General features: G+C 38.9%; 128 protein-coding genes, 2 tRNA genes, 1 other RNA gene and 1 pseudogene. 52 read left to right on the plus strand and 80 right to left on the minus strand.

Going from position 1 to position 90,800, the window contains the following annotated elements:
- Together HYU07_01310 and HYU07_01315 are read right to left on the minus strand one after the other, a co-directional pair.
- The coding region (locus HYU07_01310; protein ID MBI2128854.1) for a 4Fe-4S dicluster domain-containing protein at positions 1 to 745 on the minus strand (745 nt) is incomplete at its 3' end.
- Positions 746 to 789: 44 nt separating this feature from the next.
- On the minus strand, positions 790 to 2,331 hold the full coding sequence (locus HYU07_01315) for a citramalate synthase (GenBank protein MBI2128855.1): 1,542 nt from the start codon (positions 2,329 to 2,331) through the stop codon (positions 790 to 792).
- 220 nt (positions 2,332 to 2,551) lie between these two features.
- Between HYU07_01315 and HYU07_01320 the strand changes: the two genes are divergently transcribed.
- Entirely contained in the window at positions 2,552 to 2,842 is a 291-nt protein-coding gene (locus tag HYU07_01320; GenBank protein MBI2128856.1) for a hypothetical protein, read from the plus strand.
- A 6-nt stretch (positions 2,843 to 2,848) separates the two neighbouring features.
- Positions 2,849 to 3,181: a hypothetical protein gene (locus HYU07_01325; GenBank protein MBI2128857.1), complete on the plus strand. Its 333-nt coding sequence runs from the start codon at positions 2,849 to 2,851 to the stop codon at positions 3,179 to 3,181.
- 11 nt (positions 3,182 to 3,192) lie between these two features.
- Here the strand turns inward: HYU07_01325 and HYU07_01330 are convergent, their stop codons facing one another.
- Positions 3,193 to 3,633 (minus strand): Mov34/MPN/PAD-1 family protein, encoded by a 441-nt coding sequence (locus tag HYU07_01330; GenBank protein MBI2128858.1) that lies wholly within the window; start codon positions 3,631 to 3,633, stop codon positions 3,193 to 3,195.
- A 66-nt stretch (positions 3,634 to 3,699) separates the two neighbouring features.
- On the opposite strand from HYU07_01330, the gene HYU07_01335 reads away from it, so the two are divergent.
- The gene (locus tag HYU07_01335) at positions 3,700 to 4,170 is read left to right on the plus strand and encodes a hypothetical protein (protein MBI2128859.1); all 471 of its coding nucleotides are present in this window, start codon (positions 3,700 to 3,702) and stop codon (positions 4,168 to 4,170) included.
- Positions 4,171 to 4,201: 31 nt separating this feature from the next.
- Here the strand turns inward: HYU07_01335 and HYU07_01340 are convergent, their stop codons facing one another.
- Genes HYU07_01340 through HYU07_01350 form a run of 3 tightly spaced genes read right to left on the minus strand, consistent with a single transcriptional unit; the run spans position 4,202 to position 6,786 of the window.
- Positions 4,202 to 5,407: a cysteine desulfurase gene (locus HYU07_01340; protein ID MBI2128860.1), complete on the minus strand. Its 1,206-nt coding sequence runs from the start codon at positions 5,405 to 5,407 to the stop codon at positions 4,202 to 4,204.
- Entirely contained in the window at positions 5,397 to 5,858 is a 462-nt protein-coding gene (locus HYU07_01345; GenBank protein MBI2128861.1) for a hypothetical protein, read from the minus strand. The genes HYU07_01340 and HYU07_01345 overlap by 11 nt, the downstream gene beginning before the upstream one ends.
- 7 nt (positions 5,859 to 5,865) lie before the next feature.
- Positions 5,866 to 6,786, minus strand: a complete 921-nt coding sequence (locus HYU07_01350; protein MBI2128862.1) for a hypothetical protein — start codon at positions 6,784 to 6,786, stop codon at positions 5,866 to 5,868.
- A 120-nt stretch (positions 6,787 to 6,906) separates the two neighbouring features.
- Here HYU07_01350 and HYU07_01355 point away from each other — a divergent pair, with 120 nt between their 5' ends.
- Entirely contained in the window at positions 6,907 to 7,383 is a 477-nt protein-coding gene (locus tag HYU07_01355) for a hypothetical protein (protein MBI2128863.1), read from the plus strand.
- A gap of 48 nt (positions 7,384 to 7,431) precedes the next feature.
- A complete protein-coding gene (locus tag HYU07_01360) occupies positions 7,432 to 10,617 on the plus strand; it encodes a hypothetical protein (GenBank protein MBI2128864.1) in 3,186 nt (1,061 codons plus the stop codon).
- Between the two features lie 32 nt (positions 10,618 to 10,649).
- Here HYU07_01360 and mdh read toward each other — a convergent pair whose 3' ends face one another.
- From mdh to HYU07_01380, 4 genes are all read right to left on the minus strand, one after another.
- Positions 10,650 to 11,585: a malate dehydrogenase gene (mdh, locus tag HYU07_01365; GenBank protein MBI2128865.1), complete on the minus strand. Its 936-nt coding sequence runs from the start codon at positions 11,583 to 11,585 to the stop codon at positions 10,650 to 10,652.
- Between the two features lies 1 nt (position 11,586).
- Entirely contained in the window at positions 11,587 to 12,204 is a 618-nt protein-coding gene (locus HYU07_01370) for a lactate utilization protein (GenBank protein ID MBI2128866.1), read from the minus strand.
- Between the two features lie 68 nt (positions 12,205 to 12,272).
- Positions 12,273 to 12,884 (minus strand): thioredoxin domain-containing protein, encoded by a 612-nt coding sequence (locus HYU07_01375; protein ID MBI2128867.1) that lies wholly within the window; start codon positions 12,882 to 12,884, stop codon positions 12,273 to 12,275.
- On the minus strand, positions 12,881 to 15,310 hold the full coding sequence (locus HYU07_01380; protein MBI2128868.1) for a heavy metal translocating P-type ATPase: 2,430 nt from the start codon (positions 15,308 to 15,310) through the stop codon (positions 12,881 to 12,883). The genes HYU07_01375 and HYU07_01380 overlap by 4 nt, the downstream gene beginning before the upstream one ends.
- Before the next feature lie 30 nt (positions 15,311 to 15,340).
- On the opposite strand from HYU07_01380, the gene HYU07_01385 reads away from it, so the two are divergent.
- A complete protein-coding gene (locus tag HYU07_01385) occupies positions 15,341 to 15,517 on the plus strand; it encodes a hypothetical protein (protein ID MBI2128869.1) in 177 nt (58 codons plus the stop codon).
- Positions 15,518 to 15,899: 382 nt separating this feature from the next.
- Here the strand turns inward: HYU07_01385 and HYU07_01390 are convergent, their stop codons facing one another.
- From HYU07_01390 to HYU07_01530, 29 genes are all read right to left on the minus strand, one after another.
- Positions 15,900 to 16,097 carry a CDGSH iron-sulfur domain-containing protein gene (locus HYU07_01390; protein ID MBI2128870.1) on the minus strand — a complete coding sequence of 66 codons (198 nt, stop codon included), beginning with the start codon at positions 16,095 to 16,097 and terminating at the stop codon, positions 15,900 to 15,902.
- Positions 16,098 to 16,137: 40 nt separating this feature from the next.
- Positions 16,138 to 16,413 carry a hypothetical protein gene (locus tag HYU07_01395; GenBank protein ID MBI2128871.1) on the minus strand — a complete coding sequence of 92 codons (276 nt, stop codon included), beginning with the start codon at positions 16,411 to 16,413 and terminating at the stop codon, positions 16,138 to 16,140.
- Positions 16,414 to 16,464: 51 nt separating this feature from the next.
- Positions 16,465 to 16,620, minus strand: a complete 156-nt coding sequence (locus HYU07_01400) for a DUF2933 domain-containing protein (GenBank protein MBI2128872.1) — start codon at positions 16,618 to 16,620, stop codon at positions 16,465 to 16,467.
- Positions 16,621 to 16,746: 126 nt separating this feature from the next.
- Entirely contained in the window at positions 16,747 to 16,905 is a 159-nt protein-coding gene (locus HYU07_01405) for a hypothetical protein (GenBank protein ID MBI2128873.1), read from the minus strand.
- A complete protein-coding gene (locus HYU07_01410; GenBank protein MBI2128874.1) occupies positions 16,886 to 17,365 on the minus strand; it encodes a dual specificity protein phosphatase family protein in 480 nt (159 codons plus the stop codon). The genes HYU07_01405 and HYU07_01410 overlap by 20 nt, the downstream gene beginning before the upstream one ends.
- A 29-nt stretch (positions 17,366 to 17,394) precedes the next feature.
- Positions 17,395 to 17,697: a winged helix-turn-helix transcriptional regulator gene (locus HYU07_01415; protein ID MBI2128875.1), complete on the minus strand. Its 303-nt coding sequence runs from the start codon at positions 17,695 to 17,697 to the stop codon at positions 17,395 to 17,397.
- A gap of 42 nt (positions 17,698 to 17,739) precedes the next feature.
- Entirely contained in the window at positions 17,740 to 18,024 is a 285-nt protein-coding gene (locus HYU07_01420; protein ID MBI2128876.1) for a ferredoxin:thioredoxin reductase, read from the minus strand.
- Positions 18,025 to 18,034: 10 nt separating this feature from the next.
- A complete protein-coding gene (locus HYU07_01425) occupies positions 18,035 to 18,181 on the minus strand; it encodes a hypothetical protein (GenBank protein ID MBI2128877.1) in 147 nt (48 codons plus the stop codon).
- Positions 18,182 to 18,184: 3 nt separating this feature from the next.
- Entirely contained in the window at positions 18,185 to 18,433 is a 249-nt protein-coding gene (locus HYU07_01430) for a hypothetical protein (protein MBI2128878.1), read from the minus strand.
- A 1-nt stretch (position 18,434) separates the two neighbouring features.
- Complete coding sequence (locus tag HYU07_01435) at positions 18,435 to 18,890, minus strand: cupredoxin domain-containing protein (GenBank protein ID MBI2128879.1); 456 nt, start codon at positions 18,888 to 18,890, stop codon at positions 18,435 to 18,437.
- Positions 18,891 to 18,910: 20 nt separating this feature from the next.
- A complete protein-coding gene (tsaA, locus tag HYU07_01440) occupies positions 18,911 to 19,357 on the minus strand; it encodes a tRNA (N6-threonylcarbamoyladenosine(37)-N6)-methyltransferase TrmO (GenBank protein ID MBI2128880.1) in 447 nt (148 codons plus the stop codon).
- An 8-nt stretch (positions 19,358 to 19,365) separates the two neighbouring features.
- Positions 19,366 to 19,776, minus strand: a complete 411-nt coding sequence (locus HYU07_01445; GenBank protein MBI2128881.1) for a C-GCAxxG-C-C family protein — start codon at positions 19,774 to 19,776, stop codon at positions 19,366 to 19,368.
- On the minus strand, positions 19,773 to 20,330 hold the full coding sequence (locus HYU07_01450; protein ID MBI2128882.1) for a hypothetical protein: 558 nt from the start codon (positions 20,328 to 20,330) through the stop codon (positions 19,773 to 19,775). Before HYU07_01450 ends, HYU07_01445 begins: the two co-directional genes overlap by 4 nt.
- Entirely contained in the window at positions 20,327 to 20,812 is a 486-nt protein-coding gene (locus HYU07_01455; GenBank protein ID MBI2128883.1) for a hypothetical protein, read from the minus strand. Before HYU07_01455 ends, HYU07_01450 begins: the two co-directional genes overlap by 4 nt.
- A 16-nt stretch (positions 20,813 to 20,828) precedes the next feature.
- Complete coding sequence (locus HYU07_01460; protein ID MBI2128884.1) at positions 20,829 to 21,560, minus strand: hypothetical protein; 732 nt, start codon at positions 21,558 to 21,560, stop codon at positions 20,829 to 20,831.
- Positions 21,557 to 22,141 (minus strand): class I SAM-dependent methyltransferase, encoded by a 585-nt coding sequence (locus HYU07_01465; GenBank protein ID MBI2128885.1) that lies wholly within the window; start codon positions 22,139 to 22,141, stop codon positions 21,557 to 21,559. Before HYU07_01465 ends, HYU07_01460 begins: the two co-directional genes overlap by 4 nt.
- A 77-nt stretch (positions 22,142 to 22,218) precedes the next feature.
- Positions 22,219 to 22,842, minus strand: a complete 624-nt coding sequence (locus tag HYU07_01470) for a class I SAM-dependent methyltransferase (GenBank protein MBI2128886.1) — start codon at positions 22,840 to 22,842, stop codon at positions 22,219 to 22,221.
- 1 nt (position 22,843) lies between these two features.
- Positions 22,844 to 23,668, minus strand: a complete 825-nt coding sequence (locus HYU07_01475; protein MBI2128887.1) for a hypothetical protein — start codon at positions 23,666 to 23,668, stop codon at positions 22,844 to 22,846.
- 17 nt (positions 23,669 to 23,685) lie between these two features.
- The gene (locus HYU07_01480) at positions 23,686 to 24,147 is read right to left on the minus strand and encodes a hypothetical protein (GenBank protein ID MBI2128888.1); all 462 of its coding nucleotides are present in this window, start codon (positions 24,145 to 24,147) and stop codon (positions 23,686 to 23,688) included.
- A gap of 26 nt (positions 24,148 to 24,173) precedes the next feature.
- Positions 24,174 to 24,380 carry a hypothetical protein gene (locus HYU07_01485; GenBank protein ID MBI2128889.1) on the minus strand — a complete coding sequence of 69 codons (207 nt, stop codon included), beginning with the start codon at positions 24,378 to 24,380 and terminating at the stop codon, positions 24,174 to 24,176.
- 9 nt (positions 24,381 to 24,389) lie between these two features.
- A complete protein-coding gene (locus HYU07_01490; GenBank protein ID MBI2128890.1) occupies positions 24,390 to 24,590 on the minus strand; it encodes a hypothetical protein in 201 nt (66 codons plus the stop codon).
- A 28-nt stretch (positions 24,591 to 24,618) separates the two neighbouring features.
- Positions 24,619 to 24,912: a hypothetical protein gene (locus tag HYU07_01495; GenBank protein MBI2128891.1), complete on the minus strand. Its 294-nt coding sequence runs from the start codon at positions 24,910 to 24,912 to the stop codon at positions 24,619 to 24,621.
- Positions 24,913 to 25,185, minus strand: a complete 273-nt coding sequence (locus tag HYU07_01500; GenBank protein ID MBI2128892.1) for a hypothetical protein — start codon at positions 25,183 to 25,185, stop codon at positions 24,913 to 24,915.
- A gap of 1 nt (position 25,186) precedes the next feature.
- Positions 25,187 to 25,888, minus strand: a complete 702-nt coding sequence (locus HYU07_01505; protein ID MBI2128893.1) for a hypothetical protein — start codon at positions 25,886 to 25,888, stop codon at positions 25,187 to 25,189.
- A gap of 61 nt (positions 25,889 to 25,949) precedes the next feature.
- Entirely contained in the window at positions 25,950 to 26,453 is a 504-nt protein-coding gene (locus HYU07_01510) for a hypothetical protein (GenBank protein ID MBI2128894.1), read from the minus strand.
- The gene (locus tag HYU07_01515) at positions 26,453 to 26,965 is read right to left on the minus strand and encodes a hypothetical protein (GenBank protein MBI2128895.1); all 513 of its coding nucleotides are present in this window, start codon (positions 26,963 to 26,965) and stop codon (positions 26,453 to 26,455) included. Before HYU07_01515 ends, HYU07_01510 begins: the two co-directional genes overlap by 1 nt.
- Positions 26,965 to 27,411 (minus strand): hypothetical protein, encoded by a 447-nt coding sequence (locus tag HYU07_01520; GenBank protein ID MBI2128896.1) that lies wholly within the window; start codon positions 27,409 to 27,411, stop codon positions 26,965 to 26,967. The genes HYU07_01515 and HYU07_01520 overlap by 1 nt, the downstream gene beginning before the upstream one ends.
- Positions 27,408 to 27,671, minus strand: coding sequence for a hypothetical protein (locus HYU07_01525; protein MBI2128897.1), 264 nt, complete (start codon positions 27,669 to 27,671; stop codon positions 27,408 to 27,410). The genes HYU07_01520 and HYU07_01525 overlap by 4 nt, the downstream gene beginning before the upstream one ends.
- Before the next feature lie 112 nt (positions 27,672 to 27,783).
- Positions 27,784 to 28,323: a hypothetical protein gene (locus tag HYU07_01530; GenBank protein MBI2128898.1), complete on the minus strand. Its 540-nt coding sequence runs from the start codon at positions 28,321 to 28,323 to the stop codon at positions 27,784 to 27,786.
- Positions 28,324 to 28,425: 102 nt separating this feature from the next.
- Here HYU07_01530 and HYU07_01535 point away from each other — a divergent pair, with 102 nt between their 5' ends.
- A complete protein-coding gene (locus tag HYU07_01535; protein MBI2128899.1) occupies positions 28,426 to 29,142 on the plus strand; it encodes a hypothetical protein in 717 nt (238 codons plus the stop codon).
- 41 nt (positions 29,143 to 29,183) lie between these two features.
- Complete coding sequence (locus HYU07_01540) at positions 29,184 to 29,972, plus strand: DUF814 domain-containing protein (protein MBI2128900.1); 789 nt, start codon at positions 29,184 to 29,186, stop codon at positions 29,970 to 29,972.
- Positions 29,973 to 29,987: 15 nt separating this feature from the next.
- Here HYU07_01540 and HYU07_01545 read toward each other — a convergent pair whose 3' ends face one another.
- Entirely contained in the window at positions 29,988 to 30,392 is a 405-nt protein-coding gene (locus HYU07_01545) for a hypothetical protein (GenBank protein ID MBI2128901.1), read from the minus strand.
- Positions 30,393 to 30,578: 186 nt separating this feature from the next.
- Here HYU07_01545 and HYU07_01550 point away from each other — a divergent pair, with 186 nt between their 5' ends.
- On the plus strand, positions 30,579 to 31,295 hold the full coding sequence (locus HYU07_01550) for a hypothetical protein (protein ID MBI2128902.1): 717 nt from the start codon (positions 30,579 to 30,581) through the stop codon (positions 31,293 to 31,295).
- A gap of 37 nt (positions 31,296 to 31,332) precedes the next feature.
- Here HYU07_01550 and HYU07_01555 read toward each other — a convergent pair whose 3' ends face one another.
- The gene (locus tag HYU07_01555) at positions 31,333 to 31,737 is read right to left on the minus strand and encodes an NUDIX hydrolase (GenBank protein MBI2128903.1); all 405 of its coding nucleotides are present in this window, start codon (positions 31,735 to 31,737) and stop codon (positions 31,333 to 31,335) included.
- A 405-nt stretch (positions 31,738 to 32,142) separates the two neighbouring features.
- Between HYU07_01555 and HYU07_01560 the strand changes: the two genes are divergently transcribed.
- Together HYU07_01560 and HYU07_01565 are read left to right on the plus strand one after the other, a co-directional pair.
- Positions 32,143 to 34,443: a hypothetical protein gene (locus HYU07_01560; protein ID MBI2128904.1), complete on the plus strand. Its 2,301-nt coding sequence runs from the start codon at positions 32,143 to 32,145 to the stop codon at positions 34,441 to 34,443.
- A 65-nt stretch (positions 34,444 to 34,508) separates the two neighbouring features.
- The gene (locus tag HYU07_01565) at positions 34,509 to 34,967 is read left to right on the plus strand and encodes a hypothetical protein (GenBank protein MBI2128905.1); all 459 of its coding nucleotides are present in this window, start codon (positions 34,509 to 34,511) and stop codon (positions 34,965 to 34,967) included.
- Between the two features lie 31 nt (positions 34,968 to 34,998).
- Here HYU07_01565 and HYU07_01570 read toward each other — a convergent pair whose 3' ends face one another.
- The 5 genes from HYU07_01570 to HYU07_01590 all read right to left on the minus strand — a co-directional run bounded on the left by HYU07_01570 (position 34,999) and on the right by HYU07_01590 (position 38,437).
- Positions 34,999 to 35,808, minus strand: a complete 810-nt coding sequence (locus HYU07_01570; protein MBI2128906.1) for a nucleotidyltransferase domain-containing protein — start codon at positions 35,806 to 35,808, stop codon at positions 34,999 to 35,001.
- A gap of 89 nt (positions 35,809 to 35,897) precedes the next feature.
- Positions 35,898 to 36,434 (minus strand): methyltransferase domain-containing protein, encoded by a 537-nt coding sequence (locus tag HYU07_01575; GenBank protein ID MBI2128907.1) that lies wholly within the window; start codon positions 36,432 to 36,434, stop codon positions 35,898 to 35,900.
- A gap of 42 nt (positions 36,435 to 36,476) precedes the next feature.
- A complete protein-coding gene (locus HYU07_01580) occupies positions 36,477 to 37,175 on the minus strand; it encodes a haloacid dehalogenase-like hydrolase (GenBank protein ID MBI2128908.1) in 699 nt (232 codons plus the stop codon).
- Positions 37,176 to 37,411: 236 nt separating this feature from the next.
- Entirely contained in the window at positions 37,412 to 37,864 is a 453-nt protein-coding gene (locus tag HYU07_01585) for a hypothetical protein (GenBank protein MBI2128909.1), read from the minus strand.
- 294 nt (positions 37,865 to 38,158) lie between these two features.
- Positions 38,159 to 38,437 (minus strand): hypothetical protein, encoded by a 279-nt coding sequence (locus tag HYU07_01590; protein MBI2128910.1) that lies wholly within the window; start codon positions 38,435 to 38,437, stop codon positions 38,159 to 38,161.
- A gap of 89 nt (positions 38,438 to 38,526) precedes the next feature.
- Here HYU07_01590 and HYU07_01595 point away from each other — a divergent pair, with 89 nt between their 5' ends.
- The 3 genes from HYU07_01595 to HYU07_01605 are packed head-to-tail and all read left to right on the plus strand — an operon-like array spanning position 38,527 to position 40,984.
- Positions 38,527 to 39,786, plus strand: a complete 1,260-nt coding sequence (locus HYU07_01595; protein ID MBI2128911.1) for a DNA helicase UvrD — start codon at positions 38,527 to 38,529, stop codon at positions 39,784 to 39,786.
- A 5-nt stretch (positions 39,787 to 39,791) separates the two neighbouring features.
- Positions 39,792 to 40,391 (plus strand): hypothetical protein, encoded by a 600-nt coding sequence (locus HYU07_01600; GenBank protein ID MBI2128912.1) that lies wholly within the window; start codon positions 39,792 to 39,794, stop codon positions 40,389 to 40,391.
- Positions 40,367 to 40,984 carry an N-glycosylase/DNA lyase gene (locus HYU07_01605; protein ID MBI2128913.1) on the plus strand — a complete coding sequence of 206 codons (618 nt, stop codon included), beginning with the start codon at positions 40,367 to 40,369 and terminating at the stop codon, positions 40,982 to 40,984. Before HYU07_01600 ends, HYU07_01605 begins: the two co-directional genes overlap by 25 nt.
- A 26-nt stretch (positions 40,985 to 41,010) precedes the next feature.
- On the opposite strand, the gene HYU07_01610 is transcribed toward HYU07_01605, so the two are convergent.
- The 4 genes from HYU07_01610 to HYU07_01625 all read right to left on the minus strand — a co-directional run bounded on the left by HYU07_01610 (position 41,011) and on the right by HYU07_01625 (position 45,237).
- Positions 41,011 to 41,469: a hypothetical protein gene (locus tag HYU07_01610; GenBank protein MBI2128914.1), complete on the minus strand. Its 459-nt coding sequence runs from the start codon at positions 41,467 to 41,469 to the stop codon at positions 41,011 to 41,013.
- A gap of 40 nt (positions 41,470 to 41,509) precedes the next feature.
- On the minus strand, positions 41,510 to 42,925 hold the full coding sequence (locus HYU07_01615) for a hypothetical protein (protein ID MBI2128915.1): 1,416 nt from the start codon (positions 42,923 to 42,925) through the stop codon (positions 41,510 to 41,512).
- Between the two features lie 192 nt (positions 42,926 to 43,117).
- Positions 43,118 to 44,377, minus strand: coding sequence for a hypothetical protein (locus HYU07_01620; protein MBI2128916.1), 1,260 nt, complete (start codon positions 44,375 to 44,377; stop codon positions 43,118 to 43,120).
- A 500-nt stretch (positions 44,378 to 44,877) separates the two neighbouring features.
- Positions 44,878 to 45,237, minus strand: a complete 360-nt coding sequence (locus HYU07_01625; GenBank protein ID MBI2128917.1) for a hypothetical protein — start codon at positions 45,235 to 45,237, stop codon at positions 44,878 to 44,880.
- Between the two features lie 148 nt (positions 45,238 to 45,385).
- Between HYU07_01625 and HYU07_01630 the strand changes: the two genes are divergently transcribed.
- The 4 genes from HYU07_01630 to HYU07_01645 all read left to right on the plus strand — a co-directional run bounded on the left by HYU07_01630 (position 45,386) and on the right by HYU07_01645 (position 48,589).
- A complete protein-coding gene (locus tag HYU07_01630) occupies positions 45,386 to 45,925 on the plus strand; it encodes a hypothetical protein (GenBank protein ID MBI2128918.1) in 540 nt (179 codons plus the stop codon).
- 1 nt (position 45,926) lies between these two features.
- Entirely contained in the window at positions 45,927 to 46,625 is a 699-nt protein-coding gene (locus HYU07_01635) for a hypothetical protein (protein ID MBI2128919.1), read from the plus strand.
- A gap of 114 nt (positions 46,626 to 46,739) precedes the next feature.
- On the plus strand, positions 46,740 to 46,967 hold the full coding sequence (locus HYU07_01640) for a hypothetical protein (protein MBI2128920.1): 228 nt from the start codon (positions 46,740 to 46,742) through the stop codon (positions 46,965 to 46,967).
- Between the two features lie 92 nt (positions 46,968 to 47,059).
- Positions 47,060 to 48,589 (plus strand): ATP-binding protein, encoded by a 1,530-nt coding sequence (locus HYU07_01645; GenBank protein ID MBI2128921.1) that lies wholly within the window; start codon positions 47,060 to 47,062, stop codon positions 48,587 to 48,589.
- Positions 48,590 to 48,603: 14 nt separating this feature from the next.
- On the opposite strand, the gene HYU07_01650 is transcribed toward HYU07_01645, so the two are convergent.
- Complete coding sequence (locus HYU07_01650; GenBank protein MBI2128922.1) at positions 48,604 to 49,272, minus strand: hypothetical protein; 669 nt, start codon at positions 49,270 to 49,272, stop codon at positions 48,604 to 48,606.
- A 119-nt stretch (positions 49,273 to 49,391) separates the two neighbouring features.
- Here HYU07_01650 and HYU07_01655 point away from each other — a divergent pair, with 119 nt between their 5' ends.
- Positions 49,392 to 50,603, plus strand: coding sequence for an exonuclease SbcCD subunit D (locus HYU07_01655; protein MBI2128923.1), 1,212 nt, complete (start codon positions 49,392 to 49,394; stop codon positions 50,601 to 50,603).
- A 50-nt stretch (positions 50,604 to 50,653) separates the two neighbouring features.
- On the plus strand, positions 50,654 to 51,265 hold the full coding sequence (locus HYU07_01660; protein ID MBI2128924.1) for a hypothetical protein: 612 nt from the start codon (positions 50,654 to 50,656) through the stop codon (positions 51,263 to 51,265).
- Here HYU07_01660 and HYU07_01665 read toward each other — a convergent pair.
- From HYU07_01665 to HYU07_01725, 13 genes and pseudogenes are all read right to left on the minus strand, one after another.
- Complete coding sequence (locus tag HYU07_01665) at positions 51,262 to 52,011, minus strand: ZIP family metal transporter (protein ID MBI2128925.1); 750 nt, start codon at positions 52,009 to 52,011, stop codon at positions 51,262 to 51,264. The genes HYU07_01660 and HYU07_01665 overlap by 4 nt on opposite strands.
- Positions 52,012 to 52,015: 4 nt before the next feature.
- The gene (locus HYU07_01670) at positions 52,016 to 52,357 is read right to left on the minus strand and encodes a hypothetical protein (protein MBI2128926.1); all 342 of its coding nucleotides are present in this window, start codon (positions 52,355 to 52,357) and stop codon (positions 52,016 to 52,018) included.
- Positions 52,338 to 53,138 carry a hypothetical protein gene (locus HYU07_01675; protein MBI2128927.1) on the minus strand — a complete coding sequence of 267 codons (801 nt, stop codon included), beginning with the start codon at positions 53,136 to 53,138 and terminating at the stop codon, positions 52,338 to 52,340. Before HYU07_01675 ends, HYU07_01670 begins: the two co-directional genes overlap by 20 nt.
- Positions 53,139 to 53,205: 67 nt before the next feature.
- Entirely contained in the window at positions 53,206 to 54,621 is a 1,416-nt protein-coding gene (gene gatB, locus HYU07_01680) for an Asp-tRNA(Asn)/Glu-tRNA(Gln) amidotransferase subunit GatB (protein ID MBI2128928.1), read from the minus strand.
- 807 nt (positions 54,622 to 55,428) lie between these two features.
- Positions 55,429 to 55,509, minus strand: a pseudogene (locus HYU07_01685) (OmpA family protein).
- A gap of 77 nt (positions 55,510 to 55,586) precedes the next feature.
- Entirely contained in the window at positions 55,587 to 56,408 is an 822-nt protein-coding gene (locus tag HYU07_01690) for a hypothetical protein (GenBank protein MBI2128929.1), read from the minus strand.
- Positions 56,409 to 56,423: 15 nt separating this feature from the next.
- Positions 56,424 to 56,564: a hypothetical protein gene (locus tag HYU07_01695; GenBank protein ID MBI2128930.1), complete on the minus strand. Its 141-nt coding sequence runs from the start codon at positions 56,562 to 56,564 to the stop codon at positions 56,424 to 56,426.
- Between the two features lie 2 nt (positions 56,565 to 56,566).
- Complete coding sequence (locus tag HYU07_01700) at positions 56,567 to 57,049, minus strand: asparaginase (protein ID MBI2128931.1); 483 nt, start codon at positions 57,047 to 57,049, stop codon at positions 56,567 to 56,569.
- Entirely contained in the window at positions 57,046 to 58,353 is a 1,308-nt protein-coding gene (locus HYU07_01705; protein MBI2128932.1) for an aspartyl/glutamyl-tRNA amidotransferase subunit A, read from the minus strand. The genes HYU07_01700 and HYU07_01705 overlap by 4 nt, the downstream gene beginning before the upstream one ends.
- The gene (locus tag HYU07_01710; GenBank protein ID MBI2128933.1) at positions 58,350 to 58,868 is read right to left on the minus strand and encodes a peptidylprolyl isomerase; all 519 of its coding nucleotides are present in this window, start codon (positions 58,866 to 58,868) and stop codon (positions 58,350 to 58,352) included. Before HYU07_01710 ends, HYU07_01705 begins: the two co-directional genes overlap by 4 nt.
- 57 nt (positions 58,869 to 58,925) lie before the next feature.
- Positions 58,926 to 59,210 (minus strand): Asp-tRNA(Asn)/Glu-tRNA(Gln) amidotransferase subunit GatC, encoded by a 285-nt coding sequence (gene gatC / locus HYU07_01715; protein MBI2128934.1) that lies wholly within the window; start codon positions 59,208 to 59,210, stop codon positions 58,926 to 58,928.
- A gap of 29 nt (positions 59,211 to 59,239) precedes the next feature.
- Complete coding sequence (locus HYU07_01720) at positions 59,240 to 59,905, minus strand: HAD family hydrolase (protein ID MBI2128935.1); 666 nt, start codon at positions 59,903 to 59,905, stop codon at positions 59,240 to 59,242.
- Entirely contained in the window at positions 59,869 to 60,612 is a 744-nt protein-coding gene (locus tag HYU07_01725; GenBank protein ID MBI2128936.1) for a hypothetical protein, read from the minus strand. The genes HYU07_01720 and HYU07_01725 overlap by 37 nt, the downstream gene beginning before the upstream one ends.
- A gap of 127 nt (positions 60,613 to 60,739) precedes the next feature.
- Between HYU07_01725 and HYU07_01730 the strand changes: the two genes are divergently transcribed.
- From HYU07_01730 to HYU07_01740, 3 genes are all read left to right on the plus strand, one after another.
- A complete protein-coding gene (locus HYU07_01730) occupies positions 60,740 to 61,084 on the plus strand; it encodes a hypothetical protein (GenBank protein ID MBI2128937.1) in 345 nt (114 codons plus the stop codon).
- Positions 61,085 to 61,097: 13 nt separating this feature from the next.
- Positions 61,098 to 61,520 carry a hypothetical protein gene (locus tag HYU07_01735; GenBank protein MBI2128938.1) on the plus strand — a complete coding sequence of 141 codons (423 nt, stop codon included), beginning with the start codon at positions 61,098 to 61,100 and terminating at the stop codon, positions 61,518 to 61,520.
- A 64-nt stretch (positions 61,521 to 61,584) separates the two neighbouring features.
- Entirely contained in the window at positions 61,585 to 62,004 is a 420-nt protein-coding gene (locus tag HYU07_01740) for a hypothetical protein (GenBank protein MBI2128939.1), read from the plus strand.
- 42 nt (positions 62,005 to 62,046) lie between these two features.
- On the opposite strand, the gene HYU07_01745 is transcribed toward HYU07_01740, so the two are convergent.
- A complete protein-coding gene (locus HYU07_01745) occupies positions 62,047 to 62,904 on the minus strand; it encodes a DMT family transporter (protein MBI2128940.1) in 858 nt (285 codons plus the stop codon).
- A gap of 157 nt (positions 62,905 to 63,061) precedes the next feature.
- On the opposite strand from HYU07_01745, the gene HYU07_01750 reads away from it, so the two are divergent.
- Positions 63,062 to 63,409 carry a hypothetical protein gene (locus HYU07_01750; protein ID MBI2128941.1) on the plus strand — a complete coding sequence of 116 codons (348 nt, stop codon included), beginning with the start codon at positions 63,062 to 63,064 and terminating at the stop codon, positions 63,407 to 63,409.
- A gap of 3 nt (positions 63,410 to 63,412) precedes the next feature.
- Here HYU07_01750 and aspS read toward each other — a convergent pair whose 3' ends face one another.
- Positions 63,413 to 65,650: an aspartate--tRNA ligase gene (aspS, locus tag HYU07_01755; protein MBI2128942.1), complete on the minus strand. Its 2,238-nt coding sequence runs from the start codon at positions 65,648 to 65,650 to the stop codon at positions 63,413 to 63,415.
- 97 nt (positions 65,651 to 65,747) lie between these two features.
- On the opposite strand from aspS, the gene HYU07_01760 reads away from it, so the two are divergent.
- The 19 genes from HYU07_01760 (at position 65,748) to HYU07_01850 (ending at position 75,965) form a co-directional block, all read left to right on the plus strand.
- On the plus strand, positions 65,748 to 67,505 hold the full coding sequence (locus HYU07_01760; protein ID MBI2128943.1) for a PepSY domain-containing protein: 1,758 nt from the start codon (positions 65,748 to 65,750) through the stop codon (positions 67,503 to 67,505).
- 53 nt (positions 67,506 to 67,558) lie between these two features.
- Positions 67,559 to 67,955, plus strand: an RNA gene (gene rnpB / locus HYU07_01765) — RNase P RNA component.
- 24 nt (positions 67,956 to 67,979) lie between these two features.
- The gene (locus tag HYU07_01770) at positions 67,980 to 68,153 is read left to right on the plus strand and encodes a preprotein translocase subunit Sec61beta (protein ID MBI2128944.1); all 174 of its coding nucleotides are present in this window, start codon (positions 67,980 to 67,982) and stop codon (positions 68,151 to 68,153) included.
- Between the two features lie 10 nt (positions 68,154 to 68,163).
- A complete protein-coding gene (locus tag HYU07_01775) occupies positions 68,164 to 68,499 on the plus strand; it encodes a nascent polypeptide-associated complex protein (protein MBI2128945.1) in 336 nt (111 codons plus the stop codon).
- Positions 68,500 to 68,543: 44 nt separating this feature from the next.
- On the plus strand, positions 68,544 to 69,041 hold the full coding sequence (locus HYU07_01780) for a hypothetical protein (protein ID MBI2128946.1): 498 nt from the start codon (positions 68,544 to 68,546) through the stop codon (positions 69,039 to 69,041).
- The gene (locus HYU07_01785) at positions 69,013 to 69,495 is read left to right on the plus strand and encodes a hypothetical protein (GenBank protein MBI2128947.1); all 483 of its coding nucleotides are present in this window, start codon (positions 69,013 to 69,015) and stop codon (positions 69,493 to 69,495) included. Before HYU07_01780 ends, HYU07_01785 begins: the two co-directional genes overlap by 29 nt.
- Positions 69,488 to 70,195, plus strand: coding sequence for an AAA family ATPase (locus HYU07_01790; GenBank protein MBI2128948.1), 708 nt, complete (start codon positions 69,488 to 69,490; stop codon positions 70,193 to 70,195). Before HYU07_01785 ends, HYU07_01790 begins: the two co-directional genes overlap by 8 nt.
- On the plus strand, positions 70,192 to 70,722 hold the full coding sequence (locus HYU07_01795; GenBank protein MBI2128949.1) for a hypothetical protein: 531 nt from the start codon (positions 70,192 to 70,194) through the stop codon (positions 70,720 to 70,722). Before HYU07_01790 ends, HYU07_01795 begins: the two co-directional genes overlap by 4 nt.
- A gap of 182 nt (positions 70,723 to 70,904) precedes the next feature.
- A tRNA-His gene (locus HYU07_01800) sits at positions 70,905 to 70,975 on the plus strand.
- 510 nt (positions 70,976 to 71,485) lie between these two features.
- The gene (locus HYU07_01805; GenBank protein MBI2128950.1) at positions 71,486 to 71,974 is read left to right on the plus strand and encodes a 30S ribosomal protein S13; all 489 of its coding nucleotides are present in this window, start codon (positions 71,486 to 71,488) and stop codon (positions 71,972 to 71,974) included.
- Positions 71,975 to 71,979: 5 nt separating this feature from the next.
- The gene (locus tag HYU07_01810; GenBank protein MBI2128951.1) at positions 71,980 to 72,603 is read left to right on the plus strand and encodes a 30S ribosomal protein S4; all 624 of its coding nucleotides are present in this window, start codon (positions 71,980 to 71,982) and stop codon (positions 72,601 to 72,603) included.
- The gene (locus HYU07_01815) at positions 72,578 to 73,084 is read left to right on the plus strand and encodes a 30S ribosomal protein S11 (GenBank protein ID MBI2128952.1); all 507 of its coding nucleotides are present in this window, start codon (positions 72,578 to 72,580) and stop codon (positions 73,082 to 73,084) included. The genes HYU07_01810 and HYU07_01815 overlap by 26 nt, the downstream gene beginning before the upstream one ends.
- On the plus strand, positions 73,085 to 73,885 hold the full coding sequence (locus HYU07_01820; protein MBI2128953.1) for a DNA-directed RNA polymerase subunit D: 801 nt from the start codon (positions 73,085 to 73,087) through the stop codon (positions 73,883 to 73,885).
- 23 nt (positions 73,886 to 73,908) lie between these two features.
- Positions 73,909 to 73,992: transfer RNA gene (locus HYU07_01825), tRNA-Leu, on the plus strand.
- A 17-nt stretch (positions 73,993 to 74,009) separates the two neighbouring features.
- On the plus strand, positions 74,010 to 74,369 hold the full coding sequence (locus HYU07_01830; GenBank protein MBI2128954.1) for a 50S ribosomal protein L18e: 360 nt from the start codon (positions 74,010 to 74,012) through the stop codon (positions 74,367 to 74,369).
- A 1-nt stretch (position 74,370) separates the two neighbouring features.
- Positions 74,371 to 74,790, plus strand: coding sequence for a 50S ribosomal protein L13 (gene rplM, locus HYU07_01835; GenBank protein ID MBI2128955.1), 420 nt, complete (start codon positions 74,371 to 74,373; stop codon positions 74,788 to 74,790).
- Entirely contained in the window at positions 74,787 to 75,182 is a 396-nt protein-coding gene (locus HYU07_01840; GenBank protein ID MBI2128956.1) for a 30S ribosomal protein S9, read from the plus strand. Before rplM ends, HYU07_01840 begins: the two co-directional genes overlap by 4 nt.
- 9 nt (positions 75,183 to 75,191) lie before the next feature.
- On the plus strand, positions 75,192 to 75,386 hold the full coding sequence (locus HYU07_01845; protein MBI2128957.1) for a DNA-directed RNA polymerase subunit N: 195 nt from the start codon (positions 75,192 to 75,194) through the stop codon (positions 75,384 to 75,386).
- Complete coding sequence (locus HYU07_01850) at positions 75,387 to 75,965, plus strand: hypothetical protein (protein ID MBI2128958.1); 579 nt, start codon at positions 75,387 to 75,389, stop codon at positions 75,963 to 75,965.
- Between the two features lie 28 nt (positions 75,966 to 75,993).
- On the opposite strand, the gene HYU07_01855 is transcribed toward HYU07_01850, so the two are convergent.
- The 3 genes from HYU07_01855 to HYU07_01865 all read right to left on the minus strand — a co-directional run bounded on the left by HYU07_01855 (position 75,994) and on the right by HYU07_01865 (position 78,162).
- Complete coding sequence (locus HYU07_01855; GenBank protein MBI2128959.1) at positions 75,994 to 76,821, minus strand: tyrosine-type recombinase/integrase; 828 nt, start codon at positions 76,819 to 76,821, stop codon at positions 75,994 to 75,996.
- On the minus strand, positions 76,818 to 77,420 hold the full coding sequence (locus HYU07_01860; protein MBI2128960.1) for a histidine phosphatase family protein: 603 nt from the start codon (positions 77,418 to 77,420) through the stop codon (positions 76,818 to 76,820). Before HYU07_01860 ends, HYU07_01855 begins: the two co-directional genes overlap by 4 nt.
- A gap of 175 nt (positions 77,421 to 77,595) precedes the next feature.
- Positions 77,596 to 78,162: an HTH domain-containing protein gene (locus tag HYU07_01865; GenBank protein ID MBI2128961.1), complete on the minus strand. Its 567-nt coding sequence runs from the start codon at positions 78,160 to 78,162 to the stop codon at positions 77,596 to 77,598.
- A gap of 195 nt (positions 78,163 to 78,357) precedes the next feature.
- On the opposite strand from HYU07_01865, the gene HYU07_01870 reads away from it, so the two are divergent.
- Both HYU07_01870 and HYU07_01875 read left to right on the plus strand, forming a co-directional pair.
- Positions 78,358 to 78,936 carry a hypothetical protein gene (locus HYU07_01870; GenBank protein ID MBI2128962.1) on the plus strand — a complete coding sequence of 193 codons (579 nt, stop codon included), beginning with the start codon at positions 78,358 to 78,360 and terminating at the stop codon, positions 78,934 to 78,936.
- Between the two features lie 355 nt (positions 78,937 to 79,291).
- Entirely contained in the window at positions 79,292 to 79,933 is a 642-nt protein-coding gene (locus HYU07_01875; protein MBI2128963.1) for a methyltransferase, read from the plus strand.
- Positions 79,934 to 80,014: 81 nt separating this feature from the next.
- Here the strand turns inward: HYU07_01875 and HYU07_01880 are convergent, their stop codons facing one another.
- The gene (locus tag HYU07_01880; protein MBI2128964.1) at positions 80,015 to 80,464 is read right to left on the minus strand and encodes a hypothetical protein; all 450 of its coding nucleotides are present in this window, start codon (positions 80,462 to 80,464) and stop codon (positions 80,015 to 80,017) included.
- Between the two features lie 130 nt (positions 80,465 to 80,594).
- On the opposite strand from HYU07_01880, the gene HYU07_01885 reads away from it, so the two are divergent.
- The 3 genes from HYU07_01885 to HYU07_01895 all read left to right on the plus strand — a co-directional run bounded on the left by HYU07_01885 (position 80,595) and on the right by HYU07_01895 (position 82,052).
- Entirely contained in the window at positions 80,595 to 80,873 is a 279-nt protein-coding gene (locus HYU07_01885) for a DNA-directed RNA polymerase subunit L (GenBank protein ID MBI2128965.1), read from the plus strand.
- Positions 80,874 to 80,886: 13 nt separating this feature from the next.
- The gene (locus tag HYU07_01890) at positions 80,887 to 81,477 is read left to right on the plus strand and encodes a TIGR00296 family protein (protein MBI2128966.1); all 591 of its coding nucleotides are present in this window, start codon (positions 80,887 to 80,889) and stop codon (positions 81,475 to 81,477) included.
- Positions 81,478 to 81,548: 71 nt separating this feature from the next.
- Positions 81,549 to 82,052, plus strand: a complete 504-nt coding sequence (locus HYU07_01895; protein ID MBI2128967.1) for a hypothetical protein — start codon at positions 81,549 to 81,551, stop codon at positions 82,050 to 82,052.
- Between the two features lie 95 nt (positions 82,053 to 82,147).
- Here HYU07_01895 and HYU07_01900 read toward each other — a convergent pair whose 3' ends face one another.
- Positions 82,148 to 82,522, minus strand: a complete 375-nt coding sequence (locus tag HYU07_01900) for a hypothetical protein (protein MBI2128968.1) — start codon at positions 82,520 to 82,522, stop codon at positions 82,148 to 82,150.
- 202 nt (positions 82,523 to 82,724) lie between these two features.
- On the opposite strand from HYU07_01900, the gene HYU07_01905 reads away from it, so the two are divergent.
- From HYU07_01905 to HYU07_01920, 4 genes are all read left to right on the plus strand, one after another.
- Positions 82,725 to 83,378, plus strand: coding sequence for a 50S ribosomal protein L1 (locus HYU07_01905; protein ID MBI2128969.1), 654 nt, complete (start codon positions 82,725 to 82,727; stop codon positions 83,376 to 83,378).
- Positions 83,375 to 84,436 (plus strand): 50S ribosomal protein L10, encoded by a 1,062-nt coding sequence (gene rplJ, locus HYU07_01910; GenBank protein MBI2128970.1) that lies wholly within the window; start codon positions 83,375 to 83,377, stop codon positions 84,434 to 84,436. Before HYU07_01905 ends, rplJ begins: the two co-directional genes overlap by 4 nt.
- A gap of 90 nt (positions 84,437 to 84,526) precedes the next feature.
- Complete coding sequence (gene rpl12p / locus HYU07_01915) at positions 84,527 to 84,826, plus strand: 50S ribosomal protein P1 (protein ID MBI2128971.1); 300 nt, start codon at positions 84,527 to 84,529, stop codon at positions 84,824 to 84,826.
- Positions 84,827 to 84,880: 54 nt separating this feature from the next.
- Entirely contained in the window at positions 84,881 to 85,762 is an 882-nt protein-coding gene (locus HYU07_01920) for a hypothetical protein (GenBank protein ID MBI2128972.1), read from the plus strand.
- Between the two features lie 8 nt (positions 85,763 to 85,770).
- Here the strand turns inward: HYU07_01920 and HYU07_01925 are convergent, their stop codons facing one another.
- The 9 genes from HYU07_01925 to HYU07_01965 form a co-directional block, all read right to left on the minus strand.
- Positions 85,771 to 86,469: a hypothetical protein gene (locus HYU07_01925; protein ID MBI2128973.1), complete on the minus strand. Its 699-nt coding sequence runs from the start codon at positions 86,467 to 86,469 to the stop codon at positions 85,771 to 85,773.
- On the minus strand, positions 86,470 to 87,126 hold the full coding sequence (locus tag HYU07_01930) for a hypothetical protein (GenBank protein MBI2128974.1): 657 nt from the start codon (positions 87,124 to 87,126) through the stop codon (positions 86,470 to 86,472).
- A gap of 132 nt (positions 87,127 to 87,258) precedes the next feature.
- On the minus strand, positions 87,259 to 87,504 hold the full coding sequence (locus HYU07_01935; protein MBI2128975.1) for a 30S ribosomal protein S27ae: 246 nt from the start codon (positions 87,502 to 87,504) through the stop codon (positions 87,259 to 87,261).
- 8 nt (positions 87,505 to 87,512) lie between these two features.
- The gene (locus tag HYU07_01940; protein ID MBI2128976.1) at positions 87,513 to 87,845 is read right to left on the minus strand and encodes a 30S ribosomal protein S24e; all 333 of its coding nucleotides are present in this window, start codon (positions 87,843 to 87,845) and stop codon (positions 87,513 to 87,515) included.
- Positions 87,846 to 87,851: 6 nt separating this feature from the next.
- Positions 87,852 to 88,037 (minus strand): DNA-directed RNA polymerase subunit E'', encoded by a 186-nt coding sequence (locus tag HYU07_01945; GenBank protein MBI2128977.1) that lies wholly within the window; start codon positions 88,035 to 88,037, stop codon positions 87,852 to 87,854.
- Entirely contained in the window at positions 88,034 to 88,630 is a 597-nt protein-coding gene (locus HYU07_01950; GenBank protein MBI2128978.1) for a DNA-directed RNA polymerase, read from the minus strand. The genes HYU07_01945 and HYU07_01950 overlap by 4 nt, the downstream gene beginning before the upstream one ends.
- 214 nt (positions 88,631 to 88,844) lie before the next feature.
- Positions 88,845 to 89,255 carry an NUDIX domain-containing protein gene (locus HYU07_01955; GenBank protein MBI2128979.1) on the minus strand — a complete coding sequence of 137 codons (411 nt, stop codon included), beginning with the start codon at positions 89,253 to 89,255 and terminating at the stop codon, positions 88,845 to 88,847.
- A gap of 1 nt (position 89,256) precedes the next feature.
- Positions 89,257 to 89,643, minus strand: coding sequence for a nucleotide-binding protein (locus HYU07_01960; GenBank protein MBI2128980.1), 387 nt, complete (start codon positions 89,641 to 89,643; stop codon positions 89,257 to 89,259).
- A 30-nt stretch (positions 89,644 to 89,673) separates the two neighbouring features.
- Positions 89,674 to 90,522 (minus strand): tyrosine-type recombinase/integrase, encoded by an 849-nt coding sequence (locus HYU07_01965; protein MBI2128981.1) that lies wholly within the window; start codon positions 90,520 to 90,522, stop codon positions 89,674 to 89,676.
- Between the last annotated feature and the right edge of the window lie 278 nt (positions 90,523 to 90,800).

The raw sequence follows: 90,800 nt of genomic DNA on the forward strand, positions 1-90,800 counted from the left end.
GCTGCTGGCAGCTGCTCCATAGCCTCTGCCTTACCCCGTTCTGGCAGTTCAGGTCAAGCTCATCGCGAAGCTCAAAGCAGGTGCATGTAGGGCAGACTATCGTGCATGCAGAGCAGCTCAAGCATTTCTTTCCATTCTCTTCCCATATTCCCTGATTATCTGTTTTTATTTTGCCTAATTTCAGAGTTTTTGGAGAATTGATTTTTGCTTTTTTAATTTTCTTATTTGTTTTTTTAAAGAATTTTTTATTAAGCAATTTTTTACCCTTTTGAGTTTTGATGTCAATAACATAAGAAGCATTATTATCAAAAATCTTTAAATCATAATAATCCTTTAAGCCCATGGATTCGCAGAAGCTGTTTTCGCATACTTTGCCGCACGGAATCTCGACTATTACTGAATTATCTCGGCGGGCTTTGTAATTTATGTCAACCGGATCCTGCAGAAACAATTTGTCAAACCTTAGAACAGCGTTTGCATCGCATTTGTTCAGGAAAAGGACTGTTGTTTTGATTTCATCGCTGTCCGGCTTTATTTTATTATTTTCGAACAGGAAAAGCTCTTCCCTTTTCGGCAGGAAGAATTTTTTTGCAGGGTATAATGGGGCTTTAAAAACAACAAGGTCATTAGCTTGAACAACCTTGGCCCTTACGATCTCCTGCTGCACAGGGGCAATGAGATCAAATTTATCTGTGAGAAACTCCAAATAATCCTTAAAATCCTCTTTTTTTATCTCGTACAACATATTAAGAGTGATTTTATTATTAAAGTTTTTAAAGGTTATGTTTATCAGCAAAATCTCAATAAATAATAACGAAAGCCCTTTTCAATAGCCTCAAGCGAAGCGCTCAGTATGTTCTCATTAACGCCGATCGTTGCCCACTCATTCCCGTTATTTTTGAATTCTATGTAGACCCTTACTGAAGATTCTGCGCCCTTGTCCTCTGCGATCATAACTTTATAGTTGATAAGCTTTATGCCATCAAGCTGCCTGAAAGACGCCAAAAGCTTTTTGAAAGCATCGTATGCTGCATCAACAGGACCCTGCTCTTTTACAGGAGCAATTACTTCAGTTTCAGCTCCGTTTACATTGCCGGCCATAACGCACTCGGAGTAAAGCTCGCCACTTATATTTTCAGAAATGATCTTCCAGCCAGTTACTGCGAATAAAGGATTTTTTTTAAGAAAATGCTTATTTGCCAGCAAATATTTCTCAGCTTCCAGATCGCCTATGTCATAGCCTTTCTTTTCCAGAAGCTTGACATCATCAAGCATTTCTTTTATTCTTGGGTCTTTTTTGTCTGCTTGAATTCCAAACTGCTTCAGAACTTCAACGATGCTGGCAGAGCCTGAAAGGTCTGACAAAACAATATCGCGGGAATTGCCTACTGCTTCCGGATCAATATGCTCGTAAGAAGCGCCTTTGCTAAGCGCATCAACATGGATGCCCCCTTTATGTGAGAATGCGTTTTTTCCTACAAAAGGCTGATTAGGCTGCGGCCTGATATTCGCTAAAATATTAAACTTATCTGAAACCTCTCTTAGCTTTGAGAGATCAGCGTTTATCTGTATGTTTTTCTTCAATGCAATATTAGGAAGAATCTGGCACAGATCGGCATTGCCGCAGCGCTCCCCGACGCCGTTAATGGTTCCCTGAATATGGCCAACTTTACCTGCAGCGATCAATGTGTTTGCAACTGCGCAGCCGGAATCATTGTGGCAGTGGATGCCGAGCTGCGCATCTGGAAATGCAGCTCTGACTTCATTGACTATTCCGAGGATTTCATCAGGCAAACAGCCTCCATTCGTATCGCACAGAACAATGCAGGAAGCTCCTGCATCAATTGCCTTTTTAAGGCACTCTAATGCATATTCTTTATCGTCTTTAAAGCCGTCAAAGAAGTGCTCTGCATCAAAAAAAACTTCTATGCCGTTGTCATTGAGAAAGTTTATTGAATCGCTTATTGCATCAAGATTTTCATCTTTTGATGTTTTAAGCTGCTTCTCAATGTGCAAAATCCATGTCTTGCCGAATACTGCGGCAGCTGCTGCTTTCGAATCAAGAACTGCCTTGAGATTAAGGTCTTGCTCTGCTTTAAGCTCTTTTTTCCTTGTGCTGCAGAAAGCAGATATTCTGGAATGATTTAGCTTTAATTTTGAAGCTTCCAGGAATGCCTCCATGTCCTTTGGATTGGACCCGGGCCAGCCCAGTTCAATGTAATCAACTTTAAAATCGTCAAGGATCTTTGCGAACTCCAATTTATCCCTGACTGTCAGATTCACATCCTTGTTCTGGGTTCCGTCGCGAAGCGTTGTGTCATATATTATCATTTTAGCCTGCAGAAACTTTCTGCTGTGTTTTAAATAATAAATGTGATTTCTGCTATAGAACTTGTTTTTTTAGCTGATAAACCGGTATGGATCATAATATTGAAGAGTTAGTTTATGTATTTAAAGTTTATGTATTTGAATTTTTGGATTTGGCTTGGCAAAAACGAAACATTTATATATTTAATGTGTATACTGATAGTATATACAAGAGGTGTTTACATTGTATGAGCCGAGCTACCAAGGTCTTCCTGTGATAACGGTTCAAACCAGAAGAGGGCAGAAAAATGTTGTTGATGAATTAGTTGAATACGAAATGGATTTGGATGATGTGGTAGCGATACTAAATGAAGGCTATGAGTGCTCAAGAAGCAAAAGAAGAAAGGGTGTTTTAGAAAAATGTGTTGATAGAGGAGACAAAACGGTAAAAGTGGTTGTTCAGCGCGGGTTTATCGAACTTGACGGAAGAGAATGTTGGGAATTGATCCATGTTGGAAAATTTACAAGGAGGTAGATGAAAATGAAAGATGTATACGAAAATGAGATTTTATGTAAAACTTGCAATCAAAAAACTGTAAAAGGGCATATACTTAGAGACGGCTTTGAAATTAGGACGTGGGAATGCCAAAAATGCGGCAAGATATGGCATCATCCGCTGGATATGAATGAATACTTAAAATTCAATAAGCTGAAGCAGAAGCACTTTAAAGTAAAGTTAAGAAGAGTAGGCAATAGTTTTTCTGCCACCATCCCTAATGAGATCATAGAGTTTGAGGGCGTTAGCAAGCAAGGCAAAATAATTGATATGCAGCTAGAGTCTGCCAATAAAGTTGCTATTAATTTAAAGCCGTGAGAATTTTATTTTTAGATACTTGCGCTAAATCCAACAGCATTTCCATAAACATTATACATCCTGATCGTATCTGCATTAAACGGATATGCTATGATAATATGCGCTATTCCGCATTTGTTGAAAAATGTCAAGTCTGCCCCTGATGGCCTACTGCTGTAGCCAGGATGGGAATGCGCTGTCCCTATTATTTTTGAGGTTATAGGGAGATCAAGCGTCATGGATGTTGCATTGTTCGATGCCTGGTAAGTGTTAAATAAAACATCATTTATGATCAATTCTTTGTTTTTGAATTCCCCTTCCAATAAAACAACAAATTCCTTTGGGTAAGCCTGCTTTGCAAGATCGATTATTTTTTCAACAACTTCTTTTTCTACAATGATTTTATCGAATTCGTATTTATCAAAGCCGAAGAATTTCTTGAGTTGGTTTATTAAAAAAGTTTTAAGTGTCATTTGATGTATTGAATTCATAGAGGTATGATAAGATTTATAAAGATTGGCTTATTTACAAATAACAAAATGCAAGAAGAATCCTATAGACAGGTAAGTACAAAAGATTTAACAATTAATGAATTGAGAGCAAGTAGATTGCCTGATAACTCTTTAACTTCAATTTGGGTAAACTTTACAAGTAAATCAGACAAACACTACACAGCAGTTCATGTATACAGGCATGATGATGGGCCATATATTCTGCTCTGCGGGCTAGATAAAAAGTTATGTGATTTCAAGGAAGTTGAAAGAATTATTGTAAATGAAACAAACAGCAAGCCTGAAGGCAGCATAATAGGCAGAAATGAGGATATTTGTAGCATAATCCATCTCCGGCATAAACCGACACAAGCCATGGTAGCTAATTTCATAGAGAGGTATGAAAAGTATTTCTCAAATTTAAAAATCCCAGTGGCATTTTTTCACGACATACCAAAATCAGCTTATGAAAATTCGAACTTATCATTAGAAAAACTATCTTTTGAAAAAGTTACTTGAAACCACATTCCTGTATTGGTTTTTAACGTTTTCATTTCAAAAACTTCACAATCTTCTTCATCTCTTCAATAAAGACATTCGCTTCTTCTTCTGTGCTGTACAGGTACAAAGATGCCCTTGCGCTTCCTTTCATTTGGTGCGCATTGAACCATGAATGAACGCAGTGAGCTCCGCTTCTGATCATTATGTTGGCGGACTGGTCAAGGATCATTGCAATATTATGCGGATCCATTCCTTTTATATTGAAGCTTATTATTCCGCCTCTCTGCTCTGCATCTTTCGGGCCAATAAGATCGAAGCCATTTATTTTCAACAATTCCTCTGTTATTTTCCTGTTCAGCTTCAATTCATGCTGCTCAATATCCCCTTTTCCGGTTCTCATCAGATAATTTGCTGCTTCTGCAAAGCCGATAATTCCGGCATAATTCTGCAGCCCGGCTTCAAGCCTTTCAGGCAGCTCTTCAAATTCTGCTGTTGAATAAGTTGTATCTTTCACAGTGTCGCCGCCTACAATGAAAGGCGATAATTTTTCAAGCAATTCCTGCTTTCCATAAAGGCAGCCAGTTCCTGTTGGGCCAAGCATCTTATGGCCTGAAAATGCAATAAAATCAGCATCAAGCTTCCTGACATCAACTTCTTTATGAGGAATGGACTGCGCGCAGTCAAGCATTACAGCAACTTTATTGTCATGCGCAATTTTTATTATTTCTTTTGCATTTATTGAAGTTCCATCCAGATTAGAACTGTGCACCATCGAGATTAGCTTTGTTTTATTTGTTATTTTATTTTTTAAATCTTCCGGATCATTGAAATCAGCAATCTGATGAATAATGCCTTTTGTCTCCTTTAATCTCTGCCATGGAAGCAAGTTTGAATTATGCTCTTTGTCTGTTGTGAGCACTTCATCGCCTTCTTCAAGAGAAAATGCATTCGCAACCAGATTGATGCTTTCTGTTGTGTTTTTTGTGAAGATTATTTCCTTTTCTTTTCTTGCATTTATGAATTTTTGGATTGTTATTCTTGCTTTTCTGACTTCTTCCGTTACTCTTTTGCCCAAAGAATGAAGGCTTCTTCCGCCGCATGCCGGGAATTCATTATAATAGCGGTTCATTGCCTCAATTACTTGCCTTGGCTTCAATGACATGCATGCATTGTCAAAATATATTATTGGCCTGTTATTCCTCTTTCTATCTAGAATCAGGAAATCTTCTCTTATTTTTCGGACATTAATTGCCATATTTATCACAGGTTTCTTTGCAAGTGCAGTTAAGCCCTCCCCGACATATTGGTGAACACCCTGTCGGGCATTCGGAATTACTGCATGAAGGCAGGCTTTCTGATGCTGAAGGGTTGAAAATGCACGCCCCTCCTTGCAGCCCATTGCAGTTTTTGTACACAATCAAGTTATAAATGCCATGGCCAGACCATACTATGCTTGCTATAAACATTATGGTGAAAATCCATGAAATCAGCTCGAAATTTTTATATGTGAAGCCAGCAAGCCTTGGAGTTTTCCTCATCAGCTTTCCAGTAATTTGGCTTTTCAGCCTTTTATCTAATCCGGATTCGCATTTTCTTAATGTTAGCCTTCTGAAAACGCAGTCGAATGCCTCTTTTGCAAGCATTCTGTGTGTGGAGCTAAAAATGCCAAGAACCCCAAAAACAACTAAAGCGATAAGGCAGATCATTTTTCACTTAGCCGCAGCTTCCTGCAGATGGTCTAGAAGAGCTGGCTGAAGATAAAGTTCGGGAGCATTCTTTTGGCGCTGTATTGAATGCTGAGCATATAATCTCCTTCAGCTTGTCAGAATCCCACCTGTATTCTGAAGGAGATACATGCACGCCATTGACAACAAGTGTTTCAGAGCCCTGCACATCATACTGCTGGTTTAGTTCCCTGTCAACAGGGTACTGGGGATAACGGCTGCTAAGCCAGGTTGATTTATCGTTGTATAATGCTGTGATATTATACTGCCTGTCTATTGAATTAATGCACAAGCTTAACTTATCAGCATCGATCCCAGCAGACTTTATGCACTCATCAGATTTTTGCGATTTCACAAAACATTCCAGATAATCTGCATATTTGTTCTCCTGCTCTTTTTGTATGCAGTATTCTATGCTGTTGTCATCAATCTCTGTTTTGCCGTGCATTGCATAATACACAAATCTTGTCTTTATTTCTGCAGATTCGCCCAATAATTTCATTACGGGCACCAGTATTTCCTGCGCTTTGATTCCATAAGGGCAGTGGCTCATCACAAACAATTCAACTTTAGGCTTGTCTGTTTTTGGGTAAGACTGCGAACTGGCCTGCTGAGCAGCTGCTTCCAAAGATATTGCAGACGGGAACAGCAGGCTGCCGTCTTTTGATATATAAGAATCATATGACTGCCCGGCGATGTCAAACTTTATCTCATAAAGATTGTTTTTTTCTTCGGCGCTTTTCAGCACAGCTGCTGCCTGCCCCTGCAGCATATTTGTGTTTATGAAATCAATTGCCTTCTTTGCTGCTTCATCTTTTGATAAGCCAGATGTCTTGCCCTGCATTAAAGATGCTATTAATGATATCAGCAATACAACAGATACTGCCTGCCACATGTATAATTTCTTCATTTTCACTTTCGTATCATTCACCAGCCCGTATAAACTATAGTATCAATAAGATGAAACCATATATATTAATTTGTGAAACCCTGCGAAAAGCTTAAAAATAAGCCCGGATTAGCTGTTTCAATGATTCAAAACAAGAAGATTGTGCTCGGAATAGGAATGATCGCTGTGTTTCTGTTTGTTGTATTCTCAATAAGCTCATACTACAAAGAAAAAAATTCCCTTATATGCCCTGTGTTCGGGTGGAGTGTTTCTATTTTTGACCTGATACCTATTTTAGTGAGCCTTGGTGTTGTTGTCGGGGCTGCTACTCACTATACAATGTCATTCAAGGTTGAGGCAAAGGAAAAATCTTTGAAAAGGAACATTGACATAATATTCAAATTTTTGGCAGTAGAGGAAAGAAAAGTTGTGGAAAAGCTGCTTGAAAACAAGGGAAGGATGCTGCAAGCTGACATCACAAGACTGGAAGGCATGAATAAGCTCAGATCGCACAGAACAATTAAAAAATTAGTTGAGAAAGGCATTGTTAAGGTTGAGGGCTATGGAAAGACGAATGATGTAAGGCTGGTTAATGATATTATGGAAGGGCTGCTGTAGATTCTAAAAAGAAAAGTTTTTTAAGCATCAAATTTTATGTTCTCAATAATGAAGCTAACCTATGCTCATTGCAGCTTATTGGCGATTTTATTAGTTGCTGTTATCTTTACGAGCAGTTGCACTAAAACTCAAAGAGAGGCGCCATTTCAAATTCCGCAGAAGCCGTTTCAGCCTTTTCAAGAACAAGCTCGACAGAATCAGATGCCAGGCAATCCTTTAATTGACCACAATACATATATAACTTTTTCCAGTGACGGGAAAACCTGGGAGCAAGGCTCGTTAATCAGAAAATCTGCATCAGTCCCTGATTTGATTCAGCTTACAAGAGACGCAGGCAAATTCAAAAAAGACGACTTACTGGTTTATTTTGTTGATGCCTTGACAATGGCTGGCCCGTCAACTGAGCAAGTGGGAATTATTTCTTCCTCTGATTTAGGAAAAACTTGGGCAGAACAAGGCACCATTAAACTTAGCGGCAAAAAAAATAAGGGAGGTGTTGTTGACCCATCTATAGTTCAGCTAGAGGATGGCTCTTTGAGGCTTTACTTTTTTGGACCAGATATTACAAGCGGCGATCCCGCCAAACAGGAGGGCAAACATAAAGTTTATTCTGCCAAATCCTCTGATGGAATGAATTTTGTTGCGGAAGAGGGCACCAGATTTGAGGACAACAGCCTGACTGATCCTGAGGTGATTTATTTCAACGGCAAATGGCTCATGTACTATTCTGTTGGAGCCTCATCTGAATTAGCAACTTCAAATGATGGATTGAACTTTATAGCTGTTGACATAGAAGGAGGGAATGTTGGAGGAGTTCCCGGGGCATTGGCACTCGACAATGGAGTCAGGCTTTTTGCCTGCGGAAAGGGAATAGCTACTGCAACATCTACAGACGGCGTGAATTTTAAGTTGGAACAAATCGATATCCTAAATACAGATGGGATAGTTTGTGACCCTGCTGCTGTGAAACTAGCAGATGGCAAATATGCTATGATTTATAAAGCAATTGAAGGAGAGCAAAAGCCGCAATCAGACGGCCAATCCCAACAGGCACAATCGCAATTTTGTCCAGATGGCATTTGTGATGATTTTGAGATAAGAGAAGGAGTATGTTCTAAAGACTGCGCTGGTGTTGAGGGATGGCAGGCAAAAAAACAAGTGCAAGAAGTACAGCCTGAGCAGCGAACACAAACAATACAAACTCAGGTGTCAGAGCCTATCTCTGTAAAAGCTATTAATTCCACATACAAAACAGTTTCATCAAAACCAACTGGATGGTTTAAAACAGGCCAGGATGCAGACATCATGCTCGCAGGAATAGATTTTAATAATGCAGGCGGCTCTCTTTTGTTCAACCACCCCGGAAATGTTGCAAGCGATGGAACGCATCTTCTTTTAGCTGATAGAAATAACAACCGGATTCTAATATGGAACAAACTTCCAGCCAGCAACATAGCTCCTGATTTGGTGCTTGGCCAAAAAGATTTCTATTCCAACAACCCCGGTAAGGGGCTTGATCAGCTAAATTGGCCTGTCAGCGTTTCAGCTGCAAACGGCAAAATAGTGGTGGCCGATACTTACAATGACCGCATTTTAATCTGGAACTCTTTCCCAACAAAAAATGGACAATCTGCTGATATGGAAATAAAAGATATAGGTATAGGCGGGCCTGCTGATTCAAAAGATATGGAAACTGCTAAACGCCGTATTGGCTGGCCTTGGGCAGTCTGGACTGACGGAAAGAAACTAATTGTAGCCAGCACCGGATCAGCTTCTGTTTTGATATGGAACTCTTTCCCCATTCAAAATAATCAGGCTGCTGATATTGTTCTTTTTGCCGGAGGAAAGTTTGGCACTCCACGCTCAATTGGCAGCGATGGCAAGCATCTTCTAATTGGCGATCACAATGCCAAGCCGAACAATGGCGGCCAAGGAAACTTTCTTTGGAATAGCTTTCCTACCAAAGATGATGAGCCTTATGACTTTTTTGTTTTCACACCATTTAGAATGGGTGAAAAAATACCGTTTCAAGAAGGCCCTGGGCAGCTAGTGCAGGGCGATATAATGTGGGGCGGGGCATTTACGCCAGATGGCAAATTTATTGTGGTAACCAACAAGCTTTTTATTTGGGACTCTTTCCCTGAAAATGAAAATGACGCAGCTGATTTAGTTGTAGGCACGAGCAGCGCTCCAGGAGAAAAAAAAGAGGGCTATGCTTTCATTGGGGGAGACGGCTCAGGAGCAGCTTTTGCAGATGGCAAACTATATATAGGGCTTTATAATGGCAATAAAATCGTTGCTTACAATGAGCTGCCAACTAAGGCAGACCAAAAGCCTGATTTTGCTATCGGCTCGCCAGACATTGATACCAACACACTGGGAACAAATTACTTTGCCAATAACCCAAACCCCCTCACTGATGGAAAGAGCTTGTTTGTCATTTCGAATTTTGATCATATAATGCATGTATGGAAAAATCTGCCTGACCAAAGCGGAGCAAAGCCTGATTTTGTTTATGAGTTTTTTCCTCCGCCGCAGCACGCTTCTATTGTACGCAATTCGTTGGTTATAGACACAGGCAATAGAATGTTTGTATGGAAAAAATTGCCGCTGAATGGGGAGACGCCAGATGTTACATTTGATGGTAAAATCAGCAACATAGATATTGCAAAAATAAATGGCGTAGCTGGTGACGAAAAATACTTTTATATCTCCACCATGGAAAACAAAACCTATGTTTGGGAAGATGTGCCAGCCCAAAACACAACCCCTAAAATTATAATAAACACAGCACTTGGGGGAGCTGGAGGCAAAGGTGGCGGAAGTGTTTACAGCGACGGCACTTACATTACAACTATCTCAACTTTTGAGCACATGGTAAAAATTTATCGTGTTGCAGACTTAATTTCAAACCCAAAAAATCCGCCTCAACCAATGACAGTTGGCAGGCCAGGCGGGATGTTTAATCTGCCTGAAAGTGCTTTAGTCCGCAACAACCATCTTTTTGTTGCTGACACAGTGCCCAGCAGAGTTTTAGTTTGGAACAATGTTGAAGATGCTGTTGCTGGCAATGAACCAGATGTTGTTTTAGGTGCAGAAAGTTTAACAGAAAAACTTCCAGAAATTGGAAGAGATAAGCTTTTCTGGCCTTCTGGAATGGACTTTGATGGAAGCTATTTATGGGTTGGAGAATTCAAGTTTTCAGGCAGAGTGCTGAGATTTGGTGTTGGGTGAGATGTGATGTTTTAGGCATTGGCAGAATACAATCAAATCTCTTCCAGCTCATCAACCTCTGCACACAATTCTTTCACGTGCTGAACAGTTCTTTCAAACTGCTTTTTCTCATCTTCATCCAGATCAAACTCAATCACTTTCTCAACTCCGTCTTTGCCTAATACTGCAGGGACTCCAATAAAATACCCTCCAACGCCATATTCTTTATCGCAATAGGCAGCACAGGGCAGCAGTTTTTTCCTGTCATTCAGTATGGCATCGATCATTTCTACAATTGAAGAAGCAGGAGCATAATACGCAGAGCCTGTTTTTAGCAGATTAACAATTTCAATGCCGCCATTCCTTGTCCTTTCAACCAGCTTACCGATCTTCTCAGCCGGCAACAGCTCTGTAATCGGCTTTCCAGCTGTTGTTGTTTTGCTTATCAATGGCACCATGTCATCGCCATGGCTGCCAAGAACAAATGCTTCAATCTTTTTTGCGTCAATATTCAGCTCTTCAGCAATAAATGTTTTAAATCTTGTTGTGTCAAGAACACCTGCCATGCCAATCACCTTGTTTTTTGAAAAATTGCTTATTTTTGCAGCCAGATAAACCATTGCATCTAAAGGATTTGTTACAACAATTAATATGGCATTCTGCGAATATTTAACCGCGCTCTCTACAACGCCTTTTACAATAGACACATTTGTTTTGAGCAGATCCTCCCTCGTCATTCCAAGCTTTCTGGCAATGCCTGCTGTTATAACTATAATGTCAGAGCCCTTTGTATCCTCATAGTTGTTTGTTCCAATAATCTCATGATCAAAGCCTTCAATAGGCCCGGATTCCAATATGTCAAGGGCTTTTCCCTGCGGCACGCCTTCGACAATATCAACTAACACAATATCTGCCAGATTCTTCAAGGCAAGCAGATGCGCTGCTGTTGCGCCGACATTTCCTGCTCCAATGATTGTTATTTTTGCCATCTTAAAACCCGAGCTTTTCATTCACAAAGATCAAAGTTATTTTGCGATTCGGCATTATCTCCCTTTCAAACAGCAAGATCTTTCCAATTGCGCTGCCCCCATAGCCTATGCTTTTCATCCTCTTGTCTTCCAAAGGAAAACAATGCTCTCTGACTCGCTTAAACCCCTCTTCCAAGCTCGAAACAATCTTCTGCGCTCCGACAACCCATATAATGTTATCTGAGGAAAATGCATATGCAGGAATCTGGCTTCCGGAGGCGCTTGCAACCAGAACTTCGCCTGTTTTAACAACTGCATGGACGCTGCCTATAAAGAATTGGGAGCTTATGCTATTTTTTCTAAGCTCTGTTTGTTTTGCCTCATTTTTCTCAGCAAGGATTTCGTCTTTTAAATTTTTCCAGGGATGCTTTTTGGATTTAAGCAAGTCAACAAATCCCATCTGCTCCAATGTTGTAGAGCCGCCTGTCATGATCTCTGATTTTTCAGGGATCAGATTTTTTAGCCTTTCCAATGCCTTTTCTTTTGTTTCTACAAGCTCAGCAGTTATGCCTCTGGCTTTTAAAGCTTTGATTGCTTCATTGATTGTTTCAAGTGATGCTAACTTGTTGAAGTCTGTCATTTTTATCGCCTTCCTGCCCCAAAATAATCTGTGCCAATTAGATGTTAAGGTCTTGTACTTTTTAAATATTACTGAATCTTAGCTATTCCTTCCATTATCTTCTGCCTGAAAATTTCATATCTCCAGTTGCTCAGCTTTTCTCCGTTAATGAAAAATGTAGGAGTTGCATCAACACCCATATCTTCAGCTTTCCTCATGTCCCTTGCAACATAAGGCGCTTTTGCCCCTGAATCAAGGCAGTTGCTGAAGTTTTTCATGTCTAATTTTAGTTCTTTTGCATAGTTTTTCAGATTTCTTGGCGTCGGATCATCCAAGTTTGCATGCACTTTGTCAACAAATTCCCAAAATTTTCCCTGGTCATTCGCGCATTCTGATGCTTCTGCTGCTTTAAACGCATATTGGTGCATTGGCAGCGGAAAATGCGCGTATTCCAGCTTTACATCATTTTTGAATTCATCCATTATTTTGTTGATAGTTGGATGGGCTGCCTTGCATGCAGGGCATTGGAGATCAGAAAACTCTGTTATTGTTATGCGAGCGCTTTCATTGCCTAAAACAGGCCTTGGCGTGTAAATTTCGGGGTAATAAGGCTTATTAACATTTTTTAAATAAAAAAACAAAACTACCAGAATGATAAGAATAAAAAAACTATAACTCAGATATTTTTTCTTTAGCTTCATTTTATCTTTGCCTCATAAAGCCTCATCAAAAGTGAATTCCCGACAACGCTGACGCTGCTGAATGCCATTGCCGCAGCTGCTATGATCGGATTCAATAAAAAGCCAGTAAATGGGTATAAGATTCCTGCTGCAATCGGAATCCCGGCTGTATTGTAAAAAAATGCCCAGAACAGGTTCTGCCTTATCTTCCTTATTGTATAAGCGCTCAGGTCAATTGCGGTAACAACATCTCTCAGATCATTTTTGATCAAAACAATATTCCCTGTTTCAAGTGCAACATCTGTTCCGGCTCCGATTGCAATTCCTATATCTGCCTGCGCAAGAGCAGGAGCATCATTTATGCCATCGCCGACAAATGCAACAATTTCGCCTTTATCCTGCAGCTTCCTGACTTCCTTTTCCTTGTCTTCAGGCAGCACTTCTGCAAGCACTTTGTCAATTCCGACCTGCCCTGCGATTGCGCCTGCTGTTCTTTTATTGTCGCCAGTTATCATAATGACTTCCTTCTTCATCTTATGAAGCTGCTCAACTGCTTCTTTAGAATATTCTTTTAATGTATCCGCAACTGCGACCATGCCAATTACCCTGTTCCTCAGCGCAACGAGCATCACAGTATTGCCAAGATTCTCAAGCTCGGCAATTTTCGGCTCTATAATCCTTAACGGGAAATTCTCCATCATTTTTCTGTTGCCGATTATGATTTCTTCATTTTTGTACTTTGCTTTAACGCCTTTTCCAGGAACTGCAATAAAAGATGAGGCACCGGTAAGTTTTATTTTTAATTCATCGCATTTTCTTATGATTGCTTCTGCAAGAGGATGCTCTGAGTTTTTCTCTGCAATCCCTGCAAATCTTATGATCTCCCTGTCTGTAATATTTGAAACAGAAACAATCTTTGTAACTTCTGGCTTTCCTTTTGTCAGGGTTCCTGTTTTGTCAAAGACAATTGCTGTCAGTTTATGCGCTGTCTCCAGTGCTTCTCCTGATTTTATCAGTATGCCGTTTTCTGCACCTTTCCCGGAGCCAACCATTATGGCAGTTGGCGTTGCCAGTCCAAGCGCGCATGGGCAGGCTATTATCAAAACTGCAATGAAAATGCTCAATGAAAACACAAAACTTTGGCCAAACAGCATCCAAAGGGCAAATGACAGGACTGCAATCCCGATAACTGTTGGAACGAAATAGCTGCTTACTTTATCAGCCAGCCTTTGTATCGGCGCTTTGCTGCCCTGCGCTTCCTCAACAAGCTTTATTATCTGCGACAACACAGTGTCTTTTCCTACTTTGGTTGCCTTGAATTTCAGAGCGCCGTTCTTGTTGATTGTAGCTCCGATCACATTGTCGCCGATTTTCTTTTCAACAGGAATGCTTTCGCCCGAGATCATTGACTCGTCAACTGCTGAATGCCCTTCAATTACAATGCCGTCAACCGGGATTTTCTCACCTGGCTTTATCAGCACGATATCCCCGGTGACAACATCATCAATGCTTACTTCAAGTTCTTTCCCGGACCTTATGACTCTTGCTGTTTTTGCCTGCAGGCCCATCAGCTTCTTTATCGCCTCTGATGTCTTGCCTTTCATTACTGCTTCCAGCAGTTTGCCCAGCAAAATGAATGTGATGATGATGGCTGCTGTATCATAATAAACTCCGCTTTTGAAAACATCAGGAATAAAAGTTACAAGAGCGCTGTAAATATAGGCTGCGCTTGTGCCCACTGCAATTAAAGTGTCCATATTTGCGGATTTATTTTTTAATGCTATCCACATTCCTGCATAAAACCTTCTTGCTAGAATCAATTGCACAGGCGTTGTCAACGCGAACAGGACATAATTTGTGTAAGGCACAATTATCCTGAACCATTCTGGAAATGACAGCACAAAAATAGGAATGCTCAGCAAAAACCCGAAAAAAACCTCGATTTGCAGCCTTCTTATTTCTCTTTGCCTTGCCTCCTTCTCCTTGTCAGCTGATGCTGTTTCTTCGATCGGCTCGTAGCCTGCATTCTTTATTGCTTTCTTGATCTCACCAATATTTGCAAGAGCTGTATTAAATCTGACTATCGCTTTCTGATTAACAAGCAAGTCTTTTGAAACAACGCCTTTGATTGTGCTTAACGCATCGCTTACTGCGCCGACACAATGCGGGTTGTCCATGCCGATGATTTTTAATTTTATCTCGGAAATGCCTTTCTCATTTGTTGCGCTTTCTTTTTTCTCTTCTTTTATTATCCCATAGCCTGTTTTTTCTATAGTTTTTTCTATCTCATCCTGATTTATTTTATTTTTATCAAATTCAACAGCTGCCTTTTCAGATGCAAAATTCACGCCGGCATTGATTATGCCCTTTGCTTTTTTCAGCGATTTCTCTATTGTGTTTGCGCAGCTTGCGCAGTGCATGCCCGTTATTTTTATTGTTGTTTTCATTTTTTAGCCTTTATTTTGCAGCTGTTTAAATTGGATGATGTGCTTATTAAGATTAAGATCAATAACAGGGCAATAAATGCATTAACAAAAATATTAAATCCGGATATCAGCATGCCAATGCCGATTGTCGCGCTTGAAAAAGACAAAAGCAGAGGGGCGCATGTAGGGCAGACTGAAGTGAACAAGGCAGGAATTATTGCGAAATAACCATATGTTTTCTTACGCAAAGATAAATTCAACCTGAGACTGTAAATGTTCAGTGAAAATATCAACCCGGAAAGGAGTGAGATTACAATTAAAAAAAACAAATTTAATGGCGTCCACAAATCAATTCTTACATAAAAGTTTGACAGCAAAATAAAGTTCCATGCAAAAATGTAGATTGATGAAAAGACCAATGTAAAAACTGCAAAAAGCATCAAATAGGCCCAGTTGCCTAATACGCAGCTTATTCCATTCAGGCTTTGTTTTATTCTATTCATTGAGGATAATGATTTTTTACTTCATTATTCAAGTTTATTAATATTTATTTTTTATTTATTTTTCTAAAAGCTGACCTTTACAGCCATCTTCATGGCCATTTTTACACTTATTTCTTTATTTCCTTACGATGGCCAGCATCATCATATTCATAAAGCTTGCCTTCTTCTTCACCATTGCATAATTTATGCGAACCATCGCAGAAAGGCTGGTTTTTCGACAAGCCGCACATGCAGATCCATGCAGACTCCTTCTGCGGTTTAATTTCAAGCGGTACATTCGCCGCCTTTATTACTTTTCTACTCATTGTCTCACCTCTCTTTTATTTTTAAAATAAAATAACGCCTTTATTTGATTTTTCCATTGAAATAATTGTACAGCCAGGCAAACAATGCCCCTGCTATTGCGCCTATAACCATGACCTCGACTAGCCCAAGTACCACGCTTCCAATTGAAACATTTGCTTTCGCTATCAATGTAAGATCAATGCCGTGGAATATGGCATTAAAAAATTTTAATGACCCTGCGGGCCACAATGCAATAATCGCAGCGCAGGCCAGTGAAAGTATTCCGCCTACGATGGCCAATGCCAATGCTGTTGTTTTTACACTTAATTTTTCCATTTTTTAGCGCCTCTTATTTCATATTTTTGTTTGCCATTCGCATTTTACACTTTAATGGCATTTGCCTTTATGCATATCTTTCATAATGAAGAAATGCATCAGCGGGCACAACAACAAAATAAGCCAATATAGGTAATTTTTGCCAATCCCAAAAAAATATGCAGCTGCGATTAATAAAATTAAGACCGCCAAGCAGCATACCAGCATAGTTATGCCTTTTGTATGCTTTACGCCTTTGCAGCCTTCTTCGGCTGTTCTTTTTTTGCCGGCAATTTTCTTCATTTAACAGCACCCTTTCTTTCCTTTTCCCATTTTCTTCACCTCCAGTTGATTTTACCTTTGCACTGCGTGCTTTGTGATCTCGATATTGCAGCTGTGATGCTCTTTGCACCATTTCTGGCATTTTTCAGCCCATTTCTTGTCTTTGTAGGCAAAATTGCATTCTTCACAGATGAAAAGCTCTTTGTCGCTTTTAATTTCTTGCTTTACCATTTTGCACCATTTCCTCGAAGTTTATCAGTGATTGGATTTGGGACCTGTTTGGATGTATGATTGGCCTTTTCCTCTTGATTAGCTTTATCGCCTCGATTGCAGTTTTGCCTTCTAAAATGAAATATGCTGCTACAAGTGTTGGAGCCCTTGCGTGACCATGCTCACAATGAACATATACCTTGACTTCATTATCGACCAGCTTCTTAATAAAATTTGCCCCAATCAAAAGCTGTTTAAATGCCGGCGCTTTGTGGTCTTTTGTAGGCAGCCACAAATAATAGCCTACGCCAAATGGCTGGTCTAGCCTCATTTCTTCCAAGCTTATGTCAGCTCTAACGCCCTTTTTTATCAAGGATTTCTTAAAATGAGAGCTGCAGCACTGGTTTGTGCCAATGTAAATAAGCTTTGTGATTTCGGAATATTCAAAAATCGGTTTTTCTGGATGGATATTTTCAGGCATTTTTATTTTCCTCGTTCATTTTATTTGCATCATCTTTCACCCGCAACTATTTTCTCGCAAAACTCGTGCATGTGCTTGTCTATAAGGTTCATCAGGGGCTTTATTGTTTTTTTGTTTAGCGCGTATATCCTGTGCTTGCCTTTTTTTGCCATAAAAACAAATCCGCACTTTTCAAGCCTTTCAAGATTGTGTGAAACAGTTGTTTGGTTGAAATCAAGCAGCTTGCAGATCTCGGAAACGCATTTAGGCGCTTTTCTCAATGTGTTTATTATCTCTAGCCTTCTTTCATTGTCCAGCGTCCCGAAGAATGTTTTATATGCCTTTTTAATCATATGTTGAGATAAGCATATGTTATTTATAAATGTTTCTGTTTTTTATGCCTTTACAAACAGCCCGCACCAGCACATTGGCTGCATTCCTGGCCTGGGCCTAAGCCATGTTTCATGAATGAAGAAGTTACAAGGGCAGATAAGCTCCATGTCTTTTTCAAATGTTCCATCTCTCAATCTGCACGGGCACAGCTTCAGGCCGTGCTTTTGCTCATTTGACAATACGCCGTCTGCAACAATCTCAACATGCTTTCTGTCAGGGTTCAGCTTAAACGATCCGTTCTTTTTACTGAAAACATCCCAGACCCCGATCAATTCTTGCTTGTCCATCTTGCGCTTGCTAAAGCTTCGTTAATTTTTTTGCTTCAGTTGCCTCTATTTTAACATACACATTGACATTCTTGCAGGTAGGGCATATTTCCGGGCCAGCCATTCCATAATGTATGTCGTTGCACACAGTGCACCTGAAAAACTGCTTGTCTGACATTTTTCACCTCATGAATGGGTTGCCGAATGCAGCGAATGCAATTACAGCATGAAGCATTACAGATGCTGCTAAAAGCCACCAGTAATAGCAGTGATATTTGTAGATTTTCATGTAAATCTTTGAATTGCTCAATGCTGCTGATTTTATGCCAATAATGCACCTGCATGAAAATAGAATCAAAAATAAAAAAACTATGTTTGCCCATCCCAATACATAAACGAACTTTATTCCGAGCGAAGGGTCTATTGCCATTTTACTCGACAATTATCGTTCCTGTAAATGCTGGGTTAAGATGGTCGTGGTATTTCCATGAGCCTTTGCTGTTGAATGTGAAGGAAAAGGACTCATCCTGAGCCAAGCTCCTGCATGCATCAAATTTGCTCCCTATGCAGCCCCCGCTTTCGGGATAAACTGAATGAGTTGGGTGCACAGCTGATGCTGGCCAATGGGCACTGCCGTCTTTATTTGTAAAAACAACAGTTTCACCTGCGCTGATAGCCAATGTCTTTGGGCTAAACCCGGATGATGTAATCTCGACAACATTCATTGCTGCTGATGTTTGCTGCTGCCCGGCTGTCTGCCCGCTGACATCAGTTACCTGCTGTCCGGTTTGCTGATTTCCTGCTGTTCCGCTAGTTGTTGTCTGCGCAGCGCATCCTGCTATTAAAACCAATGCGGCCAAAAACAAAACAAAATAAATTCTTTTCATTTTATCCACCCCCTATCTGATTAAAATTTAAGCTTGTAAACCCATGAAGGAATTTTTGCGCCTTTAACTTCATCATACTGCGGCCAATAGGGCTTTATGTCAATTATTGGCGTTCCATCAATGATATCGAGGCCCTTTACTTTAATTTTGTTATTCCTATGATCAACTTCCACCAGCTTCACAGTTGTTATTGCAATCGGATTCGGCCTTGCAGGGCATCTGCATGCAAAAATCCCTACAATCGGCACATCAGGATTGCCCTGCGGCTGATGCTCAATAACGCTGCTTTTGACCTTGTCCATCCAATAAACAACAATAATGTGAGAATAATCCTCTACACCCTTTAGCGCGCCTGTGAATTTTTTGTCTATCACTATTTCAGAAACTTCATCGGCAAAATTTCCGAATCTCAGTTCCTTGATATTGTTTCTTACAATGCCAATTGGTTTCAAGATTATGTCTTTCATTTTTCTCTTTATGAATTTGGTAAAATTTTATCAAGCTCTCCAGCCACATAAGCTACGATTTCTGAGCAGAGATTTTTTCTTTCAGGGCTATCGAACTTATAATCAGCAGTAAGCAGGTTACAACAAGTTACACTGTACTTTTCTTCAAATTTATCATAAATATGCTTGCTTAAGTCATTAGCTTTTTTAGAGTCTTCACTTTTCTCTGATCTGCCATAATGTAAGCCAATAGCCATTGTAGCCCCAGAAATTGCTCCACAAATGCATCCACTTCCCCCAATTCCTGCTCTAAAGCCTGTTGCAGAACGCAAAACTTCATCTGTAACTGGGTGTCCTGTTTGTTTCATTGCATGCAATACTGCTTCTGTACAACTATATCCTTCAAGATACAGTTTTTTTGCTGATTCAGCTAAACTCATTTTTTACCGCCTTTGTGTTTTGCATTATTCTTCCACAACTTTATGATCCATGAATAAACTAAAACAATCAAACCGATTAATGATATCACATAAAGCGCATTCAGGAAATTCCAATACCATGCATAACTGCCACTCATCATCCCATATCCCATCATGTTGCCTCCAATATTGCCGCTCATCATGTTAAATGAATTGCCCATCATGCCGCCCCCCATCATATTGTTTCCCGCCATCATTGACATCATAGACATCATTCCCTGGCTTGTTTCACCGCAGTAAATTGATTTTGCCATCTGAATATGCATCTGCTTGACTGCAGCAGAATCTTCGCCGCCCATCATAGTGTGCATCAGCTCATGCGCTTCTCCAGAATGCATCTGCTCCATGTAATAATCACCCATAGCCTCAAGCTGCGCATCCGTTAGTTTGCTGCAGCTAATGTTGGAATCGATAAGCTGCTTTGTTTCATTGAAGTTTTCTTTCGCTAAAACAAAGCCGGTGTTTAATGCCAAAACCAAAAATACTGCCAAAAATACTGCAAATGATATTTTCATTTTCCCCCCATGGCCATTAATGCCCTTTTCTTTTTATTTTTTTCTCTTTTTTGCTTAATTTTAGTCTTTTTTTCTCCCCTGCTTTTGTAAAGCATTATTGCAATGCCTGCGGCATTAGAGAGTATTCCTATTAAAATAAACCAAATCGTATAGCCTGAAAGGGAAGCCAGCGCTGATACTCCTATGAAAGGCAGTATATTCACAAGATAATGGCTGCAGCACAATATCATGCTTGTTGCGGATAATCCGCCAGATGCCACTGTTGTTGTGCATCCAATTGCGCTTTTATGCCTCAGATAAGTGAAAAGGCCAATCTGAAAGCCAAAGCCTCCGATCAGCAAAACAAGCAAAGGAGAATATTTTTTGATCTGCGCAACAGCCATGCTTGGAAAGCCAAGGCTCCAAAGCACTATGAAATTTAACAGTAAAATCAATAAAATCCCAATGATTCCATTTCTTACTGCCCTGTATTTAATGTCCATTTTCATTCTCCTTGATTTAATGTTTTTTAGCAAAGTCTGTTATTGAAGCCAATTGACCCAAGATATCTTCATTTTTGTCACCATAGCTTATAAGAATTTTATCTCCTTCGTTAAATACGTAATCTCTAAATTCAGTGTTTTCTTTCCTATTTATGTAAAATTTGAGGGATTTTTCTGCATTATTGCAATATTTTACTCCAGTATCTACTGTGAAGCAATCTTTTTCAAATTTCATTCCAATGCTTTCAAAGAAAATCCAAAGAGGAACCCCTGTTGCATGCATATGCAAGACACTTGAAGCATCTTCTTTATTTAGGTTATCATCCACATGAATAAAACTGCTCTTCATATGATATTTTTCATTTGCGAAGTTAATTGAATTTCCATTTATAAAAACTTTAAAATCAGCATGGGTGTGCCCTGAACCAAGCACCCCAATCGTTGATTTAGAATCCATATTGCACTGCAGCTGGCCACTGTCTATGCATGCGCTTACATCCATGCCGCAAGCATCGCAAAGCCCATCATTATTTTTGTCCATTAATTTTCTGGCCAGTTGCTTATCAAAGGCAGTTAAAGCCATTTGGCTTGCAGAATGCATTTCAGTTAATTGTTTATTGGGATTATTGCCCTGAAAATTTAAAAAAGACACTGTGCTGAAGATCAAAGCAATAGCAGCTATAACTAAAAGCCCGTATAATAAATAATCCTCTTTGTTTTTTATTTTATTTGCTGTTTTTCTTTTCATTTTTTCTCCATAAAAACATTGTGCATGTATATTTTTCCACCGCCAGGCTCTGTGTGAATGGATTCTTTAATATAGGCTATTTTAAAAGGGCCTGAAAAATACCTTAAAATAGCCTCCTTTGAAATGCTCTTGTCAAAATGATTTTTATCGCTGAAGCACTGGATATAAACCCTGCCATTGCCTTTCAATAAATTAATAAGCCTTTTAACATATTTTGGCTTGTCTTTATCAGGGATATGGTGAAAGCATCCCCTGTCAAAAATAAAGTCAAATTTTTTGTTTGTCTTGAATTTCAATACCTTGCCTACAAGATAATTGCAAGCCAAGCCTTTTCTTAGGCACCTTTCTTTTGCCATATTTACTGCTGCAGGGGATATGTCAACTCCTGTAACCTTAAACCCCTTTGAAGCCAGATAAATTGAGTTTGTACCTACTCCCGAACACATGTCAAGAACTTCTCCTGGCCTGATTTTACCCTGCTCAACAAGCTTCACAAGATTTTTTTCAGGATGTTCAGTATGCCAGGGAATTTTTTCCAGCCTGTTCTCCCTGTATATCCTGTCCCACCCGTTTTTTTCCATTCTTGCCTTCGTATTGCTTAACTAGCTTGCTAGCAGCATCCTTTTTTTCCTTTCCCCATTTTTGCACCTCATCCGCATTATGATTTTTTAGCCACAAATATATTGGCATAACCTTTAAGCGCAGGAATTTTATTGATAACTTTAAACTTATAGTATTCCAAATGCCTTTGAAAATCCCTGCTGAAAAAGTCATCAATGGCTTCTTTATCAATTATTCTCTCAATCCATTCCAATATTAAAAATGCTGTTGTTTGTTTTTTTGGCTCCACATATTCAACAAAAACCGCTGTGCCTCCTTTTTTCAATGTCCTGCAAATCTCTGCTATTGCCTTATTTCTGTCTTTGAATCTTAATTCATGCAACCCCAATGATTCGAATGCAATATCGAAGTAATTGTCTTCAAAGGGAATATTTTTTGCATCTGCAACAATGTATTTTGTGTTTTTGGAACTTGTTTTTTTCCTGGCTCTTCTTATCATATTTTCTGACAGATCAACCCCAAAAACATTGCCTTTGGCTTTTTCTGCAATCAGGCTCGTCAATGTTCCTGTGCCGCAAAAAAGATCCAGTATGTTTTTTGCATGCCCGATATCAACAGCATTTGCTGTGGCTTCCCTTAGCCTTTTCTCGCTTCCTAAAGGAAGCAAAAAGAGCCTGATTTCAAGGTCATAAAGCGCGCTTATTATTCCATTATAAAACATTTTAGCTTACAGCTGCTGCTGATGACGATGCGTTTATTATTGTGTTGTTTGCAATGTTTTTATAAACGACTTTCAGCACGCTCAAATCCCTGAAAATGTAGCTGCCGTCACCCTCAACTGATCCGACCTGCGGCCAAACTACTGCAAGCGAAGGATAGAGTCCAGCATCCTTTGACAATATGACTGTAGGCACAAATGTAATGTTGTATTTTCTAATCAGCTCCTTGCCTGTTTCTGATGAAATATCCGCGTATCTTTCTGCTGAAATGGCCATTCCAAAGTTTTGCGGATTTGAAAGTATTAGCTTATGGATTGTTACATTGTAGCAGGTTTTGCAGCTGCTGTCTGTCAGATATGTCAGCTCTACAAAGCCCTCTGCTTTTGATTTTGCAACATCAAAATAAGGGGGATTGATCAGCCTCAGGACGTAGCTGCCGTCTTTTTCCACACTCCCGATATCGCTCCAGACGCCTGTTATCTCTTTATATTGCGATGCTTCTTTTGAGAATACTAATGCCGGGAGCTTTAATATCTTGTATTTTTCAATTAATTGTTTTCCCTCTGCGCTGCTGGCATCAATTGTCTTTTCGCTTTCAAAGAAAATGCCTAAATTCTTTAGGGCAGGCACCAGGCCTGTCAAATCGCTGCAGCTATCGCATGAAGATGCTTTGAGGTAAATTGAAGAAATGCCTTTTTTAACAACTATTTGGCTGTTTATTCTGAATGTTATGAAAATGTTTGTTAAGAACACTATCATGATAAGGGCAACAAGCAACAACTTGATATTTGTAAAGCCGAATTTTCTTTTTTTATTTTTTTCTTCCATTTTTACCTCTCCAAATCCTAAATCCTGCAGCCTGTTAATTCCGAAAGCCTTTCAAAGCTCTGCACTTTTTCGTATCGTTCATTGTTTATTATCCATGTCGGAGTCACTTTTATATCTGGCCCTTTCTGGTAATCCCTGTAATCAACATACTTGAATGAGTTCCCGAACATTTTGGCCTGCTGCTTTGTGTACTGGCACCATTCAATTGCGCCATACATCACTGCTCCCTTTTCTTTTAAGCATTTTGCAAAATCATCATAGGCGCCTGGCTTTGATGCAGAATAGATGCTGTATGCCACAATAGCTATTATTATAACAGCGATAACTGACAGGATTGTTATTTTATTTCTTTTTTTAGATGCTGCATTTTCTTTTCTTTCCTTATCCAGCTGCTCTCTCTGCTGCCTTAGCTGCTCTGCTTCCTCACGAAGCTTCTGCTGCCTTTTTTCATCCATCTCCTTTTTGCTTAATTCTTCCATTTTATTTCCTTGTTAAGGCAAATTAATCAAAACAACTCTTTAACTGAATTAATTTTCTCAACTGCATTGTTTGCGCCTGTATTTTCCGGCCCGATGACTCCGCAGCCGCCGCCAACTGGCCCGCTCGGTGGAGCGCTGCCGCTGCCATAATCGCCGCTTGAGCATCCTGCAACAAAAATTAAGCCAACAATCAATAACAACATTAATGCTGTTTTCATATTAGTTTTTTCCATTTTCACACCTCAACATCCGCCTACCATTCCGCTGGATGAGCTTGCTGCTGGCGCAGATGCTGCTGCACCTGAAGATGTTGCAGTTGCGCCTGAAACTGCAGCTGTTCCGCTGCTCAGCTTTGTTTTTATTGTGTTCAGCTCAAATGCCTGCACAACTGATACGAGCAATAAAACGCCCAATACAATTGCTATTATTATGTTTTTGTCCATTTTTTACCTCCTCGATTATTCTTTAACTTCATTTTACTTTTTTAATCAATTTAACCAATAAATAAACAATCAAAACCAAAACAGCCAAATACAAAACCTGTCCAATTAAGTATAAGCTGCTATAGCCGCCCATGTAGCCGGCAGTAATTGAATTTCCTGCCATCATTGAGCTGCCTAAATCGCTTACAGCCATGCCTGTTGCAGCTGGAGCCCCACTAGCTGCCTCGCTGTGATTATCCATTCCAGCGCATGCCAAAACCGGCAACGCAGTTAATGATAGCGCTAATAAAAAAAGCACAATCAATAAAAAGGACTTTTTCATTTAGCAGCCACCCACCATTGTTGGCGCGACAGATCCTGAACTGCTGCTTTGCCCGATTCTCGCAGGAATAGTTCCATGCATTTCATAATTCATTTTTTCGTTCTCTGTCCATCCTGTTGTGTCGAGCTTGCCGCTTGCTGCGGCGCTTACGCCTGTTGCAAGGCCTGCTGCAGGCACCTTGGACCTGATATCCATCAATTGGAATGCCTGAATAAACGAAACTATCAGGATAGCTGACAGAAAGACAACAATTATTGTTATTTTTTTGTCCATCTTAACAACCTCCAACCATTGCCCCGCCAGATGATGTTGCTCCTTTTTCTATTCCCCTGTATTTGTTTGATGCCAAATTGATGTAATTCAGCTCAATTCCCTTGGACTGCAATATCGCAGCTTTCTGCGTCATTATGCCGGGGAAAAACAATGTTTTCCATTTTCCAAGCTCTTCCAAAATCTCGTCATTTGTGAATTCACTTGGATGCTTGCTTACCAAATATTTTGCCAATCCGCGCATTGCACCGCTGTGGGCGCAGCCGCATGCAGCAGCCCCATTTTTAAAGATAATTGCCTCAGCTCCGCAGCAGTATTCGCAGCTTATCTGCGTGCCAACAGCTATATAGCGCTGCAAAGCATCCCCTGTTAATGTAATTGATCTATCATAAACGCTCATCTTATTTATCGCTGCATTCGCCTTTCTTGCATCATTCGGAGAAATATCATCATAGCTTAAGCCAAGTTCTGCTCCATAAATCTTTGGAATTCCTGTCGGAATAACAGAACCCTGCAGATTTGATGAGCTTACTGCTGTGCTGCCGGAGCTTGATGCTGTTGAAATGCCTGTTGCTGCAAATCTAGATCCAATGCTCGATATCTGCCATTGGTTAAAAATAACAAGCAGAGCGATAACAACTATCAGCCAAATGCTCAATTTGTTTATCGTTTCCTTTAAATTTGCTTTTTTGTTCTTAGATTCCATTTTTAATTTCACCCCTCAGTTTGCATAGTTTGTTTGTTTTCATTTAAAAACCTTATGTATTTTATTCTTTGCAGCAATCAATTATTTTCTTTACGATGTTTGCAAGCTTCTCCTTCCAGCTGCTGCTTTGAGTCTGGATCATTTCGCCTGATTTTATTAATTTCAGATTCAGGCTCCAAAATAAAGTGTAAAGGTCAAATGCATTCTTGAAAAACATCTGCGCTTTCGCATCGTCTTTTTTGCTTAAATGCTTATTCCCGACTTCAATCAGGCGCATGCTTGCCCCGAGCAGATGCTTGCTTATGCACCACACTTCGCCTTCAGGCTCTTTAACTATCTCCTTAAGCAGATTTTTTCTTAGCTCTCTTATTTGATTTAAAAGCTCAATGTAGCTCTTCTTATTCGTTTTCATTGCGCTGAAATACATGTGCTCTTCTATGCTTATAAGATTCATCAGCGCTATGCTCAGGTCTTCATCTGACGAAAGGTCAACTTTGCCTTTACTTTTAAGTTCACTTGCCCTTTTTACAAGCTCATTCACATCCATCTTAATGTTTTCAGCCATCATCTTATCGCCAGCCACACTATTGCGCTTGTTATTGCCAATAATGCCAAAATAAAAGCAATTGTCTGGAACGGAAATATAGCCTTGTTTTTGTTGATCTGCTTCACATTGCTGCTAATGAACAATCCTGCATAAACTAAAATGCTGCCCGCTATTATGCCCAATAATAATTTATCTACTCCAAAAATCCTGCTTGCATTGAATAATCCTCCAAAATAAAATGAGATTATTGTTGCAGCAAATATCAATATTGCAACAATTTGGCCTTGGAACGGGATGTATTTCTTCTTCAGCATGTTGTTGAACCATAATGCAGTTGAAATTATAAATGCGCCGACCCACAGCCCGACAATCATATCATCAACGCCGTAAAATCTCGTGATAACGATTCCTGCGCCGACAGCAGCTGTGCATAGCGGGCAATGCGCGCTTACAAGCGGCACAAATGCAGTTAGCGAAAAGAACAGCATCAACATAAAAATCAGGCTTCTTTTCATTTTATTTTCACTCATTAAGGCGGAAGGGGCGTCTTTGTTCCCATATCAGTATATCTTTGATCAACATATTTTGTGTCTATGTATTCCCTTGTCTCTTTCAATGACATGCCTTGCTTAAGCAGCTCGTCTGCCTTTAATGCTATGGCAACGCATGCAGGGCAGTCAATTGCAGCATGATCCTGCCAGCTTCCGTCTTCATTTATGAAGCATTCCTTGAGGCTGTGCATTATCGGGATTGTTTTTCCCCTGTGCTGCATTTCATGCATGAAATCATCCTGCCTGTCAAGCGCAATGCTGTAAGCCAGCTTGTTTTTATAATTATTCATCACAAAACTCGGCAGCATGTTTTCATTTGCAAGCATTGGCATTTGTTTTTTTGATGTGTTTAGTATGATTGCCAATGAAAAAATTACCAATACAATCAATGCCAATCCGGCAATCAGCTTTGTTTTTGCATTCATTTTAGCTTATCCAAGCATTTCTTGTATTGATCAGGGTGATGCCCCATATGCTCTCTCCATTCTTGATCTGTGTAACCTTCAGGAGTTGCGCAAATATCTTCCTTGTTTTGGCTTTGAATTGCCTTATTGTAATTTGCGCCGAAATAGTTTTTTTGCGTTGTGAAGCTCAATACGCTCCATATCAGTGCTGCGATTAAAACAAATGCCGCAACATACAATATTATTTGGTCATATTTGATTTGATCGTGTTTTTTTGCCATATTAATGCAGAACAAGGCCAAGATGATATATTTAATCTGTTAAACGATCATATGAAATCGGCTTTAAAGTGTTTAAATAGCTCTAAATATGTTCAGAATCGTTCAAAAATGGCTAAATCGCCTTCTTTAAGAAAACCTGATTTGTCTTTCCCTTGACAACTTTTTTAATGAGGCCTTTCTTTTCCAAGCCTGCAAGCACAACAGAGAGCTTTGCCTTTGACATGTCTGTCCTTATTCTCAATGTTGCCTGGGTTATTCCGTCCTGCTCTTTAACTGATTTTATTGCCTTTTTCTCATCATCATCAAGGCCGCTGAGCAGAATATCAAATTTTTCCACTTTAAATTTTTCATCCTTTGTTTCTTTCAATGCCTTGATGACTTCCTGCTGGCTTTTCTCAAAGAAAATCAGATAAAAGCCAAGGCTTGCCACTGCAAGCATTATTGCCGCGCCAACATATATTGGGATCTGGGCTTTTGCTTTTTGAGTGTGAGGGCATATGTTAGGATCAGTAGGGCATGTTCCCCCTGTCGATGCATAAAAATCGATCTGCGCCTGATAAGCCCTGTCAATGCTGATCTTTATGAAAAAAAGAACAGAGAGCATTAAAACTGCAAATATTATAAGCGCCCATCCTAATACTTTGTTGTTCATGAGAACAGGTAAAATAAGCTTATTTAAAAAACTTGTGAATATGCTGGCTGAATAAAAAACCGAAGGCTTTTTAAACAAATCCCTTTTTCCAACAATAGTAAAATGGCTGAAAAGGAAACAGAACTCAAAATCAAGAAGAAAAAGTGGCATTCAATCATAGCTCCAAAAATATTCAGCGAGCAGGTGATAGGCGAAACACTGGTTACTGATGTCAAAAGCCTGCTTAACAGGAGTATTTCAGCAAATCTGATGAATCTTACTGGCGACCCAAAAAACCAGAATATAAACATGAAGTTTGCTATCAACAGGGTAGAAGGCAACAAGGTTTTTACTGATGTTATGGGATATATAATGAACCCTGCTTCGATAAGAAGGATGATAAGGCGCGAAAAGGAAAGGGTTGATGATTCTTTTGCATGCAAAACACTTGACAACAAGATGATAAGAATAAAGCCACTAGCGATAACAGTGGCATCAACAAAGAGCTCTATTCTTTCAAAATTAAGGAAGAAAATGCAGGCCCTGATCAAGGAAGCTGTTGCGAAGCTGAATTATGAATCTCTTCTTTATGAGATTATTGACAATAAGCTGCAAAAGAGGGTGAAGGCTGATTTGTCAAAGGTTTATCCTGTTAAAAATTTTGAGATTAAAATGATGGTTATTGAAGAGCAGAGAAAACAGAAAGAAGAAAAAGAGATAGAGCTAAAGGAAGAAAAGCCTCAGGCAGAGCTGGAAGGGAGCAAGGAAGAAGCAAACGCCCAGCCGAAAGAAGAGGCAGCTGAAATTGAAAATAAAGCTGAGGAAACAGCTGAAGCGTAAATCAACAACATTTTTATACTAAAACAATACTTTTTCTTTTCATGCAATTAACATTGAACATTAAAAAATCAATAGAGCAGAATGCCGGGCATTATTTTGAAAAGGCAAAAAAAGCGAGAAAGAAAATAAAAGGGGCAGAAGAAGCCATATCAATGGCAAATGCAAAACTGGAGAAATTAAAAAAAGAAGCTGAGAAAGAAGACAGGGAAAAAACAGTTATTGAAAGGAAAAAAGAATGGTATGAAAAATTCAGATGGTTTGTAAGCTCTGATGATTTTCTTTGTATAGGCGGCAGGGATGCTACGACGAATGACATCCTTGTAAAGAAGCATTTGGATAAAGATGATCTTGTTTTCCATACAGAAATGCCTGGCTCCCCGTTTGTTATTATAAAAGCAGACGGCAAAGAGATCGGAGAAAATACGAAAAAAGAGGCAGCGCAGTTTACAGCTGCTAACTCCAGAGCATGGAATACGAGCCTTGTTTCTGTTGAAGCGTATTATATCAATTCAGGCCAGGTCTCTTTGGAAACTCCAAGCGGCGAGTATATGGGGAAGGGCTCATTCATGATATACGGCAAAAAGAACTTCGTAAGCTCTTTGCTGAAGATGTCTATCGGCATAATGAAAGACGGCAGAATAATGGCTGCCCCTGAAGAGGCTGCGAAGAAGCACTGCATTGCATATGTGAACATAAAACAGGGCAGTGTTAAAAAAAGCGACTGCGCAAAGAAAGTAAAGAAGATCCTTGAGGATAAATCAAAGATCAGGATAAGCCTTGATGATGTTATGGCAGCGATGCCGCCTGGTGACTGCGAGGTTGAGAAATGATGTGGGAAGCAATAGTTATTCGCAATTTGATCTTGGGCCTAAACGAGATTCCAAAGAAGTCATAACTTGATTAATTAGATGATTGGCTGCATTGATGTCTTCCGTTCGAGTTAATCCTTTATTTTTCTTTAGGTGTAAAATATAACCTATAACTAGTTGATGATATTGTTGAACTAAATCATCAGATAATAGCCCTCTTTCTTCAAGTGCACTTAGCCTTAAACTTAAATTTCCCCACCACCCCACTCTCACCTTGTATTTGTTATTGGGGCTTGCACTATGAATAATTTCTTGCGGCATTTCATCAGAATATTCGTCTCTTAAACATCTAAGAGCACAATATTGTTTAGCCATGATTTCCATATCATTTAATGGCTTAGACTCTTCAATTCTTCCATCCGGCCAAAATATTTTTGTCATAACAAATTAAGAATGATTACTGATTTATAAATTTAATTACGATCCTAACTCAAAATCTCTTCAGCCTTTGGCTTCGTCAATTGACCTCACGTTGTAAGGTCAATGAGTTCAACAGGCATGCCGTACGCTTAATTCTTCTTAACCACCGCAAAAATTAAATACTAGAACTCTAAAGTAGTAGCTGTCATGGGACTCACGCTTGATCAGGTTCATAAAGTGAATGAGCTGGCAAAGACCATCAAGAATACGGGCTTTGCTGTAAACATGGAAGAGGCTGCCAGAGTAGCAGAAAATATATTGTTTGGATCCGGGCTTGAAAAAAGGGAAGAAGCGCCGAAAGCAGAGTTGAGGATAAATGAGCCTGTAAAAGATGAGATTAGTAAAATAAAATGGGTTGAAGATAAGGAAAAAGAGCCTGTGGAAAAAATAAGGGTGATTAAAGAAACGCCTCAATTTCCTGAAGCAGCAGAAGAGCCGGTTCCTGTAGAAGAGATTGAGCCTCTCAAGGAGGAGCAGGAAACGCTTTCTAATTTTGAGGATTTTGACATATCCAAAGAAAAAGAAAAAACATTGAAGGAATTATTTGAGGAAAGCGGCGAAAAATTTGAAGAGCCGGAAGTTGCAGAAGAAGCAGAGGCTGAGAAAACAGAAGAAGCTGCAGCAGAAGAAGCAAGCGAAGAGCAAGAAGCAGAAGAAACGCAGACTGATGAATCAACTGAAGAGCCGCAGGAAGAAATCAGCGAAGAAGAGCAAGCTGAAGAAACAGATGCTGAAGAAGAGCAGTATGAGCCAGAAGAAGAGAAGGAAACTGATGAAGTTGCTGAAGAAAAGCCTGATGAAGAAATAACAGAAGCCGATAAGGAAGAAAAGCAATCAGAAAACGAAAATTATGAAGAACAATAAATGCGATCGCTATTATATTCATCTGTCAAATGCCCAGTTAAATCAATTCAAATAATTTTCTTAAGCTGTCATTTGGCAAATTATTAAGCGAAAGAAGTTTTTCCTTTTCCAGCCAATAATAGTTAAGAATATTTTCATCTGCTGGATTTTTTGTTAAATCAATATTCGTATTTTTTGCTTTACAAATAAATGTATTGCAAATAACTTGCCCATCATCAGACTCCCTAAAAAACCACCAGACGCCTATGGGCTTAATAATTTCTATATCAAGAAAAACTTCTTCCTTTACTTCCCGAATCAATGCATCATGAGGCGACTCGCCATATTCTACTTTTCCGCCAGGCAAATCAAAATATTTCTTATTATTGAATTTTGCTTCGATTATTAAGAACTTGCCATCTTTTTCTATTAGTGCTTTAACGGCTGCATATACATTTGCCATGTTATTAAAAAAATATTCCAATATATAAATCTTAGGGCATTTTAAAAAATTGAACGCATAGCATGCTCGGCCAATAAATATATTGCACAACATATATTTTCAAAAACAACAATCTTTATATATGGATTGTTACTATTCTCGAATTAATACTTTATAGATATAGATATTCAACAATATATGTGGGGGTAGCTAAAATGAATAAAAGTTTTTTGCCTATACCAGACTGTAACAGGCACAATAAACTTCACCAATAATCATACTGCAACTAATTTCAGCATCGTACTGCCGACATCATTGGGTTTGGCAGGATCAAGGACCAGCAATAACGTAACAGTCTCCTATAATATGTCCTCAAATTTTTCCATTGGCAGCGGACAATATTTTAATGTCTCATATAGCTTCACCATGCCAAGCGATGCCTTTAATGAATCTTATTTAGGAACATTGACATTTTTAACCAATTCTTCCGGAAATTATTCTGTTTTGTCCATAAACGTAACTGTGAATGGATCGCCTATTTTGTCAGTTCCGGCAGCCACACTTCAGCTGATAGCAGGAACTACAAATTCCACATCAATCAATATTACAAATACAGGAAATACCGATGTCAATGATATAACATTATCCATAGGCGGAATTTCGGGAGTTGGAGCGAATTTAACAGCAGCATTAAGCTCAAGCTCATTCGCAATTTCGTATAAGAGCAGCAAAATAGTCAACATAACGATATCTGCTCCGCTGAACCAGGCAGTTGGCGCTTATTCAGGGCAAATCAGCGCAGGCTACAGAAATGCAGAGAAATCAGCTAATGCAACATTAAGCGTTATTGTTTTATCAGCCAGCCGCGCATTGACTGCAACAGCAGCATCTGCAACATGGGTCAGGAATATATCAACAACTGCAGCTGCAAACACAACAATAACAAATACAGGAAATCTGAATATAAGCGACATAACTGTCAGTGTGCCTGATCTTTATAACGGCATTTACATGCTTGCAAAATCAAATATCGCAGCAAGCTCCAGCTCGATAACTAATTTAATGCCCGGCCAGAATGCAAATATTACATTTACATTAACAGGCGTCACATCAAGTTTGCCTAACGGCGCTTATACCGGAACAATTAATGTAACATCTGTAACTGCAAATCAAACAGCGGCATTTACACTGACAATAAGAAACCCAATTTATTCGCTAAGCGCGCCAAGCACAGCAACATTCCCGGCAACAGCAAGAAATGCAAGCAGCTCAACTTCATTCACAATAACAAATGACGGGGATTTTGCAATAACAGATCTCAATGTTACAACGGGCGCATCAAGCGCATATAATGTTACATTTTCAGGCTACAGCACAAGCTTAACTATCGGAGGAAGCACAACAGTAACTGTTAATGGATTCATTCCGCTGTCAGAGGACTCCGGATCGCATTCAATCGGAACAATATATATAAGAAGCGCTCAAACAAATGCAACAAATTCAGCGCTTTATGTTGCTCCTGAAAGCAAACTTGAAATAACCAGAGCGGCGTTATTGGTTGACGGAAGCGAGGACAGCGTTTCAAACGGCGAAACCGGAAGCGATGATATGCAGCCGGGTTCAACATTAAAAGTAGAAGTCGAGGTTAAGAATACATTCACAAGCTCAGAAGATATAAAGCTTAAAGATGTCTTTATCAGGGTAACAGCCAATAATATCAATGATGATGAAGATGAAAAAAAAGAAACCAGCACATTCAGCTTAAGCGCAAGCAGGAAAAGCGGCACAAAGACCCTTGATTTCGGCAAGGTTTCTAATGAGCTTGGTGAAGGCACTTATGCCATAAACATTTATGCAGAAGGTGATGATGAGCATGGCGCAACACACACAGCAGAATGGACTGTTTATGTTGAGCTGGACAAGGAAGAGCACGATATAAGGATTTATACTATTGAAGGCGAAACAAATCTCTCATGCAATAGGAAAACAACAATCACGCCTCACATCTATAATTTCGGATCCTCTTTTGAAGATGAAGCAGAGTTTGCAATAGTCAACACACAGCTTGGCCTGAGCTCAAGGGAAAGATTCGAGCTTGACAATGATTTGGGGGACAGCGACAGCAGATTCAGCAAGGACTATGATATTGATGCAGCTAACTTAAGCACGGGAACATACGCGATAAAGATGTACGCTTACCATGACGGCGACGATCTTGATGATGAAAGAACAATAAACATTGTTGTCAAGGACTGCTCAACTACAACAACAGGCGGACAGAGCTACAGCATTGACTTTGCAACAACAAGCGGAAAGGTGCTTACATTAAAGAACAATGACGTTATAGCATTTAGCCTGCTTAACGAAGCCCATACGATAACAATAAATAATGTCGGGGCAACAAGCGTTACATTAACAATATCATCTACGCCAGTTACATTGTCATTGAGTGCAGGAGAAACCAGAAACATTGACCTAAATGGAGACGGAATAAGCGACATTGCAGTTACACTGCACAGCATAACAAGCGGCCAGGCGCTGATAACAACAACGAAGCTGGCTGCAGGCGCTGCAACAACAGGAACAGCCACAACAGCTGGCGAAGAAGATGTAACAGTCGAAAAGCCATTCACAGAAACAGCAGCATTCATAATCATTCTGATAGGCGCAATAGTGATAGTGGCGCTGCTGATCATCGTGCTGATGGTCTATCTGATGAAGAAATGATTAATAATAGCATTTTTTATTTTTTTAATCTATTGCAAATAAATATAATGAAATAGGGGCATAAAATGAATCATCCAAGATTTAATAATATTTTAAAAGGCTATAAATGTACAAGAATAGATATTATTGCAGAAAAGTCAGCCAACAATATAGGAGAGATTAAGTTTAAACTAACTGGCAGGTACAGCATTATGGCTGATGAACAGCACAGAACAGCCTACAAGCTAGATTGTGAAATATTAAATGCGGAGCAAATTAAAAAAGATAAAGACGGAATAGATCCATCAATACGTTACCTTTTGTCTGTGGTTTTTGCAGAGTACTTAAAGGGTGAGGGCGAAGCTGCTGTAGATGGGCGAAGCCGGTTTAAAAAACTCAGAATTGACAATATATCCTCTAAAGAAAGACAGCAAAAACCTAGAAATTTAGCTTATAAAATCGCCGAGTATTCTAAGAAAATTGGCGAATTGGATGTTACTGTAAAGGGAAGCATAAGCTATCAAATTCCTGAATTTCTGAGATGAAAGGCGCATTATGTATTTTCATTAGAACAATTTATCTTTCCCTTCTCTCAATAAACTTCTTCATCACATCAACGTATTCCTGCGCATCCTTGAAGTAGCGGTCGTACTGCTGGCCTGTTATTTCCTTTATCTCGCGGTGCATTATCCTCTTCGCCAGCTCATAGAAATTCTTCATCAGAAGAACGTATTTCTTGTTAAGCAGGCCTTTTTTGGCCATCTTTTCATCGAGAAGATCAGCCACATGCCCTGGTGAAGGAGGAATTTCGCCAATGGACATCAATGCAGCATGGCTTGAGTCAATAACTGCCCAATACAAGTCAAGAGCTGCCTGCATTATATGCCATTTTGAGTTGTGCAGAGTTTGAGGCGATCTTGAATAATACACCCATATTGACTCCAGGCTGGGCCTTATCCTGCCCTGATAAAGCATTATTTGCATTGGATCGAAGAAGCCTGTGTCTATCAATGAAACCCCATCTCTCAAGATGTTTATGCCTATAGGATCGCCTGCTCTTATATATTCCCAGAAGCTTGTAAACCGTAATGTTGTAATGTGCAGCTTTGTGGAAACATCTGAAACAATCTTCTCAGTTATTATCCTGTAAGTGTCTGTCAGCTCCGGCGATATTACAACATTCACATCATCAACAATCATTAAAACATCAACATCTGCCTTTGCTTCGCCCTCTTTTCTTGCAGAGCTGCCGAAAAGGATGATGGCTTTTACAAAAGACCCAAATTCCTTGTATGCTCTTTTTGCAAATTCAGCTGATAATTCATACTCCTCTTTAGAATACTTTGATTTGTTAGGATTTGCCCTCTTTTTTATGTCAAACTTCATTGATCCACCCTTTTCTTACTACTCTACTTTGGAATAATGACGTTAGTTTAGCGGATAGTTTATTAAGTTTGTTAATCATTTCAGAATGGTTAATTTCTTGTGTAATCTATCACGGGCATCTGCCCAACCCAAATTATTCTTGCCTTTTTTAAAAATCTTGGCGTGAAGATCTGGTTATAAACAAATAATCTGCCTTTTAACTCTTTTAATAACTTATCCTCCAATCCTAGATGGAATCCTTTGTCTGGGTTTATGAACAAAACATCGTATTTTGAAAAATCCTCTTCAAAAAAATCCTTTTTCATGAATTTTGCATTTTTTATTTTTAGTTTATTTTTTATTTCATTTGAAACTTTTATCAGCTCATCATCAATCTCTATTCCGGCTGCATTAATGCCGAACAATGCTGCTGTTAAAACAGCCCTTCCATCGCCGCTTCCAATGTCAAGGAATGTTTTGTATTTTTCCAGCCCCATTTTAATAAAAAGGTTGACTAAATCCTCGCACGGCGTGATGCCCCAGATTCCCTTTTCTGTATCCTTGTAAAGAAGCTTTCCCTGCCTTAAGAGCAAGTTTCCATAAGCATCATAGGCTTTTTTCAGTTCGCTGTATTTTTCCAGATCCATGTTAACCTAAGCGGTTTACGCTTATTATGTATTTAAAGGTTATCAATCAGAATTTATTATTTTGTTCAATCCACTGTAATCCCTTCCTATGCTTACTGCGAAATGTTCATTTACTTTTTTTGGCGAGCTTGCAACATAGATTGTCAGAGGCGAGTTCTCATTGCCATTCAAAGCTATTACTGTTTCTTCACCCTCATTTGAATCATCGATAAAGACGCTTTGCTCTTTGCCAAGCATTGTTTTCAAAAAAGGCGACTCCTTTTTTTCAAGATGATGGTATTTGCCAAAGCCAAGATGGTTTGCAAATGGCCTTGCTATTTCCTCTATCGTCCTTGTAACCATTATCTTTTCAGTTGTTTCAGGCAATGAGTTGAAAAATTCCTGAACGCCAGGATAAAATAGAAAATCGAATTTTTGCGAGTTTACAAAATGCCTGAACTTATGCCCGAATCTTTCATGATATTCAAACCACATTTCTGAGACAGCTTTTTTCGGCTGGAATATGCATTTGAAAATTGCTTTGGCAATCCAGGAGTAATGCTCTGGCTCCAGATAGCCTTCTTCCATGAACCTGCTTACAGCAAGATTGAATGTAGGGGAATGAATAAGCGTGTCATCAAGGTCTGAGACTAGATGCCTTGAATTTCTTATTTTTTCTTTTACATCTTTTTTGCTTAGCTTCGATAAGACAAAGCTGCGGTTATTCGCTTTTGTTGGCTTTACTAGATAGTCGAGCTGCATTTTTGATAGGAGATGTCATCAGTATATAAATTTTTATGTCAAAAACCACCCATCATAGATGGGTGGCATGTAGCTACGTTCCATCGCATCAGGTGGTTAATTGGAAATGTTCACATTTCCAATTTGCTCAAAAATGCAAGCATTTTTGACATTTGAGCATGCTCAGAATTTTCCACATACAAAAAAGGTTGGCTTTCTGCTACCAGTCAAAGACTGGATGGAAAATTCTGACATTTTTAAACAAGCGAATATTTATTGACATTTCTCCACTTAACAAATTCTCTTTGCTTTTTAGGAACATGGACTATATTGTAATTTTCATCGACAACCTCAGGATCAAAAAGCGTTCTTCCATGGTCATCTATTAGAGGAAGCTTAATTAAAACTTTACACCTATTAGAAAGAAGAAGCCTTTGCATTTCTTCCTCAGGGATTTTAAAATTTGAAATATATGCAATGCTGTACTTTAGCTTTTCTCTTTCATTTTTTATTCTTTTTATTTGCATTTCAGACCTTTTTTTAGATCTTAAATAACGTAAAACAGTATAATGGTCAGTAACGTATTTGTCATAGTTAGTTGATCCAGACAGGCTGCATTCCTGATGTGTCAGAAAACAACGAAAATGAGGCGTCCTTTCAAATTCCTTGACTAATTTCTCATATTTTGGCGTGAACAGCTCTTCTAGCATTTTTTCTCGTTTATTAAAAAAAGCGCCTAAGGGCAAACACGGGGGTGCTTTAAGAAAGAACCCTCAGGCGGCTTTATTTGTTTTCATCGTGATAAAGCGATATTTGCCTACAATATACCAAGCAGAACTAGTATTTAAATCTTTCGATTGTTTTACCACTAAAAAGTAACAAGATAAATATAATAATCGCAAATGACGAGCTTATTTCTTGCCTTTCTTTCCGCCACAACCGCATGATCCGCACATTTTGTTTGCCTCCAGGCTAATAAAATGATGCATATTTATATAATTAACTCAAATTAAAGTAAGATAATACCATGTCTGTTTTGCTTTCTCCAAATTAAGTTTTCCTTCAAGGATTATCTTATTTTCCGCATTCACTGCTTCTTCTTCCGACATCGTTGACATATTCGGAAAGGGGGACCCTGCCCCAATATCCCTTTTTACTCCACGCATTGTCTTATATCTATCTAATACTTCTATCATATCATCTGCAAAAATGCATGCTATTGCAGCATTACAAGAGCAGCCATTGTGTCCTCTATAAACCTCGACCTTATACCATTGCCCCATTTTTTACTAAAATAATGGATAATTTATAAACTTTTGGTGAGCAAGTTTATCTAGTAACCTTTTTATATGAAAACAAATTCTTTCATGATATGATCATTGCAGACCTGCATTTACACAGCCGCTTTTCAAGGGCAACAAGCAAGGATCTCACTATTCCGAACCTTGAGAAATATGCCAGAATAAAGGGCTTAGATGCTCTTGGAACAGGGGATTTTACGCATCCGGAATGGCTCAATGAATTGAAAAAAGAGCTGGCTGAGGATGGAAAAGGCATTTTAAAGACAAAAACCGGATTTAATTTTGTTCTTCAGGCAGAAGTCTGCAATATTTACAATCAAGGCAATAAATTAAGGAAAGTGCATAATATAATCCTCGCTAAAAGCTTCGAGGTTGTTGATCAGATAAATGAACTGCTGTCAAAAAAAGGCAAACTTAAATCTGACGGAAGGCCTATCTTCGGCTCTTATTCCTGCATTGAATTAGTTGATGATTTGATGAAGATTGACAATGATATTGAGATCATACCGGCGCATTGCTGGACGCCTTGGTTCGCTATCTTTGGTTCCATGTCCGGCTTTGATTCAGTCGAAGAATGCTTTATGGAAAAGACAAAATACATCCATGCTTTGGAAACAGGGATGTCAAGCGATCCTGCAATGAACTGGCGATTATCAACATTGGATAAATTCTCACTTGTTTCAAACTCTGATTCGCATTCTTACTGGCCATGGCGCATTGGAAGAGAGGCAAATGTTTTCGAATTGAAAGAGCTGACTTATAAGAGCATAATCAATGCTATAAGAACAAAGCAGGGCTTTAAGGAGACTGTTGAAGTTGATCCTGGCTATGGCAAGTACCATTATGACGGGCATCGCCTCTGCAATGTCTGCATGTCTCCATCAGAATCAATAAAATTAAAAAATATCTGCCCGAAATGCGGCAGGAAACTGACCATAGGCGTAGCGCACCGCATTGAAGAGCTGGCAGACAGGCCTGAAGGATTTGTTCCAAAAGGCGCAGTTCCGTTCAAAAAATTAATTCCATTGTCAGAGATAATATCTGCGGTAATTGGATCAGGGATAGCGACTGCAAAGACGTGGAAGATCTATAATGACCTGATTGCCCAGTTTGGAAATGAGTTCAATATTTTATTGAATGCAGAAGAAAAAGAGCTGCTTAAGGTTGTGGATGAAAAGACTGCAAAAGCGATCATTGGCAACAGGGATGAGAAAATAAAGATCCAGCCGGGCCATGACGGAGAATATGGCTATCCTGTTTTAAGCGAGAAAGACATGAGAGAAGTAAAAGAGACTAAAAGAATACAGAAGGGCTTGTCGGATTTTATGTGATTTTTATGGACATAACAAAAGAGAGAATAAAAAATTTAGAAATGATTTTAACCCCGGTAAAAGAAAAGAAAGGAGCAATTCTACAAACAGTGTGGGGGTTAGGAAAAGTTGCTTGCGAACTTTATCTTGAAATTGAAGGCATTTACATTCCAATTCTAAATAAATACTTACAAATTTCTGGGTATATTGACATGTTTAATGGCAGTGTAAGGCTGGCAAAATGTGACCAACCAGCTAAATTCAAAAGCGCAGAGACTTGGATTTATAAAATGCTTAAACTTCCTACTATAAAAAGCCTGTTTGAGAAAGGCGATGATATTTCCATTGACAAGATCACACAAATACATGACTTATGCAGAAGGCTCGATGTAAAGGTTGAAAACGGCCGCAGTAAAAAGTCTTACCCTCCCTATCTGATGTTGAAACTTGAAAAAACCCATATTGGAATGGCGTACGGCAAAAGATTTGAATTCAGGGAATATATTACTGATGAGTTTATCGAGAGGAATTCAGCTGTTATTAAAGAAATTTATAATGCGTTATTTAAAATGTACAATGAAAAAATTGAGGGATTTGACAAATGGAAAAAACAATTAAACATTTAAAAAAACAATATAAGGATAAAAGCTCTGAAATAAAGAAAAGGCTAGAGGAATTTAAAAAAACCGGCAAAAAAGATGTTGAAGATCTTTTCGTTGAGCTGTGCTACTGCTTATGCACTCCATTGAGCAAAGCGGAAAGGGTGATTCAGGTCATTAATTCCAAAAATAAAACTATTTTATTGAAAAAAGGCAAAAAAGAGCTTGAAAATATATTAAGAAGGCATGTAAGATTCCACAAGAATAAGTCAAAGTACATAATTGAAGCGAGAAGATTGTTGAAAAGATTAAAAGAACTTTCAAAAAATCCTGATGAAGCGAGGGATTTTCTTGTTGAAAACATCAAAGGATTGAGCTTCAAGGAGGCATCGCATTTTCTAAGAAATATTGGATACGGAGGATTAGCTATAATAGACGGGCATATTTTAAACTGCCTAAAAGAGCATGGTGTTTTGAAAAGCAACAAAAGGCCTAAAAATAAAAAGGAATACCTTGAAATTGAAAACAAAATAAAAGAATTTGCTGAAAAAGCAAGAATACCGGTTGATGAGCTTGATCTGCTGTTCTGGAGCAATAAGACCGGGAAAGTGCTAAAATAAGTTTTTATGCGCAATGTCAGAATTTATTAAAATGTATTTTTAGGTTTATGGATTCTTGTTTTAATGCCAATTTTCTCAGTTGCTTTTTTGAATTTGTCTAGATAATCCTTAAAAACAATTGCAGTTGGAGATTCTCCTGCCTCCACATTATACCTAAAATAGCTTCTTATGTTTTTTGTTACAATATTAAGCCGAGGTATTTGGCTTCTAGGACTGTCTGTTAATGAATTACCGCCACATGAAACTCCTGTGAATTCTCCAGTCCTCCTATTGTCCATAGAATATACATAAAACGAGAAACATGCTTGATCAGAGCCAGGATATTGATATTTTAATATAGCCAACACATCTCCCCTTTGTTCTTTTTCTAGATTTGGCTTTATATTTTTTTGATAGAACTTGACTATGGGCGGCACATCGGAGACTGAAGGGTCTAGTATTTCATTAAAGATATACACATCAATTGTTTTATAAGCAGTTTTCATAATTTTGTTGAAAGGAATATTAACTGTATTTTAAATTTTCTTATTTCTTCTTCGACAGCACTTCCACAACCCATTCCTTCTTTGCTGTTGTTTGGCCGTCAGAAACCGTTACTGAGATCTTCTTTGTCCCTGATGCTGTGAATTTCCTTGTTATCGCGTCTTTTCCTTTGCGCGTATCCAGAAATCCAAGATGCCAGGAATAAGTCAGATTGTCATTATCAGGGTCTGAAGCATTTACGCTGAACCTCACCTTTGCGCCGACATATGCTTTTATCTTTTCTCCAGCTGGCTCATAATCATTTATTACAGGCGCTCTGTTTGCATCCTTGACTGTTAATGTGAAATTCTGCGTTGCATTAAGGCCGCTGCTGTCCCTTGCCGTGAAGGTTATATTGAATTTCTTCTGCCTTACTTTTACATCTTCATGCGATACAACACCATAATTTGGCTTGTAAATAAACCTGTTTTCAGTCAGGCTTGAATTGTAAGGAACATTTGGAGATGAAAATATCGGGGCATCACCGTCTGGATCAGATGCTTTAAGGTCAATAATAACTTCATCGCCTTCCTTGACAGCGGCATTCTTTATCGGATCAAATACAGGAGCTCTGTTTACATTATTCACAATTACAGAAACATCTTTTGAATCAGATAAAAATCCGTCAGATGCCTTTACAGTTACAATATGAACTCCGGCATCATCATAGCCGGTTGTTTTTTTATTTGAATCCATCCAGCCTCTGTAGCTGTATTTTATTTTATCATTGTCAGGGTCTGCGGCAGAGGCATTTATTACAACTTCCTCGCCTTCGTTGACTGTTATTGGAGCAAGGGCAGCTAAAACAGGCTGCCTATTGGCATCGTAAACCTTTACTTTGAAATTTTTTTCAGAATATGCTGTTCTTCCAATCGCCTTTAACTTCACATTGAATGTTTTGCTTATTTTAACAAACGGAAGATTATCTATCAATCTGGAAAACCAGTTCTTTTTGACTGTGTCATAGCCTGTGGCCATGGAAAAATGATCATTAACGAATACTGCACCTTCCGGCAGGCTTACTGCGCTTATTGTTACATGATCGCCGTCAAGATCATAAGCGCTTGCATCAAATGATGCATCCTGTGTTTCGTTTACAGCAGCAATCCTGGCTGGATTAAATATCGGCGGCCTGTCAATATCTATGACTTTTATGTTTAAATCCTCTGAGATAACAAACTCGCCGTCAGAAACAGAAACAAAGCTTCTGTAATCACCTGACTGGTTGAAATCAGGACGCCATTCCCCTTTTGAGTTTAAAGGCGGGGCATAGCTTATTGTTACTTTGTCTTTGTCAGGGTCATAAGCATTTACTTTGACTTTCAGCAGCTTTCCTTCATCAACTGTGAGATTTGCAGCAGCGAATACATAAACAGATAAGACTATTATCAAAACTAAAAAAAGTGATAATTTCTTCATTAGCGCCTTACCCCCATAAAAATTATAAAATAAAAATTAAAAATGTCAAAAATTTTCCAACAATCTTGGATTTGTGGCTGAAAGCCAATTCCCTTTTCCGATTGTGAAAATTTTTGAGCATGTTCAAAAACCACCTGATGCTGTAAATTGTAGTAACACGCCACCCATCTATGATGGGTGGTTTTTGACAAATTAACCCTGCGTTACATCGCCGATTACAGGCGGCCTGTTGACATCTTTCACTGAAACTTTCAGATCCTGGCTGACACTCTCCTTGCCGTCGCTTACTGTTACTCTGACATTGTATATTGCGGTGCATCCCTTTGCATTGCATCCTTTTGGATACGCGTCATCATATGTTGTCTGATAGCTTGATGAATCCGTCCATCCGCTGAATGTGATTGTTAAAGCATCTCCATCAGGGTCAGCTGCATCCACATTAATTTTCACAATCTCGCCTTCATTCACTGAAATGTCATTTATCTTTGCAAGCACAGGCAGCTTGTTGCTTTCAATAACATCGATTGCAACTGTTTTTGTTGCAACATCCTTGCCATCTGAAGCGGAAACTGTTATTGTATAAGTTCCTGCATCCCTGTAGCCTGTTTTCCATGTTCCTGTTGCCAGAGGAGCGGAGATTGTGACATCAACCTTGTCGCCATCCGGGTCAATAACAATAGGCCTTACTTCAACTGTTTCGCTTGCCTTCACTTTTATCGGATCAATGTCCTGGATTACCGGCGGCCTGTTTACATTTGCAACATTTACTGTCCATTCCTTTGAAGCTTCTAAAGCGCCGTCAGAAACAGCAACAGTCACTTTATGCTGGCCTGCAGAGTCATAGCTCAGATCATACAGATAAAGGTCTTTTGTTGAAACTTCCTTGTCATCAACTTTCCATAAATACATCAAAGCGTCCTTATTCGGATCAGAAGCTTCAACTTTAAATTCAATTGTTTTTCCTTCATCGCTGTTTGCTATCAGATCAGAAGGCTTAAATGATGTAATTGTTGGAGCCTTGTTTGTCTTCTTTACAATTATTGTTATGTCTTTTGAAACACTTGTTGTTCCGTCTGAAACGGTTATTGTAACCCTATATTCGCCCATATCTCCGAGCTTCGTCTGCCACTCTCCTTTCTCGTTCAATGGCGGGCCGAATGTATAGGTTAAAGCATCTCCATCAGGGTCAGCTGCAACAAGCTTTATCTTCACCATATCGCCTTCGCTGACTGAAATAGTTGTCAATGCTGCCAGCTCCTGCGGAGGCTCTTCATGCTGCGGGGTCATATTTGCTGTTGCCTCTCCATTTGCAGGCTGCGTTGCATTCAAAGGCGCAATAACGCCTGTTCCATTCGAAGCAGGAACCAACCCCGGAAAATAATCCGGATATTTGTAACAGCCAGCTAACAGCAGAACTACACTCAACAAAATTAAATATCTTACACCCCTCATGTTTTCCACCCCATTTCAAAGTAATTATCTATTGTTTCCATTTCATAATAATAACTAATATATAAAGATTTTGGTGATTTAGCAGATAAATGCAAAGGCGGGGTATTAAACCATTTTAACAGCATAATTAAATAAATTAAATAAATAAATTAAATAAATCCAGCCAAACATGGCTTCGACGGTTTTTGCTATGCAAAAACCTACTCGGCACCCCGTAAGGGACAACCCCCGCCTCGTCTCGCCATGGCTGGATTGTCACACTGCACATAAAAAACTTCAATTCGCAAAATAAAAACATTTATATAGAAACCCCTTATTTCGAACGCTATGAAAAGAAGCTCACGCAGGTGGAAGAAGAAAAGGCAGATGAGATGGAAGTGGCAGCGCAAGAGAATGAAGCGCGAGAAGAGAAGAAGGGCAAGAAAGTAGCAGTTTGAATTCTACTAAAATCAGTTATGTCCAATTTGGAATCAGCTAATAAAAAATAAGGCAAAATTGTTTTAATTAATTTTTATATTGCAATTAGTAGGCATATCAATCATATAATAAAATGGACCGCATGTATTACCATGAAGATAATTTGTGCTTTTGTTGTGATTTAAATTTAAATCACCACAAATTTTATCCAATTCCTTAGCTTGCTCATTAACCCTCTTTCTAGCTTCTTGTGCTAGTTTTTCTTCTCTTTCATTTAACTCTCTGTTTTCATAATCAGTTCTAGTGGATGATCCATTACTTAACAGATACACGATAATTAATTTCTTATCTGTTGTAATATTAAGCTCATAAGGCCTGCTTAATGTAACAAGCTTTCCATCTAAACTTAATTCATTTGATTTGAGATTAATCTTTACTCGCATAATATTGGAATTAGTAAGAAGTTTATAAATTTTTGCATATTGATTTTACAGGATAATAACAATTTTGCCTTATTTTTCTTATTTTAGTGCGCCGACAATTTCCAAAAAAACAACAAACTTTAAATAATCCTGAATTAAAAATACGCTTATGAATAAGATAGTCAAAAAAGACATAATAAATATCATTGATGACGGGCTGATTCTCATAGATCAGAAGAACTTTGCTGGCCTTAAAAAGATAAGCAACCACACAATACATAATGCATCCATATTCCAGGACAGGGATTCCATCTCGATTGCAATTGTGATGTATGCATTGTCAAAAATAATGGAGAGAACGGGCAGCATAAATGCGGAGATAGTGAAAAAATTAAAAGATGCTTACGGGCTTTTAATGAAAAATAAAGCAGAAGAGTATCAGGATGCCATTAAGAATATCCTTGAGTTAATTTCCAAGATTGATGTTAAATTAAAACAGTATATGGATGAAGTTATAAAGCAGGCTGAGGTAAAGAAAAGCAGCAAGCTGTACGAGCACGGCATCTCGATTGCGCAGGCTTCTGAGCTGCTGGGGATATCCCAGTGGGAGCTGATGAGCTATATAGGAAAGACCAGCATAACAGAAGAAGGCAAAATAACCGATATAAAAAAAAGGCTCGAATTGGCAAGAAATATTTTTGGTGCTTGATATGAAATCATTGGTTTTTGACAGCGGCCCGATAATAAGCTTAAGCGTTAACAGCTTATTGTGGATCGTTGAGAAGCTGAAAGAAAATTTCAAAGGCGAATTTTATATAGCGAATATGATAAAATACGAGCTTGTTGACCGGCCTTTAAATACAAAAAGATTTGAGTTTGAGGCAATACAGGTGCTGGACCTTGTAAACAAAGGCGTATTGAATGTTGTCGAAAATGAAATTATAAAAAACAAGGGAATGGAGCTGCTGGATCTGGCCAATCACTGCTTCACGGCTCAGAATAATTGCATAAATATCGTTCATTTGGGGGATGCTATGTCAATAGCAGCAGCCATTGTTCTTGATGCTGAGGCCTTGATAATAGATGAAAGAACTGTCAGGCTTTTGATAGAGAATCCGGAAAGATTGGAAAAACTGCTGAAAAATAAACTAAACACGAAGATAGAAATAAACAGAGAAGCCCTTTCAAAATTCAGAAAAGAAACTGAAAATCTAAAAATAATAAGGTCTGTTGAATTGATTGCTGTCGCCTATGAGCTGGGATTTTTGGATAAATATGTCATAAAGACAATTCCTGAGCCTCAAAAAACCCTGCTGGATGCTGTATTGTGGGGCTTAAAGGTAAGGGGCTGCGCAGTCTCCTCGAAAGAGATCAACAAAATAATAAAAATCGAGACGAGAAAATCCTGATTTATAGACGTAAAATCGAAAAGTATTTAAATAAGCGGGCTTATCATTTAGAACATAAGACTAACATCATAGGGGGTGTGTCTTATTAGCCTAAAATAAAAGGAGGTAGATTAAATGGCAGAACAAATAGCAAAAGTTGGAGTAAAGAAAGAAAAAGGATATCTGTATTTTGTGGACAAGAAAGGAAACGTAGCAAGAGCCAAGATGGCCCGCGGAAAGAAAAAGGGCAAGGCAAAGATCGAAGTTGTCGCAAAATGCAGCATTAAGAAAAAGTCAGGATACTTGTATTTCATTGACAAGAAAGGCAATGTATCGGCCGCAAAGATGGCGAGAGGAAGATAAGGCTTCTGATTCTTTTTTTATTTTTTTATTTAATTTCTAAATCATATTTTAAAACAAAAACTATAAAAACAGCAGAGAAATAACTCCCCATTATGATCAAAGGCATGGTTATCGGGGGCAGCTTCAATAATGTAATAATAAGGGAGAAGTCCGGAGCAGGCTTGGAGATCGGAGAGCTGCTGATTGCCGATGTTGACCATGGAAAGGTCCTACTGCAGGCATACGACCTGAATTACAGCTCCCAGATATCGCAGCAGAACCTGGAGCTCATTTCAGGGATGTCGCTTGAGGAGAATGCAGCGTCTGATTTTATGGACGCAAACATAAGGAATTACAGAACGGCATTTTTAAAGAATCTGCTGACCATAAAAAACAACATGCATTGCCTGTGCAAAGAGCTGCCTAACTTCTTTTCAAATGTAAGAAGCATTGAAAAATCAGATTTAGGCTTCATCAGCATCCCGAAAAATCCCCTGTATATCGGAAAATTAAGGAGCGGATCAAAGACAATTGATGTTGATATTGCGCTTAACGGCGAGGATGCGCTTTCGCACCACATTTTGATTCCAGCCACAACTGGCAGGGGAAAATCAAATTTAACAAGCACCATGCTTTGGAATGCTGCTGACAAAGATTACTGCGGCATTTTGGTTTTAGACCCGCATGATGAGTATTACGGCAGAAATAAAATTGGGTTAAAGGATCATCCTTCAAAAGGCAAGGTTGTCTATTACACTTCAAAAGATGCTCCTCCTGGCTGCAGGACATTGAAGATAAACCTTGAAACAATAAGGCCCCATCACCTTAACGGCGTTGTTGACTGGAGCGACCCCCAGAAAGACTGCCTCGATATGTTCAACAAAAAATACGGCAGCAGCTGGATTGAAGCAATAATGCTTGAGAAACTGGTTGAAGGAAAATTTGCAGAGCAGACAACAGGAGTTGTGAAAAGAAAACTGATGAATTTACTGGATCTGGAATGGGACGGCGTGCAGATGACAACATCAGGGATTTTTGAATTGAATGCAGGATCAACAACAATAAAAGATATTGTAAAAGAGCTTGAAGAATCAAAGACTGTAATAGTTGACACTTCTGATTTTGACAGCGCAGTTGAGATACTGATCGGCAGCATGATAGCATCTGAAATATTCAATAAGTACAAGAATTATAAAAGGACTGGCGAACTTAAAGAGAAGCCGATAATATCCATTATCCTTGAAGAAGCTCCCCGTGTTCTCGGCAGGGATGTGCTGGAGAAAGGCCCGAACATATTTTCAACAATTGCAAGGGAAGGAAGAAAGTTTAAAGTTGGCTTGGTTGCAATAACGCAGCTTCCATCATTGATTCCGAAAGAGATTCTTGCCAACATAAACACAAAAATAATACTTGGCATAGAGATGAAAAGCGAGAGGCTTGCTGTAATTGAGTCTGCATCGCAGGATTTGAGCGATGATGACAGGAACATAGCATCGCTTGACAAAGGCGAGGCATTGATAACCAGCAATTTCACAAAGTTCGCGACTCCTGTAAAGATCCCTCTTTTTGAAGATGTTGTAAGGGAAACCCTGAACAACAAAAATAAAATAAAGAATGATTTCAGCGGGATTAAGTTAGATTAAAATTTATATAAAAATCATAGTTTTATTGGCTCTGCATTTTTCCATAATCTATCAAATTTTTTTGCATATTTCTGCGCTAAAAATTTCGTATCTCGTTTAATGAAAGCTATAGGCACATAGCTCGATTCTTTATAGATATCTACCAACAGCTGGTCTTTGAATTGCCCATTTGTCAGCCGTTCTGCAGCTTCTTTAAATCTGTGCTGAACAAATCTGTTTTCTTTAATACTTTCAAACAACCATCTTACGTATATGCCGCTTTTTTCTACAGGCCATGCATAATGATGCGGATTACTCTGTTCTGGAGCATAAACTGTTGGTTTTGTTGCATCCCACAGATGAACACTATCATTATCAAATGCTATGGCTCCTATGACTAAATACCTTGGAGTTTTTATCACCTTAACAGATTCATTCTCTTCAGCAAGTTTTTCTAAAACAGTGTCTATTCCTTCAGAAACAATTGCATATATCTTGACTGACCTGTCAATGGCTCTTTTAAGCGCATCGACAGTAGCTTCCCTGTTCATAAAAGGCGCATCATAGCCTTCAAATACCAGCTGTTTTTGCGTTCTATCGCAATATCTTATTACAGTTGAAAAGTATTCTTCCTGGCTTTCGCCTTCAGCGCCAAATCTTTTTATAGCGCCATCAATATTTTTACAAAGAGCAACTATGCCCATTCAAATCACCCAATATGATAAAAATAGGTTAACATTTATAAATCTTTTTGTGTTGGCGAGCATAAAAAGCAACTTTTATATATCTTGATAATATTCTATTTACTTTCAATGAGGATTAAATGAAATTCGCCCATCTGGCAGACATGCACATTGGATCTTGGAGAGAGCCGAAATTAAGGGAGCTTTCTGTAAATGCATTCATAAAGGCAATGGATCTCTGCATTGAGAAGAATGTTGACTTTATAATAATCTCCGGTGATCTCTTCAATACTTCATTGCCTGCAATTGAAAGCTTAAAAACAACTGTTAAAAAATTAAAAGAAATAAAAAACAAGAATATCCCAGTTTACATTATAGCAGGCAGCCATGATTTCTCGCCTTCTGGAAAAACAATGCTTGATGTTTTGGAAGAAGCAGGGCTGTTCATTAATGTTGCCAGAGGGGAAGAAAAAGACGGGAAGCTTAGGTTGAAGTTTACAGTTGATCCAAAAACAGGAGCAAAGATCACCGGTCTGCTTGGAAAAAAAGGCACTTTGGAAAGGGGCTATTATGATCTACTTGACAGAGCTGCCATTGAAAAAGAGCAGGGCTACAAGATATTTGTCTTCCACACAGCACTTACTGAATTGAAAACAGAAGAGCTTGAAGCAATGGAATCAATTCCATTTTCCTTATTGCCGAAAACCTTCAACTATTATGCTGGAGGCCATGTGCATGAAGTGATGAAAAAAAAAGAGAAAGACTATGAATTGATAGCTTATCCCGGCCCATTATTCCCAAACAGCTTCCGGGAATTGGAAAACCTGCAGAATGGCGGCTTCTACATTGTTGAAGATGATAAAATAACTTACGAGCCAATACAAATATGCCCTGTTTTATCGCTGGCAATCAGCTGCGACAACAAAACGCCTGAAGAAATAAATGAAATTCTGATTAAAGAAATAAAAAACAAGGAATTCAACAATACAATTGTTACAATAAGGCTTGAGGGCATGCTGGAGAGGGGAAAGCCGTCAAGCATTGATTTTAAAACAATTTTTGAAAAGCTTTATGAAAAATCAGCATACTTTGTGATGAAAAACACAAACAAGCTTTCATCGAGGGAATTTGAAGAAGTAAAGATTGAAGTGACATCTGTCGAGGAAACAGAGGAAAAGCTGATTAAAGAGCATCTTGGCCAGATAAAAGTTGAGGGATTGTCTTTGGAAAAAGAAAAAAGCCTGATAAAAAGCCTTATGAAAGTTCTTGGCGCTGAAAAAGGCGAAGGCGAGAAGACAGCGGATTTTGAGAAGAGGATAAGGGAAGAGATCAATAAGGTGATTGAGGTTTAATAAAAAATTTTAAGATAAATTTATATATCGGCAAGTCTTCATCTAACAAAATGCAAGAAACAAACATTCTTGGCGTGAAAAGAGCATCAAAACTCAAAAAATTAATTTACAACGGCGTTCCTGCAGAAGATGCTTTGACGAAAGTATTGCCGCGAAAGAAAGTCAGACCAATTTATGATGCGTGGAATTATCTTGTAAATAAAAAAATCATAGAAACAGCTAATGAGCCTCATGTTGCAGAACAATACCAAGATAAGTTAGCGCCTTTTATAAAATGGGGCGATGATGCTATAACAAGATGGGCGGTATTGACTTATTCTTATTATCTCAGAAAAGAACTTGAAATCAGAGATGTGCTTACTGATCTTGTAAGGAAACGTATACCTAATTTTTATGGCTTTGATTTCAGAAAAGAGGACAAAGCATTGCTTGAAAAAGCTAGCCAAGAGCATATAAAAGAAGGAAATTTAGAAGAAAGATCAGAGCGATTTTACACGCTTCTAGGGGTTAATGTTGTTAACCGCGCTTCAGCTACAGGCTTGCTTAAATTTAGGCCGCATCAAACAAATGGCGAAGCACTTTATCTTTACAGTTGTATAGAAGATAACTTCGGGGAATTTTCTGAAGACATTAAAATGTTGCCGGATGGAGATTTTTCTTAGCCCAAAAACAATAATCCAATCATCACCAAAACCCCAAATACCAGGCTGATCAGCTGGATTAAAGACTTCATGGGAATCACTTCTTTGTGCAGCTCCGGAATCAGGTCAGATCCTGCAATGTAAATAAACCCGCCTGCTGTCAAAGGAAGAATAAACAGGTTGAAGTCTTTTACTGAAGATCCAATGGCTAAAGCCAATATTGCCCCTAAAAAAGCAGCCATTGCAGACAAAAAATTGAAGAATAATGCCTTTTTCTTTGAAAGCCCGGCATGCATCAAAATACCAAAATCTCCCATTTCCTGGGGGATTTCATGGAATAAAACAGCAAGCGCTGTCGCAATTCCGAGCGGAACAGAAACCAAATAAGAGCCGGCAATCACCATTCCGTCTATGAAATTGTGCAGGCCGTCGCCAACTAAATTGATCATGGCCAGCGGATGCGGATGCTGCTTTGATGTTGGGATATGGCAGTGCCTCCAGTGGAGGAATTTTTCCAGCATAAAAAATACAAGCATTCCGCATAAAATATAAAGCGAAACAACAATGCTGAAGCCATATTCACGGACAACTTCAGGCAGCAGATGAATGAATGTGTCACCCAATAATGCGCCTGTTGAAAAAGAAATCAAGATCAAAAGCGCCTGATTCAGTGTTTTTTCTTTTATGAAGAATGCGAAGATTCCGATAAGAGAGATTAAGCTGATGATCAGCACGCTTATCAGACTGTAAAGCCATTCGATTATCATTTTATTATATCACTTTAGTCTCCTTTAAAGCCCTATCAACCTCAGGTTCTACCAGCCCGATGTTTATATTTTCATAGCCTTTAGCTATCCTCAGCTCTAATTCTGCTTTAACCTTTTTAATAATTTTCTCTTTTATGTACTCTGCATCTTGATGAGGGAGGGGCATATCTGCCGGATTAATATTCTCTCTGTATTTTTTTGCAATTTCCAAACTGATTAAGAATTCCTTGTCATAATGTTTTCTTATAACTTCTTCATCAATTGCCTTTTCGAGTATTCTGTGAACAACAGAATTTGAAATGTTGCCTATAAATAAATCCATTAATTTATTTCTGTTTTGACTCATTCTTGATGCCCTCTAAAATCTTATTCAAAGTACCCTTATAAAGCTTTTTGTACTTGGCTAAAAAATCCTCTTTCAAAACAATATTGTCTTTTAACTTCTGAGCTGTCTTACTGCCAAAAATATTATCAATGGCTGAGTCTATCTTATCTTTAGTTATTTCTTTTTTATCAATAAATAAGCTTATTGCAGCAAGGTTTCTTGTCATTTTGTACTTTTCGTCGCCTGTTAAAAAATCAAAATTTTCTATCAATGGCTTGCTTTTCAGAAGGTGCAAGTCCAGCAATTTATAGTTTATTTCAGGATTTATTTTATAAATTAATCTTTTGCTTGAAATGCACCTAGTCAGCATAGCTCGATATAAAGGATCTGTTGAAATTCCTTTTAATAAAGCCTTGTTGCTCATAGCACTTACATGAAACTCAATTCCAATTTTCTCCTTTAAAGAAGCTTCGATAAGTTTTGCATCGATCTTATTCTCACTAACAACAATAATATCTGCGTCATTAAACCTGAATCCTTCTTCCAGAAAAGAGCCCGTTATTATGATATTATCATATTTGACGAGCATTCCGATGTTTTTAAATATCTCTTCCGCTATTTTAAGCTTTATTGGCTCCAGATATTCAATATTGTAGAAAAAAGGCTTAAACACTTCTTCAGGCATTGTTTCAAGCGGCTTTATGACAACATAGCTGCCTACGGCGAAATCCGCCCTGTTCTTCGGGATATAGACCTGATCCATTCTGCTTCCTTTGCTTATTTTGCTGATCAATTCTACCATATTACGTAAAAATACGTACTAATATAAAAGGGTTGTGGTTTTATTAGAAAAAAATCATACTAAAATTCTATTTTACCAGCCTCTTCAGTATTTCATTAACCTCAACAGGAGTTGCCTTGCCTTTTGTCTTCTTCATGACTGATCCTACGATAAAGTTAAGCGCCTTTTCATTGCCTTTTTTATAGTCTTCAGCTGCCTTTGGGTTCTCTGCAATTGCTTCAATGCAGAACTTCTCAAGCTCTTTTTTGTCAGAAACAGCTTCCATTCCCTGCTCTCTGACATATTTCTTTACGTCAAAAGGCGATTCAACTAATTTTTCCAGCAGCCTCTGGGCAACCTGTTCTGTTATAATCTTTTTCTCAACCAAATCAAGCAGATCAATGATGTGAGTTTCATCAATCTCCACTTCTTTCAAATCTTTTTTGATGTAATTCAAAACTCTTGGCAATTCCCTTCTCAGCCATTTTGCAGCCAATAGAGGGTCAATCTCTTTTGCAACCTGCTCGTAAAGCTCTGCGAGCATAAATTCCTGAGCTAAAACTTCAGCATCTTCTTTTTTGAGCTTATACTGGGAAACAAAGCGCTTTGCCTTTTCATGCGCCAGCTCAGGCATTGCTTCCTTTATTCTTTCAACCAGTTCAGCGCTTATTTCAATTCTTGTTAAATCAGGCTCTATAATATAGCCATAATCCTCTTCTGTCTCTTTTGTTCTTAATAAAAATGTAGCCCCTTTTTCAGAATCCCATGCCCTTGTCTCCTGCTTTAATTTTTTGCCTTCTTCGATTTCCTTCTTCTGCCTTTCAACTTCATATCTTAGCGCCCTCTCGATGTCCTTGAAGCCGGTTATATTCTTTACTTCTGCCCTTACATAGCCGCTTTCTCTTATCGAAACATTTGCATCTGCTTTTATTATTCCGCTGTTTGTGTCAAAAATCCTCAAATATGCCAATATCGAAATGAGCTGGTTCATGAAATCGCGGGCTTCTTCCGGGCTTTCAAGCTCAGGCTTTGTAACAACCTCAACAAGAGGGTTGCCGCTTCTGTTGTAATCAACCAGAACAAAAGGAGACTGCTGCATTGATCCGATATGGACAAGCGAAGCAGGGTCTTCCTCAAGGTGCAGCTTTGTTATTCCGATTGTTTTTCCAGCTTTCAGCTTTAATTTTCCGTCTTTCGCCAATGGAACTTCATACTGAGTTATCTGGAAATTCTTTGACATATCGGGGTAGAAATAAGATTTTCTTGAAAAGGCAATTTCAGGCGAAACATCTGCGTCAAGGGCAATGCAGAGCTTCAATGCAAATTCCAGCGCCTCATGGTTTAATACAGGCTTGCTTCCCGGATGGCCTAAACAGACAGGGCAAGTTCTAGTGTTTGGATCTTCATTGCCTTTTGTTGCGCAGCCGCAGAACAGCTTTGTTTTTGTGTTGAGCTCTACATGGATCTCAAGGCCGATTACGATGTCGCTTGTAAAGTTTGCCATTTTGTTTGTAGATTAAATTTACTATTTAAACCTTTGTTGCCTTATCCCTCTCATCGCCCGCTTAACATGCTTGTCCTGGATCTTGGACATTTTCAATCTTCTTCTTATCTGATCAACTGTAAAGCCAGCTGCCAGCGCTGCGAGTATGTATCTTCTCAGCTTCAGATCCCTTTCTATTGAAACAGCTTCTGATACTGCAATCTGCCTTGCTATGAGCAGGATCGCTGATATAACTGCGATTAATATTGCTATTGAAATAAATCCTATCAGGATTATTCTTGCGTCGAGATTGAATTTTATTGGGCTGGCAGCAATTCTTTCTTCGCCATCGGGAATAAAAGGAAAGCCGGATTCTTTGCTCGTGTTGGATTGCTTTGATAGATTAAGGCCGCTGGCATTTTCTAAATTTTCTGCAATGCCCCCTCCAATGGCCGTATTTGTTAGATTTGTAATGTTTGTCAGGTTGGCCGAGTTAGCCATACTAAGGGTCGCATTTATTGTTTCATTGACCTTAATTGGTTTTTTTCCAGAAGCGCAATCTGCATTGTAAGTTCTGCCTAACGCTGCGCATGAATAAGCAAAACAACCCCCATTCAGGCAGTAATCATGCCTGCTTTCGGGATAATCAACAAAAAGCTCTCCTTCGCATTTATCCTCCGGGCATGTTCCTGGGCTGCCGCATGATGCATAATCAACCGGCTTGCCGCATATTGCCTCATAAGTGCTGTCATCGCAGTCTTTTCTGCATGGATTGTTCAACGCAGGGCAGCACCAGCTTCCAGCGCAGGCTGTTTTTTGCCCGCAGGAGCACCCGACAGCATCAACAACCAACGCGGTTGTGCCGGGGCATTTGTCATTTGCATCCGGAACTCCGTCACGGTCGGAATCAGGAACTGCAAAGGCTATTTTTAATAAAACAAATAATAAAAAAACCGCTAAAATATAGAATTTAAAATTATTTTTTTTCAAGCGCATTCACCTGCAAAATTAACATTCTTTACTGCAAATTGGTATATGAAAGAATGCGTGTACTTGTAATAAAATGTCTTGAAATCAACCAGCTGCACGATTTCATTGTTTTTAAAATAGACATTAACATCATTATCAAACATACTGCAGCGCTGTGAAATGTCGTAAACTTGAGGCGGCTGGCTTTCCTTTGCAGCCTTTATTGCATTTGCCATCTCATTTGCTTTTTCATACAATAACCCGAGCCTTATCGGAAGCGCAACATTGAACTGCGACAATTCAGCTATGGAAGATTCCTTTTTTGCAGTTATTGGGTACTGCATTGAAACTGAAATATCCGCCTTGTTTATTTTAAAGCTCACTTTTATTTCATCCGCTTTTGTTACATTATACCCCAGGTCTTTCAGCATATTGAAATCGATGCATTTGTCAACTTCTGCTGCAACATATTTTCCGGCTTCAGCTTCGATATTGCTGAGCGCAGGAATAGAAATAGCTGCACCATCAAGATAATAAGGAATGTAATAAGTAATTTCGTTGTCACGGTATTGGGCATAGCTTACGCCTTCTTCTTCTTTTAAATAGCCTCCATGCAGCCCTATTTTTGAAAACACAGCATCCTGAGATGTCGTTTTCAGGCAATTCTCAATATATGTGCGGATCACAGTTGTTTCTACGCTGCCAATAGTTGCCTCAGCAACTGAGCTTTTCAGCTCGCTTGCCTGCCTGCTGCCTGCTATTGAAAAAACAATGATCAGAGAAATAACTAAAACAAGCCCTATTATAATGAATACAGTTATCTGACCTCTTTTTTGCATAATCATTCCAGCGCATTACTCAACTATCAGCCCGCAAACCCTGCAGATTAATTCGCCATCTTCAAAGACGATCTTGCCGCCGCAGTCAGGGCATTTCTTTGGCTTGTCTTCGCTTTCCAAAGCTGCAACATCCTTCTGATTGCCCCAGTTTGTCATTTTTAAATAAATTGTCCTGTTTTTAAATTTCTTTTACAATTACCCCAAAAATAAATCCTTCCATGCATCGCAATATAAATTCCTTTTTTTAAAACATTTATTGCTCCAATTGCGACTCCTACATTAAATGACGCATCAGAATTGGAAAATCTTTCTGGCTTCATCGCACCCGTAAGAATTATGGTTTTATCTTTTATACCGCTCAGTTTTTTAGCAGTTTCTAGCATAGTGTCTGTGCCATGAGTTATTATAATTTTATCAAAATTTAATTTTTTACAGGTTTCATAAATTTTATTCCTGTCTCCAGAAGTAATATCTATGCTGTCTTTTTTTAGAACTGAAATAATCCGGTATCTGAAATTAGGATTTGCCTTCTCTAAAATTCTTTTTACTGCAGGTTCAGAAATTTCAAAAGCATAACCTTTAGTTGCTTTTGGGTAATCCTTGTCAATTGTTCCGCCTGTTTGTATGAATAATATTTTCATTTTTCCACTGCGCTTCCTAATTGGATTATTTTGCTCTCTTCGAGATGATCGCCAATAAGCATCATGCCAACCGGCATATTGCCTTTAAACCCGACAGGAATGCTCATATGCGGCAGACCGGCCAGATTAGGGCCGACTGTCATGATGTCCATCATGTAATTCTGCAAAGGAGTCAGCTTTTCTATCTCTTTTATTTTCGGCGCAGTTATTGGCATTGTTGGCGAGATCAATGCATCATATTTTTTAAATAATTTTTTGTATTCCTCAATGATTTTTGTCCTGACTTTCATTGCTTTGATATAATAAGCATCCCTGTAGCCTGCCATTCTTGCGAATGTTCCTAAAATAATTCTTCTTTTTGCTTCCGGCCCGAAATTAAGCGACCTTACTTTAGAAAAATATTCATTGAAATTGCCTTCAAGCTTTTCATGCTTCCCATATCTCATTCCGCAGTACTTTGCAAGGTTTGTTGATGATTCAGACATTGCGATAAGATAGTAGCCTTTGTCTGTTCCTTCGCCAAATGAGTCTTTTATAATGCCGATCTTCATTCCACCGCAATCCTTTCCAGCAGCATCTGTGTACTTATCCACATCCTTGCTTATTGTTGTTGATTCTTTTGGATCAAATCCTGAAATTATTTCAAGCATCAGCGCAGCATCATAAACATTTTTAGCCATTGGACCTATTTTATCAAGGCTATTAGCGTAATCTATCAAACCATAGCGCGATACTCTGCCGTAAGTCGGGCACAACCCCACAATGCCGCAGAAAGATGCGGGATTGACAATAGAGCCGCCTGTGCTTTCACCCAGGCTTATATGCGGGAAAGATGCTTTTTGCGTGATTCCAGCGCTGCCGCCAGAGCTTCCTCCGCAGCTTCTTTCCCTGTCAAAAGGGTTCAGTGGAATTTTAAAGTCAATGCCTGTATTGATGGAAAATCCGCCAAATCCAAATTCATCCTGCGATGTTTTTCCGACAATGATTGCCCCTTCCCTTATTATTTTTTCAACAACAGCTGCATTGAAAACAGGATTGTAGCCTTTCAGTATTTTTGATCCTGCTGTTGATTCAACGCCATCAACGCAGATGCAGTCTTTTATCGAGACAGTCAGCCCAGCTAATCTTCCATGCGGCCTTTTTTCAATTACCTTTGCCTGGTCTAGCGCAAAATTCTCAGAAATTACATTGAAATAATTGTATTCGCTGTTTATCTTTTTTATCTCATAAATGGCTTTTTCTGTATTTTTAATTACATCAATCTCCCTGTTCTGTATTTTTTTGATGAAATCTATTATGTTCATTCTATTCTTATTGAGTTTATTTTAACAGTTTCAAGGGGAACATCATCAAATCCATTTTTAGATCCGGTTTCAGCCAGGCCGATGGCATCCACAACATCCATTCCTTCGATGACCTTGCCAAAAACAGCATAGCCGTATCCTCCGGGAGTTTCATCTCTGTGGTCCAGGAAAGGGTTGTCAATCAGATTTATGAAGAACTGCGATGTTGCACTGTCAATCATGCTTGTCCTTGCCATTGCTATTGTGCCCCTTAAATTTTTCAGGCTGTTTTTTGCCTCGTTCTTGACAAGAGGGGCATATGCATTCTTCTGGGCCAGATTCTCATCCATGCCGCCGCCCTGTATCATAAATCCTGCTATTACCCTGTGGAAAACAAGGCCGTCATAAAATTTATTATTCGCATAGTTCACGAAATTATTCACTGTCAGAGGAGCATGCTCCCTGTCAAGCTCGACTTTTATTATGCCTTTTGACGTGTCTATGACTGCTATTTCTTTTTTTGTTTCGTCTGCCATTTTTGCGCACCCCGCTATCAAAACAATCATTAAAACCAAGAATAATGCTGTTCTCATTTAAACCGCCCTCGGCCCTTTGAAGTAGCCGTCCTTCTTATGCTCAGTCAATGACAAAGCTTCTTCCTGCGTCAGGCATTTCTCAACTTTGTCTTCTCTCACAGCATTCTTCAGATCGATCGGCTGGAAACTCGGCTTTGCGCCTTTTACATCGATCTCGTCAAGCTTTGAAAATGCATCCAGAATTTCCTTCAGCTGCGGAAGGAATTTCTCAATCTCCTCTTTAGTTAATCTTAACCTTGCAAGCTCTGCAACATGCTCTATAAGATCTTTGTCAACTTTCATGATCTACCACCTTACACATATCAACAAAGTTATGCATTTATAAGATTTTCTAATTTTTTCAGAGTATTTATTATATATTTTCCCTTGCGCCTGATCTTTCTGCCAATCAGCACTGCTTTGATCCCGGCTTTTCTTGGCACAATATAGTCATCTTCATAAGTGTCTCCAACATGAACAATTTCATGCTTTTTTATTTTTAATTTTTTTATGATTTTTAAAAATACATCCGGGTTCTTTTTTGTCATCCTGAAGTCTGATGTTACAGAAAAGACCTTTGAAAAATAGCCCTTTAAGCCCTCTGTTTCCAGCTTTATTTCGTTCATTTCATGCGTTGATGTTGTTACTACAATTAATTTGTATTTTTTGCTTAATTTTTTCAGAACTTTTTTAACTTCCGGGAAAAGCTTTATCCTGCGCTTCATGTCTTTCATTATAATCTTGTGATCCTCCTTGAGCTTGAAATGTTTAAACCAGTATGATGGGAAATACCAGTCAAGGCGCTTATTCCCGACTTTGTTGTATTCTCCATAAACAAATTTCTTTGCTCTTTTTATGCTGATCTTTTTTTTCTTCGCATACAGCCTCGGGATTTCCTCAAACCAGAAGACGCTGTCAAACCCTTTTTTATCCAATAATGTTCCGTCGAGATCGAAGGAGATTATTTTGATCGTTTTTTGCTTAACCTCCAAAACCATTCAAAAAATTCCCTGAATCTGTTTGCAATTTCTTCGCTTTCAATTAAAATCCCAAATGGAAATTCCTTGGCCCACAATGCAATGCCGACCTTATTTCCGTAAACATAGATATGCGATGGAGATTTTAAGCCTTCTGGCAAATATCCGATCTCTGTAAATTTCAGTTTTTCCAAATCTTTGCCCCTTTTTCTTCCTTCAGGAGTGCTGTTAATCAGGATTCTCGCTTTTATTCTCTCTTTAATCCTTGATTTATTCCATTTGTCCATGAAAAATTCAGGCAGAATTTCAACTGTCAAGCCGGAAGTAAAATCCAGCCATTCCTTTGGCTTTGATCTTATTATATCGTTCATTATAGTTTTTAATCCTTCTCTGCCTTCATATAGCTCTGCAGAATACTTTTTCTCTTTGGGCGGGGTTAATTTAAATAATTCCGGGATCAGCCTTTCAATATTAATCTCTTTCTCCTTGAGAAAATCCAGCAGTTTAGATGGATTGGCGGCTTTGAAGTATTTGATATTATTCTTAATAACATAACTGATTAACCCTCTTTTCATTAAATTACCCAATATCTGATATGTTAATGTTCTGTTTACATTAGTTCTGTCTGATAATTCACTGGCCAATGCTTCGCCTAATTTCAACAGCTCCAAATAAACCCTTATTTCGTTGTCTGTTAATCCGATATCCTTTAAAAAATCGGTTTCCATTTCTGAATAAGGATATTCGGAGCTTTATAAATCTTTCTATTGTTGTTATTTAAAAGACAACAAAGATTTAAATATTTGATATATTATACTACCTTAAAGTCATAAATTATTATGAGGATGGAAAAAGATGTTACCAGAAATATCACCAACTAAAAATGAAGTGAAAGAATCGGTAATTGCCACAGTATCTCTTTTGCTAGGGCTCGCGGTAGGAACATTTACAACTCTAGATGCCGTAAAGAATACTCGTATTCCTAATAAAGATAAGGTTGAAGAAGGATACGTCATACCAAGTAAACTTGAAATAATTACCGAGGATTTAGACAAAAATGGAAAAGATGAAGTTATAATGAAGTATGATGGAAGATCATATCTACTAAATCTGGATAAACAAGGAAGGCCAAAAGTTGAAACTTACGAAATAGGCCTTAAAATGATAATGCCTAGTAAAGATGTTACATTACCTGAATAGAAGGCAAAAGAAAATGAAAATAATCACCCTAATTCCGAGTTATAGGATAAAACAAGAGATATGCGAGCGACTTTCCACACTTTATGATATGGTTCAATCCGATAGATTAGATGCAGTTATCAAGATTGATGATCTTATCCGCGCTGAAGCTAAGGGAGAAAGGCTACACGATTGGGGGTACAACTATGCAGTTTGCGCATATGGCCATGGCAAAGAAGGTGAACGCGCCAACATTGGCTGGAGGAAGTATAAGGAACTTAAATCTTTGCGGTTGTTTTTTATGAAAAAGTCAACATTACAGAGAGAGATGAGAGAATTTGAGAGGTTATACGGATCTATAAACTTCTGGCGTGAAAAAGCAGCAGAATCTCCAAAACTTGAAAAATATATTTGTGTTTTGGAAGAACTAGAAGAGGAAAAGAGTAAGACCCTATAAAATCAATAAGATGGATTAGAAAGGGAAGCTTAAAATTGATAAAGAAGAATAGGAGGAATAAAAAATGACCGATACATCACAAACTGAAAATAAATACCAAGTATTTGTAGAGAGGGTAGGAAAGGTGTGCATTCCCAAGGATGATTCAGAAAAGTGGGGCTATGATGCATTTTTGGAGTTTAACTGGGATTATAAACTTGAAAAAGTGTATTTTATCTCTATTGCAGCATCAACAGTAGATGATCATCTTTTACTTCAGGAAGCACATTTAAAGAATCTCAGCAACCATCGTTATAGGGGCTGTCTCGCAGATAATATTCCATTCGACATAATTTCCATTCCTAAAAATGATCCGTTGAGGGCAATAATTCCAGCAGACAAAAAGATGCGCAACAAACTAGAAGAGCTGGTATGTTGGATTATGCAAGAATGGTATGACGCAACACCAGAAGATATAGCAATTGCAGAAATTATAGAAAAATAGGTCCATACAGAACTACATTAAACGGCAATGTACTGAGTTTTTCTATAAGGAAATCAATATTAAACCTAACAAGATCACCATAATGTAAATCCATTGCTTCTTTGTTAATCTTTCCTTTAAGAAAAGCCATGAACCCAAAACAGTTATCAGCATTGAGGCAGATGCCATTGGCGAGGCTATCAGAATAAGGCCATGATCAAGGCTGAAGTTGTAAAATACAGCGCCAACTGCTCCCAAAAACCCGCTTAAAACAAGCCATCCTGAGTTTTCTTTTTTTACAATAAGATTATAGTTTTTGTTTCGGATCAAAAAATAAATCAGGCAGAAAAGCAGTATAAAGCCCTCAAAATACAAAGATGCTGTTACTACGCCCATATTATTTATCGGGATCCTCAGAAAAGGGAATATAAACCCCCATATGAGGGATATGGCTGCTGCAAGCAGCAGAGTTATTTTCCAGTTCTTTATTTTCAATTTGCCATCCTTTAAGCTTAATAGAAAAACGCCAATAAAAACAATGATTATGCCTATAAGCAGGGGCAGTGTTATGCTCTCCTTGAAAATAAATACTGCCATAATCGCGGCAATTGGCGCGTAAGCAGCAGTAAGCGCGGTTATCATCGAAATTTGCGTAAATCTGAATGAAATAAAAAACAGCAGAATTGCCACAAATCCCAAAAACCCGAGAAAAATAACAAGCAAAAGGTCATTCAGGCTGATCCACTTTATGTTTTTTGTTATGGCTGAAAAAATAAACAAAAACAAAACCATGAAGAAGTAATTAAACAGCAGCATCGTGTAATGATCTAACTTAGATGAAACCTTTTTCCAGCATATCTTGTCAAAGCCCCAGCTGATCATGACAATAATGCCGAACAGCACGCCAAGCGGATAGTTCATAGCATTAATTTATCTTGAGTTCTTTATATAGTTTATCGTTTGCTGGTGTTTTTTCAAGTTATGATACGCCATGCCGATAGTTTTATAAATGTCATTGTAATTCTCTAAAAAGAAGAGGTGATAAGCCTCAGGATTCTGGGGACATAGGTGGAGTAAAATGGAAGAATATTGGGACTCGTCGTGGTTCAAAGATGTTATTGAAAGTAAGTATCACATGGAATTAAAGGGATCTCACGATCCTCTTAAAGAAACTAGAGAAGCTTTTAGTTTGTATGTGTTCTCAAAGATAGCGTGGAGTGAAGACGGGCTTAAATTTCAAGGAGTTTTTAAAAAAAGAGCATTTAATGGCGCTATTTCTCAAGAAAAAGAAGATGAATGGAAAGGTTTGATTAGAGTAGACTTATATAGAACTTATCACTCAGGTAAGGGAAAGGTCAACATGAATTTAGTCCAGAGAATTAGAAAAGGGCTAAACGGTTTTGTTGTTTATGATCGTACTTTTTAATTTCTATTTGCTGATCTCCACAACCTTCGCCCCAGTCACCCTCACAAGATCCTTTGCCCTCATCTTTATTGATTTTGTGTGCATTCCCGCATTGAAGGCGATCTGATCGTTCTCTGTCAGCCTTTTGTCAACATAAACTTTGATGCCGAACAAGTTTCCGAAGGGAGGAACTGCTCCGATTGAAACGCCGCTCAATGCTTTAACATCATCTGCATTTGCAAGTGAAACTGCTGATCCAACCACTCTTTTTGCCCTGTCAAGATCAAGCTCAGTAGCTGCAGAGATAATTAATTGCACAAAATTACTGCCTGCCTTGCAGACAAGCGCCTTTGCTCCCTGCTTCAATTCAGTTCCCCTGGCTTTTGCTGCTTCTTCTGATGTGTAAACAGGCTTGTGCTCCATTAACTCATAAGTTATATTTTCATTCTTCAGTGTTCCAATTATCCTGTCAAACAATGCATTCTTTTCAGGAACTTTCACAATATCCAGCTTCAGGCTCAGGTCCTTCAACTGCTCTTCAGAAACTTCAGAAGGAGATCCTTCCATCAAAGATTCAGCAGCTTTATTCTTTGGAAACGCGATAACTTCCCTTATCGATTCATTTCCAGTCATTAGCGCAGCCAACCTGTCAACGCCAAAAGCAATTCCTCCGTGCGGAGGAGCGCCATATTTAAACGCGTCCAGTAAAAAGCCGAACTTGCTCTCTGCTTCTTTTCTTGTAATGCCAAGAACATCAAACATCTTCTGCTGCAGCTCGCTTCTGTGAATTCTTATTGACCCGCCGCCAATTTCAACTCCGTTAAGCGTCAAGTCATAAGCTTTGGCTTTAACTTTCGAAGGCTCTTTGTCAAGCAATGAAATGTCAGAATCTTTTGGCGATGTAAATGGGTGATGAACTGCAACATGCCTCTGCAGGTCTTCATCAAACTCAAGCAATGGAAAATCTGTGACCCATGTAAAATCAAATGTATTTGGCTTTATTAAATTTAATTTTTTTGCGAGTTCAGTTCTTAAGAATCCTAATGCGTTATTCACAACAAAATGCTTGTGGTCTGCAACAAACAATAATAGATCTCCTTTTTCTGCATTCAATTTTTTAATTAAATCTTTTTGCGTTTTCTCATTGAAATATTTCACAATAGAGCTTTCCATCCCTTTGTCAGCCATCTTTATCCATGCAAGGCCTTTGGCATCGTAGATCTGGACAAAGCTTATGAAGCCGTCAATGTCGCTTCTTGAAAATTTATCTCCGACAGATTTTACATTGATTGCTTTGACACAGCCGCCGGATTTTGTTACATTTTTGAAAACTTCAAAATCAGAATCCTTTGCAATATCACTTACATCAACAAGTTCCAGGCCAAATCTCAGATCAGGCTTGTCTGAGCCGTACTTGCCCATAGCTTCATCATATGTTATCCTTTTTATAGGAGTTTTGATGTCAATGTTTAAAACATCTTTCCAGACTCTTTTTATCAGTTCATCCATGATTGCATAAATATCCTCTTCATCAATAAAGCTCATTTCAACATCAATCTGCGTAAACTCCGGCTGCCTGTCTGCACGTAAATCTTCATCCCTTAAGCATTTTGCAATCTGCAGATAGCGGTCAAATCCTGCGACCATTAATAACTGCTTGAACAGCTGCGGGCTTTGCGGCAGTGCGTAAAATTTCCCAGTATGAACTCTTGAGGGAACTAAATAATCCCTTGCGCCTTCCGGAGTTGATTTCGCCAAAAGCGGAGTTTCAATCTCCAGAAATCCTCGCTCATTAAAGTAATCCCTTACAATCTTGATCATCTTGTGCCTTAGAATTAAGTTCTGCTGCATTACCTGCCTTCTTAAGTCAAGATACCTGTACTTCAATCTTAAATCTTCATTAACAGGAAGCCTGTCCTCGATTTCAAAAGGAGGGGTTGCTGCTTTGTTCAGCACATTCAATTCATCAATCAAAACTTCTATATCGCCTGTTACCAGCTTTGCATTTTCCAGCCCTTTGCCCCTGTATCTGACAGTTCCTTTGACTTGGAGAACATCTTCCCTTGACAGATGCTCTGCTTCAGAATGGAGCTTCTTGTTATATTTTGGATCAAAAACAATCTGAGTAATGCCGTATCTGTCCCTTAGATCAATAAAGATTATTCCTCCGTGATCCCTTCTGCTGTGGTTCCAGCCGCATAAGGTTACCTTTTTCCCAATTTCCTTTTTGGCCAATTCGCCGCAAGTGTTGGTTCTTTTCATAGCATAGTGGATTTGAGAAAGGGTATATAAAATTGTTGGTTTTGCGAACTGAAAAAAAAGGAAACATTTAAAAATATAAAAATCAAGTCAATGAAAAATGGCAAAAAAGAGGCCTATTGCAGCAAATTCAAAACTCATTTTTGCAGCTATTGTCCTGATCCTTCTTGCTGCGGTTATATTGTCAACGAACAGCTCAATAACAGGGAATGTTTTTGCAAAAATTATACAAAAAGCATCTACAACGCAGATAACCGCCATAAAAAGCATTTCAAATGTAACAGGCAACACTTCGAATGGAACCAGTTCGGCAGTGACCTCTTCAAATATAACTGGCTCTGCAGCGATTTTGGAATCAGCCAAACTGGTGAAAATACCCGCTACAGCCACGGGAGAGGATATGCTAGTCCCTCTTGAGGGCGTTAGAAGAATCTTGACCATAGGAGAAACATGGTCAAATTTTGCCTTTGGTTATGATATAAGGGTATTGTCAATTGACGCAAGGGCAAGCCCGAAACAGGTTTTGATTGCTGTTTACAAGAACGGCACACTGAAGGATGATGCAATAGTCAACGAAAGCAAATTTTATGATTATGTAGAGGGAAGGTATATGAATTACAGCAACCTCATCATCTTTAGAATTAATATGAGCAGGGTTTTTGCCGGGTCTACTAGCGACATGGTTGATTTGAAAGAGAATTATGTTAGCTCTATAGCGGTTAATGCATGCAATCCAGAATGGGGGTGCTACACTGGTGAATGCTTGAATTACAAGATAAAAAGAGAGAACTGTGCTGATTCAAACAGCTGCCATAAATCAGAAGGGCAGCCTCCTGCCATAGAGAGCTGCCAGGGCAATAAAACATTGTCTACTGGGCAAACCTGGGCGCTCGATTATGATAGCTCTCTTCAGGCTATTTCAATTGACGCGAGGGCGAGCCCAAAACAGGCATGGCTTGCTCTTACTTCACGCTACAGCCCAAGCGGCCAGGATAGCGGGATTGGCGGAGAGGGAGAGCTATTTGAGATTGCAGAGAGATGGAGGGGATATGATAATGTTACTGTTTTCAGCACAAGAATCGATTCAATATATGCTGGCGCAGCCAGTGATATGGCAAGGTTCAAGGATACATATATTCTTTCTGCAGACTTATGCGCCTGCGAGCAGCTGTGGAGATGCGGTGCATGGAGTAGTTGTGTTAATAGCGTAAAAACAAGGGCTTGCATTGACTTATCAAATTGCAGCAGCAACTGGTCAGCATCTGACCTAGAAATCAACTGCAATGTCGGACTTCCTCTTACGGCCCTCCCATGCGTGCCTTCTGTAGCGGACACAGGCACAGCAGTCATGAGAAATGCAACTGTATATTCGAGTCTGAATTTAAGCGGAGAATCGCAGAATGCCAGCATTACTGCAGTCCTCCAGAATCAGACTTTACATGCTGCTGGCCAGAGCCAGACCCAGGCTTCAGGAATTACCGTGGAAGAAGCAGCAGAAATCACTGTTGAAAAAGAATCTGAAGATAAAACGATTATAAGAAGAGGAAATAGTGTTGTAGAAACGCAACTGGATATTACAGAAGAATCATTGCAATTATATATCAACAGCTCGGAAGGCGAAGAAAATAAAATAATTTTCCCTGACAGAGCCATTTCCAAAATCCGCGAAAGCGGAACTATAAAAAAGGCAGTTCTTGAAAAAGAGAATGGAAGGGCAGTCTATCATATATATGCGACAAAAAAGGTAAAACTATTCTTGATCTTTAGCGCATCATTGAATGAAGAAATAAAAATTGATGCTGAAAGCGGAGAGGTAATAGAAACTAAAACTCCGTGGTGGGCGTTTCTCACAAAGTAAAACCAAAAACAAACCAAAAATTTATAAATAAAAACCAATTATTCCATTATGCAGGGTGAATACTCAGTTGACGGTTCCCCAGAGGGGTTTCCGAACGAAAGTGAAGATACCTTTAGTGGAGCTGAGGAAAGTCCACCCACCCCTCCATTCACGGAGGAAGAAGCCACTCGCGGCAGCGAGTTCCAGCAATGGACGGCAACGTCACAGAAACGAAACGGCCTTTAAAATGGGATGATGCAGTGAAGCTGTTGGCAACAACAGCAAGATGCTTGGAAATTCCCTAAGAATTTCCGGCACATCAAGGAAACCTTGATGTAACCTGTTGACGCCTTTAAAGGATGCGGTGAAACGGGCAGCCCTGGCTGGTGCAAGTTCGCAAAGAACGCTTAGTTAAATACTGAGGCGGATGGTCTGAATAAGCATCCGACAGAAGGTGGCTTATTTTCACCCTGCATTTTAAATTACAAGGTAAAAATGGCGCAAGACAAAGTATCAATGCCGACAAGCACAGCAGGAATCACGAGATATTTTGACGACTACAAATCAAAAGTAGAATTCAAACCCGGCATGATTGTTATTTTTTCTATAATTGTCATCATAATTATGCTTATTCTGCACGCTTACGGCAGCGCTTTGTTAGGCATATAGAGGTTGTAACATGTTCCCAGGAATAGACCCAAGACAGATGCAGCAGGCTATGAAAAAGCTTGGCATGAAGCAGGAAGAGATAGAAGCAACAGAAGTCATAATAAAATGCGAAGATAAAGATATTGTAATAACTAATCCCAGCGTTCAGAAAGTGAATATGATGGGCCAGGAGTCATTTCAGATCAGCGGGACTGCCAATGAAATGGAAAAAGGCATCGATATCTCAGAAGATGATGTTAAGACTGTAATGGAACAAGCAAATGTTGATGAAGAATCTGCAAAAAAAGCATTAAAGGAATCAAATGGCGACATTGCAGAGGCGATATTGAAGCTAAAAAGCCAGTGAAAAATTCTAAACATTTTTATACTTCTCTGATTTAACTGTCTAAAATGGAGCAATACGAGGAGGCTATCCAGAAGGCTAAAAAGAACATTGCAGTAGCTGACCATATGATGTCTGTTACGTATACTTTGCTGAAGGATCCAAGGCTGCTTCTTTCGATCATAGACAATGTTTTCCTGGCATTGACATATTCCATGTCTGCGCTGCTTTATTATGAGAGGCTCTATAAGTCAATTCCTCCTTTTAATGACACCTTTGAGCCAAAATTTATGATTTTCAGGGAAAGGATGCAGAAATACGGGATAAGCAAGGATTATGCCGGCCTGATAAGAGAGGTTAAAGACGTCATAGTGAGCCATAAAAAAAGCCCTGTTGAATTCATAAGAAAGGACAGGTTTGTCATATGCTCTGACAATTACAGGATGAACACCATATCACTGGACAGCATAAAGAAATACGTGGCAAAAACAAAGTTATTTATTCAAGTTATTGATACCATATTGAAAAAGAGCGAATATGAGCGAATACCTAGAGTCTTTAGCTGAAGCAAAAGAGGAGCTTAAAAGGGTTGACCATTTAATATATGTAAGCCTGAAGTACACCAGGACAGTGGATGTCATAAAGAGCATAATAGAAAGGATGATCAATGCCTTTGACTTTTCCATAAGAGCCGGCTTAGAATATGCAAAGGTGAAGAAGAAGATAAAGGCGATTCCGTCAAATGTTGTTGAGCGGGGCAGTGTTTTTCTCAATTTGTTTAAGTCAGAAGATGAAAGTTTAAAGGACTATATTGATTTTTACATTTTACTGAGGAAGATAAACAGGGCTCATTTTGAAAGGGCCAGAGAATTCAGAAGGCACGTTACAATGACTGCTTTTCTGGAAGAAGGAGAGATTGAGATTGACATTGACATAATAACCGAATATTACCATAAAATAAGAAATTTTATAATCATAATTGAAAATATTATAAATCCATCCAAGGATAAAAATGACTAAGTTTGTTGCAATTGCTTCGGCAAAAGGCGGAGTGGGAAAAACAACCACCGCAATTAACCTGGGAATAGCGCTCAGCAGCTATGGCAGGGATGTCACGCTTGTTGACGGCAATTTGACTAATCCGAATATTGGGTTATTTCTCGGAGTTCCGATTCTGGCAGCAACCTTGCATGATGTCTTGATTGGAAAAAAGCACATTTCTGAAGCAACATATCTTCATCCCAGCGGATTAAAGCTTGTGACTGGCTCGCTTTCTTTTTCAAACATTGACGAGAATGCAAGCGGAAGATTAAAAGGCGCTTTAAGGGATTTGAATGGAGCAACTGAAATCGCAATTATTGACACAGCTGCAACTTTGGGAAAGCATGCTGCTGATGCAATTAAAGCAGCAGATGAGCTGATTGTTGTAACAAACCCGGATCTTCCGTCTGTGACAGATGCGCTTAAAACAATAAAATTAGCTGAGGAGAATGGCGTTTCAACTATCGGCATTGTGCTGAACAAGGTTAAAAACGATGAAAACGAGCTGAGCGCTGAAAATGTTGAATCCATTTTAGAGAAAACTGTGATCGGCATAATTCCGCATGATGACAATGTAAGAAAGGCTCTTTTTTTAAAGCATCCTGTTGCTTATTTTGAGCCTAATGCTCCGGCTTCCGCTGCTTTCAGAAAACTTGCTTCGCTTTTGGTGAGAAAATGAGCACGCTGCAGCAAAGATTGAAGCAAAAGGGGTGGTCTGATGCAGAGGTAGCAAGAGTTTCAAATGTATTCGGCAGAAAGGAGCCTAAAAAGGGAAAGTTTGTTTATTGGTTTTCGCTTGTTGTTGCAATAGCCGGAAATGGAATTTTGTCAGTTGTGCTTGTTCCTTTTCTTCTGGCTTTAAAGGGTTTTTTTCTTTATGCAATAATCGTAATAATCAGCCTTGCTTTCGGCTCTCTGTTCAATCTTTTATTAAAGGATATTGAAACTGCTGATGAAAAGCAGCACGTCATTGCGTGGATCTTCATCCCGGCTCTTGCGATAATCAATATTTATTTCATGACAGACATGTCGAATTACCTGATAAAGCTGCTTAAGCTGACTAATCCGCTGCAGGATCCATTCCTGGTCAGCATTGTTTATGTCTTTTCTTTCAGCATGCCTTATCTGATCGCGCTTGTGAAGAAGCAGGCGGAAAGAACAGAGATGCCACGGACCAGCTACAGCTATCCGCCGATTTCTCAGTAAATTGTCAAAAACCACCAGCATAGATTAACGGATGTTGCTACTAGTTACTGCATCATGTGGTTTTTGAGCATGCTCGGAAATATACTGGCTTCGGTGATACGGCTGTATTTTTTTCCATTAATTTTATAAATACAGTATATTTCCGACATATTTAAACCAAAGCGGTTTTTAAGTTGCTATTGGCGATCATAGTTCAATGGCAGAATAGAGGCCTGTGGAGCCTCGGAAGCGAGTTCGATTCTCGCTGATCGCCTTTTTTTTAGCATCTATTCAACTATATCATTCTTGCCGCACGCCACCACATTGGCGCTGACGGACAATTTTTTTCAAAAAATTATCCTATTCGCCACCCCGCAAATGGTTACGCTCATTTGACACGCAATGTGGAGCATTAAGCTCCACGCCACGACTGGCATCCAAAACAATCTGGTCGTGGCATGAGGCTTTATGCATCATATGTTTTTGCCAAGTTTTTGCTAAAAACTTGAGGGACAACCCCCGGCTCATCAGCGCCGACGTGGCGTGCGGCGAGGAGGGGTTGCTCCCTACGGGAAACCGAGCAGGGCAAAACGAGCGAAGCGAGTTTTGGCCGTCGCACCGCCATAGTCGGCGCTGATGTCTGTTACTTATGTAAATGCCATTTTTTACGAAATCTTTTTAAATAAACCCCCATTCTAGAGTTTTAAAGCCCGAGTTTACCGGTGTAGGCGTTCATAGGGTTTAATGCTAGCTTACATTATTCTCGGCCATATGGTTTATCAAAATGGAAGAAAAGCACGAATTCAGGCACCTTGTAAGAATCATGCAGACAGATCTCGACGGAAACAAGGCAATAGCCATGGCTCTCAGGAAAATAAAGGGGATTAATTTCATGCTGTCCAATGCTGTATGCAGGATGGCGAATGTGGAAAAAACAAAAAAGGCAGGAGACCTTTCTGATGAGGATGTTCTGAAAGTAGAGACTGTAATCAGGGATCCTTTGAAATTCAAAATTCCTGTCTGGATGCTGAACAGAAGAAAGGACTATGAAACTGGCAGCGACATGCATTTGTTTGCCGCTGACCTTGACTTTGCAAAAGGCAATGACATAAAAATACTGAAGAAAATAAAGAGCAGAAGGGGGATAAGGCACACTGCAGGATTGCCATTGCGCGGACAGAGAACAAAATCAAATTTCAGAAGAACAAAAAGCAAGGGCAAAGGAACTCTTGGCGTAATTAAAAGAGCGGGCGCCAAGCCCGGAAAGGTATAAGCAAAATGGGAGACCCTAAAAAACAAAGAAAGAAATATCATCCGCCGCGCCACCCATGGCAGGGCGCAAGAATAGATGAAGAGAACGAGATTCTGAAAGAATACGGGCTGAAGAATAAGAAAGAGATATGGAAAATGAAGTCTGTTTTGGGCAATGTCGCTGCGCAAGCCAAACAATTAGCAGGAAAGCCAAGTGTGCAGTCTGAGAAAGAAAAAATTTTGCTGTTAAAAAAACTTTCCTCATTGGGCCTGATAGCTGAAAATGCGCAGTTGGAAGATGTTTTGGCATTAACATTGAGCAACATACTTGACAGAAGGCTTCAAACATTTGTATTTAAAAAGGCATTGGCAAAAAGCATGAAGCAGGCAAAGCAGTTTATCACTCACGGCCACATACTTGTCGGAGATAAAAAAATAAGCGCGCCATCTTATTTTGTGCTGAGGGAAGAGGAAGGCAGAATTTCATTTTCAACAAAAAGCCCTTTAATCAGCGAGACGCATGCTGAAAGGGCAAAAACAGAAAGTAAAAAGAAAAAAATCCATAAAGAAAGAATAAGGGAAAGAAAATGGGGCGGCCGGGGAAGGCAGGAAAGAAGAAATAAAAATGACAAAAACACAAGGCGATTCTGAGAATAAGCAATCTCAAGCGCCGCAAAATAATGCTGAGAATGCAAAAGGGAATTCTCGGCCGCAAGGCAGAGAGGCTGAAAGGCATTACAGAGAAGAAACCAGATGGGGGGTTGCGCACATCTATTCCAGCTATAACAATACAATAATACACATCACAGATATAACGGGCACGGAAACAATTGCGCTTACATCGGGCGGCCAGGTTGTGAAATCTGACAGAATGGAGAGTTCGCCTACTGCTGCAATGATTGCTGCAAAGAAGGCTGCTGAAATTGCATTTGAAAAGGGGCTTACAGGCATAAATGTAAAAATAAAGGCGCCTGGCGGGCATAATGGGCCTACAAATCCGGGTCCAGGAGCGCAAGCCGCTATAAGGGCATTGTCAAGAATGGGGCTGATAATCGGCATAATAGAAGATGTCACACCTATTCCGCACGATGGCTGCAGGAAAAAAGGCGGTAAAAGAGGGAGGCGGGTTTAAATGGAAATAAGGCTATTGGAAAATGACAAGAAGAATTTTAAGCTTTCATTTGTTATCAAGGATTCAACAGCTGCGATTGTAAATGCAGTAAGAAGAAATGCAATAAGCAAAGTTCTGACAATGGCAATTGAGGATGTAGAATTCAAGGAAAATTCGTCTGTTTTGTATGATGAAATTGTTGCGCACCGCCTGGGATTGATTCCGCTGAAGACAGATCTGAGGTCATACACATTGCCAATCAAGTGCAAATGCGAGGGCAAAGGATGCGCCCATTGCCAGCTAAAGCTAACATTAAAGGCAAAAGGCCCTGCTGTTGTTTATGCTTCTGATATCAAGTCAAAAGATCCGAAAGTTGTTCCGGTTTATCCTGAAACTCCGATTGCAAAACTAACAAAAGGCCAGGAGCTTGAATTAGAAGCAACAGCTGTTCTCGGATCAGGAGAAGACCATATCAAGTGGAGCCCTGGTTTAGTTTACTACAAGAACAAGCCCATTGTTGAAATTATAAAGGACTGTGAAAATAGGGAAGAGGTTGTTAAAGCCTGCCCGTTGAAAATATTTGAGCTGAAGGACGGGAAAATGTCAGTCAATAAGGATAATTTGCTTAAATGCCACCTGTGCGAAGCGTGCATCGACATATGCAGGCCAAAAGGAGCAATAAAAATCGATAAAAGCAATGATTTTGTTTTTTATGTTGAATCATGGGGACAGTTAAGCGCGAAGGAAATTGTCGAGCGGTCTTTGGACAGTTTCGATGATCAGCTTGACGGTTTCACAGAGGCACTCAAAAAAGCAAAGTGACTCTCGCATTGCTCAGTGAATTTGCGGGAGTGCCGGAGCGGCCAAACGGGCTAGGTTGAGGGCCTAGTAGCTTAGTGCTTGCGCGAGTTCGAATCTCGTCTCCCGCATTAACAAAAACAAGAAAATGAAAACAGGACCAACAAACCAAATATTGAAGAAGCTCATAGAAGAGCTAAAGAGAATGAGCTATAAGGAAAAAGCCAACATATGGCACAGGATAGCTGATGATCTGGAAAGCTCTTCAAGAAAAAGAAGAATAGTGAATTTATCAAAGATAAGTCTTCATTCAAATGACAACGAAACTGTTATTGTCCCTGGAAAAGTTCTGGGCTCGGGAGATTTGATGCACAAGGTGAATATTGCTGCATGGCAGTTTTCGCAGTCTGCAATTGAAAAGATCAAGGCTTCAAAAAACAAATTTTTCACGATAGATGAAATAATGGAAAAAAATCCCAAGGGAAAGGACCTGAGGATAATAGGCTAAAATGGAAAGAACAATAGATGCCACTAATCTGATTTTGGGAAGAATGGCTGCAAAGGCAGCTAAAGAAGCCTTATTAGGCAATACTGTGATAATAGTGAACTGCGAGAATGCTGTTATTTCAGGGGATAAACAAATGGTTTTTGCAAATTACAAAAGATTAAGAGAGATGGGTACGCATACAACAGGGCCTTTTTTGAACAGAATGCCTGACAGATTTGTAAAAAGAGTTATAAAAGGGATGCTGCCGCACCAGCATCGAGGCTTGGCTGCTTTCAGAAGGGTACAATGCTATATTGGAGTTCCTGAAGAGCTGAAGAACAAAAAGTTCGGGAGTGTTGAAGAGGCCAAAGCGGAAAGATTGTCGATTTTAAAGCGCGTAAAAGTGAAGGATATATGCATATTCCTGGGAGGGAAGGTATGAAAGCATTACATTGCTCTGGAAAGAGAAAAAGGGCTGTTGCAAGGGTTACATTAACGCAGGGCAGCGGCAAAATAAAGGTCAACAATGCCCCAATTGAGCTAGTTCAGCCAGAGATTTCAAGGATGAAGATAATGGAGCCATTAATATTAGCAGGAGATACAGCCTCAAAGGTTGATATTGATGTGAATGTCATAGGAGGCGGAATTACAAGCCAGGCAGAAGCTGCAAGGCTGGCAATAGGAAGGGCATTGGTGCAGTTCAATAAATTGCTCGAGAAGGATTTTTTGGATTATGACAGGCAATTGCTTGTTGCGGATATCAGGAGAAAAGAATCGAGAAAGCCAAACAGGCACGGAAAAGCGCGTGCAAAAGTTCAAAAAAGCTACAGGTGATGCAAAATGATGATTCCAATACGATGTTTCAGCTGCGGAAAGCCGGTTGCCCAGTTGTGGGAATCTTTCCAGGAGAGGGTTGCAAAAGGAGAAAGCAGGAAAAAAGTTCTTGATGATCTTGGATTGGAGAGATACTGCTGCAGGGCATTGTTCCTCGGGCATATTGACCTTGTTGATAAGATCGCGCCGTTTAAGAAATTTTAAATGCAACCTAAATTTGTTGTTGAGCATCTGGAAAAAAGGCTGTATAAGTGGTGTTTTCTTGAATATGAGGATATAGCAAAGATTGTTGGAAAAGGCAACATAATATTTACAAATATAAAAAATAAAAAAGAGATTTTAAAATTAAAAAATCTTGGCAATGCTCTTAAAGAAAGTGTTTTTAATTTAAACCTTGATGAAAATAAAACATGCATTCTTGATCCGAACTCGAAGAGAACATTAACCCCTGCAATAGCGAGGAAGTTCAATTGTTTTGTTTTTGGCGGCATACTTGGAAATTATCCTCCTGAAAAAAGAACAAAAAAATTATTGACTGGGAAACTGGGTTTTGAGTCATTTAATATCGGAAAAAAGCAGATGAGCACGGATAACGCTGTTCTGGCTGTGAAGATGATTGCTGGCGGAATGCCGCTTGAGAAAATAAAATTCAAGGACAACATAAAAATAAAAACAGGCAGGAATGAAGAAGTGATACTGCCTTACAGGTATGTTGTTTTGAATGGAAAGATCTTCATGTCTGAAGAGCTGATGAAGAATTTGAAAAAAGGGAAGAGGTTTTGAATCAACAAGGATAAAAGATTAATTTCTTTTATAAGGCATCTATCGGGCTTTTTACTTTTTTTAATTGTTGCGGGCTGATGTGAGTATAAATTTTTGTTGTTTCAATGTTTTCGTGACCAAGAAGCTGCTGTATAACAATTAAATTTTCGCCGTTCTCAAGCAAATGCGTTGCAAAACTATGCCTTAATGTATGACAATGAACGGGCTTGCTTATCCCTGATTTTTTTGCTGCAGTTCTTACTATTTTTTGCAGGTTTCTTGCAGATAATCTTCCTTTTGGACCAGAGAATAAATACTCCTGGCTTTCTTGTTTTTGTTTTTCTGCTTGTTCTTTTAAATCTTGAAAAATAAGCTCAGGAATATTAAAAATCCTGTCTTTTTTGCCCTTCGCCTGCCTTGCATAGCCTATTTTTTCATTGAAGTCTAAATCAGGCGTCTTTAGGCTTATTAATTCAGAAACCCTGAAGCCGCAGGCGTACATCAATGTTATCATCAGCTTACTCTTGGAGTTATTAATAGAGCTTATTAACTTTCTAACTTCATCTTTAGATAAAACAGCCGGGATTTTTATTTCTTTTTTTGGCCTTCTTATATTGGCAGTTGGATCTTTTTTGAGGATATTTCGATAAGCATGCCTAATGGCGGCTAAAAAAAGAATTGTTGAAATGCTGGCTTTGTCTGAAAGTTTTTCTGCCATAAATGCCTGAACATCCTCTTCCGTTATTTGATCTGGTAGTTTTTTAGTAAATTCAAGAAGTTCTGAATTTGCCTTAAGATAATTTCTCAGAGTATATTGTGAGTTTTTAGAGATCTTCAATTCAACTTCAAGTTTTTTTAGGAATTCCTCTTTGTTCATTTTAGTTCTATATATTTAATTTTATTCAGTTTGTTGCCTTTGAAATAAAGAGCTGAAATAGACCCCCTATCACACATCGTTTTATTCAGCAAGTTTAGATTTTTGTTTTGTAATTTTAATCTTAATGCCCTAATAGGGTCTTGATGAGAAACGCAGATTATTTCCTTGCCTTTATGCTTCTTAATGATCTTTTTGCAAAAATTCTGCATTCTAAGGGCCAAATCCCTGATTTTTTCGCCCCCTATTAGTTTTGTTGGATTAGTTAAGTAGATTTGAAATTCATTTGATTGCTTTATTTCGGTCTCTGTTTCTCCCTTCCATTTGTATTTCCATTCAAATAATTGTTTTGACTTAATAACTTTAGCTTTTGGGAAAAACTCAGATATCATCTTTGTAGTTTCATAGGCCCTATTTATAGGGGAAGTGTAAATTACCTTTATGTTATGTTTAGATAAATACTCCCTTACTTTTCTGATTTGTTCTTTTCCTTTTTTGCTCAAACCAAAATGTAGGTTATTTATTCCAGCCCAGGTGTCTTTTGGTTTATCCACGGCTCCATGTCTAACAAAATAGATTATTGTTTTTCCCATTCTTTTCATACAACCAAATTGTGCGAACTTATTTATAAATCTTTGCTGTAATTTAATGGTGCGTACAATACATCTTGTGCGAAGCTTTATAGGATTTTTGGCTTATTTTTGATTATTTTTTGTTTAGAATAAAACTTTTAATCAATGCTCGAATAATATATATAATAAAACTTGTGAGAATTGCTTAAATGTTTTCAACTTGATTTTTGTCCATGTTTTTAACTGTAATTTTTGAAATTTCTGCGTTTATGCCTACAATGTTTTCTTTTGTCTGAAGCTGCCTGAAGTCCAGATTCAGCTTGAGGAATGTTTCGTTGTTTATGTATTTCTTAATAATCGGTATGCCTTTTTCGATCAAATTGCCGGTGTAATTTTGGACTAAGGCTTCTGAAATTGCGAGTTTTTGGGCAAGCGCCTTATAGCTTACTGGAGTGGCTTCTTCTAATATATATAACGCAAGGAACACTTCTTTCTCTTTTTCTGTAAGAGGTGTTATTTTGAACTCTATTTTTTTGGAAATTTCCTTGTTTTCCTTGCTTAATTGTTTTAAGAAAAGAGCAAATTCTTCAAGCTTTTCTTCAACCTTGTCCAGGCGGGAATCAAACTTGCAGATGTATTCGTAATTTGACTGTATTTCATTCGTATTGTCATTTATAGATTCAAGGTGATCTTCAAATTCCTCTTTTATCGACTTAAAAGCTGTTTTCAGCTTCTTGTCCATATCTGACAATAAATCCCTCTTTTCAAACACAGTCTAACACCCCCGAATCATGAAAATGGGAAGGCGGTTATTTAAATAGTTTTCGATAGCACAAGGGAAACGGTATTTTGTGTTTTCAAAAAAACAATTTCAAAAAATATATATAGTTGCTGTACTAAATTAATATAAAATGTTTTGAAAACAAGATTTTCAAACCATTTTATCCAAACTGGAGGCTTGTCTAAAATGTTTAATTTTTTCAGGAAAAAAGAGGATAATAGCATTAAAGAAGTTGTAAAGAATTCTTTTTTGAGCGTAAAGCGCGATGTGGTTAATGTCTGGGCATGGGTAAGGCATCTTAATGAGAAAGGGAATGCGCATGATCTGGAAATAAATGACCTGAGAAATTCCATAACGCAGCAAAAGGTTGAGCAGGGCAAGATCATTGACGCTTACTACGGACTGCACAACAACCAAAAAGCGCTGATTGACAAGATAAGGGAGTTAGATGAGAAAATAGATTCATTAGAAGGCAGAAAGGAAGCTGTACATAGCGGTTATAAGCAAAGCTTCAAGGAAAAGGTTGTCAAAAAGCTCACCAAGAACTCCAAGGATTATGTCAAGTCAGTAATTGTTTCTTTGATACAGAAATATGAGAAAGTGAGCGCTTTGCAGCTAAGGGAGATTGTTGTTGATGAGCAGAAGCTGTGCAGCAAGAGCTCGTTTTACAGGATTCTGGAAGAGGTTGAAAGAGGCAGGGAAATTGGCTTTATGAAGGATGGCAAGGAGAAAAGCTACCTGTCAAAAATTAGTGTCAAAGCTTAAAAGTTTTAGTTGTTTTTAATGTGTATTTTTCTCATTCCCAGCCTTATTTTCTGGGAATATAGCTGGGATTGTGTGGGAATGTTTCTCGACTAAAAAGGGTCAAAACTGGGACTATCTGGGACTGAACTGGGAATATATTGGGACTATTCTGGGACTATCTGGGAATATGCTGGGACTATCTCTCGACGAGAAAATGTTCAAAACTGGGACTATCTGGGAATATGCTGGGAATATGTTGGGACTGTCCTGGGAATATGGCATTGTGGGCTGTTTTTAAGGATTTTGCTGGAAATTTTTGAAAAATTTTTCCTAAAAAATAAAAAAGATTAAATAGTGCTGTCTGATTGTTTTTTAAATGGAAGTGAGATCGAAATCAGGGCTGGCAATAGTGCTTTCGCAGCTGGAAGGCTTTACACAGCCGAAAGTGATGGCTGAGCAGTATGCCACAGACAGCGAGGTTGCAGCTGAATTCCTGTGGTTTGCTGCTATGAAAGGGGATTTGAAGCAGAAAGTGAGTGCTGATCTGGGATGTGGAACAGGTATTTTGGGCATTGGAGCCTTGCTGCTCGGAGCTAAAAAGGTGTATTTTGTGGATTCTGATGCTGAAAGTGTGGAGATTGCTCGAAAAAACCTTAAAAATGCGGCAAAAATGGCTAAAAGTGAGAGTTCGCTGAGTGGCAGAGCGGTATTTTTGCGCCAGGATATTGCTGGTTTTACTGAAAAAGTGGATGTGGTGCTTGAAAACCCGCCTTTTGGAACAAAAGAGAGGCACGCAGACAGGGTTTTTTTGGAGAAGGCTATGGAACTGGCTCCTGTTGTATATTCCCTGCATAAAAGTGAGAGCAAGGGCTTTGTAGAGGCGCTTGCAGGGGATCATGGCTTTAAGGTTACGAATGTGCTTGATTTTGAGATGCCTCTGAAAGCAACCATGAAAATGCATGAAAAGAGGATCTACAGGGTAAAAGTGAGCCTGTTTAGGATGGAAAGGGCCGTATAAAATGATCGTTAGAAGCTGGTTAGTTAAATGATAGTTATGTCTGATTCAGAATTCGGGCTAAAAGATAGAAACCGAAATATTTTATCTTAAAGGAGTTCCTAATGGCATCTGCGGTATATGCTGGTGGGGATATTTGCTATCAGCTTTTTCCAAAGCTTCTCTTACTTGTGGATCCTCTATGTCTAAGAAATCATCTCCAAGTTGGTATAAGATACCTCCAAGTCCTCTTAAATCATGAGGTGCTCCGTAAAAAGTATCTAATATTCTAAAAGTTATATCTCTTAAAGTTCCTTTAAATCCAGGCTGTCTTTCTCGTATTGTTGGCACGTTCACATAAGCATCAGGACCAATAGCTGTTGTAGCTTCAGATAAAAAGACATCTCTTCCACTTTCTCTTAGAATCTGAGTAACATAATCAAGAAATTCTTTTTGATATTCAAATCTTGGTTTAGGAACTTCTTTATGCATCACGACTTTAAGAGGGTCGCAATGATCATACATCCCAAATAACCTATTAGATTCTTTTGACATTTTAATTCTCCTGATAAATAGAATAAATCAATACTTTATAAATCTTTCGGTTCTTTTACTACTCTGAAGTTATATTTATTAAACAGTTAACTATTTAAACAAATGGCAATTCCTTTTACAAGGTGAAATCATGGAAATAAAGGTTCTTGAAGAGGATAAAAACAAGATTATGATCGAGATTTCAGGAGAAGGCCATACGCTTTCAAATGCGCTGAAAGAAGAGCTGCAGAATGATAAAAATGTAAAGGCAGCCGGCTACAACATAAGGCACCCTATGGTTGGAAAACCAAAGTTTATTGTCGAGACTGAAGGAAGGGAAACTGCAAGAGAGGCATTAGAGGAAGCTGCAAAAAGGCTGAAGAAAGAAACGGATAAATTCAGGAACGCTGCTGATAAGGAAATAAGGTAAGCATCATTATAGCATGATAAGCTTAAAAGAGGGTGAAAGACTGGTAATGCTTGCAAGGAAAAGCATCCGCTCTCATTTCTATAACGAAGAAGTTAAAATCAGCGACGATATAAAGAAAAAGTTTTCTGAAAAGCAAGGGGTGTTTGTAACGCTGAATATGCATGGCGAGTTAAGGGGCTGCATTGGCTATCCTGAGCCTGTTCTTCCGCTTTATGAGGCTGTTGTTGAAGCTGCAAAAAGCGCTGCTTTTCATGATCCAAGATTTGCGCCATTGACGAAAGAAGAGTTCGAGAATATTACACTTGAGTTAAGTGTTTTGACAAAGCCGGAACAGATAAAAGTGCTGAAGGCTGATGATTATTTGAAGTGTATAAAGATCGGAGAAGATGGCTTGATTGTGCAGGGCAGTTTTCATAACAAAGGATTGTTGCTGCCGCAGGTATTCACTGAGTATGATGCTGATCCTGAGATGGCTCTTTCTATGACCTGCCAGAAAGCAGGATTAAGGTCTGATGCATGGCGAAATCTTGATGTCAAGGTGTTTAAGTTCCAAGCGCAGATATTTGCTGAAGAAGACGGAAAAGTGGTGGAGAAAAAGATTTAGTTTTTTAGACGATAAAAGTAATGCAAAAATAAAGCGAAAAACATATATATTACATAGTGCCCATGTGATTTATGATCATAAGGATCAAGAAGAGGAAAAACAAAGCCGGAGAAGAGCTTTCTTATGCTTATCTTGTTGAGAACAAGTGGACTTACAAAGGGCCAAGGCAAAAGGTTATGAAATATTTGGGAAAGGTTTGTTTTTTTGACAAAAAGGATTTGATGTTTAAAGGGGATATTAAAGATATTGGCCATAAGGAGCTTATTAAAGAGCTCGTAAAGTGGGAATTAAGAAAACACGGTTTTGATGAAAAAGAGGGGTTTTTTGCTTCAAACGGCATTTTCTTCGAAAATAATGAAATTTATAAAAAACAGGCAAATAAAAAGATAAGCTGCGTTCTGGCTCTTAATGAAGGATTCTTGTGCGGTTTTACAATCAAAAGGCTTCTGGAATTCAATGAAAAAGGCAGTGAAAAAGAAGTCGGCCTGAAGCTGGCGAAATGCTTTGTAGAAGCAGGGATCGATGTGCCGAAGGATGTGTTTATAGAATGCTTTGAAAAGGTTTATGGAAGATAGTCGTTATGCAAAATAATTTTCAGGGACTAAATATAAAAAGGGGATTTGGCTTGAAAAGAGAGATAAGAAATGGACAAAATTAAAGAGAAGACCTATTATTTTACAGGACGATAGTTGGAGTCTACAGGACGATAATTTGAAATGATATCATCCAGCTGTTCCATGACTATACCGACTTTAAATTGTGAACGTTTAGGCGTTACAGCTGTAAGCTTTGTTCTTACAACATCGGGGGATTCCTGCCCCAATAAGACTTGTTTATCCAATTCATAAATATTTCCGCTTGAGTCCCAAATTTTTCTTACGTGTGTACTTAATCTGCTATCAGTTGGTACGACACCTAAACCTGATATTTTTCCATTTAGTGCAATTTTGAACAGTACAACTCCAGAATACCAATTATATTCTGCACCTTGATAAATTATATGATCATCAATTCGAATTTTTTTAAGCGATTTTTGCGAAATCATTTATATTACCTCCATATACTTAATATTCATTGTGAAAATACAAACCACTATTTAAATCTTTCGGTTATTTACTACTAATTAAAGGTTACAATATCGACAATATGAAAACATAAAGCTTTATAAATAACCTGCAATTTCTTCTGCTCAAGGATGCCCGCCAACTAGTTGTCTGCAATGGACAATAGCAGGGCAGAGGTCAAGAATGGATCAGAAAGATGTATTGGAAGCATTGAAGAAGATAAAGGAAACTTCTACTAAGCGGAATTTCAACCAGACTTATGATCTAGTCATAACTTTGAAGGACATCGATCTTAAGAAGCAGGAGAACCATGTTGATTTCTTCGGGAATCTGCCTCACAACAGGGGAAAGAAGATCAAAGTGTGCGCTTTTGCTGCGCCTGAGCTGAAAGATGAGGCAAAGGCTGTGTGCGACAATGTTGTTGATATTCTCGAGTTCCCGAAATATGCCCAAGACAAGAAATTAACAAAAAAACTTGCAGATGAGTTTGATTTTTTCATTGCGCAGGCAAATATAATGACGCAGGTAGCATCAGCTTTTGGCCGTGTTTTAGGCCCAAAAAACAAGATGCCAAATCCCAAGGCAGGATGTGTTGTCCCGCCAAAGACAAATTTAAAGCCATTGTATGCAAGGCTTCAAACAATGTTCAGGGTAAGCATTAAGAAGGATCCTATGATGCAAATTGCAGTCGGAAAAGAAGATATGAAAGACGAGGAAATCGCAGACAATATTGTCAGCGTTTATGACCAGCTGCTGCAGCATCTGCCCAATCAAAAGAATAACTTAAAAGCTGTTTACCTAAAGCTGACTATGGGGAAGGCTGTGAAGGTGGCATGATGGAAGCGCATGTTTCAGAGGAGAAAAAGAGAAGCGTGGATGAAATAGCAAAGCTCATCTTAGAATATCCTATAATTGGCGCTGTAAATGTTGAGAACCTGCCAACTGCTCAGCTGCAGAAAATGAGAGGCCAGCTAAGGGGCAATGTTGTCTTAAGAATTGCAAAAAGAAGGCTGATAAAGCTGGCAATTGAAAAGGTTAAAACTGAAAAAAAAGGCATTGAAGCATTAGAGCCGCAGCTCATCGGAATGCCTGCATTGCTTTTCACAAAAGACAATCCTTTTGCATTATTTGGAAATTTGAAGAAGAACAAGTCAAAGGCGGCAGCGAAGCCTGGTCAGACTGCGCCGGCAGATATTGTGATTGAAGCCGGGCCAACGCCATTTTCTCCGGGGCCAATAATAAGCGAGCTGACTATGGCGGGATTGAAGACTGGAGTTGAAGGCGGAAAAGTTGCAATAAAGATGGAAAAGGTTGTTGTAAAGAAAGGCGATGTTATAGATGCGAAGATGGCTGGCCTGCTTGTGAAATTTGGTAAAGAGCCAATGGAGATTGGCCTGGATCTTGTTGCTGCTTATGAAAACGGAATGGTGTTCAACAAAGATGTGCTGGATTTTGATGCAGATAAATTTATGATTAACGTCAGCGAAGGGGCAAGGTATGCCATTAATCTTGCAATTGAGATCGGATTCCCGACTAAGGAAACCATTGAGATAATGATTAGCAAGGCTTATCTGGAAAGCAAGGCTTTGGCTGCTGAGCAGAAAATAGAAGTTGATGCAAAACAAAGTGAAAAGAAAGAAGAAGTAAAAGCTGAAGGAGCAAAAGAAACAAAACCAGATGAAGTGAAAGAAGCCAAAGCAGAAACAAAAGAAATCAAAGAAGAAAAAACAGAACCTAAACATGAAATCAAAGAAAAGAAAACCTCTGACGAAGTGCTGAAAACCGAAGAAGTGAAGGATAAAGATTACAAAGAAAAGAAAGACCAAAAAGAGGTTGAAGGTATTGTAGAGAAATTAAAAAAAGGCGAATTTGACAGAAGCAAAAAATACGCTTAAAATTTAAATTTAAAAAAATAAAATTTGGAGGTACTGAGAAATTGCAAGCAATTTCTGGTACCTCCTCGTAAAAACTCGGAGGAAAGCAAAATGGAATATGTGTATGCGGCAATGCTGATCCATAAAGCGGGCGGCAAAATTAATGAAGCCAGCCTGAAGAAAGTGCTGGAAGCTGCTGGCGTAAAAGCAGATGAAGCCCGCGTGAGGGCATTAGTGGCTGCTCTTGAAGGAGTCAATATAGATGAAGCTATCAAGAAAGCTGCTGTTATGCAGAGCGCAGCTCCTGCTGCTGTGGAAGCAAAAGCCGAGAAGAAGGAAGAGAAATCAGCAGAAGAAGAGAAGAAGAGCGAAGAGCAGGCTGCTGCCGGCTTAGGCGCCTTGTTCGGCTAGATTTTTTGTTTTTTTTATTTTAATAATAACAACAAAACAGTGTGCGTGAGTGGAATGCAAGAAGATAATAAGAAATTATTTAAAGAATATGATGAGCTGAAAAAAGAAATAATGGCATTAAGGCTTCAACTGAACAGCATTGATGCTGAGAAAGAAGCTGCCTTTGGCAAAAAGGATGCTGTAACAAAAGAGATTTCTGATCTTATTAAAAAGGTAAAAGAGCTGAAGAATAAAAGAGATGACCTGACAAAGCAGGTTAAGTCTTCCAAGGAGAAAAGAAAAGAGCTAAATGACGTAATTGTCAAAAAGATAGAGGATGTTAAACAGGTAAATGCTGAGAAAGAGTCTTTTTTGAAAAAATTTGGATTAAAGGAAGCCCCTTCAAGGGTAAAAGAGGAAATTGACAGGCTGGAGATGAGCATTGAAACCAGCGGCATGTCTTTTGAAAAAGAAAAAGAAACTATGAAGAAAATAAAGAACCTGAAAAAGAGGTATGATGAAACAAAAGAGATAAATGCCCTATTTGACAAGTCAAGAAGCATGTCAAAAGAGATTGACAGGCTGAAGGATGATGCTGAGGAAGTGCACCAAAATGTGCAGAAGGATGCTGCTGAAAGCCAGAGGAGCCATGAAGAGATGCTTGAATTGAGCAAGAAGATAGATGAATTAAAGCCAAAGGAAGAGGATGCTTACAAGAAATTCTTTGAATTGAAGCAGAAATTTACAGAGGTCAATAATTCCCTGAAAGAACAGCTTGAGAAGCTGAATGAGGCAGCGCAAAAACTTGGAGTTGAGAGGGAAAGGGGAAGGTCAGAAAGGAAAGGCAGGCAAGAAAGCATACTGCGCAGCAAGGAAGAAGATGTAATGGATAAGATCAGGAGAGGGGGGAAGCTGACCACAGAGGATTTAATAGTGTTCCAGGGGATTAAGGAATAAAGTTTTGTTTATTGGCTTATTGCCTGCTCCAATTTATTTATCATTTTTTCTGAGAATTCAATATTATTTGAAGGTAATTTTTCTATTGAAAACACGCCCTTAAACGCATCTATGAAATTTTTGTTTTTGATTGTCTCTTTAAATCTATTCGTGCATTCTTTTAGTTTTGTTAAATCCCCTCTTTTTGCAAAATCAACCATTTTATTGATATCTATGCCTTCGCACATTGCAACTACATCTCTGACATCTGTCAATCTGCAGGCGTGGATCTTTGTTGCAATTAATAATTCCCTTGCAGGAATGCTTAATTTGATGCTTTTTTCTATGCCTTTTATCTCCATCTCAATATGATTGTTCTTAAACAGCTCAAAACTCCATGAGGCATCTGTTTGCCTGCTTGAAACGGCATTTATCAGCAAATCAACTGTTACTGATAATCCTGTGTTTTTAACAAAAGCCCTAAATTTGCCGTTGTAGATATTTTCAAGATTCATTGATTTATATGGCTTAAAATTATTCTTTTCAAGAATCTCAATAATTTTATCTAATTGATCTTCTTTAACAACAATATCAGCATCAACTGAAAACCTGTGCTTAAAGGCTGACACAGCATACCCCCCAATCAAAATAAAATCTAGTTCATTAGACTTCAATTCAGCTAAAATATTGAATATTTCATTTTCCCTATTAATGAATTCTTTTAGCACTTACATCATCTCCTTTTCGGCATATTTAATTTTCATATTCAAACCGTACATCTGATCCAACATCTCTAATGCAGGCTCGAAGTTATAAATGTATTTTCTTGCATATTCGATTGTTTCTTTTAATGGAACTACAAATACGCCATTCACAAATTCCTTTTCAATTTTTTTCTTAACTATTAAGATGAAATATATGCCTTTTTTTCTTTCAACCCTTCTTGAATATCTGACAGAGAACTTATCAAAAAACCTGCACCATTTGCCTAAATCTTCCTCTAAGATTTCTATAAATATCGGATATCTGTCCTTGCTTCTTCCTATGTTATAGCCTCCCTTCGTCCAAATGAAAACAGCATCTGTGGCTGTGAAAGCATAATCTAACCCTGTTAAGTTCGGCAACGAATAAGCATCTGCTAAGCTTAATCTCTCTTTCAACACCTTCTTGATGAAAGCTACAAATTCCCTGTAAAATGCGTTTTCTTTGTCTATTTTTATCTTCTGGCCCTTTCTTTCTATAATGCCTAAATCAACCAACTTCTGCATCCAGTTATATGTCCATGCATAAGACAAATCAATGCGTTTAGAGATGACCCTAATTGAATCGTTATCCCTTGCGGTTATCAAGATTTTTACAATATATGGATTTATTACTTCCATCATAGTTATCATTATAGTGATAACTTATATATAAATGCTTCTATTTTTTTAGTTACCTATTTGGTAACTATAAGAAAGGGGAGAAATTAATCACAGATGATCTGATTGTGCTTCGGGGAATGAAAGAATAAGAAACTATTTCTTTGTAAACTCAGTATACCCGCAATTGCCGCATGATTCGCGATCTTTATGAATTGCCATGAAAAAGCCTGATCCGCATTTTGGGCAGAACTTGTTCTTTCTCTTTACGCCGCTGCCTGCTGCTTCATAATATTTCCATGTTTTTGAGGGGACTTTGTTTTTAGCCCTTGATTTTTTACCTTCTGACTTTTCTTTAGGCTCTTTCCTGGCTTCTTTTTTTATTTCTTTTTCTTCTGCCATTTTGATTTTTATTTCTTTGCCTCTTCTGCCGGCTTTTCTGCGGATTTTTCTGTCTTATCAGCTTTCTTTCCTGCCTGCCTGCTCAGGCTGTACTTTGGCTCTGCTTTTTCCAGGTCTTCTTTTTTGCTGTATGCTGCTGCTTCGACAACTGCTGTGTTAGAGCCGAATTTTGTGAATATGTTTTTAACTATTACAAGTGATTCTTCTTTTTTTAACTGCGATGCAAGCGCTTTCCTGATTTCAGGTATAGATGGTGTTTTTCCCTCGTATAAAAGCTGCGCTTTTATTTCTGTTCTTGAAAAAAACACATTTTGCTTCTGCTCTGCTATCTTGAGTTCCATTGAATTTCACCTTAGCTTGATTGCGTATTCGCCTTTTGCCTCAAGGCCGATTTTCTTTGCTATTGCTGATTTTTTCGGGTCAAGAATGTAGATCCTGCCCTGCCATGTATTTGAAAACTGGCTGCCCTTGCATATCGGACAGGTGCTTTCTTCAACAAATATCTTGCATTGCCTGCATGCCTTTTTTTTCATTTTGACTTCTTCTTTTCTGCCGGCTTTTTCTCTTTTTCTGGCTCTTCTGCCGGAGCTTTTTTCAATTCCTCTGCCAGCCATTCAATTTTTCCCAATCCAGGCTGCCTCATTGTAAGCCCGATTTTAGGATTTGTAACGTCTTTAAAGGAAACTGCTATGATTCTTGCCCTGCAGTTATCGCCTACTTTTAATGTTCTTTTTGAATCCTTGCCCTGCAGGACTTTGTCCTTGCTGAAGCTTACGAAATCGTCCATTGTCTGTGAAACGTGAATCATGCCTTCTATCGGGCCGATTGTTATGAAAGCGCCGAAATCAGCCACATCCTTTATTTTGCCCAAAATAACTTCCTGAAGCTCAGGCTTGAATGCTATAAGGCTGAATGATGTTTCATAATAAGCAGCGCCATCGCCAGGGATGATTATGCCTTCTTTTACATTGCCTATGTCGAGGACATCTATGATGACTCCCAGATCCTTGTCTATAAAGCCCTCGTACTTCTTCTTCACTCTCTTTGTGATTGCTTCTTTGAGCGGCAATCCAAATAAGTCAGGCGGAACTCTTATATGGTCTGCTAGCTCTAGTTTGTAGAACATTTAGAATACGGATTAAGGGTGGATTTTTAAAGCTTTTGGTTTTTCTTGTCAAGTGTCAAAAATGCAAGCATTTTTGACACTTGATCATGCTCAAAAATTTTCAGAAACAAAAAAAGTTGGCTTTTAGCCACCAGTTACAAACTGGTGGAAAATTTTTGACATTTTAAAAAACCAAATGCTTGAAAAGTGAAACTTTTCTTTGCTTACGTTTTTTTTATTGCTTAAACGGGCTGAAGTTCTGCTTCAGCAGGTTTTGTATTGGCAGGAAAAGTGGCTGCGGCAGTTTGCTCCACTCAAACCATTCCCATTTTTCGCATTTATCCGGCTCCATAACAATAGCTTCGCCAGAAGCGTATTCAGAAACTATAAACAAGGTAACATAGTGCTTTCCCTCTTTTTTAAAAATATCTTCGGTAAATGTCCCCATCCTGATGTTTTTTATATTAATGCCTGCTTCTTCCCGGACTTCCCGCCTGGCGCAGTCTTCTATCTGTTCGTTAAGCTCAAGATGCCCGCCAGGGAAACCCCATGAGCTTTCACCATGCGCATTTTTTCTTCTGCCTAAAAGAACCTTGTTATTATTAATTACAATAACACCGACCCCTATTTTCGGCATGTTTTCCATTTTAGCCTGTTGACATTTCAAGATATTTTTTATTTCTTAAGAATATTGTATTTTTCCCCTTTAGGCGCTTTCTCAGCTCCCTGTCCTGGGTTGCGATGATGTTGTTCCCGTCTTCTGACAGATCAACGAGAAGATCGTCCACTGTCTTGCCTGAATTTGTCTTTATTATGCCTATTTCCTTGTTTTCGATCAGCTGAAGCGCCAGCCTGGCTTTTGCCTTTTCCTTTCCTTTCTGGGCTTCAATCATCTTTTTCAGCTCTTCAACTGATTTGTCCAGAACAAAAAGAGAATAATTGAAACTGCATATTCTGTTTATTTCCGAGAAAATGTCTACTTTGAACTCTGCCGGAATTGTCAGGAAGTTTGTGTCAATGATTATTGCCTTCATAAGAAAAGGTATTTTTTTGCTGTTTTTAAATTATTGCATCCCAGATGCCCATAAGCTGTCTATCGGGCTTGTTACATTGATCATTCTTGGAGAAGCCATATGCACGTAAACCATTGTTGTAGCTGCGCTGCTGTGGCCCAGCAAGGACTGGACAGAAGCAACATCATAGCCATTTTCAATAAGGTGTGTTGCAAAGCTGTGCCTCAATGTATGAGAATGAACATTCTTTTCAATTCCGGATTTTTTTGCTGCATTCTTGATTATTTTCTGGACTGCCATCACAGTTATATGATCATTCCTGCCTTTAAAAAGCCACGAATGATGGCAAGGGCATTCAACCGCCATATGGCTCATCAGCTCTTCCCTGAGTTTTTCTGCCACTATAAACAGCCTGTCTTTATTGCCTTTGCCTCTTCTCACCCAGCCGTAATTTCTGCTGAATTCAAAATTCTCAGGCTTCAAATTAACAAGCTCGCTAACTCTTAAACCGGCAGAATACAGCAGCTTCACCATGAGCCTGTGCTTTGGGTTGCCTATTGCATTGATCAGCCTCTTTGTTTCCTCTTTTGTAAGCACAACAGGCATTTCCTTCGGTGTCTTTGAAAATCGTATATTTAACAAAAGCCGCTTGCGCATAATTTCGTTATAAAAGAATTTTAAAGCGTTAAGATAAACATTTACTGTATTGCCTGCTTTGCCTTTCTCGACCAGCCCATCAAGATAACTTTCTATATCAAACTTTTTAACTTCTTTTGGATCTTTACCGCACTGCATGAAAAAGAGCTTTACACACTGCTTATATGTTTTTATGGTTCTTATGCTCAGGCCTCTTCTCAGGCCGATCTTCCTTATCAATTCGGGAATGTCCGTGCTGATCACTTCTTTTTAATCAAAACTTAATTCGATCTTATTTATATATGTTTCAGCCGCAGGTGTCCAGTGTGTCCACTGTAAAACTACGACTTCAGAATAGAGGCGGAAAAACGCGTTATGATCCTCAAAACTTTGGCATTATAGGGCTCATAACGGCCAAAGACAGGTGAGTTTGCATATATTAAGTTATATTTAATTATTACTCGGCGTTTTGAAATTTATAAAAAATAAATTTGAAAAGAAAAGAGAGCAAAACGCCTGCGTCATAACTCTGCGGATTTCTG

It is taken from the genome of Candidatus Woesearchaeota archaeon (assembly GCA_016180285.1).
In the GTDB taxonomy this organism is placed as follows: domain Archaea; phylum Nanobdellota; class Nanobdellia; order Woesearchaeales; family JACPBO01; genus JACPBO01.

What these genes read in the sequence shown, in the direction of transcription:
- HYU07_01355 (MBI2128863.1), top strand. Translation starts at nt 6,907, where the DNA reads ATGATTCAAAACAAGAAGATTGTGCTCGGAATAGGAATGATCGCTGTG.
- HYU07_01720 (MBI2128935.1), bottom strand. Translation starts at nt 59,905, where the DNA reads ATGGTTTTGGAGGTTAAGCAAAAAACGATCAAAATAATCTCCTTCGAT.
- HYU07_01375 (MBI2128867.1), bottom strand. Translation starts at nt 12,884, where the DNA reads ATGAAGCTAAAGAAAAAATATCTGAGTTATAGTTTTTTTATTCTTATC.
- HYU07_01535 (MBI2128899.1), top strand. Translation starts at nt 28,426, where the DNA reads ATGGCTGAAAAGGAAACAGAACTCAAAATCAAGAAGAAAAAGTGGCAT.
- HYU07_01585 (MBI2128909.1), bottom strand. Translation starts at nt 37,864, where the DNA reads ATGCTAGAAGAGCTGTTCACGCCAAAATATGAGAAATTAGTCAAGGAA.
- HYU07_01775 (MBI2128945.1), top strand. Translation starts at nt 68,164, where the DNA reads ATGTTCCCAGGAATAGACCCAAGACAGATGCAGCAGGCTATGAAAAAG.
- HYU07_01960 (MBI2128980.1), bottom strand. Translation starts at nt 89,643, where the DNA reads ATGAAGGCAATAATCATTGACACAAACTTCCTGACAATTCCGGCAGAG.
- HYU07_01870 (MBI2128962.1), top strand. Translation starts at nt 78,358, where the DNA reads ATGTTTAATTTTTTCAGGAAAAAAGAGGATAATAGCATTAAAGAAGTT.
- HYU07_01810 (MBI2128951.1), top strand. Translation starts at nt 71,980, where the DNA reads ATGGGAGACCCTAAAAAACAAAGAAAGAAATATCATCCGCCGCGCCAC.
- HYU07_01435 (MBI2128879.1), bottom strand. Translation starts at nt 18,890, where the DNA reads ATGAAAAGAATTTATTTTGTTTTGTTTTTGGCCGCATTGGTTTTAATA.
- HYU07_01495 (MBI2128891.1), bottom strand. Translation starts at nt 24,912, where the DNA reads ATGAAAAAGTCCTTTTTATTGATTGTGCTTTTTTTATTAGCGCTATCA.
- HYU07_01500 (MBI2128892.1), bottom strand. Translation starts at nt 25,185, where the DNA reads ATGGACAAAAAAATAACAATAATTGTTGTCTTTCTGTCAGCTATCCTG.
- HYU07_01845 (MBI2128957.1), top strand. Translation starts at nt 75,192, where the DNA reads ATGATTCCAATACGATGTTTCAGCTGCGGAAAGCCGGTTGCCCAGTTG.
- HYU07_01660 (MBI2128924.1), top strand. Translation starts at nt 50,654, where the DNA reads ATGCAAGAAACAAACATTCTTGGCGTGAAAAGAGCATCAAAACTCAAA.
- aspS (MBI2128942.1), bottom strand. Translation starts at nt 65,650, where the DNA reads ATGAAAAGAACCAACACTTGCGGCGAATTGGCCAAAAAGGAAATTGGG.
- HYU07_01805 (MBI2128950.1), top strand. Translation starts at nt 71,486, where the DNA reads ATGGAAGAAAAGCACGAATTCAGGCACCTTGTAAGAATCATGCAGACA.
- HYU07_01595 (MBI2128911.1), top strand. Translation starts at nt 38,527, where the DNA reads ATGATCATTGCAGACCTGCATTTACACAGCCGCTTTTCAAGGGCAACA.
- HYU07_01340 (MBI2128860.1), bottom strand. Translation starts at nt 5,407, where the DNA reads ATGGCAATTAATGTCCGAAAAATAAGAGAAGATTTCCTGATTCTAGAT.
- HYU07_01555 (MBI2128903.1), bottom strand. Translation starts at nt 31,737, where the DNA reads ATGGCAAATGTATATGCAGCCGTTAAAGCACTAATAGAAAAAGATGGC.
- HYU07_01885 (MBI2128965.1), top strand. Translation starts at nt 80,595, where the DNA reads ATGGAAATAAAGGTTCTTGAAGAGGATAAAAACAAGATTATGATCGAG.
- HYU07_01700 (MBI2128931.1), bottom strand. Translation starts at nt 57,049, where the DNA reads ATGAAAATATTATTCATACAAACAGGCGGAACAATTGACAAGGATTAC.
- HYU07_01770 (MBI2128944.1), top strand. Translation starts at nt 67,980, where the DNA reads ATGGCGCAAGACAAAGTATCAATGCCGACAAGCACAGCAGGAATCACG.
- HYU07_01940 (MBI2128976.1), bottom strand. Translation starts at nt 87,845, where the DNA reads ATGGAACTCAAGATAGCAGAGCAGAAGCAAAATGTGTTTTTTTCAAGA.
- HYU07_01675 (MBI2128927.1), bottom strand. Translation starts at nt 53,138, where the DNA reads ATGGTAGAATTGATCAGCAAAATAAGCAAAGGAAGCAGAATGGATCAG.
- HYU07_01410 (MBI2128874.1), bottom strand. Translation starts at nt 17,365, where the DNA reads ATGCCTGAAAATATCCATCCAGAAAAACCGATTTTTGAATATTCCGAA.
- HYU07_01750 (MBI2128941.1), top strand. Translation starts at nt 63,062, where the DNA reads ATGGAAGAATATTGGGACTCGTCGTGGTTCAAAGATGTTATTGAAAGT.
- HYU07_01330 (MBI2128858.1), bottom strand. Translation starts at nt 3,633, where the DNA reads ATGACACTTAAAACTTTTTTAATAAACCAACTCAAGAAATTCTTCGGC.
- HYU07_01795 (MBI2128949.1), top strand. Translation starts at nt 70,192, where the DNA reads ATGAGCACGCTGCAGCAAAGATTGAAGCAAAAGGGGTGGTCTGATGCA.
- HYU07_01645 (MBI2128921.1), top strand. Translation starts at nt 47,060, where the DNA reads ATGATCAAAGGCATGGTTATCGGGGGCAGCTTCAATAATGTAATAATA.
- HYU07_01850 (MBI2128958.1), top strand. Translation starts at nt 75,387, where the DNA reads ATGCAACCTAAATTTGTTGTTGAGCATCTGGAAAAAAGGCTGTATAAG.
- tsaA (MBI2128880.1), bottom strand. Translation starts at nt 19,357, where the DNA reads ATGAAAGACATAATCTTGAAACCAATTGGCATTGTAAGAAACAATATC.
- HYU07_01895 (MBI2128967.1), top strand. Translation starts at nt 81,549, where the DNA reads ATGATCATAAGGATCAAGAAGAGGAAAAACAAAGCCGGAGAAGAGCTT.
- HYU07_01820 (MBI2128953.1), top strand. Translation starts at nt 73,085, where the DNA reads ATGGAAATAAGGCTATTGGAAAATGACAAGAAGAATTTTAAGCTTTCA.
- HYU07_01510 (MBI2128894.1), bottom strand. Translation starts at nt 26,453, where the DNA reads ATGGCTGAAAACATTAAGATGGATGTGAATGAGCTTGTAAAAAGGGCA.
- HYU07_01400 (MBI2128872.1), bottom strand. Translation starts at nt 16,620, where the DNA reads ATGCTGGTATGCTGCTTGGCGGTCTTAATTTTATTAATCGCAGCTGCA.
- HYU07_01640 (MBI2128920.1), top strand. Translation starts at nt 46,740, where the DNA reads ATGGCAGAACAAATAGCAAAAGTTGGAGTAAAGAAAGAAAAAGGATAT.
- HYU07_01730 (MBI2128937.1), top strand. Translation starts at nt 60,740, where the DNA reads ATGTTACCAGAAATATCACCAACTAAAAATGAAGTGAAAGAATCGGTA.
- HYU07_01875 (MBI2128963.1), top strand. Translation starts at nt 79,292, where the DNA reads ATGGAAGTGAGATCGAAATCAGGGCTGGCAATAGTGCTTTCGCAGCTG.
- HYU07_01605 (MBI2128913.1), top strand. Translation starts at nt 40,367, where the DNA reads ATGGAAAAAACAATTAAACATTTAAAAAAACAATATAAGGATAAAAGC.
- HYU07_01930 (MBI2128974.1), bottom strand. Translation starts at nt 87,126, where the DNA reads ATGATGGAAGTAATAAATCCATATATTGTAAAAATCTTGATAACCGCA.
- HYU07_01705 (MBI2128932.1), bottom strand. Translation starts at nt 58,353, where the DNA reads ATGAACATAATAGATTTCATCAAAAAAATACAGAACAGGGAGATTGAT.
- HYU07_01570 (MBI2128906.1), bottom strand. Translation starts at nt 35,808, where the DNA reads ATGAAGTTTGACATAAAAAAGAGGGCAAATCCTAACAAATCAAAGTAT.
- HYU07_01690 (MBI2128929.1), bottom strand. Translation starts at nt 56,408, where the DNA reads ATGCAAAAAAGAGGTCAGATAACTGTATTCATTATAATAGGGCTTGTT.
- HYU07_01525 (MBI2128897.1), bottom strand. Translation starts at nt 27,671, where the DNA reads ATGGCAAAAAAACACGATCAAATCAAATATGACCAAATAATATTGTAT.
- HYU07_01600 (MBI2128912.1), top strand. Translation starts at nt 39,792, where the DNA reads ATGGACATAACAAAAGAGAGAATAAAAAATTTAGAAATGATTTTAACC.
- HYU07_01905 (MBI2128969.1), top strand. Translation starts at nt 82,725, where the DNA reads ATGGATCAGAAAGATGTATTGGAAGCATTGAAGAAGATAAAGGAAACT.
- HYU07_01470 (MBI2128886.1), bottom strand. Translation starts at nt 22,842, where the DNA reads ATGTTTTATAATGGAATAATAAGCGCGCTTTATGACCTTGAAATCAGG.
- HYU07_01900 (MBI2128968.1), bottom strand. Translation starts at nt 82,522, where the DNA reads ATGATTTCGCAAAAATCGCTTAAAAAAATTCGAATTGATGATCATATA.
- HYU07_01540 (MBI2128900.1), top strand. Translation starts at nt 29,184, where the DNA reads ATGCAATTAACATTGAACATTAAAAAATCAATAGAGCAGAATGCCGGG.
- HYU07_01580 (MBI2128908.1), bottom strand. Translation starts at nt 37,175, where the DNA reads ATGCAGCTCGACTATCTAGTAAAGCCAACAAAAGCGAATAACCGCAGC.
- HYU07_01350 (MBI2128862.1), bottom strand. Translation starts at nt 6,786, where the DNA reads ATGAAGAAATTATACATGTGGCAGGCAGTATCTGTTGTATTGCTGATA.
- HYU07_01455 (MBI2128883.1), bottom strand. Translation starts at nt 20,812, where the DNA reads ATGGACATTAAATACAGGGCAGTAAGAAATGGAATCATTGGGATTTTA.
- HYU07_01695 (MBI2128930.1), bottom strand. Translation starts at nt 56,564, where the DNA reads ATGACAAACTGGGGCAATCAGAAGGATGTTGCAGCTTTGGAAAGCGAA.
- HYU07_01450 (MBI2128882.1), bottom strand. Translation starts at nt 20,330, where the DNA reads ATGAAAATATCATTTGCAGTATTTTTGGCAGTATTTTTGGTTTTGGCA.
- HYU07_01815 (MBI2128952.1), top strand. Translation starts at nt 72,578, where the DNA reads ATGACAAAAACACAAGGCGATTCTGAGAATAAGCAATCTCAAGCGCCG.
- HYU07_01370 (MBI2128866.1), bottom strand. Translation starts at nt 12,204, where the DNA reads ATGACAGACTTCAACAAGTTAGCATCACTTGAAACAATCAATGAAGCA.
- HYU07_01920 (MBI2128972.1), top strand. Translation starts at nt 84,881, where the DNA reads ATGCAAGAAGATAATAAGAAATTATTTAAAGAATATGATGAGCTGAAA.
- gatC (MBI2128934.1), bottom strand. Translation starts at nt 59,210, where the DNA reads ATGAAAGTTGACAAAGATCTTATAGAGCATGTTGCAGAGCTTGCAAGG.
- HYU07_01345 (MBI2128861.1), bottom strand. Translation starts at nt 5,858, where the DNA reads ATGATCTGCCTTATCGCTTTAGTTGTTTTTGGGGTTCTTGGCATTTTT.
- HYU07_01710 (MBI2128933.1), bottom strand. Translation starts at nt 58,868, where the DNA reads ATGGCAGACGAAACAAAAAAAGAAATAGCAGTCATAGACACGTCAAAA.
- HYU07_01740 (MBI2128939.1), top strand. Translation starts at nt 61,585, where the DNA reads ATGACCGATACATCACAAACTGAAAATAAATACCAAGTATTTGTAGAG.
- rplM (MBI2128955.1), top strand. Translation starts at nt 74,371, where the DNA reads ATGGAAAGAACAATAGATGCCACTAATCTGATTTTGGGAAGAATGGCT.
- HYU07_01505 (MBI2128893.1), bottom strand. Translation starts at nt 25,888, where the DNA reads ATGGAATCTAAGAACAAAAAAGCAAATTTAAAGGAAACGATAAACAAA.
- HYU07_01390 (MBI2128870.1), bottom strand. Translation starts at nt 16,097, where the DNA reads ATGAGTAGAAAAGTAATAAAGGCGGCGAATGTACCGCTTGAAATTAAA.
- HYU07_01335 (MBI2128859.1), top strand. Translation starts at nt 3,700, where the DNA reads ATGCAAGAAGAATCCTATAGACAGGTAAGTACAAAAGATTTAACAATT.
- HYU07_01780 (MBI2128946.1), top strand. Translation starts at nt 68,544, where the DNA reads ATGGAGCAATACGAGGAGGCTATCCAGAAGGCTAAAAAGAACATTGCA.
- HYU07_01935 (MBI2128975.1), bottom strand. Translation starts at nt 87,504, where the DNA reads ATGGCAGAAGAAAAAGAAATAAAAAAAGAAGCCAGGAAAGAGCCTAAA.
- HYU07_01655 (MBI2128923.1), top strand. Translation starts at nt 49,392, where the DNA reads ATGAAATTCGCCCATCTGGCAGACATGCACATTGGATCTTGGAGAGAG.
- HYU07_01735 (MBI2128938.1), top strand. Translation starts at nt 61,098, where the DNA reads ATGAAAATAATCACCCTAATTCCGAGTTATAGGATAAAACAAGAGATA.
- HYU07_01445 (MBI2128881.1), bottom strand. Translation starts at nt 19,776, where the DNA reads ATGAGTTTAGCTGAATCAGCAAAAAAACTGTATCTTGAAGGATATAGT.
- HYU07_01880 (MBI2128964.1), bottom strand. Translation starts at nt 80,464, where the DNA reads ATGTCAAAAGAATCTAATAGGTTATTTGGGATGTATGATCATTGCGAC.
- HYU07_01830 (MBI2128954.1), top strand. Translation starts at nt 74,010, where the DNA reads ATGAAAACAGGACCAACAAACCAAATATTGAAGAAGCTCATAGAAGAG.
- HYU07_01625 (MBI2128917.1), bottom strand. Translation starts at nt 45,237, where the DNA reads ATGCGAGTAAAGATTAATCTCAAATCAAATGAATTAAGTTTAGATGGA.
- HYU07_01635 (MBI2128919.1), top strand. Translation starts at nt 45,927, where the DNA reads ATGAAATCATTGGTTTTTGACAGCGGCCCGATAATAAGCTTAAGCGTT.
- HYU07_01545 (MBI2128901.1), bottom strand. Translation starts at nt 30,392, where the DNA reads ATGACAAAAATATTTTGGCCGGATGGAAGAATTGAAGAGTCTAAGCCA.
- HYU07_01360 (MBI2128864.1), top strand. Translation starts at nt 7,432, where the DNA reads ATGAAGCTAACCTATGCTCATTGCAGCTTATTGGCGATTTTATTAGTT.
- HYU07_01760 (MBI2128943.1), top strand. Translation starts at nt 65,748, where the DNA reads ATGGCAAAAAAGAGGCCTATTGCAGCAAATTCAAAACTCATTTTTGCA.
- HYU07_01615 (MBI2128915.1), bottom strand. Translation starts at nt 42,925, where the DNA reads ATGAAGAAATTATCACTTTTTTTAGTTTTGATAATAGTCTTATCTGTT.
- HYU07_01325 (MBI2128857.1), top strand. Translation starts at nt 2,849, where the DNA reads ATGAAAGATGTATACGAAAATGAGATTTTATGTAAAACTTGCAATCAA.
- HYU07_01395 (MBI2128871.1), bottom strand. Translation starts at nt 16,413, where the DNA reads ATGGAAAAATTAAGTGTAAAAACAACAGCATTGGCATTGGCCATCGTA.
- HYU07_01430 (MBI2128878.1), bottom strand. Translation starts at nt 18,433, where the DNA reads ATGGCAATAGACCCTTCGCTCGGAATAAAGTTCGTTTATGTATTGGGA.
- HYU07_01610 (MBI2128914.1), bottom strand. Translation starts at nt 41,469, where the DNA reads ATGAAAACTGCTTATAAAACAATTGATGTGTATATCTTTAATGAAATA.
- HYU07_01405 (MBI2128873.1), bottom strand. Translation starts at nt 16,905, where the DNA reads ATGGTAAAGCAAGAAATTAAAAGCGACAAAGAGCTTTTCATCTGTGAA.
- HYU07_01380 (MBI2128868.1), bottom strand. Translation starts at nt 15,310, where the DNA reads ATGAAAACAACAATAAAAATAACGGGCATGCACTGCGCAAGCTGCGCA.
- HYU07_01950 (MBI2128978.1), bottom strand. Translation starts at nt 88,630, where the DNA reads ATGTTCTACAAACTAGAGCTAGCAGACCATATAAGAGTTCCGCCTGAC.
- rpl12p (MBI2128971.1), top strand. Translation starts at nt 84,527, where the DNA reads ATGGAATATGTGTATGCGGCAATGCTGATCCATAAAGCGGGCGGCAAA.
- HYU07_01785 (MBI2128947.1), top strand. Translation starts at nt 69,013, where the DNA reads ATGAGCGAATACCTAGAGTCTTTAGCTGAAGCAAAAGAGGAGCTTAAA.
- HYU07_01420 (MBI2128876.1), bottom strand. Translation starts at nt 18,024, where the DNA reads ATGGACAAGCAAGAATTGATCGGGGTCTGGGATGTTTTCAGTAAAAAG.
- HYU07_01415 (MBI2128875.1), bottom strand. Translation starts at nt 17,697, where the DNA reads ATGATTAAAAAGGCATATAAAACATTCTTCGGGACGCTGGACAATGAA.
- HYU07_01530 (MBI2128898.1), bottom strand. Translation starts at nt 28,323, where the DNA reads ATGAACAACAAAGTATTAGGATGGGCGCTTATAATATTTGCAGTTTTA.
- HYU07_01725 (MBI2128936.1), bottom strand. Translation starts at nt 60,612, where the DNA reads ATGGAAACCGATTTTTTAAAGGATATCGGATTAACAGACAACGAAATA.
- HYU07_01485 (MBI2128889.1), bottom strand. Translation starts at nt 24,380, where the DNA reads ATGGAAAAAACTAATATGAAAACAGCATTAATGTTGTTATTGATTGTT.
- gatB (MBI2128928.1), bottom strand. Translation starts at nt 54,621, where the DNA reads ATGGCAAACTTTACAAGCGACATCGTAATCGGCCTTGAGATCCATGTA.
- HYU07_01475 (MBI2128887.1), bottom strand. Translation starts at nt 23,668, where the DNA reads ATGGAAGAAAAAAATAAAAAAAGAAAATTCGGCTTTACAAATATCAAG.
- HYU07_01665 (MBI2128925.1), bottom strand. Translation starts at nt 52,011, where the DNA reads ATGATAATCGAATGGCTTTACAGTCTGATAAGCGTGCTGATCATCAGC.
- HYU07_01840 (MBI2128956.1), top strand. Translation starts at nt 74,787, where the DNA reads ATGAAAGCATTACATTGCTCTGGAAAGAGAAAAAGGGCTGTTGCAAGG.
- HYU07_01855 (MBI2128959.1), bottom strand. Translation starts at nt 76,821, where the DNA reads ATGAACAAAGAGGAATTCCTAAAAAAACTTGAAGTTGAATTGAAGATC.
- HYU07_01630 (MBI2128918.1), top strand. Translation starts at nt 45,386, where the DNA reads ATGAATAAGATAGTCAAAAAAGACATAATAAATATCATTGATGACGGG.
- HYU07_01425 (MBI2128877.1), bottom strand. Translation starts at nt 18,181, where the DNA reads ATGTCAGACAAGCAGTTTTTCAGGTGCACTGTGTGCAACGACATACAT.
- HYU07_01550 (MBI2128902.1), top strand. Translation starts at nt 30,579, where the DNA reads ATGGGACTCACGCTTGATCAGGTTCATAAAGTGAATGAGCTGGCAAAG.
- HYU07_01575 (MBI2128907.1), bottom strand. Translation starts at nt 36,434, where the DNA reads ATGGATCTGGAAAAATACAGCGAACTGAAAAAAGCCTATGATGCTTAT.
- HYU07_01745 (MBI2128940.1), bottom strand. Translation starts at nt 62,904, where the DNA reads ATGAACTATCCGCTTGGCGTGCTGTTCGGCATTATTGTCATGATCAGC.
- HYU07_01480 (MBI2128888.1), bottom strand. Translation starts at nt 24,147, where the DNA reads ATGGAAGAATTAAGCAAAAAGGAGATGGATGAAAAAAGGCAGCAGAAG.
- mdh (MBI2128865.1), bottom strand. Translation starts at nt 11,585, where the DNA reads ATGGCAAAAATAACAATCATTGGAGCAGGAAATGTCGGCGCAACAGCA.
- HYU07_01520 (MBI2128896.1), bottom strand. Translation starts at nt 27,411, where the DNA reads ATGAATGCAAAAACAAAGCTGATTGCCGGATTGGCATTGATTGTATTG.
- HYU07_01315 (MBI2128855.1), bottom strand. Translation starts at nt 2,331, where the DNA reads ATGATAATATATGACACAACGCTTCGCGACGGAACCCAGAACAAGGAT.
- HYU07_01860 (MBI2128960.1), bottom strand. Translation starts at nt 77,420, where the DNA reads ATGAAAAGAATGGGAAAAACAATAATCTATTTTGTTAGACATGGAGCC.
- HYU07_01955 (MBI2128979.1), bottom strand. Translation starts at nt 89,255, where the DNA reads ATGGAAAACATGCCGAAAATAGGGGTCGGTGTTATTGTAATTAATAAT.
- HYU07_01560 (MBI2128904.1), top strand. Translation starts at nt 32,143, where the DNA reads ATGCCAAGCGATGCCTTTAATGAATCTTATTTAGGAACATTGACATTT.
- HYU07_01465 (MBI2128885.1), bottom strand. Translation starts at nt 22,141, where the DNA reads ATGGAAAAAAACGGGTGGGACAGGATATACAGGGAGAACAGGCTGGAA.
- HYU07_01515 (MBI2128895.1), bottom strand. Translation starts at nt 26,965, where the DNA reads ATGAGTGAAAATAAAATGAAAAGAAGCCTGATTTTTATGTTGATGCTG.
- HYU07_01945 (MBI2128977.1), bottom strand. Translation starts at nt 88,037, where the DNA reads ATGAAAAAAAAGGCATGCAGGCAATGCAAGATATTTGTTGAAGAAAGC.
- HYU07_01590 (MBI2128910.1), bottom strand. Translation starts at nt 38,437, where the DNA reads ATGGGGCAATGGTATAAGGTCGAGGTTTATAGAGGACACAATGGCTGC.
- HYU07_01790 (MBI2128948.1), top strand. Translation starts at nt 69,488, where the DNA reads ATGACTAAGTTTGTTGCAATTGCTTCGGCAAAAGGCGGAGTGGGAAAA.
- HYU07_01670 (MBI2128926.1), bottom strand. Translation starts at nt 52,357, where the DNA reads ATGAGTCAAAACAGAAATAAATTAATGGATTTATTTATAGGCAACATT.
- HYU07_01620 (MBI2128916.1), bottom strand. Translation starts at nt 44,377, where the DNA reads ATGAGGGGTGTAAGATATTTAATTTTGTTGAGTGTAGTTCTGCTGTTA.
- HYU07_01460 (MBI2128884.1), bottom strand. Translation starts at nt 21,560, where the DNA reads ATGAAAAGAAAAACAGCAAATAAAATAAAAAACAAAGAGGATTATTTA.
- HYU07_01565 (MBI2128905.1), top strand. Translation starts at nt 34,509, where the DNA reads ATGAATCATCCAAGATTTAATAATATTTTAAAAGGCTATAAATGTACA.
- HYU07_01650 (MBI2128922.1), bottom strand. Translation starts at nt 49,272, where the DNA reads ATGGGCATAGTTGCTCTTTGTAAAAATATTGATGGCGCTATAAAAAGA.
- rplJ (MBI2128970.1), top strand. Translation starts at nt 83,375, where the DNA reads ATGATGGAAGCGCATGTTTCAGAGGAGAAAAAGAGAAGCGTGGATGAA.
- HYU07_01490 (MBI2128890.1), bottom strand. Translation starts at nt 24,590, where the DNA reads ATGGACAAAAACATAATAATAGCAATTGTATTGGGCGTTTTATTGCTC.
- HYU07_01890 (MBI2128966.1), top strand. Translation starts at nt 80,887, where the DNA reads ATGATAAGCTTAAAAGAGGGTGAAAGACTGGTAATGCTTGCAAGGAAA.